At 43.3% G+C, this 106945-nt stretch carries 113 protein-coding genes, 3 tRNA genes and 1 pseudogene (1 of these 117 cut by a window edge); 40 read left to right on the top strand and 77 right to left on the bottom strand.

Annotated features, from left to right (window positions below; translation table 11 throughout):
• Nucleotides 1-3555 (bottom strand): InlB B-repeat-containing protein (locus tag C7391_RS03280; RefSeq protein ID WP_166627387.1); only part of this gene is annotated, 3555 nt, incomplete at its 3' end.
• Between the two features lie 971 nt (nucleotides 3556-4526).
• Between C7391_RS03280 and C7391_RS03275 the strand changes: the two genes are divergently transcribed.
• Together C7391_RS03275 and truA are read left to right on the top strand one after the other, a co-directional pair.
• Nucleotides 4527-5282: an ArsR/SmtB family transcription factor gene (locus tag C7391_RS03275; RefSeq protein WP_133517116.1), complete on the top strand. Its 756-nt coding sequence runs from the start codon at nucleotides 4527-4529 to the stop codon at nucleotides 5280-5282.
• Between the two features lie 55 nt (nucleotides 5283-5337).
• Nucleotides 5338-6174, top strand: a complete 837-nt coding sequence (gene truA / locus C7391_RS03270; protein ID WP_133517115.1) for a tRNA pseudouridine(38-40) synthase TruA — start codon at nucleotides 5338-5340, stop codon at nucleotides 6172-6174.
• A 5-nt stretch (nucleotides 6175-6179) separates the two neighbouring features.
• Here truA and C7391_RS03265 read toward each other — a convergent pair whose 3' ends face one another.
• From C7391_RS03265 to C7391_RS03250, 4 genes are all read right to left on the bottom strand, one after another.
• Entirely contained in the window at nucleotides 6180-7289 is a 1110-nt protein-coding gene (locus C7391_RS03265) for a TRM11 family SAM-dependent methyltransferase (protein ID WP_133517114.1), read from the bottom strand.
• A gap of 50 nt (nucleotides 7290-7339) precedes the next feature.
• Complete coding sequence (locus C7391_RS03260) at nucleotides 7340-8842, bottom strand: serine--tRNA ligase (RefSeq protein ID WP_133517113.1); 1503 nt, start codon at nucleotides 8840-8842, stop codon at nucleotides 7340-7342.
• 51 nt (nucleotides 8843-8893) lie between these two features.
• Nucleotides 8894-10558: a KEOPS complex subunit Pcc1 gene (locus C7391_RS03255; RefSeq protein ID WP_133517112.1), complete on the bottom strand. Its 1665-nt coding sequence runs from the start codon at nucleotides 10556-10558 to the stop codon at nucleotides 8894-8896.
• Nucleotides 10559-10622: 64 nt separating this feature from the next.
• Nucleotides 10623-11609, bottom strand: a complete 987-nt coding sequence (locus C7391_RS03250) for a calcium/sodium antiporter (RefSeq protein ID WP_133517111.1) — start codon at nucleotides 11607-11609, stop codon at nucleotides 10623-10625.
• Between the two features lie 253 nt (nucleotides 11610-11862).
• Between C7391_RS03250 and corA the strand changes: the two genes are divergently transcribed.
• Nucleotides 11863-13017, top strand: a complete 1155-nt coding sequence (gene corA, locus C7391_RS03245; protein ID WP_133517110.1) for a magnesium/cobalt transporter CorA — start codon at nucleotides 11863-11865, stop codon at nucleotides 13015-13017.
• Between the two features lie 552 nt (nucleotides 13018-13569).
• Here corA and C7391_RS03240 read toward each other — a convergent pair.
• On the bottom strand, nucleotides 13570-14700 hold the full coding sequence (locus tag C7391_RS03240) for a class I SAM-dependent methyltransferase (protein ID WP_133517109.1): 1131 nt from the start codon (nucleotides 14698-14700) through the stop codon (nucleotides 13570-13572).
• Nucleotides 14701-14703: 3 nt separating this feature from the next.
• Nucleotides 14704-15555 carry an EFR1 family ferrodoxin gene (locus C7391_RS03235; RefSeq protein WP_133517108.1) on the bottom strand — a complete coding sequence of 284 codons (852 nt, stop codon included), beginning with the start codon at nucleotides 15553-15555 and terminating at the stop codon, nucleotides 14704-14706.
• Between the two features lie 143 nt (nucleotides 15556-15698).
• Here C7391_RS03235 and purN point away from each other — a divergent pair, with 143 nt between their 5' ends.
• Together purN and C7391_RS03225 are read left to right on the top strand one after the other, a co-directional pair.
• Nucleotides 15699-16310, top strand: a complete 612-nt coding sequence (purN, locus tag C7391_RS03230) for a phosphoribosylglycinamide formyltransferase (RefSeq protein WP_133517107.1) — start codon at nucleotides 15699-15701, stop codon at nucleotides 16308-16310.
• 298 nt (nucleotides 16311-16608) lie between these two features.
• Nucleotides 16609-16935: a hypothetical protein gene (locus tag C7391_RS03225; RefSeq protein ID WP_133517106.1), complete on the top strand. Its 327-nt coding sequence runs from the start codon at nucleotides 16609-16611 to the stop codon at nucleotides 16933-16935.
• A 14-nt stretch (nucleotides 16936-16949) separates the two neighbouring features.
• Here C7391_RS03225 and C7391_RS03220 read toward each other — a convergent pair whose 3' ends face one another.
• From C7391_RS03220 to C7391_RS03130, 20 genes and pseudogenes are all read right to left on the bottom strand, one after another.
• Nucleotides 16950-18284: a tRNA (N(6)-L-threonylcarbamoyladenosine(37)-C(2))-methylthiotransferase gene (locus tag C7391_RS03220; protein WP_133517105.1), complete on the bottom strand. Its 1335-nt coding sequence runs from the start codon at nucleotides 18282-18284 to the stop codon at nucleotides 16950-16952.
• Between the two features lie 36 nt (nucleotides 18285-18320).
• On the bottom strand, nucleotides 18321-19403 hold the full coding sequence (gene glpX / locus C7391_RS03215; protein ID WP_133517104.1) for a class II fructose-bisphosphatase: 1083 nt from the start codon (nucleotides 19401-19403) through the stop codon (nucleotides 18321-18323).
• A 34-nt stretch (nucleotides 19404-19437) separates the two neighbouring features.
• Nucleotides 19438-19647 (bottom strand): hypothetical protein, encoded by a 210-nt coding sequence (locus C7391_RS03210; protein ID WP_133517103.1) that lies wholly within the window; start codon nucleotides 19645-19647, stop codon nucleotides 19438-19440.
• 51 nt (nucleotides 19648-19698) lie between these two features.
• Nucleotides 19699-20223 carry a KEOPS complex subunit Cgi121 gene (gene cgi121, locus C7391_RS03205; protein WP_133517102.1) on the bottom strand — a complete coding sequence of 175 codons (525 nt, stop codon included), beginning with the start codon at nucleotides 20221-20223 and terminating at the stop codon, nucleotides 19699-19701.
• Between the two features lie 57 nt (nucleotides 20224-20280).
• Nucleotides 20281-20367: transfer RNA gene (locus tag C7391_RS03200), tRNA-Leu, on the bottom strand.
• A gap of 127 nt (nucleotides 20368-20494) precedes the next feature.
• On the bottom strand, nucleotides 20495-21298 hold the full coding sequence (locus C7391_RS03195; RefSeq protein ID WP_263295333.1) for a DNA-directed RNA polymerase subunit D: 804 nt from the start codon (nucleotides 21296-21298) through the stop codon (nucleotides 20495-20497).
• An 89-nt stretch (nucleotides 21299-21387) separates the two neighbouring features.
• Nucleotides 21388-21771: a 30S ribosomal protein S11 gene (locus C7391_RS03190; protein ID WP_133517100.1), complete on the bottom strand. Its 384-nt coding sequence runs from the start codon at nucleotides 21769-21771 to the stop codon at nucleotides 21388-21390.
• A gap of 65 nt (nucleotides 21772-21836) precedes the next feature.
• A pseudogene (locus tag C7391_RS03185) lies at nucleotides 21837-22490 on the bottom strand (30S ribosomal protein S4); the annotation flags it as partial.
• A 12-nt stretch (nucleotides 22491-22502) separates the two neighbouring features.
• Nucleotides 22503-23009: a 30S ribosomal protein S13 gene (locus tag C7391_RS03180; RefSeq protein ID WP_133517098.1), complete on the bottom strand. Its 507-nt coding sequence runs from the start codon at nucleotides 23007-23009 to the stop codon at nucleotides 22503-22505.
• A 234-nt stretch (nucleotides 23010-23243) separates the two neighbouring features.
• Complete coding sequence (locus C7391_RS08260; protein WP_166627386.1) at nucleotides 23244-23384, bottom strand: hypothetical protein; 141 nt, start codon at nucleotides 23382-23384, stop codon at nucleotides 23244-23246.
• A 178-nt stretch (nucleotides 23385-23562) separates the two neighbouring features.
• Nucleotides 23563-23645, bottom strand: a tRNA-Ser gene (locus tag C7391_RS03175).
• Between the two features lie 41 nt (nucleotides 23646-23686).
• A complete protein-coding gene (locus C7391_RS03170) occupies nucleotides 23687-24760 on the bottom strand; it encodes an RNA-guided pseudouridylation complex pseudouridine synthase subunit Cbf5 (RefSeq protein ID WP_133517097.1) in 1074 nt (357 codons plus the stop codon).
• Nucleotides 24761-24817: 57 nt separating this feature from the next.
• The gene (gene cmk, locus C7391_RS03165; protein WP_133517096.1) at nucleotides 24818-25366 is read right to left on the bottom strand and encodes a (d)CMP kinase; all 549 of its coding nucleotides are present in this window, start codon (nucleotides 25364-25366) and stop codon (nucleotides 24818-24820) included.
• Nucleotides 25367-25412: 46 nt separating this feature from the next.
• On the bottom strand, nucleotides 25413-26027 hold the full coding sequence (locus C7391_RS03160; protein WP_133517095.1) for a DUF106 domain-containing protein: 615 nt from the start codon (nucleotides 26025-26027) through the stop codon (nucleotides 25413-25415).
• A gap of 52 nt (nucleotides 26028-26079) precedes the next feature.
• The gene (locus tag C7391_RS03155; protein ID WP_133517094.1) at nucleotides 26080-26727 is read right to left on the bottom strand and encodes an adenylate kinase; all 648 of its coding nucleotides are present in this window, start codon (nucleotides 26725-26727) and stop codon (nucleotides 26080-26082) included.
• 331 nt (nucleotides 26728-27058) lie between these two features.
• Complete coding sequence (gene secY / locus C7391_RS03150) at nucleotides 27059-28540, bottom strand: preprotein translocase subunit SecY (RefSeq protein WP_133517093.1); 1482 nt, start codon at nucleotides 28538-28540, stop codon at nucleotides 27059-27061.
• Between the two features lie 309 nt (nucleotides 28541-28849).
• The gene (locus tag C7391_RS03145) at nucleotides 28850-29329 is read right to left on the bottom strand and encodes an uL15m family ribosomal protein (protein WP_133517137.1); all 480 of its coding nucleotides are present in this window, start codon (nucleotides 29327-29329) and stop codon (nucleotides 28850-28852) included.
• A gap of 19 nt (nucleotides 29330-29348) precedes the next feature.
• Nucleotides 29349-29810 carry a 50S ribosomal protein L30 gene (locus C7391_RS03140; RefSeq protein ID WP_133517092.1) on the bottom strand — a complete coding sequence of 154 codons (462 nt, stop codon included), beginning with the start codon at nucleotides 29808-29810 and terminating at the stop codon, nucleotides 29349-29351.
• 2 nt (nucleotides 29811-29812) lie between these two features.
• The gene (locus C7391_RS03135) at nucleotides 29813-30442 is read right to left on the bottom strand and encodes a 30S ribosomal protein S5 (RefSeq protein ID WP_133517136.1); all 630 of its coding nucleotides are present in this window, start codon (nucleotides 30440-30442) and stop codon (nucleotides 29813-29815) included.
• A 5-nt stretch (nucleotides 30443-30447) separates the two neighbouring features.
• On the bottom strand, nucleotides 30448-30966 hold the full coding sequence (locus C7391_RS03130; RefSeq protein WP_133517091.1) for a 50S ribosomal protein L18: 519 nt from the start codon (nucleotides 30964-30966) through the stop codon (nucleotides 30448-30450).
• Between the two features lie 685 nt (nucleotides 30967-31651).
• Between C7391_RS03130 and C7391_RS08565 the strand changes: the two genes are divergently transcribed.
• Together C7391_RS08565 and C7391_RS03125 are read left to right on the top strand one after the other, a co-directional pair.
• A complete protein-coding gene (locus tag C7391_RS08565; protein WP_263295335.1) occupies nucleotides 31652-31780 on the top strand; it encodes a hypothetical protein in 129 nt (42 codons plus the stop codon).
• Between the two features lie 75 nt (nucleotides 31781-31855).
• The gene (locus C7391_RS03125; RefSeq protein ID WP_133517090.1) at nucleotides 31856-32851 is read left to right on the top strand and encodes a hypothetical protein; all 996 of its coding nucleotides are present in this window, start codon (nucleotides 31856-31858) and stop codon (nucleotides 32849-32851) included.
• A gap of 378 nt (nucleotides 32852-33229) precedes the next feature.
• On the opposite strand, the gene C7391_RS03120 is transcribed toward C7391_RS03125, so the two are convergent.
• Nucleotides 33230-34063, bottom strand: a complete 834-nt coding sequence (locus C7391_RS03120; RefSeq protein ID WP_133517089.1) for a hypothetical protein — start codon at nucleotides 34061-34063, stop codon at nucleotides 33230-33232.
• A 3-nt stretch (nucleotides 34064-34066) separates the two neighbouring features.
• Nucleotides 34067-35089 (bottom strand): GLUG motif-containing protein, encoded by a 1023-nt coding sequence (locus C7391_RS03115; RefSeq protein ID WP_133517088.1) that lies wholly within the window; start codon nucleotides 35087-35089, stop codon nucleotides 34067-34069.
• A gap of 332 nt (nucleotides 35090-35421) precedes the next feature.
• Here C7391_RS03115 and C7391_RS03110 point away from each other — a divergent pair, with 332 nt between their 5' ends.
• On the top strand, nucleotides 35422-36363 hold the full coding sequence (locus tag C7391_RS03110) for a PepSY domain-containing protein (RefSeq protein ID WP_133517087.1): 942 nt from the start codon (nucleotides 35422-35424) through the stop codon (nucleotides 36361-36363).
• 218 nt (nucleotides 36364-36581) lie between these two features.
• Here the strand turns inward: C7391_RS03110 and C7391_RS03105 are convergent, their stop codons facing one another.
• From C7391_RS03105 to C7391_RS03010, 20 genes are all read right to left on the bottom strand, one after another.
• Nucleotides 36582-37022, bottom strand: coding sequence for a 50S ribosomal protein L19e (locus tag C7391_RS03105; RefSeq protein ID WP_133517086.1), 441 nt, complete (start codon nucleotides 37020-37022; stop codon nucleotides 36582-36584).
• A 4-nt stretch (nucleotides 37023-37026) separates the two neighbouring features.
• On the bottom strand, nucleotides 37027-37494 hold the full coding sequence (locus tag C7391_RS03100) for a 50S ribosomal protein L32e (RefSeq protein WP_133517085.1): 468 nt from the start codon (nucleotides 37492-37494) through the stop codon (nucleotides 37027-37029).
• A gap of 11 nt (nucleotides 37495-37505) precedes the next feature.
• A complete protein-coding gene (locus C7391_RS03095; protein WP_133517084.1) occupies nucleotides 37506-38033 on the bottom strand; it encodes a 50S ribosomal protein L6 in 528 nt (175 codons plus the stop codon).
• A 15-nt stretch (nucleotides 38034-38048) separates the two neighbouring features.
• On the bottom strand, nucleotides 38049-38441 hold the full coding sequence (locus C7391_RS03090) for a 30S ribosomal protein S8 (protein ID WP_133517083.1): 393 nt from the start codon (nucleotides 38439-38441) through the stop codon (nucleotides 38049-38051).
• 11 nt (nucleotides 38442-38452) lie between these two features.
• Nucleotides 38453-38605 carry a 30S ribosomal protein S14 gene (locus tag C7391_RS03085; RefSeq protein WP_133517082.1) on the bottom strand — a complete coding sequence of 51 codons (153 nt, stop codon included), beginning with the start codon at nucleotides 38603-38605 and terminating at the stop codon, nucleotides 38453-38455.
• A gap of 1 nt (nucleotide 38606) precedes the next feature.
• Nucleotides 38607-39104, bottom strand: a complete 498-nt coding sequence (locus tag C7391_RS03080) for a 50S ribosomal protein L5 (protein WP_133517135.1) — start codon at nucleotides 39102-39104, stop codon at nucleotides 38607-38609.
• Nucleotides 39105-39118: 14 nt separating this feature from the next.
• Complete coding sequence (locus tag C7391_RS03075) at nucleotides 39119-39817, bottom strand: 30S ribosomal protein S4e (RefSeq protein WP_133517081.1); 699 nt, start codon at nucleotides 39815-39817, stop codon at nucleotides 39119-39121.
• Between the two features lie 5 nt (nucleotides 39818-39822).
• A complete protein-coding gene (gene rplX, locus C7391_RS03070) occupies nucleotides 39823-40185 on the bottom strand; it encodes a 50S ribosomal protein L24 (RefSeq protein ID WP_133517080.1) in 363 nt (120 codons plus the stop codon).
• Between the two features lie 11 nt (nucleotides 40186-40196).
• Nucleotides 40197-40595, bottom strand: a complete 399-nt coding sequence (gene rpl14p, locus C7391_RS03065) for a 50S ribosomal protein L14 (protein WP_133517079.1) — start codon at nucleotides 40593-40595, stop codon at nucleotides 40197-40199.
• Nucleotides 40592-40924 (bottom strand): 30S ribosomal protein S17, encoded by a 333-nt coding sequence (locus C7391_RS03060; RefSeq protein WP_133517078.1) that lies wholly within the window; start codon nucleotides 40922-40924, stop codon nucleotides 40592-40594. Before C7391_RS03060 ends, rpl14p begins: the two co-directional genes overlap by 4 nt.
• 9 nt (nucleotides 40925-40933) lie before the next feature.
• On the bottom strand, nucleotides 40934-41251 hold the full coding sequence (locus C7391_RS03055; RefSeq protein ID WP_133517077.1) for a ribonuclease P protein component 1: 318 nt from the start codon (nucleotides 41249-41251) through the stop codon (nucleotides 40934-40936).
• Between the two features lie 3 nt (nucleotides 41252-41254).
• Nucleotides 41255-41461: a 50S ribosomal protein L29 gene (gene rpmC, locus C7391_RS03050; protein WP_133517076.1), complete on the bottom strand. Its 207-nt coding sequence runs from the start codon at nucleotides 41459-41461 to the stop codon at nucleotides 41255-41257.
• Entirely contained in the window at nucleotides 41461-42435 is a 975-nt protein-coding gene (locus C7391_RS03045; RefSeq protein WP_133517075.1) for a 30S ribosomal protein S3, read from the bottom strand. Before C7391_RS03045 ends, rpmC begins: the two co-directional genes overlap by 1 nt.
• Nucleotides 42435-42890 (bottom strand): 50S ribosomal protein L22, encoded by a 456-nt coding sequence (locus C7391_RS03040; protein WP_133517074.1) that lies wholly within the window; start codon nucleotides 42888-42890, stop codon nucleotides 42435-42437. Before C7391_RS03040 ends, C7391_RS03045 begins: the two co-directional genes overlap by 1 nt.
• Before the next feature lie 9 nt (nucleotides 42891-42899).
• On the bottom strand, nucleotides 42900-43316 hold the full coding sequence (locus tag C7391_RS03035; protein ID WP_133517073.1) for a 30S ribosomal protein S19: 417 nt from the start codon (nucleotides 43314-43316) through the stop codon (nucleotides 42900-42902).
• A gap of 9 nt (nucleotides 43317-43325) precedes the next feature.
• Nucleotides 43326-44042, bottom strand: a complete 717-nt coding sequence (locus tag C7391_RS03030) for a 50S ribosomal protein L2 (RefSeq protein ID WP_133517072.1) — start codon at nucleotides 44040-44042, stop codon at nucleotides 43326-43328.
• A 10-nt stretch (nucleotides 44043-44052) separates the two neighbouring features.
• Nucleotides 44053-44301 (bottom strand): 50S ribosomal protein L23, encoded by a 249-nt coding sequence (locus C7391_RS03025; protein WP_133517071.1) that lies wholly within the window; start codon nucleotides 44299-44301, stop codon nucleotides 44053-44055.
• Nucleotides 44298-45071, bottom strand: a complete 774-nt coding sequence (rpl4p, locus tag C7391_RS03020) for a 50S ribosomal protein L4 (RefSeq protein ID WP_133517070.1) — start codon at nucleotides 45069-45071, stop codon at nucleotides 44298-44300. Before rpl4p ends, C7391_RS03025 begins: the two co-directional genes overlap by 4 nt.
• Nucleotides 45072-45076: 5 nt before the next feature.
• Nucleotides 45077-46090, bottom strand: coding sequence for a 50S ribosomal protein L3 (gene rpl3p, locus C7391_RS03015; protein WP_133517069.1), 1014 nt, complete (start codon nucleotides 46088-46090; stop codon nucleotides 45077-45079).
• Nucleotides 46091-46673: 583 nt separating this feature from the next.
• Nucleotides 46674-47354 (bottom strand): Pycsar system effector family protein, encoded by a 681-nt coding sequence (locus C7391_RS03010; protein WP_133517068.1) that lies wholly within the window; start codon nucleotides 47352-47354, stop codon nucleotides 46674-46676.
• A 663-nt stretch (nucleotides 47355-48017) separates the two neighbouring features.
• Here C7391_RS03010 and C7391_RS03005 point away from each other — a divergent pair.
• The 11 genes from C7391_RS03005 to mmp10 all read left to right on the top strand — a co-directional run bounded on the left by C7391_RS03005 (nucleotide 48018) and on the right by mmp10 (nucleotide 61576).
• On the top strand, nucleotides 48018-48722 hold the full coding sequence (locus C7391_RS03005) for a ribonuclease III family protein (RefSeq protein ID WP_166627385.1): 705 nt from the start codon (nucleotides 48018-48020) through the stop codon (nucleotides 48720-48722).
• A gap of 114 nt (nucleotides 48723-48836) precedes the next feature.
• Nucleotides 48837-49757 carry an SPL family radical SAM protein gene (locus tag C7391_RS03000; protein WP_208107050.1) on the top strand — a complete coding sequence of 307 codons (921 nt, stop codon included), beginning with the start codon at nucleotides 48837-48839 and terminating at the stop codon, nucleotides 49755-49757.
• 82 nt (nucleotides 49758-49839) lie between these two features.
• A complete protein-coding gene (cls, locus tag C7391_RS02995) occupies nucleotides 49840-51312 on the top strand; it encodes a cardiolipin synthase (protein WP_133517066.1) in 1473 nt (490 codons plus the stop codon).
• 38 nt (nucleotides 51313-51350) lie between these two features.
• Nucleotides 51351-52778, top strand: coding sequence for a hypothetical protein (locus tag C7391_RS02990; protein ID WP_133517065.1), 1428 nt, complete (start codon nucleotides 51351-51353; stop codon nucleotides 52776-52778).
• A 191-nt stretch (nucleotides 52779-52969) separates the two neighbouring features.
• Nucleotides 52970-54436 (top strand): InlB B-repeat-containing protein, encoded by a 1467-nt coding sequence (locus C7391_RS02985; RefSeq protein ID WP_133517064.1) that lies wholly within the window; start codon nucleotides 52970-52972, stop codon nucleotides 54434-54436.
• Nucleotides 54437-54660: 224 nt separating this feature from the next.
• Nucleotides 54661-55590 carry a hypothetical protein gene (locus C7391_RS02980; RefSeq protein ID WP_133517063.1) on the top strand — a complete coding sequence of 310 codons (930 nt, stop codon included), beginning with the start codon at nucleotides 54661-54663 and terminating at the stop codon, nucleotides 55588-55590.
• Between the two features lie 613 nt (nucleotides 55591-56203).
• Entirely contained in the window at nucleotides 56204-58333 is a 2130-nt protein-coding gene (locus tag C7391_RS02975; protein WP_223611044.1) for a fibronectin type III domain-containing protein, read from the top strand.
• A gap of 234 nt (nucleotides 58334-58567) precedes the next feature.
• Nucleotides 58568-59332 (top strand): Fic family protein, encoded by a 765-nt coding sequence (locus C7391_RS02970; RefSeq protein ID WP_133517061.1) that lies wholly within the window; start codon nucleotides 58568-58570, stop codon nucleotides 59330-59332.
• A 357-nt stretch (nucleotides 59333-59689) separates the two neighbouring features.
• Entirely contained in the window at nucleotides 59690-60124 is a 435-nt protein-coding gene (locus tag C7391_RS08255; protein ID WP_166627383.1) for an ADP-ribosyltransferase, read from the top strand.
• The gene (locus tag C7391_RS08250) at nucleotides 60102-60257 is read left to right on the top strand and encodes a hypothetical protein (RefSeq protein WP_166627382.1); all 156 of its coding nucleotides are present in this window, start codon (nucleotides 60102-60104) and stop codon (nucleotides 60255-60257) included. Before C7391_RS08255 ends, C7391_RS08250 begins: the two co-directional genes overlap by 23 nt.
• 74 nt (nucleotides 60258-60331) lie before the next feature.
• Nucleotides 60332-61576 (top strand): methyl coenzyme M reductase-arginine methyltransferase Mmp10, encoded by a 1245-nt coding sequence (mmp10, locus tag C7391_RS02960; protein ID WP_133517059.1) that lies wholly within the window; start codon nucleotides 60332-60334, stop codon nucleotides 61574-61576.
• A gap of 6 nt (nucleotides 61577-61582) precedes the next feature.
• Here the strand turns inward: mmp10 and C7391_RS02955 are convergent, their stop codons facing one another.
• The 7 genes from C7391_RS02955 to mcrB form a co-directional block, all read right to left on the bottom strand.
• Nucleotides 61583-62260, bottom strand: a complete 678-nt coding sequence (locus C7391_RS02955; RefSeq protein ID WP_133517058.1) for a hypothetical protein — start codon at nucleotides 62258-62260, stop codon at nucleotides 61583-61585.
• Nucleotides 62261-62289: 29 nt separating this feature from the next.
• Nucleotides 62290-62883 (bottom strand): hypothetical protein, encoded by a 594-nt coding sequence (locus C7391_RS02950; RefSeq protein ID WP_133517057.1) that lies wholly within the window; start codon nucleotides 62881-62883, stop codon nucleotides 62290-62292.
• A 228-nt stretch (nucleotides 62884-63111) separates the two neighbouring features.
• Nucleotides 63112-64830, bottom strand: a complete 1719-nt coding sequence (gene mcrA, locus C7391_RS02945) for a coenzyme-B sulfoethylthiotransferase subunit alpha (protein WP_133517056.1) — start codon at nucleotides 64828-64830, stop codon at nucleotides 63112-63114.
• 12 nt (nucleotides 64831-64842) lie between these two features.
• Entirely contained in the window at nucleotides 64843-65604 is a 762-nt protein-coding gene (gene mcrG / locus C7391_RS02940; protein ID WP_133517055.1) for a coenzyme-B sulfoethylthiotransferase subunit gamma, read from the bottom strand.
• 12 nt (nucleotides 65605-65616) lie between these two features.
• The gene (gene mcrC, locus C7391_RS02935; RefSeq protein WP_133517133.1) at nucleotides 65617-66216 is read right to left on the bottom strand and encodes a methyl-coenzyme M reductase I operon protein C; all 600 of its coding nucleotides are present in this window, start codon (nucleotides 66214-66216) and stop codon (nucleotides 65617-65619) included.
• 29 nt (nucleotides 66217-66245) lie between these two features.
• Nucleotides 66246-66764 (bottom strand): methyl-coenzyme M reductase operon protein D, encoded by a 519-nt coding sequence (mcrD, locus tag C7391_RS02930; protein ID WP_133517054.1) that lies wholly within the window; start codon nucleotides 66762-66764, stop codon nucleotides 66246-66248.
• A gap of 28 nt (nucleotides 66765-66792) precedes the next feature.
• Nucleotides 66793-68097, bottom strand: a complete 1305-nt coding sequence (gene mcrB, locus C7391_RS02925) for a coenzyme-B sulfoethylthiotransferase subunit beta (RefSeq protein WP_133517053.1) — start codon at nucleotides 68095-68097, stop codon at nucleotides 66793-66795.
• A 650-nt stretch (nucleotides 68098-68747) separates the two neighbouring features.
• Between mcrB and aroA the strand changes: the two genes are divergently transcribed.
• Nucleotides 68748-70100 (top strand): 3-phosphoshikimate 1-carboxyvinyltransferase, encoded by a 1353-nt coding sequence (gene aroA, locus C7391_RS02920; protein ID WP_133517052.1) that lies wholly within the window; start codon nucleotides 68748-68750, stop codon nucleotides 70098-70100.
• A gap of 24 nt (nucleotides 70101-70124) precedes the next feature.
• Here aroA and C7391_RS02915 read toward each other — a convergent pair whose 3' ends face one another.
• The 4 genes from C7391_RS02915 to gatC all read right to left on the bottom strand — a co-directional run bounded on the left by C7391_RS02915 (nucleotide 70125) and on the right by gatC (nucleotide 73802).
• Nucleotides 70125-70382: a hypothetical protein gene (locus C7391_RS02915; protein WP_133517051.1), complete on the bottom strand. Its 258-nt coding sequence runs from the start codon at nucleotides 70380-70382 to the stop codon at nucleotides 70125-70127.
• A 296-nt stretch (nucleotides 70383-70678) separates the two neighbouring features.
• Nucleotides 70679-72124 carry an Asp-tRNA(Asn)/Glu-tRNA(Gln) amidotransferase subunit GatB gene (gene gatB / locus C7391_RS02910; protein WP_133517050.1) on the bottom strand — a complete coding sequence of 482 codons (1446 nt, stop codon included), beginning with the start codon at nucleotides 72122-72124 and terminating at the stop codon, nucleotides 70679-70681.
• Nucleotides 72124-73479: an amidase family protein gene (locus C7391_RS02905; RefSeq protein WP_133517049.1), complete on the bottom strand. Its 1356-nt coding sequence runs from the start codon at nucleotides 73477-73479 to the stop codon at nucleotides 72124-72126. The genes gatB and C7391_RS02905 overlap by 1 nt, the downstream gene beginning before the upstream one ends.
• Nucleotides 73480-73520: 41 nt before the next feature.
• Nucleotides 73521-73802 (bottom strand): Asp-tRNA(Asn)/Glu-tRNA(Gln) amidotransferase subunit GatC, encoded by a 282-nt coding sequence (gatC, locus tag C7391_RS02900; protein ID WP_133517048.1) that lies wholly within the window; start codon nucleotides 73800-73802, stop codon nucleotides 73521-73523.
• Nucleotides 73803-74159: 357 nt separating this feature from the next.
• On the opposite strand from gatC, the gene C7391_RS02895 reads away from it, so the two are divergent.
• Nucleotides 74160-75584, top strand: a complete 1425-nt coding sequence (locus C7391_RS02895; RefSeq protein WP_133517047.1) for a methanogenesis marker 14 protein — start codon at nucleotides 74160-74162, stop codon at nucleotides 75582-75584.
• A 10-nt stretch (nucleotides 75585-75594) separates the two neighbouring features.
• On the opposite strand, the gene C7391_RS02890 is transcribed toward C7391_RS02895, so the two are convergent.
• The gene (locus C7391_RS02890; protein ID WP_133517046.1) at nucleotides 75595-75909 is read right to left on the bottom strand and encodes a DUF2098 domain-containing protein; all 315 of its coding nucleotides are present in this window, start codon (nucleotides 75907-75909) and stop codon (nucleotides 75595-75597) included.
• A 277-nt stretch (nucleotides 75910-76186) separates the two neighbouring features.
• Here C7391_RS02890 and C7391_RS02885 point away from each other — a divergent pair, with 277 nt between their 5' ends.
• Nucleotides 76187-76948, top strand: a complete 762-nt coding sequence (locus C7391_RS02885) for an SDR family NAD(P)-dependent oxidoreductase (protein ID WP_133517045.1) — start codon at nucleotides 76187-76189, stop codon at nucleotides 76946-76948.
• Between the two features lie 136 nt (nucleotides 76949-77084).
• On the opposite strand, the gene mptA is transcribed toward C7391_RS02885, so the two are convergent.
• The 4 genes from mptA to C7391_RS02865 form a co-directional block, all read right to left on the bottom strand.
• Nucleotides 77085-78038, bottom strand: a complete 954-nt coding sequence (gene mptA, locus C7391_RS02880; protein ID WP_133517044.1) for a GTP cyclohydrolase MptA — start codon at nucleotides 78036-78038, stop codon at nucleotides 77085-77087.
• Between the two features lie 104 nt (nucleotides 78039-78142).
• Nucleotides 78143-78925, bottom strand: a complete 783-nt coding sequence (gene proC, locus C7391_RS02875) for a pyrroline-5-carboxylate reductase (protein WP_133517043.1) — start codon at nucleotides 78923-78925, stop codon at nucleotides 78143-78145.
• 38 nt (nucleotides 78926-78963) lie between these two features.
• Nucleotides 78964-79239 (bottom strand): hypothetical protein, encoded by a 276-nt coding sequence (locus tag C7391_RS02870; RefSeq protein WP_133517042.1) that lies wholly within the window; start codon nucleotides 79237-79239, stop codon nucleotides 78964-78966.
• Between the two features lie 484 nt (nucleotides 79240-79723).
• Nucleotides 79724-80014 (bottom strand): non-histone chromosomal MC1 family protein, encoded by a 291-nt coding sequence (locus C7391_RS02865; protein ID WP_133517041.1) that lies wholly within the window; start codon nucleotides 80012-80014, stop codon nucleotides 79724-79726.
• Nucleotides 80015-80508: 494 nt separating this feature from the next.
• Between C7391_RS02865 and argB the strand changes: the two genes are divergently transcribed.
• A complete protein-coding gene (gene argB / locus C7391_RS02860; RefSeq protein ID WP_133517040.1) occupies nucleotides 80509-81411 on the top strand; it encodes an acetylglutamate kinase in 903 nt (300 codons plus the stop codon).
• 58 nt (nucleotides 81412-81469) lie between these two features.
• On the opposite strand, the gene C7391_RS02855 is transcribed toward argB, so the two are convergent.
• From C7391_RS02855 to C7391_RS02845, 3 genes are all read right to left on the bottom strand, one after another.
• Entirely contained in the window at nucleotides 81470-81733 is a 264-nt protein-coding gene (locus C7391_RS02855; RefSeq protein ID WP_229386282.1) for a CGGC domain-containing protein, read from the bottom strand.
• A 114-nt stretch (nucleotides 81734-81847) separates the two neighbouring features.
• Entirely contained in the window at nucleotides 81848-82984 is a 1137-nt protein-coding gene (locus C7391_RS02850; RefSeq protein WP_133517038.1) for an isocitrate/isopropylmalate dehydrogenase family protein, read from the bottom strand.
• A 120-nt stretch (nucleotides 82985-83104) separates the two neighbouring features.
• On the bottom strand, nucleotides 83105-83599 hold the full coding sequence (locus C7391_RS02845) for a 3-isopropylmalate dehydratase small subunit (protein ID WP_133517037.1): 495 nt from the start codon (nucleotides 83597-83599) through the stop codon (nucleotides 83105-83107).
• A 170-nt stretch (nucleotides 83600-83769) separates the two neighbouring features.
• Here C7391_RS02845 and larE point away from each other — a divergent pair, with 170 nt between their 5' ends.
• From larE to nudC, 4 genes are all read left to right on the top strand, one after another.
• A complete protein-coding gene (gene larE, locus C7391_RS02840; protein ID WP_133517036.1) occupies nucleotides 83770-84633 on the top strand; it encodes an ATP-dependent sacrificial sulfur transferase LarE in 864 nt (287 codons plus the stop codon).
• A gap of 21 nt (nucleotides 84634-84654) precedes the next feature.
• Entirely contained in the window at nucleotides 84655-85149 is a 495-nt protein-coding gene (locus tag C7391_RS02835; RefSeq protein WP_133517035.1) for a GNAT family N-acetyltransferase, read from the top strand.
• 102 nt (nucleotides 85150-85251) lie between these two features.
• Entirely contained in the window at nucleotides 85252-85812 is a 561-nt protein-coding gene (locus C7391_RS02830) for a DUF531 domain-containing protein (protein ID WP_133517034.1), read from the top strand.
• Nucleotides 85813-85833: 21 nt separating this feature from the next.
• On the top strand, nucleotides 85834-86724 hold the full coding sequence (gene nudC, locus C7391_RS02825; RefSeq protein ID WP_133517033.1) for an NAD(+) diphosphatase: 891 nt from the start codon (nucleotides 85834-85836) through the stop codon (nucleotides 86722-86724).
• Nucleotides 86725-86847: 123 nt separating this feature from the next.
• Here the strand turns inward: nudC and C7391_RS08245 are convergent, their stop codons facing one another.
• On the bottom strand, nucleotides 86848-87012 hold the full coding sequence (locus C7391_RS08245) for a hypothetical protein (RefSeq protein ID WP_166627381.1): 165 nt from the start codon (nucleotides 87010-87012) through the stop codon (nucleotides 86848-86850).
• A gap of 388 nt (nucleotides 87013-87400) precedes the next feature.
• Here C7391_RS08245 and C7391_RS02820 point away from each other — a divergent pair, with 388 nt between their 5' ends.
• The 3 genes from C7391_RS02820 to C7391_RS02810 all read left to right on the top strand — a co-directional run bounded on the left by C7391_RS02820 (nucleotide 87401) and on the right by C7391_RS02810 (nucleotide 89553).
• Nucleotides 87401-88156, top strand: a complete 756-nt coding sequence (locus C7391_RS02820) for a ribonuclease H-like domain-containing protein (RefSeq protein WP_133517032.1) — start codon at nucleotides 87401-87403, stop codon at nucleotides 88154-88156.
• Nucleotides 88157-88282: 126 nt separating this feature from the next.
• Nucleotides 88283-89203 (top strand): Abi family protein, encoded by a 921-nt coding sequence (locus C7391_RS02815; RefSeq protein WP_166627380.1) that lies wholly within the window; start codon nucleotides 88283-88285, stop codon nucleotides 89201-89203.
• A gap of 38 nt (nucleotides 89204-89241) precedes the next feature.
• Nucleotides 89242-89553, top strand: a complete 312-nt coding sequence (locus C7391_RS02810; RefSeq protein ID WP_133517030.1) for a YbjQ family protein — start codon at nucleotides 89242-89244, stop codon at nucleotides 89551-89553.
• Nucleotides 89554-89646: 93 nt separating this feature from the next.
• On the opposite strand, the gene C7391_RS02805 is transcribed toward C7391_RS02810, so the two are convergent.
• A tRNA-Thr gene (locus C7391_RS02805) sits at nucleotides 89647-89718 on the bottom strand.
• 136 nt (nucleotides 89719-89854) lie between these two features.
• Between C7391_RS02805 and C7391_RS02800 the strand changes: the two genes are divergently transcribed.
• The 7 genes from C7391_RS02800 (at nucleotide 89855) to C7391_RS02770 (ending at nucleotide 97392) form a co-directional block, all read left to right on the top strand.
• Complete coding sequence (locus C7391_RS02800) at nucleotides 89855-90466, top strand: aldolase (protein ID WP_133517029.1); 612 nt, start codon at nucleotides 89855-89857, stop codon at nucleotides 90464-90466.
• Nucleotides 90467-90540: 74 nt separating this feature from the next.
• The gene (locus C7391_RS02795) at nucleotides 90541-91239 is read left to right on the top strand and encodes a CDP-alcohol phosphatidyltransferase family protein (protein WP_133517028.1); all 699 of its coding nucleotides are present in this window, start codon (nucleotides 90541-90543) and stop codon (nucleotides 91237-91239) included.
• A gap of 21 nt (nucleotides 91240-91260) precedes the next feature.
• Entirely contained in the window at nucleotides 91261-91722 is a 462-nt protein-coding gene (locus C7391_RS02790) for an archease (protein ID WP_133517027.1), read from the top strand.
• 170 nt (nucleotides 91723-91892) lie between these two features.
• Nucleotides 91893-93371: an RtcB family protein gene (locus C7391_RS02785; RefSeq protein ID WP_133517026.1), complete on the top strand. Its 1479-nt coding sequence runs from the start codon at nucleotides 91893-91895 to the stop codon at nucleotides 93369-93371.
• 12 nt (nucleotides 93372-93383) lie between these two features.
• Nucleotides 93384-94037 carry an MBL fold metallo-hydrolase gene (locus tag C7391_RS02780; protein ID WP_133517025.1) on the top strand — a complete coding sequence of 218 codons (654 nt, stop codon included), beginning with the start codon at nucleotides 93384-93386 and terminating at the stop codon, nucleotides 94035-94037.
• 510 nt (nucleotides 94038-94547) lie between these two features.
• The gene (locus C7391_RS02775) at nucleotides 94548-96377 is read left to right on the top strand and encodes a YgiQ family radical SAM protein (RefSeq protein ID WP_223611046.1); all 1830 of its coding nucleotides are present in this window, start codon (nucleotides 94548-94550) and stop codon (nucleotides 96375-96377) included.
• A gap of 151 nt (nucleotides 96378-96528) precedes the next feature.
• Entirely contained in the window at nucleotides 96529-97392 is an 864-nt protein-coding gene (locus C7391_RS02770) for a PAS domain-containing protein (protein WP_133517024.1), read from the top strand.
• 226 nt (nucleotides 97393-97618) lie between these two features.
• On the opposite strand, the gene C7391_RS02765 is transcribed toward C7391_RS02770, so the two are convergent.
• The 3 genes from C7391_RS02765 to C7391_RS02755 form a co-directional block, all read right to left on the bottom strand.
• The gene (locus C7391_RS02765) at nucleotides 97619-98710 is read right to left on the bottom strand and encodes a (Fe-S)-binding protein (protein ID WP_133517131.1); all 1092 of its coding nucleotides are present in this window, start codon (nucleotides 98708-98710) and stop codon (nucleotides 97619-97621) included.
• Nucleotides 98711-98737: 27 nt separating this feature from the next.
• Complete coding sequence (locus C7391_RS02760; RefSeq protein WP_133517023.1) at nucleotides 98738-100114, bottom strand: FAD-binding oxidoreductase; 1377 nt, start codon at nucleotides 100112-100114, stop codon at nucleotides 98738-98740.
• 280 nt (nucleotides 100115-100394) lie between these two features.
• Complete coding sequence (locus tag C7391_RS02755) at nucleotides 100395-100880, bottom strand: ferritin family protein (protein WP_133517022.1); 486 nt, start codon at nucleotides 100878-100880, stop codon at nucleotides 100395-100397.
• Between the two features lie 98 nt (nucleotides 100881-100978).
• Between C7391_RS02755 and C7391_RS02750 the strand changes: the two genes are divergently transcribed.
• The 3 genes from C7391_RS02750 to arcS all read left to right on the top strand — a co-directional run bounded on the left by C7391_RS02750 (nucleotide 100979) and on the right by arcS (nucleotide 103897).
• The gene (locus tag C7391_RS02750; protein WP_133517021.1) at nucleotides 100979-101536 is read left to right on the top strand and encodes a DNA-3-methyladenine glycosylase I; all 558 of its coding nucleotides are present in this window, start codon (nucleotides 100979-100981) and stop codon (nucleotides 101534-101536) included.
• Between the two features lie 83 nt (nucleotides 101537-101619).
• Nucleotides 101620-101775 (top strand): hypothetical protein, encoded by a 156-nt coding sequence (locus tag C7391_RS08240; RefSeq protein WP_166627379.1) that lies wholly within the window; start codon nucleotides 101620-101622, stop codon nucleotides 101773-101775.
• A gap of 76 nt (nucleotides 101776-101851) precedes the next feature.
• Nucleotides 101852-103897 carry an archaeosine synthase subunit alpha gene (gene arcS / locus C7391_RS02745; protein WP_133517020.1) on the top strand — a complete coding sequence of 682 codons (2046 nt, stop codon included), beginning with the start codon at nucleotides 101852-101854 and terminating at the stop codon, nucleotides 103895-103897.
• A gap of 55 nt (nucleotides 103898-103952) precedes the next feature.
• Here the strand turns inward: arcS and C7391_RS02740 are convergent, their stop codons facing one another.
• From C7391_RS02740 to C7391_RS08670, 4 genes are all read right to left on the bottom strand, one after another.
• Nucleotides 103953-104390 (bottom strand): InlB B-repeat-containing protein, encoded by a 438-nt coding sequence (locus C7391_RS02740; RefSeq protein WP_133517019.1) that lies wholly within the window; start codon nucleotides 104388-104390, stop codon nucleotides 103953-103955.
• Nucleotides 104391-104403: 13 nt separating this feature from the next.
• On the bottom strand, nucleotides 104404-105066 hold the full coding sequence (locus C7391_RS02735) for an InlB B-repeat-containing protein (protein ID WP_166627378.1): 663 nt from the start codon (nucleotides 105064-105066) through the stop codon (nucleotides 104404-104406).
• A 70-nt stretch (nucleotides 105067-105136) separates the two neighbouring features.
• Complete coding sequence (locus tag C7391_RS08500; protein WP_279526725.1) at nucleotides 105137-105499, bottom strand: InlB B-repeat-containing protein; 363 nt, start codon at nucleotides 105497-105499, stop codon at nucleotides 105137-105139.
• A gap of 210 nt (nucleotides 105500-105709) precedes the next feature.
• Nucleotides 105710-106945, bottom strand: the end of a protein-coding gene (locus C7391_RS08670) for a Cna B-type domain-containing protein (RefSeq protein WP_449288500.1). Its footprint extends 1407 nt past the window's final position; the window shows 1236 of its 2643 coding nt (coding positions 1408-2643); its start codon lies off the right edge, out of view; it ends in the stop codon at nucleotides 105710-105712.

The following is a 106945-nucleotide window of genomic DNA, read 5'->3' as shown; positions in this document are numbered from 1 at the left end:
CTTGTCGGAGGAAGAAGTCCACTGAGCAGTCAAAACCATGTTTTCAGTGATGGTAAATGTAGAACCAACATCGTGAAGAACACCGTTTTGGTCTTCCCAGCCGTCGAATGCGAAACCGGGGTTAGACAAATCGCCCAAACCAAGAACGGTCACTTTAGAATTAATCGCATAGGGTGAATTTGCATCAACAGGAGCAGTTCCTTCAGCACCATTGCCGTCATAAGTGACAGTAAACTTGTCGGAGGAAGAAGTCCACTGAGCAGTCAAAACCATGTTTTCAGTGATGGTAAATGTAGAACCAACATCGTGAAGAACACCGTTTTGGTCTTTCCAGCCGTCGAATGCGAAACCGGGGTTAGACAAATCGCCCAAACCAAGAACGGTCACTTTAGAATTGATCGCATAGGGTGAATTTGCATCAACAGGAGCAGTTCCTTCAGCACCATTGCCGTCATAAGTAACCGAAACAGGAGAGGCTTTAATCCAACCTGCATACAAATCAATTGCAGATGCGCCTTCAACCTTCTTTGTAGCCAAATCCCACTTTTTAGAGGAATCCAAAGGACCGCCGAGAGTTTGCGATGTTGTGTACCAACCGTCGAAAGCATATCCGATCGGCAAATCATCAGTAAATTCAGGAACATCCTCAATTAATCCGCCAATCTGAGCTGTTGTTGAATATGTGCTGCTGGGAGGTGTTGTCTTGAAAGTTCCGGGTTCACCGTGGTATGTCACAGTAACTTCAACGACTTCTGCAAAGACTGCAGTATATGTTTCGTGTCCTGTGATCTTGTGGGTATTGCTGGTCGGGTCAACCACATCACCGTCTTTAAGCCAGTGTGAGAAATAGTGTGTTAAACTGTTGCTCGGTTTCGGTGTGGGTACTGTAATACCTGCATCTGCCCAGAGTGTGTTTGCCTGAATTCCGGAGAATGTGACTACTTTTTTATTATCATTCAAATAACCATTCTCGCCGGCATAGAAGCTCACGTTATAGCCGCTGCTCTTCCACACAGCATAAAGATCAAGTTTATTACCTGAACCGGAAACTGTATATGGTGAACCGCATTCGTACTTTTTGCCGTCTGCGTCCTTCCAATATTCAACATATTCCCCGTCTGCGGTAAATAAATCAGCTTGAGCAAGATTTATTTTTGCTCGTGCAACGTAGAATGAGACGTCCTCGATTGTACTCTTTTCGGAATGATAAGTTAATTTAACCAAGTCATTACGGTTGGCATATTGTGCGCCGGGTTCCATGTTGCCGGTAACCTTAAGTGAGTCGCCGGGGCGGTAAAGTGTATCATCATTTTTCACTTTCCAACCGGTGAACACCAGAACATCGCTCAGTCTCAAGCCGTTACCGGGTTTCAATGTAACAGGAACGCCTAAATCGTATTTGTTGTCGTCAGTCGGAACAGTTCCTGCGATGTGACTGTTACCATCGTAAATGACAGTAAATCCGCCTGTTTGCCACTGACCGTATAATTTTGTGTCACCCGTAATAACTGTATCAGGTGCGTACGGAACTAATTTGTTGGACACATACCAGTACCAGCCTTTGAAAACACCTCTGTCAGGATCAGAAACTCCGATCTGAGGAAGACCAGCAGCATTGAAATCAATCGTATCTCCCCTTGCACCGGTCTGAGTTGCAAGAACCTTATCAGAGCCTGTGTTTTCGTAGAATGTAATTGTAAATTCGCTTGAGCGCCACTGTGCATAAATCGGTAAAACTTCACCGGTTGCTTTTGTGGGTTGTGCGACAGAATCTGCTGCAAAGTTCACAGGAAGTAATCCGTCGGCATCATAAGTCCAGCCTTGGAACACATAATTAATGCCGTCGACTGTTTTAGTCGGGTCGGATGTCGGCTTGAAATAAGAAAGATGTTCGCCCCATTTCACAGCTTTGTACTCGGTTTCGGTCTTTGTGTAACCGGCCACGGAGGGCAAAGCGCCTGAACTGAAACTGCCGCCGTCCAAAACATAAACAATGTTACGTGTAAATCTGTCATAATAGAAGACTTTCGGATCTTCTTCTTGCTCATCAGGGTTTAAAGCAATCATACCGCTGATTTCTTTGGCTTGAAGGTTTGATGAACTGCTATAATATGTCTCAGAATATAACGGGCTTTGCACATATTTTTTTGAATCATATGTCACAGTCCCAGGTTCATGCAAAAGATCTTCAAAGTAATAATGCACCATATGTTCGGGTGCGGTTTGGGCCCAATTTGCCAGATATGTAACGTCCAGACTTCCCGCATTCACCATTTCAGGCGACAAGTAAGGCCTGTTAGAAACATAATTGGTTGAACTGTTTCGATTCCACGAAGCAAACTTTTGATAAACATTTCCATCACGACTGTATTCAGCGGATGAAGTGCTGGGCCATAACCCGTTAATTTCTTGCCCCATTTTTGCAGTGAATGAATATGGAGTACCATCAGACAATTCGCTTGTCGTATTATAAGTTTGAGAATAAGTTTTCCCCTTAATTTTCAATGTTGACGTAGTGACCTCGCCTGAATGATCAGTAAATTGATTAGGCCTCAAATCAAAAATGAGTGTGTACACATCTAAATCGTAGTACAAGTTAACAACAGTTCCGCCGCCACCCAATATAACAGGTGAACTGCTTTTATAAGATTTATATGTGGCATGATCCACAGAACCGCCGAGACTGTCAGGATTCAAATCAGAAACCGGCGTTCCGGCAGTTGCCTTTTGCGTTTCAATTTTCAACGGAATATATTTGTCGGGCGTATTAGGATCTTCGATCCAGTATAAGATAGTATAATCTACAGAATTGCCGGTCCATTTTGCCGTCAGCATAAGAGATTCTGTAACGGGTTTACTGAAATCGAACGTGGTTCCGTCCGGGTAAGTCCATTCCTTAAAGGTATAGCCTGTGCGTGTCGGACTTGTCGGTTTAACAGCATATCCGCCGTTAGTGACTGTTTGCGGGGCAACTTGTGTACCGTCGGAAATGAAAACCAAAGTACACTCGTTGCTGAAAGTCGGAAGGAAAGTAATTATTCCGTCTTCACCAGCATAACTGCTGCTGACTATTGTCGGGAAGATGAAAGCGGTACCGGAATCACTGCCCTTAAGATACCAGTGTTTAAAGCTGTATCCTTTATCGGAGATAGTCGGCTGCACACTTGATGCATGGAGTTGTTCGCCAGGAGCAAGTGAATAGCTGTCAATAACGACATTTTGGTTATCCATGAAGAGGACAATGTAGTTTTGACTGTATTTTGCTCTTAAGACAGATCCTGAGATGACAGTGTCTGTTTTAAAATCAAATGGAGTCGATGACCCCTCCTTAAACCAGCCCATGAAGGAACGATAGCCGTCAGGTATGGCAGGATTGAAAGATGGCTGGACACATGTGCCGTCATCGTTAATCTCGATATAGTAAAGAGATTCTATTCCGTTAGCCGGATCAAGAATCACGAAATCAGTGTCTGCCGCGGCAGCAACCCCACTGAATAGTAATAAAGCGATACAAACTGCAAACAATGCAGTCATAGAGTGATGTTTAAATCCCATAATAAACTCCCTAATGTTATTATGGCGACTGATGATGATTCCCCGTTATTTGACAGTTGATAAAAAACTGCCTGATTGAAAAAAATCAGTGCCGGTAAGGTCCCATACGCCTTAACCGTTTTTTGAAGGATACCTAAATAAAAATTTTTACTGTTTTTAAACATTTTGCAATTTGAACCGATAACGATTAAAAAATAGAGAGCCCAATAGACACTGTTTTAAAAAATATCGAATGAAAAATATACTATTATTAATAAAATAATAATTAGAAAGAAATGAAATTTATAAAGACATAAAACGCTAATGATAGAAGTTTCTAATTAGATTTACTAATTGTAATTAAACATTATAATTCATTACAATTCTAATTATTGAATGAATTAAATAAAATAAAAAATCGAAGAATATCCTGTTTTTTAAAAAAAAACAGTGACCAAAAATAAAAATTTACGACAAAAATATTAATGAAATCGAAATTTATGATTTGTTTTAAGAATGCCATGTAGCGAAACAGTAACTAAAAGATAATAAGAAAAAGAGAATAACAAAAGGATAAAAATAAGAATTCCCGGAATTGTTTTTAATTAGGAATTAATTTGAAAATTGTTTTTAAAAATATTTAATCTGATTTTCACCCATTTTATCGATATTTTATCGGACGTTTTACCTAATTTCTGTTTGTCATTTCTTACCTGATTTTATTTTGCCCAATTTTCGATTTTACCTAATTTTAGTTACCCACTATAGAAGTGCCGAAAAAGTATAACGGAGGACAGATGAAAAAATACGAAAGAGAAGTTCGAATGAAACCAGTGTCGGTAAAAGGGTATAAACCAAACTGAAGCTAACCAAATATTTAAAATGAGTTGAGAACTAAATGTGTCTTATTAAACGATGCAATAAAAGCACAATAGAAAAACATAAAGCAATAAACATAAAGAAACAATAAAACGAGATTCAGGATTGATATTATGAATACAGCCGGCACAACCTCCAAAGACACGCCCGACAAAATAATGGAAAAAAAACCCGACAGCGAATCGCTTCAAGAATTCGATGCGGATTCCGTTGTTGTCATTCCGGTCAATGAAGATTCTAAAAAAATCCGGCAGATTTTATCCAACGACACTTCAATGAAAATCATGGAGCTGTTGAAAAAAGAAAGCCTTTCGGCCAGTGAAGTTGCCGATAAGCTGGAAATCCCGCTGACGACGGTCAAATACAACATTGATCAGATGGTCGACCATGACTTGGTTCGTGTACAGCGTATCAAATACAGTGAGAAAGGACGCCAGGTAAAGATTTATGAAGCACCCGAAAAAGTGATTATTTTCGCGCCTGAAAAAATGAACCGCCTTTCATTGATTTCCATGATTCAGAAATATGCTTTCGCGTTTGTTGCGGCGGCATTCGGCGGATTTGGTTTGAATTATTTATACCGCAGACATTGGGATAATCAGACCGCAATGATGATGAAATCAGTCGCTTATGATGTTCCCCCCGAAGCGGGACCAATCCCGCCGGAAGTAATGGAAGAATCTATTGATGCGGGTGCAGGCGCATTGTCCGGCGGATTTATTCATGAAACGATTATGTCGTTTAATGACTGGTTCTTCAACATCATGAATTATCATTCATTTTGGTTCATTGCCGGCGCGCTTTTTGTCTGCGTTGCCGTTTGGACAATTGAATATATTACGGTTAAGAAAAGCATCAAATCGGAATGAATAAATAAATCATCGGGTTTATTATAAGAAATTATAAAAAATAACCACGATGATTATGAAAGTCGCATTAAAAATCGGATATGAAGGAACGCATTTTTCCGGATCCCAAATTCAGCCGGACCAACGAACCGTTGAGGGCGAACTCTTAAAAGTGTTACAGGAAACCGAGGTCATCACAGATATTGATGCCGCAAATCTTTCCTCATCCGGCCGAACAGATGCGGGCGTTCATTCAATCAGCCAAGTCGTTACTTTTTTTACAGATAATCCGAGAATGGCGATTCCGCGCATTTTGAATTCAAAACTGCCGCGTGACGTATGGGCTTGGGCGTATGCAGAAGTTCCCGACGATTTTGACCCGCGCCGCCATGCGATTCATCGAAAATACCGCTACATATTAAGCGCCGATGAATATGACATTTCAAAGATGAGAGACGCGGCGAAATTGTTTATCGGCGAACATAATTTCTCGAATTTTACAAAAAAGGATAAAAAGAATCCGCGATCAACCGTCAGACAGGTTGAGAAACTGGATATTCGAAGCCAGGGATCCGTTATTAAAATTGACATTGTTGCAAACGCTTACTTGTGGAACATGATTCGAAAAATCGTTTCCGCTTTAACGCTTGTCGGCAACGGCACAAGAGACATTGATTGGATTTCAAAAATGCTTGACCCCGAGAATTATGAAGAAGGAATTGAACCTGCACCGGCTTACGGCCTGATTTTTTTGGATGTTCAATACAATCCCGAGCCGGAATGGGTTGTTGACTGCTATGCTGTGAAACACACCAATGACTTTTTTACAAGAGAAGCCAACCGCTTCCGTATCATTTCAACCATTTTGGAACAATTCGTGATGCAACCTGAAAAAGAAATGGATTTAGATTAATTGCCTTAATTTTTATTCAAAACCGTAATCGTTCGCGTCAAACTTTTATGAACGCGCTGTTTATACACGTTTTTTATAACAAATCCTGCGTTTTCAGCAAAATTTTCAACTTCAATTTCGGAAACGACAACCGCTTTTTTCCCGGATTTTAAAACGCGGAACATTTCTTTAAAAGATTCATCATAAAGCTTTTCTAAGGATTCCGCTTTAATCGCAGCCGATCTTCCGTAAGGCGGATCGGTAATGATAACATCCGCCGTTTCATCGTCAAACGGCAATCCGCAAGCGTCGCCGACAAATAAATCATAATCAATTTGATCGACACCGTTTTCACGCTCTTCTTTTGAGAGCAATAAGCCTGTCGATTGCGCATAACCGCCCAAATTTGTTGCGGCTCCGATGATGATTTTTTCCTGCGCATCCACGCCGAGAACTTTTGCGCCGAGCAAACCTGCTTCAAGCAGAATGCCGGCCGTCCCGCAAAACGGATCGACGACAATCGAACCATCCTTGGCACCGGCGATGTTGGACAACGCTCTGGCCACACGCGGCATTAAAACGCCCGGGTAAAAAAATGGTTTCTTTTGCGGTGATCTGTGCTCGTATGCGCCGCGGTCAACGGCTGCCGCTAAAACGCCGAACACCGCTTTATCCGTGAGCGTTAACCGGAAAGTCACGTCAGCATTTTTAAGGGACGCACGAAATCCTTGACGATAGATTCGCCCGCCGATTTTGCCTTCCAAGTCAACGGATTTTAAAACGGAATTGTCGCCGAGACGCTTGGCGCGAACAACAAATGTTTCATTCTCGCCCAGGTAATCGGCCGCATTGAATCTTTCCGCTGCCGATAAAATCATTTCTTCATCAACATCAACGATTTCAATCACTTTAGAAATCGCATGCGTCATCGCTAAAACATCCGGCATAACATTGCACATCATTGAAAAAATATCATCATCCGTTACCGCCGGATCGTTTGAATAAACATCAACGACGATGCAGCTCAGATATTTTTCATGAACAGAATACTCTAAACCGCGGGGAGAAAGAACACTCAAAACTTCGGCGGCGGGAATTTCAGGATGCTCGCCGGACAGCTCAAACGCGTATAACATAATAATCAGAATAATCAAAAAAGAAAAGAAAATCCCGGGAGGATTTTCAATTACAAAAATTTAACCTGCTTCGGCATTTTGCCGAATCTTTTCTGCACTTCGGGCGGCCAGTTTTCGGGATCGAGACCGTGCTGTGCCAAGAAGACGGCAGTCCATCTTTCAAGGCCCACGCCGGAGCAGCCGCTCCAAAGCTTTTCACCGCTTTGGCTTTTCACGTTGAAGCCGTTAGGATACTTTTCGCCGTTGATGCTGACGTTTTGGAATTCCAGCCATTCGCCTTCCGAACCGCGGTACGGAAGCGGTGCTTCATAGTCGGTTGTTCCTGTCACTTCATCAGCCGCAACGCCTGCAATGCCTTCCTGTGCCATGAACCACGGCGTAACCCATGCCTTGCGCCACTTCAAGTCCAACAAATCATTGAAAATGTGCATGTAGCGTTCGTGAAGTTTTTGTGTGGTTTCGACGACCTGCTCTTTTGTGCCGAGCCAGACCAATTCAATTCTGTGGAATTCGTCAACGCGCTCAATGCCGTGAATGCCGCCGCTTTCGTAGCGGTGGGAGGTACCGGAGCGGTCAAAGATGAGAACCGGCAAGCTTTCTGTTGCGATTGTCTCGCCTTGGAAAAAGCCCCAGGACGGCGGACACTGAGCGTAACACATGCCGCCAATCGGGTCGCCGATTTTGTCTTTTAACATTTCAACAGGTACTTCATGCGTGACTTTGTAATAGTCCATCACGTCCTCCCAATATTCGGGATCGCGCGTCTTGGGCGGACAAACGTAATAAATTTCAGGATAAATGCCTTTGGCGTGACCGGAATGTTTCCAAACGTCCCACATCACCATTTTCGGAAAAATCATTTCATCATAGCCGAGCGGCACTAAAATTTCATCAAAGACAATCTGCTCAAACACACGGAAGAGACGGGTTGTAACGGGACCGTGAATCCACTGGCCGCGGGACGAACCTCTTTTCAGCCACCCTTCTTTGAGCATGTCTTCTGTCGGGTCATTGGTGTAAGGGAACGGTCTGTCTGCACTTTCCCAAAGCAGATTCCAGTGTTCAGCCTTCGCGCCGTAATCGCCCTGCTCCAATTTGTCTTCAATCAAAGTCAGAATACGATCCGGAACCTGATTGCGCATTTCCGCTTCGCCAACTTCCAACGCCAAAATGAGGTTTCCGTCTTTGAAATCAACGGATTTGACATACGGAATATTCTTGTTCTTCAAATCGCGGTCTGCCGGAACGGTAATTGTGAAAGTTTCAGATTCAACGCCGCGAATGCCGATTTTATGCGTTTTGCCCAAGGACTCGGCAAATGCTTTCTTCAAACGCATCGCAGCATCATGAACGCGAACATAGCGGCCGGAAGTCAATTCGACATCAATGCTCTTGTCGCCAAGCGTCCAGCTTTTGATTTTTGCGCCTTCGCCTTCCGGCGCGCCTTTTGCCAAAATTGTCTTTTCGGCTTCTGCCATAATTTTTTCAATATCTTCTTTTCCGACAGCAGGATCTGCGCTTGTTTTCAAAGAAGCTTTTAAATAAAATTCCATTTTGTCACCTGAATTAATGAGTAATGACTCAAAAAAGAGTTTATCAGTTTATTAATTTTCTGTTTCGTCAGCGTTTTTTTGAGACGCTTTTTTCACGCGAACCGCGCCGTCGGCATTCATCAATAAATCATCTGCCGTTGCCAAAAGAGAGCCGAGTTTTTCTGATTCCATCAAAACGTCGGCGTAGCCGTCACAAATTGTTGTTTTTGTCCCGTAAATATTGTCAGGCGCAAGGGACGTGACAAGTTTTTCAGAAACACGGTCCGCTTTTTCTTCATCCGTTTCATCAATAAAACGAATTGCTCCGGAAATATGAATCTCCGGACCGTTCTTTTTCGAATTGCCGGAAAGATGATTCGAATTGCCGGAAAGCTGATCGCCGACAATTTCATTTAGTTTTTTCATAAAACCGTCAACCGTTTCTTTTCCGGGCGGTAGAAGACCGCCGGATGCGATGTTGTGCCCGCCGCCGCTGCCGCCGACGCTTTCTGCGGCTGTTTTAATCGCGACAGACAAATCCAAGCCTTGTTTAATCAAACCGCGTGTTCCGCGCGCGGAAATTCGGATGACGCCGTCGTTTTCATTGAGACAAACAAACGGACGGCTCGGGTTAACGTAACGGATATAGGTGGTTGAAATGTTTCCCGCCGAATGCAAATCTTTGCCGTAAATGTAAGAAACGTTTGAAAAAGACTGAGCCGTCGGCAGAACTGCTGCCAGATTTTTGACCAGCGTTTCCTGAATCATCCGATAATTATCAAAACATTTGTTGATGACGGACTCATCCCCCAAACAAAGCGCGATTGCCGCTTCAAAATCATCATCTTTGCTGCAGCTGTCCAAAATGCCGGCCAAATCAAAAACATTCTCAACCAGTTGATTTTTAAGATAATAGATGTCACCGACAGCCGCTTCAACCGCATCGGGGCTGTCAAGCGGTGCCAGTTTCGCCAAAACAGCGTCACACAAACGATTCATTTCATCGTCATTCAAATCATGAATGTTTTTGTTTTCATCCAGGTTTAAACCGGATAAAAAGGAACGGATGTCATCGGGCTTTCCCGTGATGTCCAAATACGGCTCGGTGGTTCGCATGAAGATTTCAAACAAAGACCCGTCACCGACTTTTAATCCGCGGCGGCTGACGACAACGCCTGCCTCTTTGGCTTGCTCTAAAATGTCGGCGTTTGCGGCAACCATCAGTTGGCGGTCGCCGATGATACCGGCAACGGCAAGCGAAGAAAGATCCGCGTTTTCATCGCGCATGGCCCGGGCGGTCAAGTAAGAAACGCCGGCACCGGAAATCATGTAAGAGCCTTCCAGTCCGACCGTCATCGGATTGACAACGACTTTCGCAGGCGTTTTGCCGACAGGAACGTGGTGATCTAAAATCACCATCGGATTTGGAAGCGCGGACAAGAATTCAGCCTGGCCGCTGCCGATATCGCAAAAAATAATTAGAAAATCTTCGGGAAATGAAGACGCTAAAACAGAAACGAGTGATGCGTCCAATTTCGGAAAAATTTTGTGATAATAGGTAATATTTTCCCGTTTAAGCGCCTGAATCATAATCGCGGCACTTGTCAGTCCGTCTGAATCGTTATGCGTCACCAAACAAACATGTGAATATTGTTTGATTAAACGCGCTGCCGAATCAGCGTGCTTTTTGAGGTGGCGGATTTTTTCCGATTCGGGCATAGACTGATAATTTACCATAATGTCACACTGTTTTTTGATTTGTTTTAATGTTCATGTGTTCATGTCATTCAAATAGTTTTGTTTACGAGAGCGTCGGCACGTAAACAAACAAACCGACCAAATAAACAACATAAACCAATGCGATGACAATGCCTTGCAGACGTGTAATCTTTTTCCGATAGCCGAAAACCGCAACGAGAATGAAGAGCATCATCATGAAAATGTAATCATAGCGGAGAAGCTGGCTGTTAACGGTTAAATCGACAAACATGGATGAAACACCTAAAATCATCGTGATGTCCAAAATGTTGGAACCGACAATGTTACCGATGGAAAGATCTTGATATCCTTTTCTGAAAGAGGTGATTGCGGTAATAATTTCGGGAAGAGATGTGCCGATTGAAACGAGCGTCAAACCGATAATGAGTTCCGGAATGCCGAGCTGATGCGCAATTTCTGTGCCGTAAGTGACAACCAAGCGACTGCCGCCGACCACAAAAACAGCACCGACGAGGAACATCAAGATGTCCAAATAAGTGTCTTTGATTTTGATTTTTGCCCAGATGCCTTTGCGTTCAGTCGGTGTGTCATCTTCGGGTTTTTTGGGTTCTTTCTTTTGGTCCCAATAAGTGTAAAGGATGTAAGCGGCGAAAAGAACGAGCAGAATCAGACCGTCGACTTTTGTGATAACACCGTTCCAACTGAGGAAGAAGAGAACTGCGCCTGAGATTAACATCAAAATCGCTTTGATATTGAAACTTTTGTCATCAACCGCCACCGTTCGCATCGCAACGATAAAGCCGATTGCGATACCGACGTTACAAATCGTTGAGCCGACAGCGTTGCCGATTGATAAATCCGCCTGACCGTTTAAAGCGGCCATAAAACTGACCAAGAATTCAGGCGCGGTTGTCGCAAAACTGACAATTGTCGCACCGATAACGGCTTTGGGAATACCGTAACGTTTGGAGATATTCACCGCCGCGTCAACGAACCAGTCGGCGCCAAAAGCAATCAAGGCGAGCCCGACAATAAATAAAACATATACAAGAAGACCATCTATAGTCATTGATTAATCCACCATTATTACTATTACAACTATTATAATTACCAGTATAACTTGAATCGCCGGTGATTCCGGCGTCTGAATCTTCAAAGCACGAGAAGAAATCAAGCAAAACATTGCATATTAAAGAATTGGTAAAAAAGTAAATGACATTTATATATAAAAGAGTGTAATAAAAAATAAAAAAAGTGAAAATAAAAACCAATTGTAAAAAACCGATAAAAGGATTAAATAAGTTTGGGAGTGAGGGAAAATAATGTCTGAAGAACTGCCGAAAGAGACAAGCACCGCCCGAAACATTGAGATTTTTGAAATGACGCAAACCGAAAACCAAGAGATTCCGATTGCCAAAGAATCGGATAAAGTCGGACTGCCGCCTGGAACTTTAATTTATGTCGATGACGACGGAAAGGATGATGAAACCCTTCGGGAAAAAGGTATGGTTCGCGCCATTCAGTACAATGAATCCGGTTTTACCGAAATCAGAATCAAAAATATTGAAGAAATTCGTTCGCTTGATCAAACCGATAAAATGACATGGATTAATGTTTCCGGATTGTGGGATGTCAATGCCGTTCAAACAATCGGAGAGATATTTCAGCTCAATCCGCTTGTCCTGGAAGATATTCTGAACATGGAACAGCGTACCAAAACGGAAGATTATGAAACATATTTGCTGACGATTTTGAAGCAGATGTGGTTTGATTCAGAAGCGAAAGAGATCAAAGATAATCAAATCGGCATCATCACGTTTGAAAAAACCGTTTTGACATTTTGTGAGGAAGAAACGCCGCTTTTCGGAACGATTGTTGAGAGAATTAAAACGGGCGGAAGAATACGAAAATACGGCGCGGATTATTTGACATACGGCTTAATCGACATCATTGTTGACCATTATTTTTACATTAATGATGCTTTTGATGAGTGGCTGGACGATGCCGAAAAACGCATTATTAAGAAAACGGAAAAAGCCGACATTGAAGAAATCAATCAGATGCGCCACGAATTATCGGCATTTAAAAAAGAGGTTCGCCCGATTATAACAATTGCGGAGAAATTTGAAAAAAGCGATTCCAAATTGGTTCGAAAGCAAACCAGAATTCTTTTCCGCGACATATATGACCATGCCGTCAGGATCTCAGATTCCATTGAAACCGATCACGAAATTTTAACCGGAATTTATGATTTGTATACGACCGGCATTTCAAACCGCTTAAACGAAACAATGCGCGTTTTAACTTTAATTTCAACAATCTTCATCCCGCTGACGTTTATTGCCGGCGTTTACGGAATGAATTTCAGAAATATGCCGGAACTTTATTGGGAATACGGATATTTCGCATGCCTCGGATTAATGGTTATAATCGTCATTGCAATGGTTCTGTTTTTCAAAAATAAAAAATGGATTTAATGGAAATTGCAGCATGCGGCGACGCGCGTGAATGCTGCAACTTTTTTTAATATTTTTAAAAACGCAGGTCTTTTTTTCTAAAAAATTAAAAACGCAAATCTTTTTTCTAAAAAAATAAAAACCGAGATTCAGTTTTCAAATTTTTGTAATCGGCGCGAATCACGCAACGGCGCAGACCGTCACCGGACAGATGCAGACAGCATCGGCGAGGTAGCCATAGCCCGTTCGCGCAAGCGAACGGATGTGATAAAAAGAAGCAGATGCACACAACAACGCAAACCTGACCGGCAGCAGCTCGAAGCGGACCGCAGCAACGCAAACTTGACCAACAGCAACAAAATAAAATCAAAAATTCGTATTGTGTTTTTGCTGTACCGGTTGAGTACGAATCCGCAAATTTCCATTCCTCACTTCGCTTTGCCCAGTTCGGAATGAAGATTAGCGGATGGTTGTTTTGGGTTACAGCGAAGCTGATTAAAATCGCGTAAGCGATTTTCTGCAAACACCGCCCTACACTGCACTTTGAAAAATTGTGAGCGAAGCGAGCAATTTTTACAAAATCCTGACATCTAAACAAATATTGTATTGCCGCGGCGCGTAAGAACGAACGTTTCTCGTTTCTAAAACTTCGATTTCCCGTCCTTGTTTTTTTGCGGCTTCGCGGATGAGAGTGACGGAACCGTCAAACAAATCGTCTTCGGATGTCATGGCGTAATAGTGAATGATGCCGCCGGATTTGCAAAGGGTAACGGCTGTGTCCAAAAAATCATATGCGTTGTGCGGCAGATTCATAATGACATGATCGCCTGTGCTTGCGTATTTTTCGGCTAAAAATAAAGCATCTTCGTTGAGCGCGGTGATATTTTGGACTTTATTGAGCGCGATATTTTCATTCAGCAATTCAACCGCCGCATCGTTTTTATCATTGGCGATTACCTGCGCGGGTTTTGCAGATTTTGCAATTAGAATACTGTACGGACCGACACCGGCAAACATGTCAATGACGACGTCGCCTTCTTCAATCTGTGCCAAAATTCGGTGGCGTTCGGTGGAAAGTCGGGGCGTAAAATAAGCGCGTCCCAAATCAACTTTGTATTTGCAGCCGTATTCTTTGTGAACGGTTTCGGTTTTGTCGATGCCGGCAATGAACTCCAAATCGCGCGTTCGAAATTCGCCCGATATCGGACCTTTGGAAAGCAAAACCGTTTTAACGGCAGGATGCGCTGTGAGGATCGCGTCAGCAACTTTCGAAACATCAATTTCATCGCCGGATTCGTTTGCCGCGATTTTATCATCTAAAACGGCAATGTCGCCGATGATTTCATATGCGACGGAAAATCCCAAAAGATCAGAAACTGTCGGCGCTTTTTTATGAACCTGAAATGACAAGTCTTTGACATACCAACTGTGGTATTCCATTTTCTCTTTCGGATGCGGCAAGCTTAAAATGAGCGGCATTAAACAATCCCGAACCGCCAAACGCTCTTCTTTTTCCGGATAACGAAGAAGCGGCAAATATAAATAAACATCATCAGCAAACGGTTTACAGGAATAATCAACAATGTCAAACTCATCCAAAATGCGGCGAACAGGCTCACCGTCTTCTTTGTGAACGCGAAAAGCATACCGAACGGCAACATCAAAGCCGTCGGCTGAAATAGTATTTTGTGTTTTTTGTGTCATTTTTCAGTCATCGTCTTCAGTGATTTTATAATAGCGGTTAGAGACAATATCTTTTTTCGTGATTCCTTTGCAATGATATCTTTTTTTGTTTTTCGTCAGCGGCGTCCAATTAATCGCTTTTTGCGGGCACCAATTGATGCAGGAAAAACACATTTCACATTCGTGAAGGAAAACAGGTTTTGTCGCCGTCAGCTTAACGTTTCTGACCGGGCAGACATCACGGCAGGTGCCGCAATTATTGCATTTATCGTTGACAGAAAAACGCTTGTCCAGTACCGGAATTCTGCGATACATCGGATTGAAAAGAAGCCATGAAACAGGTTTGGCAATGATTCCGGGCATTTCTTTATCGAAATGAGGCGTATTCTTTTGAGCGTTTTGAGCAATGAGTTGTGCTTTTGCTTCCGCCTTTTTGAATGCTTTTTCAACGCCGGCATTTGTTTTTGTTTTCGGAAGAACGAGGAAATTTGAAACAAGCGGAACGACATAGCCTGCCGAGAGGAAATTTCCCGTTCGAAGCAAACTGTTTTTAACGGTTGTCAATGTTTTGCCGGGAGCGTTTCCGCAAGTGGCAACCGCATAGATATAATCAGATTTCGGCATTTTTTGAATGAACTCAAGAACAATACGCGGCGGTTTAAACATATAAACCGGGAAAACGAGACCGATGGTCTCAGGTTTTTGCGAATGACCGGAATTATCATTATCAGAATGATCAGATTCCTGCGCCGCGAGTTCTGCCGGCAGATCTTTTGTAATCGGAATCAGTTCCGTATCGGGCAATGATTCCTGAATTTTGCGGGCAACCCAAAGCGAATTGCCTGTTCCCGAAAAATAATAGATTCTGTGCGCCACCAAAAATCACTCCTTCGTTTTCGTTAAAAGTATGTAATAGATAAACGGATTATCCTGTAATTATTCTTTTTCTTTTGATGTTCGAACAGCGAATTTTTAATATAAGACACCTCTTTATGAACAGTTATTCAGGAACGATTAAAATGACAGTTAAAATTTCAGTTCTCGTGTCCGGCAGAGGAACAAATTTACAATCCGTGATTGATGCCATCGAAAGCGGAGAAATAAAGAATGCGGAAATCGCCTGTGTCATCAGCGACAAAGAAGAAGCATTCGCGCTCAAGCGCGCCGAAAAACACGGAATTGAAGGAATTTTTGTCAACCCCGCCGACTTTTCATCGCGCGCGGAATACGATGACAAGGTACTTGAAATATTAAAAAAGAAGGAAACTGACCTTGTTCTTTTGGCAGGATATTTAAGAATCATCAGCGATTCACTCATCAATGAATACAAAAACAGAATCATCAACATTCACCCGTCTCTTTTGCCGTCGTTTAAAGGATTGAACGCACAAAAACAAGCCATTGATTACGGCGTTAAATTTACCGGCTGCACGGTTCATTTCGTAGAACCCGACTTGGATGCCGGACCGATTATTTTACAAAAAATAATTCCGGTGTTAGAAAACGACACCGCTGAAACGTTGGCTGAGCGCCTTTTGGTTGAAGAAAATAAAGCGTATCGGGAAGTTGTCAAACTTTTCGTTGACGGAAAACTGGAAGTGAACGGGCGGAATGTGAAAATCAAGGAATAAATTCGTTTTTTGACCGTCGCCGCGCGCGATCGGGACGAGGTTTGATTAAATTTAAAACCCGAGAAAGATATTTTTGATTAAAAATTGAAAATATGAACATCGTTTTTAAAAAAATAATATACCCCGAACGCCCGCCATTCATTGAAAATCTTCGATTCGTTTTTTGGATTTGAATAGGCGTTCTTTTTTTCGTAAAGATTAAAAAAGAGGATGTTCAGTCCTTAATAAAAAAGAAATTTCAGATACGACCGCTAATTCCGAATTTCGGTCTGAGCAAAGCGAAGAGCGAAATCGGAATTTGCGGTTGCCCAACGAAGAAGATACAAACAGAAATGCTGTTGCTTGTTTTGTTTTCGTTGTTGCTACCGGATTGTTTTTTATGACGTCGCCTGTGTCTGCTTTGCTGCGTGCATCTGCTTTGCTGCGTGCATCTGCTTTGCTGCGTGCATCTGCTTTGCTGCGTGCATCTGCTTTGCTGCGTGCATCTGCTCCTTCTTATCACATCCGTTCGCTTCGCGAACGTGCCGCCGCTACCAGCCAACTCCGACCATTGCCGACAGCCGACCGCGCGCGAGCTGACTATCTTTTCGAAAAAACCAAATCCGACTCGCTTTTTAAAAAATAAATAAAAAAAGAAATTTACAAAATTTCAATCAATTTTCCGATAAAGTACCCGGGTGTTGCTTCAACGATTTGAATTTTGGCGTTCATGCCGGGTTTTAATCCTTTTTCATTGAGAACCACGGGTTTGTAATCTGCGGTTCGGGCTAAAACACCGCTTTCTTTGCCGTATTTTGAGATGAAGACATCTTCGATTTTTCCGATTCTTTGGTTTTTTGTCTCCAATTTCAGCCGGTCTGTCACTTCCGTTAAATCACGCGAGCGGGCGGTGAGAATTCTGGAATCGAGATTTCGAAGCGTAAATGCTTTCGTCCCGGGGCGCGGCGAATATTTGGAAATGTTGATTTTATCGGGTTTATATTTTTGAACCCACGCCGTCGTTTCTTCGAAATCCGAATCGGTTTCGCCGCAAAATCCGACGATAATGTCCGTAAAAAGCGTCAGGTCAGGAAAACGAGTCTTGAAAACGGCGATAATTTCATCAACGTCTTCCATCGAATAATGCCGATTCATGTTTTTTAAAACACCTTCTGATGCGGATTGAATCGGAATATGAAGAAACTTGTAGATTTTCGGATGATCAAAAGCATCAATTAATTCCGGAAGAATCGGCTTGATGGAAAACGGATTCATCATCCCGACACGAATTTTAAAATCGCCGGGAATGGCGGCAATCCGGCTCAGCAAATCCGGCAAACGCGTTCCCGAGTAAGGCGACCCATTTGAAAAATCCATGCCGTATTGACTGTCATCCTGCGATGTCAGCCAAATCTCGGAACAACCTTCGGCAACCGCGGCTTTGACATCTTCAACGATTTCTTCGGGCGGAAAAGATACCAAATCGCCGCGCGCAAGACGCACGATGCAATAAGAACAGCCGAAGCGGCAGCCGGTTGAAATCTGACAGATGTGAATGTTGTCATGATAGCGGATTTTAGGAAGATTCAGAAATCCTTCCGGCGTTTGAGAAGAAATTCGAACGGGAACGTAATCATGATTTTCTTCAAGCGGCGCGGATTTTTTGTCTTTGATTTTTTGAAGAAGATCTTTCAAGCCGTTGACAGACCGGACGCCGACAATATAACTTTCGGGATTGGCATTGAGAATCAAATCCAACTGAACTTCAGGCATGCAGCCGCAAACAATCACATCTTTGCCGCGCTCGCCGAAGGTTCTGATTTTGTGCAGAATTTTCTGCTCGGTCGTATACTTGACCGTACAGCTGTTGCAGATATACACGTCCGCTTCTTTTTCGGAAGTGAATTCAAAACCCATATCCCGGATGATTCCGCGCATCGTTTCTGCCGATGCTTGATTTGCGGAACAGCCGAATGTTTCAAAATAGATTTTCATATTCAAACGAAACAAAAAAATTAAAACTTAAAGTTTTTAGAAGGAGAAGGATTTGTTTTCCTTGTCCTTGATGTAAACGCTTTGCGTGATGCGAACGGCACCGGAGCTGCCGGTCAGAATGCTTGTCATGCACGCGTCACCGTCGCCGAGCAGTTTTGTGCCTTTCATGAACGGGCCGTCAGTGACAGCGGTTGCCGCAAAAATCACATCTTTTCCGGGAACCAAGTCATCGGTTTCGCGGATCATATCGATTTCGTTTTCGGCGATGCCCATTTTTTGAAGGCGGGGCAATTTTTCTGCGAATTCTTTTAAGATGTCGTCTTCGGATTTTTCGTTGGCAACGCTCGGCAAAACAAGACGCCCCGTGATTTTTCCGCCGAGACATTTGAGTGCGCTTGCGGTCAAAACAGCTTCACCTGAACCGCCCGCGCCCATGACCATGTCAACGCCTGACTCTTCAAAGCAGGTCATGACGCCCGGAAGCAAATCGCCATCGGGAATAAGGCGGACGCGTGCGCCGGCAGCGCGGATGTCTTTGATTTTTTGATTGTGTCTGTCGCGTTCCAAAACAACGACGGTTAAGTCTTCGATTTTTTTATCAAGCGCTTTTGAAACGATTTTTAAATTGTCGAGAACAGGAGCGTCTAAATTGATTTTTTCACCCGTTTTCTTTTCGTACAAAACGACTTTCGGGCCGACAACGATTTTATCGAAATAGATATCGGGGCCGTAAAAAATGCCGCCTTTTTCGGCCATGGACATCACGGCGATGGAGCCATTCACGTCATCGGCTGCCAGGTTTGTGCCTTCCAGCGGGTCGACTGCGATTTCAACTTCAGGACCGTTTCCGGTGCCGACGGCTTCGCCGATATAGAGCATCGGCGCCTCGTCTCTTTCGCCTTCGCCGATTTTAACCGTTCCTTTCATGTCGATATGATTGAGAACGCGGCGCATGGCTTCAACAGCGACATGGTCGGCATACTTGCGGTCGCCTTTTCCGACCTGATAAGCGGAAGCCACAGCGGCAGCTTCTGTAATTTGGAGTAAAGATAAAGATAAGTTTTTTTCAATTGGGCCTGCGGCGGCCATCATCTCTTCGGTTGTTTTCGGATGCGGCATGATAATCACTCATTTTGAAATTCTGAAATGATTTTTAAAAGGATTGTTCATAGTTAAAAGTTTTCAAGAATTCGAAAAAACGGAGGCGGATTTTCGAGTTTGATAAAAACGGCGGCATTCGCGCGCGGCGGCGGTAGCAGGCAGCGACAGCTGCAATGCGGCAACAGTACCGGCAAATGCAAACGGCAGGTAGATACGGCACGTTCGCGCAGCGAACGGATGTGATAAAAAATAGCAGATGCATGTAAGCAAACAGCCTGCAGCTACAGTTCGCAGCAAGCAGCAGCAAATGAGATCAGCGCGTCACATCGACAAGAGCAACGCGTTCCATGACCAAATCTTTGAGACGGGAGTCGCCCGCAACCGCCAATTCGGCATCGGCAATCTCGAATTGTTTCATTAAAAACGGCTTCTTGTCTTCAATCGTCAAATCGGCGCATTCTTTCAGCTCAAATTCCGTTTTAAACGCGTTTTCGGCATTTTCTAACAGTTCCATTGAATCACCGAAAAAAACGAAAATGGAGCGGTTTTCGCCCTGAATTAAGCCCATTGAAAATGACTTGTCAATCTTTCGCTGACCGGATGAAAAACGCAGAACTTCCAAGCCGATGTCTTTGGCTTCGTTAACATTGTTTTCAAAAGCGGAACGGGCGCGATGAATTGAAAAAAGCAAATGATTTATGTCAACAATTTTTCGGGCATCAAAGCCTTGAATTTTAATATTATGCTTCGCTGAAAAATCATTTAATGATTGTAAAAAAGCAGGCAGGTCGTCAATAAAAAAGCAACCCGGAACAATCCGTATTTCATCAGCGTTCATAATCAGAAATAGAGCGAATGGATTAAAAAGATTTTGAAATTGAAGAATGAGATGTTGTGGTGCGAGGGATGGGATTCGAACCCACGAACTCCTACGAGACTAGGCCCTCAACCTAGCGCCTTTGACCGGCTGGGCAACCCTCGCACAATGAAATATATTCGAAAACGAACAAAGCCAAAAATACGATTTATCGTATATAAAGGTGTTGTTACGGCGGTTTTCGGTTTTTGTTTTAGATATAAAAGAAAGAAAAAATAAGGTAAAACCTTATTTAGAGATCTTTTAAAATGTCGGAAAACTCTTGAGCGCGTCCTTTGATGACATCGGCGGCTTTTAAAATCAATTCGGAAGCGGAATAGGATCCGTCAGATTCCAAAGAGAAAACAAAAGTGTGCTGGTCATAAGTGACTTTAAGAGACGGGTCGGTCAAATCAAAAATGTGTCTGACGTTACCGCATTTAATGCACTTCAATTCGTCTTTTTCCGTTAAATTTTCAATACTGCGCGCCATGAAAACGGCGTGTTCGGGACATTCGACTAAAACATTGCCGCATTCGGGACACGGTTCGACTTCAACAGTCGGAAGGTGTTTGTAACCGCATGCAACGCCTGCCTGCCAGCGAACATGATCGCGACCGTAGCCGACATGAGCGATTGCTTCAAGCATCACACGCTGACCTTCTTTCAGTTCGACGATCGGGATTTTTTCATCCGCGGGGCGAACTTTCGGGTCGGCGGAAATGAAGTCGCCGGAGTAAACCATTTTCGGGCCTTCGACGTCCAAACGAAGAGAAACTTCGCAGTTGGGACAGCCGACACCGTCAACGGCACCGCAGTCACAATCGGATTGCGGAACATAGTCGCCGTCCGTTGTTAAAGGAACGAGCGCGAGACGGAGGCCGAGCTGCTCGTCATAGAGAACGGACGTGTTGTCATACAAATTGACGTATTCAATTGCAAGCGTCGGAACGTCCGCAATCATTGCGCGACGAATACCGTTTGCAAAAGCGGGGTTCGTTCCCGAGAGGACAAACTTCGCCGAGCCTTTAGACAACTCGATAATATCAATATCCATCTGAATTCACCTGAAGTTCCAAAAAATAGAAAGAAAATAATCGAACAGAAATCAATTCTGTCGATTATATTTAATATTTTGTTCAAACCTTAAACGCGGTGTTTGCCGCCTTTGGGTCTGGTACCGTCGTGGGGAATCGGAGTCACGTCTTCGATTCTGCCAATGCGGATACCTGCACGAGCAAAGGCACGGATGGTTGCCTGTGCACCGGGTCCGGGGTTTCTCTGTTTGTTGCCGCCGGGCGCTCTCACTTTAATGTGAATGCCGGTGATGCCTTTGTCTTTTAATTGTTCTGCAAGTTGGTTTGCCATCTGCATTGCCGTGTACGGTGAACTTTCATCGCGGGCCGCTTTAACAACCATACCGCCTGAAGATTTGGCGATGGTTTCGGCACCGGTTAAGTCTGTCACGGTGATGATGGTGTTGTTGAATGAAGATTTAATGTGAGCGACAGCCCATTTCATTTCAGACATAATTAGTTCCTCCCGGGAGCTGCTGCGGGTGCTGCGCCTGTACGCGGGGGACCGCGGGGTGCGCCTCTGCCGCCTCTACCGCCTCTGCCGCCTTTCTTGCCGGCATCATTCTGAGCGCGTGCCTTTTTGTTGTTTTCGGCAACTGCTCTGAGTGTTAAGCCGTCAGCGATTGCGGATGCGATCTGAATCGGTCTTTCGGGGTGTGATTCCGTGGTCAACGGAGATTCGCCATAATAACTGATGTTCATTTCATCTTCTTTTGAAATGAGCATGCTCGGAATGGTTGCTCTTCTGCCGTTGATTGCAATGTGACCGTGTGTAATAAACTGGCGGGACTGGCGGATTGTTCTTGCAAGACCGAGTCTTAAGACCTGTGTTTGGAGTCTGCGTTCAAGAATGTTTTCGGATTTTAAGCCCAAAATATCATCAACGCCGGAATCAGGTTTCAAGATACCGTAGCGGATTAATCTGCCGAGAATTTGGTCAGCTTCGACTTTGGCGTGTCCTTTCAATTCTCCGTCAGGAGAAGAAGCGACGATAGCCAAAAGACTCATTGCGTCAGATCTGTATTTACGGAGAATACTTTCCGCTTTCCAGACTTCTCTTTTGTTTCTGAGACCATAGGCCTTGACCAATTCAACTTCACCGGCCATTCTGGTGTCTTGCCAGGGGTGGTTCGGTGTTTCATAAGACTTGTGTTTCTTACCCGGATATACCATTTCAACTCACCATCACTTCTTCTTTCTGACACCGACGGTTGATCCGCGTCTGCCTGTGGATTTGGTTCTCTGTCCTCTGACTTTGAGTCCTCTTTCGTGTCTGAGACCTCTGTAAGCACGGACTTTCTTCAAGTTGTTGGTATCTTCTTTGAATGTTAATTCAATGTCAATGCCGAGCAAGTGCTTGTCCTCACCTGTCATCAAATCTTTCTGTCTGTTTAACATCCAGGTAGGTGTGGATTTTTCAATGTTCAAGATTGCAGCATCCAACTTTGCAACATCTTCATCGGGTAAGTAACCGATGATTGCTTTGGGGTCGACACCTGCATCTTTTGCGATAATTTTAGAAATACGGAGACCGATGCCGTCAATACCTGTTAAAGCGTATTGAACTTGGTTGGCACCTTTCAAGTCGGTATTCATAATACGAACAAGATGCTTTATTTCGTCTTCTTCCGGCACTTCTGCTGCGACCGGTTCAAGACCTTCTTCTAAATTTTCTTTTTGTTTCTTTGCCATAAGTTTTCCTCCTTAGGGGAAAAACGCATCATGTAGCCCGAACAGTATGAAAACAGCTACGAGCAGCCCGATAAAAGTAAACAGGCTTCAATCAAATGCTTGAAACCTAAAGGATTCATCTTATATAACCTTTTCAGGCAGAACTCTAAGAAACGTAAAAATAAGAAAAAAATGAAAAAACAAAACGTATGAGTTATCCACTCTGCAACCGAAACAACCCCTTTTACTGAAAAATTATGCTGCATAGCTGTGAGACATATCTTCGATAACGGAAATTGTCATTTCATCAGCATCGTGAATTTGATCCAACGTACCCATATTTACCAAGTAGTAAACCAACGAATTATGAAGACGTGAGAGGTCTATGTCATTCATAGTTTTAAAAACGCGTGTAAAGAATATATTTGTTTCTGAAAAAATGGTTTTTTTCGTGGTGCTGCAAAGGATTAAGATTCAAAATATTGTATAATAAAAAAAACAATAGAATAATCTCAATAATTAACATTTGTAAAACAAAATGAAATAAAAATATAATAAAAGATAGAAAGAAAAGCGCCGAGAGGGAGATTTGAACTCCCGAGGGGCTGCGCCCCACAAGCTTTCCAGGCTTGCGCCCTACCACTAGACTACCTCGGCATGAAGCAGGAATTATAAAACAGATTTCTGGTATATATTTCTTATTCTTCAACGGCAGAAAAAGCGCATTTTTCGCGTTCGTTTTTATTTTTCCAAACCGCCGGATAAATTCCTTTATCCATCAAAACCGCTTTCGGTTTTGCAACAAATCCGTGCTCGTTTTCAGAAATTTCCCCAGGCGACATTAAAGCAATGGAAAGAGAAATGATTTCCCCTTTTTGAGAGAAAACGGCAACCAAATCGCCTTTTTTGATGTTCGTGCTGTAGCCTGCCAATCCGGGACGCGCTAAAAACGCGCCTGAACAGAGCGCATCAACCGCTGTGTCGCGCGCAACAAGCCGCGGGAGCTGAGAGAAGGCAGATTCCATCGGCAAGATAAGATCACGAAGATAAGATTCATCGCCTGATTCTTTCCAAATCACGTAAGCGTCTTTGAGTTCCTGCAAAGAGACGGGACGCGCATCCGTAAACGGACCGGCTTTGGAGCGGACAAGTTCCTGCATTTGCGCGCCGACACCGAGCGCAAGTCCGATATCGTGACAGAGTTTGCGGATGTAAGTGCCTGCTTCACAGCCGACACGCATCAAAACATATGTGTCTTGAATTTCCAAAACATCAATATAATAGATTTTGCGCAATCGAAGCGCACGTTTGACCGCTGACCGAACCGGCGGCATTTGATAAACGCTGCCGACAAATTCCGAAACGGTTGAGCGGATCAGTTTTTCTGGAACCGAGCGCTGCATTTTCATCAAACAAATATATTCTTTGCCGGATAAACGAAGTGCTGCGACAGCGCGCGTTGCTTTGCCGATCATCACCGGCTGAACGCCTGTGACACCCGGATCCAAAGATCCCGAATGGCCGGCAACATTCACTTCTAAAATATCGCGAACAAAAGCCGCCACTTCATGGCTTGTCGGGCCGGCGGGTTTATTGAGAACAACGACGCCCTTATTGATGTATTCTTCAATCGGGCGTTCACTCGGGAAAGTACCAAATTCGCCGGCTGAAGAATCTGTCAAAGAGACAAAATCTCCGCTGTCGGCAAAAAACCAATCATTGCGGTAAAGTTCGGATTCCGGCTTTTTTTCCTTTCCCTTTTGTTTTTTCATTGAAAGGAAAACGGGGATTTGGATTAAAAAGATAGCGATGATTAAAAAAAGAGAAAATTATTTGTTGACAGAATCAACAGCTTGCAAAATCAAATCCGCAATCGTTTCCGGATCAAATTTCGAAGAGTCAATCACCAAATCATAAATTGACATATCCTCAATGTCAATGCCGTAATACATTTCATATCGAACCCTTTCGGATTCTTCTCTTGTTTTCGTTTGGTCCAATTCAAACTTAAAAGAGGAATTGGATTGTTCGCGATTCATAATTCTTCGAACGCGGGTTTCTAAAGGCGCTTTCAATAAAACGCGCAAAATTTTTTGACTCGGCGGAACTTCAAGAGACATGTGTCCCGCGAGACGGCCTTCTAAAATCAGATTGTCCTGTGTTTTTGAAATTTCTTTTTGGCGTTCATCAATTTGATGATCATATTTCGGGTCGGACTCGGCAAGCTTTCCGAATTCGGCAAGCGAGAGATTCATTTCTTTGGCAATGCCTCTGAAAATTTCGCCCGAAGAAATAAAGTCCAAGCCGGAACGCTCTTTCAAAAGCAAAGAAACGGTTGTCGTGCCGGTTCCCGGAAGTCCGCTGATTGTGATAATCATCTCATGCACCTTTGTTTGAATGAAATAAAAAGAAAAGGAAAGAACATTACATGCCGGCGGCACGAATGTTCAAGAATTTTCTGAGCACCTGGCTGAAAGCCAAGGAGGACAGGAAGTACCAGAAAAGCCAGTACGTGAACATATAGAAAACACGGTCACTCAGCAACTGTTCGCCCCAGAACGGGAAAAGCATAGACGCGTCGGGATGACCGCCGATGTAGTAATAAGCCCACATCAAAAACGGAATAGAAACCAAAACGATGTAAAGCATCGGCTTAAACTGGTCTTTCATCATTCCCATCTGCTCTTGCATAATCTCAGCCTGCTGTTCTTCCAAGCGTTTGAGCATGTAAGTGTTCTGCGATTCTTGAGCCTCTTTCATCTCTTTTTGGAAAATTTTCATTTTTTCCTGGAATTCAATCATTTTAGACTGATCCACCACATATTTCTGGATGAGAGAAGAATAAATAGCCGTAATAATCGCCATGGCCGATAAAATTAAAAAGAAATTCTGATCGCCCACAAGAGAAACAACCGGTGACATGAGAACATTCATGACTTCACCGATGATATTGCGGACACTCGGAATCATAATGCCGATAAAAAGAATTAAACCGGCACCTAATATGATTTTATTCGCCCATTCTCTGACTTTTTGCATATCCAAAATAATCCGACCTGTACTTTTAATTTAAATTTGAGAGACAGTCTTTTTATTTAAAAGATGCCACGATTTTGTCAATCTCGGCAAAAACGACATCAATATCTTTTGTGCCGTCAATGTCTTTGAGAAGACCTTTTTCATTATAATAATCAACCAAAGGCGCAGTTTGCTTTTGATAAACATCCAAGCGATTGGAAACAGCTTCGGAAGTGTCATCCGGTCTTTGGAACAATTTGTCGCCGCAAACATCGCAGACGCCTTCTGCTTTCGGCGGGTTGAAAACGGTGTGATAGCTGGCACCGCAACCGGACATCCATCTGCCGGAAAGGCGCTTCACCAAATCTTCGTTCGGAACGACAATATTGATGACAACGTCAATCGGTTTTTTAATTTCATCCAAAATTCCGGCCAATGCGTCGGCTTGCGGAATGGTTCTCGGATAGCCATCAAGCAAAAAGCCGTTTGCGCAATCGGGCTGAAGAAGTCTGTCTTTAATAATGCCGATTAAAACAGCATCAGGGACGAGTTCGCCTGCGTCCATGTATTTTTTTGCTTCTAAACCGAGTTCGGTTCCGTCTTTAACATTTGCGCGGAGAATGTCTCCTGTTGAAATTTGAGGAATACCGTATTTTTGAGAGAGCTTTTGTGCCTGAGTCCCTTTACCGGCGCCCGGAGGGCCGAATAAAATAATATCCATAAAATCACCTAAAATATAAAACTGAATTCAGAAATGGTTTAAAATCTGTTGTATCAGAAGTAAAAGAAATTAACATTTTTGTTATAAAAAGGATTCCATAACGAAAAATACAAAAAACGACAAACGAAAAAAGCAGAATTTGATGAAAAAATGAAAAGGAATCGCTTCTGCATTTTATATATTATTTTGAAAACGAATATCGGTTTTATTTTTTAGAAACCTGTGCCGTTCGCGCGCGGCGACCGTTTTGCGTCGGCAATACCGAACATTCATAAACCAAAAAAAAGACTTAAGCGAATTTCGCCTAAGTCTTTGAGTTGAACTTAAAACATTAATCTTCTTTTCCGAGGAACGACCGAAGCATCGGATGCATTTCCATCAGCTGCTCAGACGCGAGATCCTCGTACAAACGGTAGACAATACTGACCGTCAAAAGCAGACCTGTCCCGCCCGCGCTGCCGACCGTACCGAGCAAACTGGCGAACAAAGTCAAGAGACCGATGAACGCACCGCCGATAATGGTCACTTTCGGGATGTAACGCTGCATATACTTTTCAATGGATGCAATGTTGTTTCTGAAACCGGGAACCTGCATTCCGGAATTGTAAATCTTTTTGGCCGTTTGCTTAGCGCCCATTCCGGTTGTTTCAATCCAGAAGAGAGCAAAGATAATACCGCCGGCAACAAGCAGGAAAGCGTCGACACCGACGTGAAGACCGATCTGCCAAAGCGCGGGCGCGTCAAAGCCCATGGAAGCGTAATTGGACTGAACCAAAGACGGAATCCAATCCGACGGACTGTTGATTGCCGAGAGATAATACATAATGCCGTTAACAGGCGTTGAACCGGAATATTCGCCGAGGAATGTAATACCTCTGCCGGCGAGTAAAACACCGATTAACTGAATGTTTGCCTGAAGCGCGCGGACCAAAATCATCGGCAAAACGGAAGCGTAAATCAACTTCACAGGGAATTTACCGCGGGCACCGCGAACGGATGTGTGGGAAAGCGGAATTTCAATTCTGACACTCTCAACGTAAACGACAACAACGAAGATGATGACCGTTGAAATGAGTGACAAGATACCGGCATTCACCAAGAGGTAGAGTATACCGTCAAACGAAGAGAAGAGGGAACCGAGTTCGCCGCTGGAAATCAACTGGACCCATTTCGGAATGAGACCGATTGCAAATCCGTCAGTACCGGGGAGCCAGTTCACCAAACCGGTCACAATAGACTGTGAAACACCGGCAACGATGAACAAACTGATACCGGAGCCGATACCCCATTTGGAAACGACTTCGTCCATATACATAATCAAAACGCCGCCGATACAAATCTGGATGAACAAGAATAAAGTAATCACCCACGTATCGACACCGAGTGCCGCAGCCAATCCGGCGTCAGGTTGAATGTAACCGAAAAGCTGAGGAAGCGTCTCAAGAATAATCATAATGAAAACAAGGAACTTTTGAGCGCCTTGGAAGTAAGATTGGTCGCGCGGGTCGGACAAATCTAAGTGGATAATGTCACCGCCGACTAAAAGCTGCAGAATAATGGATGCCGTCACAATCGGACCAATACCGAGAACGATTAATGATCCGGTCGCACCGGCGAAGAACGCGCGATAATGCGCAAATAAGTCAATCGATTCGGCCGACATACCAAACAAGGGAATGTTCGATAAAATAAAGTAGAGCGCGAGAATCGCAAGCGTCCACATAATTTTATTTTTGAACAACACTTGTTTATCAGGTCTGGCGACAGCGGGTAACCTTGCAAAGATAGGCTCCATTACACTCCTGAAACTCATTGTTGACACCTGACTTTCACGAAAACACAAAAAGAAGCTTCAGCAACCCCTGCATTTTCGGAATACATTTGATAATTAAATTTGTAATTGTGAAATATTAGATAAATTTGAGCAAATCAACCGCAAACGGCGGGTGAAAAATTCATCCGTAAAACAGATGAAAGATGAAAATGATAGCGATTAATAGTATTAATATATTTTTGTATTGTTGAAATGCAAATATTCATATGACGACTCAAAACAGCAATCATATGAACGAAGCGAATGAATCAAACGAAATAAAAATAAAGAAAAAGAGAAGCAAAAAGCTTACTCTTCTGCTTCTTCTGAATCGTCTTCTTCGAATTCGTCGTCAAAACCGACTTCGATACATTCGCCGCCTGCTGCTTCAATCTTGGAGCGGGCAGATGCGGAGAACATTTCAGCCTTAACGATCATCGCTTTAGTCACACGGCCGCTGCCGAGAACTTTGTCGATTCCGATATCATAAAGGTCAACAACGAATTTGTCGCCGTCTTTTGTGATATAATCCGCTTCATTTTCGTGAAGGAAAGAAACGAGTTCATCCAATTCGCCGACATTGACGATGAAAACCGGAGTATCAACGATAGCCGGTCTGGTAAATCCTTTGTAGATGTAACCGGGTCTGTATCCTTCGCGCATGGCACGGATGAAGTGGTGAGCGTTACCGCCCGCATGTCCGCGACCACCGCGGTTACCGGCACCTCTTCTGTTCTTGTGGGTACCGCCGCCGCAGGTGCGTGATCCTCTGTATTTTTTAGTTCTGATGTGTCCCATGAAAACCACCTTATCTCATTTTGTGCAAAAGCACTGCAATGTCTTCGCCGTGGTTACCGAGAACGCCGCCCTGTTGAACGGTTCTCTTCAAACCTGCGTGTCCTTTTCTCGGCGGGTGAAGTCTGAAAACCGGCTTCATTGCGGGAACATCCTTAATTGCGATTTTTCCGTCAACGAATGCTTCTGCAAATTCTTTGATGGTTGCGTAAGGGGTTGTTTCCTTAATGTATGCGTCGGTTAAGCGTTCGCCGCCTTCGAGTCTGCCACGGGTTTCAAAGATTTCCGCAACAGTTTCCGCGTTGACTGTACCATATGCGATATAGTCTTTGGATTTCTGGATCATGCCTTTGTAAACATCGTTTTCCGGAAGAAAAACGCAGTGATTCACTTTGTGGAGACGGAGCATTTTAAGTGTGTCCGCAATTGATTCTCTGACTGCGACTGATCCTCTGACTCTGATAACTGCGTACATAATCAGACACCTCCGTTGCCCTTCTTAGGCATGCGCATTGTGTTGACGTTGTTTAACGCTTCAAAAGTTGCTTTGGCAAAGTTGAGCGTTGTACGGGTGGTTCCGGAAGTCTGGGTCCAGATGTCTTTGATACCTGCTTTCTCAAGCACTTTTCTGGCAGTGCTTCCGGCAGCGAGGCCGAGACCTCTGGGTGCGGGAACCAATGTCACAACGACACTGCCGATCTTGCCTGTGGCTTCAAAGGGAACAGTGTGTTCTTTTCCGCAGGCGCATTCCCAAGAACCGCAGCCGCGTTTGATGTGCGTGATGTTTAATTTTGCAGCGTCGATTGCCTTTTTGATGGCGTTTCCGACCTGAACATCTTTACCCTGACCGATACCGACATAACCGTCGCCGTTTCCGACGATAACGGTTGCTCTGAACTTAACACGTCTGCCGGAGTCAGTCATTCTCTGAACCATATTAATGTCAAGAACTTCGTCTTCAAGTCCCGGCAAGAGCGCGTCCACGATTTGGGGTTCTCTTAAAGGATAACGGGATTTGAGAGCGTCTTCCATTGTTGTAATTTGTCCTTCTGCGACAAGCTTTCCGAGTCTTGTCTTCGGGACCCATTCGTCTTCATTGTAAGCCATGTTTCTCACTTGAACTCCGCTTTGATTTTCTCGACTGCAGCGTCGAACTGTGCCGGCAAGTCAGAGCCGTTGTATTCTGCCGCGACTTCACCGCGAATGCGTTCATCGGACGGGAAAATGGATTCATCGTGGGGGATTTCAAAGCCGGCGTCAACGATGCCTTTTAAAGCTGCGTAAACGCGTGATCCGGAAGTGGATGCATGAAGTCCGATATCAAGAATGCCGTATTCATAACCGTTCTTAAGGGTTCTGAGTCCGAAAAGCAAACCGGTTAAGTATGCTGCGGTTGTGTTTCCTGTCGGTCCGCTGTAGCCGTATTTACCGAGTTCGGTTGAGATGGCAGAAGAATATGTGACATCGCCGATCGGTGTTGGGGCTATAAGCTGTATCTGTACATTGCGTGTGCTTTTGCGCACGACAACGCGGTCCTCTTTGGAGAGAAGGAGTGCGAGACGGGAGTGGTAGTTGGTACGACCCTCTCTTCTTCTTCTCATGGGAACCTTATATCTTGGTCCTGTTGCCATAACTAGCTCCTCAACTATTTTGTATTAATTTTAATAGAATCTAAATTAAAAATGAACTAAGAATCACAAGAAATGAAACATTAATTCGGCTGCTCATTAATCGCTTAATGAAACAGAAATTCACAGTGCATAAATGTTCAATAATAATTGAACCGCAAAAGATGTCCTGTGAAAGGATTTGGTAATACAGGTTTTGAGTATATAAGGTTTCTGGCAAAACCCGAAATGAACTGAAAGGCGGAAGAAGAAGACTAAAATGAACTGAAAAACTGAAGAAAACGGCTTAAATGAATTGAAAAACGAAAGACGACACCATAAATGAACTGAAAAACAGAAAAATACGGCTTCATTTTTGATTTTTTTAGATTTCCTGTGTTTTAAAACCTTTCTATTTTTATACCTTTTTCTACTTTTACACCTTTTTCTATTTTTCCATAATTAGTGGCATATTCCGCTAAAAAAATTATATAAAGGCGAACACGAATAGAAAATTGTTTGTTTTCGAAGAATAATCGAAAACACTTCCGAGTTGTTCATTCTCTAAAAAAATCAAAAACGTCGGAATGAATGAATCCGGAACATCAATTACAGATGAAATTTGATTCTAAAAAACGAAACAAACTGTAAAATTACGGCTCATTATGAGTGAATTGGCAGAACAATCATGGTATTGGTTCACCAATAAGTGTATTGGCTCACCGACTTGATGCGCCTCACACTTCACACCACGCAACTCAAACCGCACACCTCAAACCGCACGCTTTACATGACACCCCTTGTCCCGGACAAAGAAAAACAATGTGAATCGGTGTGATGAGGGCGGTCAGAGAGATTTGAGCACCGCATAACCGGTATTAAACCATCGTAAAAAACGGAAAGAGACAAAACGATGAAAATAAAAACGATTCAGATACTGTTTGCCGCAATTGCAATTTTATTGCTGACATCTGTTGCCTGCGCGGCTGAACATGTTATTGAAACAGAAGACGATTTGAAAAGAATCGGGACGGGAGAGTTCGGTTTGAATGATTCCTATACGCTTGCCGAAAATATTACGATTCGGGATGCGGTTTGGAATTCAATCGGATGCAACGATTATCCGTTTACAGGTACTTTTGACGGGAACAATAAATCCATTACATTTTGTAAAGACATCACACTCGTAAATGAAAATCGAAATGAAGAACAAAACGAAAAACAAAATGAAGAACAAAACGAAAAACAGAATGAAAAACAAAACGGAAACGAAAAACAAAACGGAAACGAAAAACAAAATAATTTTGCTTTTGACGGTTTCGGATTATTCGGCAATATTGAAAATGCAAACATCAAAAATATTTGCTTAATCATCTGCAACATGACAACAGAAAATCCGGGAGCGGAATCCGATTCGGAATTCAATGTTTTGCCGACAGGGCCTTTAGCCGGCTTTGTTTCCGGTGAAAAAACAGAAATTACAGACTGCCGCGTTTATAAAGCGATGCGCGGAACCGGAATGATTTATTCAAACACAGGAGCCGGCGGTTTGATCGGAATGGTTGATTCCGGAATGATTGATAACTGCACCTCTCAAGCGGATGTTTCGGCTTGTGCTGCTGCCGGCGGCCTGATCGGAATGACGAAGGAAGCGTTTGTATCAAACAGTTCGTGTGTCGGAAACGTGAATGCGGATGTCGCTGCCGGCGGTTTCGTCGGAACAGTTGCAGGCGCGTCTGTCATCACGAACAACAGCGCGGAAGGAAATGCAACGGCTGATGAACAAGCAGGAGCATTCGTCGGCGAGATTATCGCGCCGGGAAGCAGTTTTATTTACTGCAGATCAAGCAATTTGCAGGATATTATATTCGAACTGTTTAGACTTTTTGAAAACGAATCAAAAAATTAAGATGATATATCTGTTGCTTTTACAGGCAATATGATTACAAAAAAGGAACAAAAACGGAAGTCGCAAACCACCATACACCACAAAAACGAATAGGGTCACCACCCCTAAAATCCCAAAAACGAAACACACACCAAAAAACGAACCAAAAAACGAACCAAAATCGAATCAAAAACGAAAAATCAAAAACGCAAACAACCAAAAAACGAAACCAAAAACGATATCTGCGACAGATCGTTCCTTTTTTGATGGGAGTGTTTTGATTCCGAATATTTAATCCGGAACAAAACACTCTTTTACCCACACATTTCCCTTACATGTTTCACCCTTTTTGTATACAGTCAATCCGATTGGACAATCCGATCGGATTGTGTTGACACATTAACCCATTGTGTCATTATCGTCATCCTCTTCATCCCTTCTTCTCACAACAATGAAAGAAGAGATACTGAGGGCAAATAAACCGAGAACAGACCACGCCATAGATTTCTGTTCAGGACCGGCGGTGTAATAGCCGGCCGGAGACTCATTTGTTTTGACTTCTTCGACAGCACCTGATGTGTCGGAAACAGGAATATTGTCTCGGATGACGGCGTTGCCGAATCCTCCGCCATTATCACTCCTGCCGTTATCGACGATTTCGCCACCATCACCGTCACTACCATCGCCGTCATCACCATCGCCGTCACCACCATCGCCGTCACCACCATCACCACCATCACCGCCATCGCCGTCACCGCCATCGCCGTCACCATCGCCGTCACCGCCATCGCCGTCACCGCCATCGCCGTCACCACCGTCGCCGTCACCGCCATCGCCGTCACCGCCATCGCCGTCACCGCCATCGCCGTCACCACCATCGCCGTCACCGCCATCGCCGTCACCGCCGTCACCGCCATCGCCGTCATCTTTCGGTTTGCCCTCGCCGATGCCGAACAATTTCGGACAAATCTCATCGTCGATGATATACCATGTATAATCAGAATTCGGTGACTCGGAAATATCCCAGGATTCTGAAACGAAACTGCCTTCTCCTGTCACATAAGTTTCATAATCGTCCAATGTTTCGACATCCAAGCCGGTTCCGTAATGATCAAAATAATCGAGGCCGGTTCTTTTGTAATAGAAACTGTCTGTACTGATGACATTGCCTTCAAGATTGCCGACTAATCCCCCGCCGGTCAGTTCTTCATTAAGAACGTCGTACAGAGACAATCCCTATGCATAACTGTTTTTGATTGAAAGCGTCTGGTATTTCCCAACGAAACCGACAAGTCCGCCTGCGCTTGTGAGATCGGATTCGACATCGCCGGTTGCATAAACATCACGAATTTCAGTGTCTCCCGAAACATGACCGAGGAATCCGCCGGCGTTCATATTGGAACGGACAAAACCTGTCGCATAGCATTCGGAAAAAGTTCCGGATTCGGATTCACCAATCAAACCGCCGGCATTTCCATCATATATCCCCTCCCCCAGGACGGTGACATCGCCTGTTGCGTAACATTCAGAAACAGACCCGTCAAAAACATAGCCGACGAGACCGCCGACAGAATTCTTTTCAACGTTGACATGAATTTCCGAACCGCTTTTTTCAACACGGCCGGAATTAATGACACCGACCAAGCCACCGACTTTATATTTTCCGGAAACAGAAAAGGGAGTGACAGCCCTGGGTTCAGAGTCAGCGGGATCTTTCAAATAAACAAAACAGTTTTTGATAACCGCTGTTTCAACGGATTTGTCAGACCCCAAATAGCCGACCAAAACCCCTGTCGGGTTATCCGATCCGCCGCCTGACAAATGACTTTGAACGATGACGGTCAAATTTTCAATAATTCCTGAATTTTCCCCGTTGCTTTTGACATTGCCGAACAAACCTTGACCGTCGAATTCATCATTGTCCAACGCGACGCCGCTTTTTTGAACGGCGAATGTCACAACATCAGCATCAGAATCAAGCCCGTCGGCATGATTCAAAATTGTAATTGTTTTATTATTTCCGTCAAATTTTCCGGTAAAAGGTGTTTCATAATTACCGATTGATATCCATATTTTATCTTCTTCGTTTGAAAAATCAAGTGTCAGATTCTCTTCCAGAATAAAATCACCGGCGAGATTTCCGCGAATTAAATCCAAATCAGAAACGGATTCGATTTGAACCGGTTCTGCGGATGCGATGCCGACTAAAATAAAATAAAATACTGCAAATACCACCAAAACGATTTTTTTGTTTTTCATAATAACCCTGTCATATTTTCCATAAAATTCGAAATTCTTTGAATATACGAATTTAACAAGGCGATAATATCAGAGATTTAATATAAATTTAATCGACATATTATCTATATTTTAAAAAAGTATGTATAAATTATGTAAAATAAATAGGTTTAATAAAACTATACAAAGTCAGAAAAGAATAGATTTAAAAACGGTGGCAGAAGAAAGAACAATATAATGAAAGAAGTAATAAGCCACCCAAGAATGACATATAAAATTTAGGAAGCAGCAAATATATAAAAATAAAAGACATTAAATGTATGCCGATTAAGGTTTACCGGAGGGGTTTATAGATGAATAAAATATTAAAAATATTGACAATGGCCGCAATTTTCATGTTATTGTTGACACCTGCCGCCTGTTTAATAAGTACCGATGAAGCGGAACAAACCGCACTTAAATATAAAGAACAAAATGAAAGTAAAGATATCTACGGTCCGTATACATATCTGAACTCTCCCTATTATCTTGTGGATTACAAACCTGCCGATGATGCCAATTATACAAATGGTGTTATCATTATTGATGCGGAAACCGGAAAAGTAGTTAAAGATAAAGAAATTGTTGAAAAAATTGCTTTGACTCACTATATTTTTTTTGGCGGTTACTCCCAGGAATGGATTGAATCTTATGAAATGGACTCTACGTATTACAAGACCCGAGAAGGAATAATGAATGAGAACATCAAAACGATAAAAGAATCCATAAAAGTTATGAACAACACGACAAAAATGGATAATTATCTTACCATAACAGAAGTGATGAAAGAAACATACAGTGATTTAAGTGCCTGTCGAGATAAACAAGTGGATGTTGCCAAGAAAATTAACGCAGGCGAAACATCTTATGAAAATGCTGTTATTGTCGTTGCATTAAAAAAAGAGTTCATAACACTTACTGAAACTTTTTTGGAGAATATGAAAGAGTATCGGAAACAGGTTAATGTATATTATGACTTAGGCAACACGATGGGGTATAACTCAGACAGATATTCATGGGAAAATGGCAGAGAAAGAGAATTAGCCCATATTGACAACTTGGTCGAAGCCATGACAGAAGATTACGAATATGACAAGACATATGTCGAAACTTCCGTCGAATATGCAGATTACCTGGTCGCTGTTTATGACCAAAAGTTAAAGAAATACGGAGATCCTGAAACGCCCGGATTCGGAATATTCTTTGCCGTTGCCGCCGTTTTGGTCGGTTCTGTTTTGATAAAAAGAAAAGAATAACAGATGAATGAAATCGGCAATATCCGTTTCAGATATTGCCGAGCAAATCAATTTCAATATTATTTTTGACCCTTCTTCATTTATTCTTCATCATCATGCTTTCTTTTTATCACAACAATATTAACAAATAAGAGAACAAAGCAAAGCTACCGCTCATCTAAAAATCAAAATTTCAAAAAAAGAGAATGAAAAATGTGTCAAAAGACACATTTTCAGAATTATTCTTCAACTTTAAGGTGGGCTTCAAGGTGAGCGACGTTTCTGAATTCGCCGCCTTTTGCCTTTCTGTAGAATTTACAGTAGGTGGTTCTGTCGATGGATTCATCAGCACGCATCTCTTTAAGTCTTCTTCTGAGTGCGCGGATTTTCTTCATCCACAAGCCTTTGCTGTATGTTCTGGCGCCTTTCTTACCTTTTCTGGAACCGGGGCCTTTTCTGTGACCGTACTTGCGCTTTTCAGCGACAAGTCTTGCACGTCCGCGGCTGACACCTTTGACTTTCTTGGCTTTAATCGTGCCTTCTGCAATCAAACCGCGAATGTCTTCACGGGTGATGGCTTGAGCGATTTCGTCCATTTTAGCCGGGTCGAGCCAAACGCGGTCAAGACCGCAGTCAAGGACCTGGGAGGCCATTCTTCTCTGGTTTTTCAAATTTGCCATGATTTTACTCCTCCTTTCCCGGGTTCAAGACCTTGATATTGAATTCTTTGGCTTTGGCAACAATTGCCGCCTTTTTCTTGCCGCCGACAGTGCCGCCGATTCTGACAGCTTCGTATTCGGGGTCAACAAGAACAAGATCGTCCACGTTGTAAACCAAGATTTCATCGTAACCGGACGGGTGCAAGCCTTTGGTCAAGACCGGGCTGCCGTAACCGACAGTTGCGATAGCGCCTTTACCGAGGTAACCGCGGCGCTGTTTGCTCTGAAGACCGCGCGGGCGTCTCCATGCTTTTGTCAATCTCTTGAACTTGTGGTGGTTCTGTTTGTGGAAAGACGGTTTCTTGCCTTTCTGAACTTTTCTGACTTTGAACAAACGTCTGATTTCAGGATCCGCATCAAGCAAATTGGTTGAGACAGCGGGTGCGTCAGCATTGACGTTTTCAACAGTTTCTTGAATGTTTTCTTCTGTCATTTAAATCACCTTTATTTCTCCACCACATAAATTCCGTCCTGGAAAACACGCGGGTCAAATCTCTTGATTTTGGTTTTCTGTTCGATGTTTGCCGTTGTCTGGCCGACATCTTCCTTGCAGACACCGGAAACCACAACGCTGTTGCCGCTGATCTTGACGGTTGTGTTACCGACAATCTTTGCGACACGGGGTTTCTTTTCTCCAAGGAAATTGCTGATGACGAAGGTTTTGCCTTCGACTTTTGTCTGCATCGGGAAGTGTGAGTAAACGATGTTCATCTTGTACTCAAAGCCTTCCGTCACACCTTTAATCATGTTGCGGATGTGAGAAGCGTATGTACCGGCCATTGCCTTGTAGTTCTTGCGCATGATATCAGAGTCAACGACGACTTCGCCTTCGTTGAGTGTAATCACGATGCCGGGGTAATACAATTCCTTTGTATTCTCGCCTTTGGGGCCTTTCACGGTCACGATACGGTTGTCGTATGTGACAGTAACGCCTGCGGGAACTTCAACGGATCTGGAAATTTCTTTTGCCATTTTTCAGTTTCCCCCTTAATAGACATAGGCGAGCAGCTTTCCGCCGACATTTTGTTCACGTGCTTCGTGGTGTGACAAGACACCTTTGGACGTGGTCAATACAAGAACGCCGAAGTTCTTTGCGGGCAAGTATCTCTTTTCCCACTTTTCGAAGTCGTCAAGGGCCAAAGAGTAACGGGGCTTGATTGCACCGCAGTCGTTAATGGCACCGGCCAACTTAACTTCGAAAACACCGGCTTTACCGTCTTCGACAAATTCGAAAGACTCAAGGTAGCCGCCTTCTTTCATAACGTTCAAAACATTACCGATAACTTTGGAAGCGGGGCGAATGACACAGGATGTCTTGCCGACAGCTTCCGCGTTCTTAATCACAGATAATGCATCTGCCAAGGGATCAAATAATACCATATCTTGTCACCTCAGCTGTATTTGTTAAAGCCCATCTTCGGGGCAACTTCTCTGAAGCAGTGCCTGCATAAGTAAATGCCGTATTTGCGAACGAGTGATTGCTTGCGACCGCAGCGCTTGCACTCATTGGCACCTCTTCCGAAACTCTTTTTCGTTTGTACCATTTTAAACGACCTCCACACCGTAGTTTTCCGTCAAGAAAGCAATTGCGTCTTCCTTGTTCATTTTGTGTCCGGCAGGGACTTTTCTCTTTTCGATGCGTCTCTTACTGATTCTGTCACCGGGTCTTTTAAGGACGACGACGACGTCCATACCGAAAACGCCGATGTTAGGATCATATTTCATACCGGGGAAATCCGTGTGTTCTTCAATACCAAAGGAAACGTTTCCGTTGATATCGAACTGGGAGTTTCTGAGAGTTTTTTCGACAATGTCTAAAGAGGTTGTGAGGAAGTTTTCCGCGTTTTCGCCTCTTAAAGTCACTTTACAGCCGATCGGCTCTTTCTTTCTGATACCGAATGCAGGTGCAGTCATTTTAGCAAATGCGCGAACGACTGTCTGTCCGGTGATTTCCGCAAGTATGTTTTCTGCATCGACGAGGTGCTGACCGCTTTCGCCGACACCCATATGGACAACGACTTTTTCAATGACAGGAGTTCTCATAATATTTGTCATATTTATTCTCCTAACTTAATCACTGGTTTGTCTTCACCGATTACGAAAACATAGTTTTCGATGGTTTCAATTTCTGAATCTGTTCCGGAAATCGTCACCACGTTGTTCTTGGAACTTTTGATGATGTTGATTTCTTTGAGCGTTCCGACCATACCGCTGTGACGGCCGCCTGTGATCATGGCGAGGTTACCGACTTTGTATTCCAACTTCTGGAGAATTGCTTTGTCCGGAAGTGAAATTTTAATCGTGTCTTTGGTTTTGTAGTCTTCAGACGCGAGGATGTTGGTACCGTCATGAAGGTTGAGCTGTGTTTTGCCGCCCTTCACGGTGGTCTTGTTCAATATTTTGCAGACCTTAAATTTGGCGCGTTCTTCATCAATTGTGTTGAGATAGAGACGTCCTTTGGAGTCCTGCAACATACGATAATACTGATTGTTTGCCGGGATTGCGATAACATCGAAAAGACCGACAGGGAACTTCAAGCTCTTGCGGGCAATACCGTCGACGAGAACCTTCTTTTCCAAAAGGATCTGCTTTGCTTCTTTGGCATTGTCAACGATCTTAAGCATATCTCTTAAGATAACGACGAGCGGAAGGCTTGAATCTTTGTTGTGCGGACCGGGGCTTGTTGCCGTAATCCATTTGTTGGTCTTTTTCGGGACTCTCCAGCTGGTCGGCATTGACATTCTTTTTTGGTGCATTTAACTCACTCCTTTCCGCGAATGCGTGCTTCGCGCGTTTTGTCTTTCAGTTCGAGTTTTGTGATCATCACAACAGACGGGTAAATCGGTCTGGGGACTTCTTCGCCGTTCACTTTCGTGGAGACGACACCGGAGACGTGGATTGTACCTGTTTGGAGATCGACTTTCTCAACCTTTCCGGAAACACCTTTGTAGTCGCCGCGCATGACGGTAACAGTGTCACCGACAATAACGTGGGCAGAGCGGGTGTTGTATTTGACGGACAAGTCGCTGTTAAGGCGAGCGCCCATGAATTTTTGCCTCATGTGAAGCGGGGCGTTGTATCTTGCCTTTCTTTGTTTTCTGGGTTGTTTGGATGTTTTAAACATATTGATTCACCTCAGACAACAATAGAAGCGGTTGTACCGACTTTCGGGAAACGTTCTGCAACTTCTCTGGCAACCGGTCCTTTAATGTCAGTGCCTTTCGGAACACCTGAATCATCGACGAGAACCATTGCATTGTCTTCGAAGGTAATGCGGATGCCGTCAGGTCTTCTGATTTCCTTCTTTTGGCGGACGACGACAGCGAGGAAGATTTGCTTTCTCATCTCAGGCGTTCCTTTCTTAACGGAAACAACGCACAAGTCGCCGACACCGGCACACGGGTATCTGTTTTTGACACCACGGTATTTCTTAACGGAGATAATCTGAAGGACTTTTGCACCTGTGTTGTCAACGCAGTCAATGCGTGCGCCTGCGTTTAAGGCTCTCGGAATGTTTGAGCGAATGGCTTTCATTCTTTGACCTCCTCAACTTTGACAACGACAAATGATTTTGTCTTACTGATCGGGCGGCACTCTGCAATCGTCACAACATCGCCGAGTTTTGCGTTTAAGCAATGGGGGTTGTGTGCGTGCATGATTGTGCGGCGCTTTTCATATCTCTGGTACTTGGGTACCATTTTTTCATAACTTCTTTCAATAACGACGGATTTGTCCATTTTAATGCTGACGACGGTGCCGACGAGGATTTGTCCTCTGACGGGGAGCTTGCCGTGGAACGGGCAGTGGACGTCATCGCATTCCTTTGTGGGTTCCGGAACGTCTAATCCAATATCTCTTGCCATAAATTAGCCTCATTTTCTTGATTTCTTTAAGTTCTTAATCCGATTTTGGGGTTGTGAGAGCGTGATGTTTCCATCGATTTTTACGGATATGTTACGGCCTGTTTGAGAGATCCTTTCCGGAATCGTAAATACGAATACTGTTCCTGCCTTAGGAACAATCTTAATGAAGCCTTGAGAGGTTTCAATTTTAATCGTATTTCGAGTTTCGTCAATGACGCGGCCGGAAAGACCGTTTAATGTCGGGTCGCAAGAACTGTCCACCTTAACGAGAAGCCCAATCAATTCGTGATAGGGCAACTCTGCAGGTGTGATCTCAATTTGTGTCATTCGTTATGAATTATCTTTCATCTCAACTTGAATCGTCTTGATGCGTGCAATCGTTCTCTTAATTTCACCGATACGTCCCGGGTTTTCGGGAGCGCCGCCGGCGGAAGTCAAAGCACGTTCGCGGATCAATTCGTCGTTCAACTTTTTGATTTCGTCAATTCTTTCGTCTGCTGACATCTTGCGGATGTCGCTGGTTCTTAAGATTGCCATTATTTCTTAGCCTCCTTGTGAACGCGGGCCATCGGGTGCCAGTAGTCGTATTCATTGTGTTTGTGCTGCCAAACGCCGTCAACCAATCTTCTGATTTCGTTGATGTCGGAATCTTCAACAACGATTTCATCGTCGTTTCCGGCGTCGCCTTCAGCGCAAACTTCAACTTCAGTCACTGTTTCGACAACTTCGACGGCTTCAACTGTGCCTTCTTCGTTGACGACTTCTGTGACAGTCACTTCTTCAACCACAATTGTTTCAGGTTCGCATGCTGCGCCTTCTGTTGCGGTCTCGGTTGCTGCTGCTTCAGATGCTGCAGCGGGTGCGGCAACGGTTTCAGCGGCGGCAACAGTATCGTCAGCTTCGGGTGCTGCGACAACGCCTTCTTTCATTTTGAAAGCGTCAGGCAAAACTGCACCGGGCTGGACGATCTTAACACGGCAGCCGAGCGTACCGAGTTTCTTGACGGCAACGGCGTAGCCGGTGTCAACGATCTGCTCTGCCGGGTGACCGGAGTGCTTCACGTATCCGTCAATGAATTTTTCGGTTCTGGCACGGGCACCTGTCAATTTACCGGAAATGATAACTTCACAGCCGAGTGCACCTGCTGCCATAACGGCGCGGATGGTGTTGGTACCGGCTTTTCTGAAGTACCATCCTCTTTCAATTGAGGAAGCCAAGCGGTTGGCCATAATCTGTGCATTGAGCTCGGATTTTTTAACTTCCTGAGCGTCAATTTGGGGGTTGTCAACACCATAAATGTCAACAACGTCCTGTGTGAGCTTACGAATCACTTTACCGGCTTTTCCGATAACCATACCGGGTTTTTCGGAATAGATCGTAATCTGTGTGCCGAGCGGTGTTCTGCTCATGTTCATTCCGCCGTAGCCGGATCTACCGAGCTGCTTTGCGAAATGTTCATCCAAAGAAGCTTTGGTATAACCGTCTTTCACGAATTTTTTCTCAACTGCCATTAGAGCACCTCGCTCAAAATGATTTCAATGTTCACCGTAGTGGTGTTCTTCGGGGAGGCGCGTCCGCGAGCTCTGGGGAAATATCCGCGAATAACTCTTCCTCTGTTGGCACGAATGCTTTTGACAAACATGCGGGAGGGTTCGAGTCCTTTGTATTCGGCGTTGCTTTCCGCGTTTCTCAAGACTTTCAAGACTTCAACGGAGGCGTTAACGGGGTATTTACCGTTTGCCATCGGTCCTTTCTTGTGACCGGAGCCGTCTGTGTGTCTCTTGAACGGAACTGCCTTTTTCATGACCACGACATCGTTCAGGTATGCTTGTGCCTGGGGCAATCTCATTCCCTGAATGAAGTGGCAGATTTCTCTTGTTTTCTTAAAAGAGATGTGGAGTTCTGATGCCGTTGCTCTGGAGGTTGTCTCCGGATCGGCTTTCACTGAATAGTTAAGTCTTCCCATTTTCACACCTCACTTCAACGGAACGAATTTACTGGAACGCGTTGCACCAACACCGGCGCTGCCGTGGGACACTCTGTGTCTTGTCGGAGCGAATTCGCCGAAGCGATGTGCGACCATTTCCGGCTGGATTTCAATGTCGACGAACTTTTTGCCGTCATAGACAGAGACAACTTTGCCAACCATTTCCGGTAAGATAATCATACCACGGGTGTGGGTTCTGACTGTCTTTCCTTCACGCATGTCCGCAAGGGCTTTCTTTTGGACTTCCGTGAAACCTCTTTTAATTGTTCTTCTCTCGCGTGAAGGGAGAAGTTCTGCGAATTCCTCAATGCTTAAAGCCTGAAGCTCAGCAATGGTTTTTCCGCGGTAAGTAAACTCACCCTTACGCTTCGGTAATCTTGATGATCCTGATTTTTTTGCTGCCATAATATCACCTTAACGTTTCTTTCCGGTTCTGCGTGCGGCGATGTGACCGACTTTGGCTCCCGGGGGTGCGTTTCTGCTGACTGTTGTAGAGCGAGTGGGGTGCTGTCTGTTACCGCCACCGAACGGGTGGTCTCTCGGGTTCATAGCGACACCTCTGACACGCGGGAATCTTGTTGCGCGAACTTTCATTTTGTGGAATTTTTTACCGGCTTTAAGGAACGGTTTTTCAACACGTCCGCCGCCTGCAACCACACCGATCAATGCACGGCATTCGGGGTTGAACCATTTCAACACACCGGAAGGCATCTGAACGGATGTTCTGTTTTCTTCGTGAGCGACAACGGTTGCATAAGTTCCGGAGGATCTTGTGAATTTGCCGCCGTCGTGGGGCTTTCCTTCGATGTTGCAGACCAAAACACCCTCGGGGATCTTTCCGAGCGGGAGGATGTTACCGGCCTTAACTTCAGCTTCGGGGCCGCAGGCAACTGCCTGACCGACAGACATGCCTTCGCAGGCAATGAGAAGCTGAGATTCACCGTTATCAAAGAAGACTTTGACAATGGGTGCGGCTCTTGCGGGGTCGTGTTCAACATCAATGACAGTACCGTTTAAAGTAACGCCGGCAGCTGTCACGGGGTGCATTAATTCTGCTTTAAATTTATGAGAAGGTGCGCGGAAAGTCGGGCTTCCTTTACCTCTTCTCTGTGCGATAATTCGTTTACCCATTTATACCACCTTATGCCAATCCGAGCCTGGTCGCAATTTCGTGTGCTGCATCCGGCTTTTCGAACGTGATGATTGCTTTTTTCTGTCCTTTCATGGTGGTCATGGTTCTGACGCTTGTGACCTTAAAACCGTAAAGCTCTTCCATGTCGGCTTTGATTTGGTGCTTGTTGGCACGGAAGTCGACGATGACCTGAAGTTTACTGTCTTCCATGTGGAGCATGGCCTTTTCTGTAATGAACGGATATTTAACGGACATCATTCCAAAACACCTTCCTTTTCTGAAAGTTGGTCAATTGCTGCTTTGGTCCAGACGGTTAAACGGCCTGCGTGTGTACCGGGGGCGAGAAGCTCTGCATTGAGTTCCGCAACGGTTGCAATGTCAACGCCGGACAGGTTTCTGGCGGCTTTAGAGACAGCTGCGTTGGGGCCGGTGACGACCAAAAGGCTTTTTCTGTTCTTGTATTTTCTTCCTCTCATCTTACCGCGGCCGGCACGGATTGTACGGCCTTCTTTTGCGCGGATAACGTCGTCGTAGACGCCGATGGCTTCAAAGAAAGAAACGACATCTTTTGTTTTGGAAAGTGCTTCAAAAGCGTTGTCGGCAACAATCGGGAGTTCTTCAGCCATGAAGATGTGACCGCGTGTGACGACAAGATCTTCATTGCAGGTTGCTGCGATTGCGGATCTGACGGCCATGCGTTTTTCCTTTTTGTTGACTTTTTCGGAGTAATCCGTTTCGGGTTTTGGCGGGTGGGCACGGCGACCTCCCTTTGCGTGGGGGATACGTGCTGCACGGGAGCCGTTGACAATTCTCGGGACGTGAGAAGCGCCGCGACCGGAACCCCAGCCTGTTGCAGAGGTCTGCATACCGGCGTAAAGTGTGGGACCGTACGGGTGTCTTCTGTTTGCCTGAGCGGCCAAAACGGCTTTCTTGATAAGGTCCGGGCGGAAATCTTCGGAGAAGACTGTCGGAAGTTCAACTTCGCCGACCGGCTTGCCTGATAAATCTAAAATTTTTGCTGTTGCCATTTATTTCACCCCTGCTGAGACTGCACACTGATGTGAACGATTTGCGGTTCGCCGGGCTGTGCTTTCTTGTATCTGATCGGGTCTCTGATGCGAATCAATCTTCTGGCAGGTCCGGGAACGCTTCCTTTGATAAGGATGTATTCGCCGCTGACAAGACCGTAATTGATAATGCCGCCTGCGGGTGTAATTTCTGCACCGTCTTCGCCGACCTTCAAAATGCGTTTGTTGTATTCGGTTCTCTGGTGGTAGCCGGTCTGACCCATTGCGGGAACTTGCCACTGCACGTGTGCGGGGCGGAACGGACCGAGTGTACCGATCTGTCTCAAACTGCCCTGTCTGGAGTGTTTTCCTTTCATGAGGGAAATACCCCATCTTTTGACGGGACCCTGAGTTCCTTTACCGGTTGTGATGGCTGCCGTGTCGACAATTGCGCCGTTCTTAAAGACATCGGTGAATTTGATTTCCGTGCCGAGAATGGATTTGGCGTATTCGAACTTAGCGCTCATGTCAGTACCGCTGATGCCTGTTTCCATGACATCGGGAACCTTTTTGGGGAGACTTGCGATTGCTTTGGGCTGTGTGTATGTGATGACACGGATGTCAGTCACTTCGCCGCTTGCAATGAGTTCTTCGATCTTTGCGAATGCGTCACTGCTCTTGTCGGTCTTGGGGACACGTAATCTGCGTGCCAATTCCGGCTCAAGAGTAGTTGTCCAGGCTTCTGCTGCTGCGACTTCGCCGTATGTGTTTTTCACGTACGCGCGGATAGCGGCAACATGGATTGCGGGGGTTTCGATAATTGTTACCGGAACCGAGATTTCTGCGCCGTTGGTAAGACTGTTCTTGATGTCATCGATCATAATGACATGAGTCATACCTGCTTTGTATCCTGCAAATGCCTGTAATTTGGGCTCACCAGAGGCCTCCGGCCAGGATCTGAATCTGGGGATGTGGCTCTTTGCTCTCTTGCGAGGGCTGTAAGCGCGTGAACCTCTGTCAGGTCTGTGTATGCTTGACATTTATTTGACTCCTAATGGTTTGTACTGTCGAATTGTACCGGGAGCAAAAACAACAGGTCAGAGGCTATGGAAAAGATTTAGAATCGAATAAGCATCGCTGATTAAAGTAACAGAGAATAGTAAAGAGCGCTCGGGCGGCAACATCTTAGGCCCCCGGTCTGACGCTTCAGTCCGACTATTATATTACACTTATGAATCAGATGCATAAATGAGCGCTGCATCGGCAGCTCACATCGATTATCATCTAATTTAATCCATCCACAACATCGACAACGAAAAATATTAATGATAACATTTCCGTGTTTTCGCTTTCAGAAGAAAGCAAATCGGGCATTCAGAGAATTGGCCCTGACACTTATGTTGTTCCTACGAGTTCTCACCGGATTAATATTAGACAAGCGGAAAAATCCGACTTGTTAATAAGTAAGACGAACCGAAAATAGAATAAGTTGTATTTAAAGATGTTCCCCGGAAAAGAGGGAAAATGAAAGCAAAATCAAAAAATAAATCAACAAATCAAAAAAAAGAAACAAAATAAAAAAATGAATTTTTATTAATTTTTTTGTTTTCTTTTTCATCCGTTTTATTCTTTATTTTTCTTTTGACCTTCAGGCTGAATTTTACGAACCCCTTTCTTGGGCAAATGCGGGAGGAAATATTTGCTGAAATCGTGGAACGGGCTGTTCCGGATTTCTTTAATTTCTTCCTTGACAACTTTACGTCTTCCGAATTTAATTTTTGCTCTGCCGTCTTTGTCGCTCCAGTAGAAATACCGGGAGAAAAGCAGATAAAGACCACCGATTACCGGCGTCAATATCGCACAGACCGTAAAAACAATCGCGTAATAGGAAAGAACGGATTTTCGATAAACGGATCGCGAGTTAAGAATGATTTGAGCCGCCAAATCATAATCTAAATTTCCGGGAACAGCTTCACTATTATAATAGACATTGTTGATGGCTGCAACATATTGTTTGGCTTCATCAAATTTAGCGACGTGTTCATAATAAATCAGACTGTCTGACGGAAGCGGATCTTTTGTTTTGTAAAGGTACTGAAGCTTGATATTCGGCATAAAAGACGTCAAAGCCGTCACAATCGCCAACACAGAAAAGAACAAAAAGCACCAAAAATAAATTGTTGCAATCAGCGGGCGGGCCGGCGTTTCATCATAAATACGGAAAGCGCCGATAATCAAAACGCCGAGAAGCGTTAAAATAATCGTGTTCTTGGCTTCAGCATACCTGAGCCTTTCAAGAATCATATTATAAGTCTGATAGAGAAAATCACGCACAATAATTCCTTCCGAAAATGAATACCGAAACGAGAGATATAATAGAATAGTGGGGGGAAGAATATATAATTTGTCTGATATTAAAAATTATAATTGCCTGATATTAAAAATCGAAAACAAGCAGTTAAAATTAACACAGGCGAATTTGAATCATGTTCAACGGTTATAAAAAGACGAACAGCGGGCTGAAATATTTTAATATTTTTGAAACCATAAAAAGGTATAAAAAGGATTAAAAACTAAATGAATAATATAAGGATATTGTTGACGACTAAAATATATCATCAAGCATAATGAGGTAACAGAGTTTAAAACTAAAATGAGTGAGATATATAAACAGCCGAATCCTTATTGTAAAAAACCTTTTAAAAAGACAACTTAAAGTGAAATCAACAAAAACAAAACAATATAATACTGATGAGGTAAAAGGCAAAACAAATTTGAGAAACGATCCAAATTTGAGAAACAAAACAAATTTGAAAGCAATCCGAATTTGAAAACCGGCCTGACTTTGAAAACAACTTCATCCATTAAAACGATAAAAAACGAAAAGGAGTTGACCATTTGATTATGGAAAAAAACGAAAAAAAACTGACTCGATTGAATTCTCAATTAATAAGGGAAGATGAGGAAATGAAAAGACGTGACTCTTTTGAAGCGCTGAAAGAATTTGAAGCGGAAATTGGCTACTCTTTCGACAACTTATCATTGTTGCAAGAGGCGCGGATTCAGGCGTCAAATAAAAGAACCGCTTTCTTTGGAGATGCGGTCTTAGATTTCATTGTCTCAGAATTTCTGTTCAAAAATTTTGCTGAACTGGAACAGGGGCAGCTGACAAATTTAAAATCTCATCTTGTCTGCGATGAAAAACTTGAAAAGATTGTCAAGAAAAACGAATGGGACGAATATTTAATTGTTGAAAAAGGCATTTCCGGAAAATCTAAAAAGATGAACTCGACCTTTTTGGAAGCCGTTGTCGGCGCAGTCTATTTGGACGGCGGTCTTCAATCAACAGAGGATTTTGTCTGCCGATTTATCGTCAACAGAAGAGAAGCTGAAAAGTCGATGAAATCATTGATTTCCCCGAAAGTGAAATTATATGAATTCTGCCAGCAGCACTATACCGGGTTCCGTCCCGAATCATTCTTGGTGTCTGAAGAAGGTCCCCCCCACGACAAAACATTCGTGATGGGCTACATTCTTCCAAAAGCCATTACCGGGCTGAAAACAGACATTACCGGCGAAGGCACCGGCAAAACAAAGTCTGACGCCGAAACTCAGGCCGCGGACAAAATCAATCGCCGTTTGATACGAATCGGCATCATGGAAAGAGAATAAAATTGAACAAATAAATTTTAACAAACAACGCCGATTTTTCATTTGAAGATGAAAATGACGCGCTTTTTTTGATTTGCGCAAGAAATTAAATAAATGCGCTGCTTATGAATTTTTGTGCAATACATCTCTGCCAAAAAAATGATTCTGCCTGTCAAATATGAAATAGATCTCTTCGGCAGCACACATATGATGAACATTTACCGCGGCTGTGACCACGGCTGTATTTATTGTGATTCGAGAAGCGAATGCTACCAAGGCGGCCGCCCGGAAGGAGATTTCGGAGTCGTTCACGCCAAAGAAAACGCGCTTTTTTTGATTGAACAGGAACTTCAAGCGCGCCGAAAAGCCAATGCGCCTGAAATGGTCATCGGAACGGGGTCGATGAGCGACCCGTACAACAGTTTTGAAAAAGAGTTGGAATTGACACGAAACGCACTGCGCCTTTTTGATAAATACAGATGCGGCGTCGGCGTAATCACAAAATCAGCACTTGTTGCCAGAGATGCCGATCTTTTTTCCGCAATTTCAAAACATTCTCCCGTCAATGTCGGAATCACAATTACAACACCGGACGAAGAACTTTGCAGGAAAATCGAGCCGAATGTTTCAACGCCGGCCAAACGTTTCGATGCGATTAAAAAATTATCTGATGCGGAAGTCTTCTGCGGCGTTCATATGAACCCGATTCTTCCGAATATTACGGATTCTGAGGAAAATGTTCGCCGGATTGTTGAAAAATCCGCAGAAAACGGTGCCGAATATGTCCTGTGTTACGGTTTCGGGATGACGCTTCGAAAAGGAAATCGGGAGTATTATTATGAAAATTTGGATAAAGAGTGGCCGGGTTTGAAAGAAAAATACATGAAAACGTATGGCAGCAAATATGTTTGTGATTGTGAAAATGCCAAAGAGCTGGCGGCCGTATTTGCCGAAGAATGTGAAAAATACAGTCTTTTGTACAAAATAAAAGATATCAATCGTGTCTGGAAAAAACAGAAACCGATGCAAAAACATTTGTTTGATTTTGAAAAATGAAATGATTATATCCGATTGAACACATATAAAAATCAGATAAAATCAAAATATTTGTAAAAATGTTTGCGGCTTTGGTGAAATCATGGACTGGACTTTTCTGCAAGAATTATATGTCATTTTTTTAATCGCTGTCGTTATTGTGAACACCTTAGCAATGCTGACAATCGTTTTTTATGAAAGACGCAGCCCGCAGGTTGCTGCTGCTTGGATTCTTTTATTGGTATTTGTTCCGGTTCTCGGCTTTTTCGTCTATATTTTCTTCGGCCGCCATTTGTACGGGAAATACAAATACGGTAAAAAGACAGTTGCCGATCACAAATTTGAGAAATATTCGAATACTCAAATCGAAAGTATTCAAACAAAAGAAATGGTACTTTCAAACGCCGGCAAAAATTTTGAATCGACGGTGAACTTGCTTTTAAAACAAGATCATGCGACGTATTTTGACAACAATGATGTTGATGTATACATCAGCGGCGCGGAAAAATTCGCCGCGATTAAAGAAGCCATATGGAGTGCGAACGAAAGCATCCATATGGAATATTATATCATAAGAGACGATCCGCTCGGCCGCGAAATCATGGACTTGCTGGCTCAAAAAGCAGCTCAAGGCGTTGAAGTTCGCGTTCTTTTCGATGCGGTCGGCGTTCACAAAGTGCGCCCGTCCTTTTACAAAAAATTGAAACAAGCCGGCGGCGACGTGAGAATATTATTCCCGCTGACGATCCCGTTTTTAAACACACGTATCAATTACAGAAACCATCGGAAAATTTTGGTTGTCGACGGACGGGTCGGTTTTATCGGCGGATTCAATATCGGTGTCGAACATTTAGGTGAGGGTCCGCTCGGCTACTGGCGCGACACGCATTTGCGAATTAAAGGCGGTTCGGTCAGCAGTCTTCAGCGCCGCTTCATTATGGACTGGAATTATGCCGCCAAAGAAAAAGGCATCACCAACGAAACAATTTATTACCCGATGGAAATTTATGATAACAGAATCGGTGACGTTGCCGTTCAAATCGCATCTTCCGGCCCGGATACAGACGGAACGGCCATCTACAGCGGTTTTTTGAGCCTTGTCGGTCACGCGAAAAAATCCATTTACATTCAAACGCCTTATTTTATTCCGGATCAAAGTGTTTTTGAAGCACTTCGCGTTGCTTGTTTGTCGGGAATCGATGTTCGGATTGAAATTCCGTGCAAACCGGATCACCCGTTTGTTTATTGGGCTTCATATTCGTACCTCGGCGACCTGATTCGTCTCGGCGCGAAAGGATACACTTATGACCGCGGTTTTATTCACAGCAAAACCGCTGTTTTTGACGGCGAAGTCGCAACCATCGGAACGGCGAACTGGGACATTCGCAGCTTTAAACTGAATTTTGAAACCAACGCGTTCATTTACGACACGGACTTCGGAGAAAAAATGAATCAAATCATTTTGGATGAATTGGAAACGGATTGTAAACAAATTACGGTTGAAGATTACAATAACCGCCCGTTCTCAACGCGCGTAAAAGAAGGATTTTCCCGATTGATTTCACCGCTCCTCTAAAGATAAATATAAACAAGCCGTTTCAAAAGAATATGTCAATGCATGAAATAGAGGATTTTGCCGAGCAGATGGTACATCTTGTCAATGAAAGCAACATCGGAAACGACGAAAAAATTGATTTGATTTACAACATTTACGAATTTCATGATTCATGGGATACGGGCTTTACAAAACTCCGCGTTTATCATATTTTGGTTGAAACCGGATATTTTCACCTTTTTGACCCGCAGAAGCATCCGGATTATGAAAAGTACAAAGACTTTTTTGACAAACTTCCGGAATCGAATGAAATGTACATTTACGAGGATCCGATTGCCGGCTACAGTGAGGATGCCAAACTGACAAGTTATTGGTTTGATAATGCTTACGATTCAGAAACGGATAAAGAATTCCCGCTCAAAAAGATGTGCTGTGAAGCAGGTTCCCCGGTTTGGGCGCATTTTGTCGGCGAAGAGAAGATGCCGAAAAAGATGACGTTGATTCGCCTTTTTGACCGGCTGACGGAGCTGGCGGTTGACAAAAATGATATTTATTCACTGGGCGAGCTGTTTTACTTTACGTCTTACACGTTTATGGAACCGGAAACGTTTGATGAAGAAAATATCAAATGCCTTGAAAAGATGAAAACGGTTCTTTTAAAAGATGACGTAATGGCAACGCTGAGCGAACTTTATTTGGATTACAGAATCGGTTCCCGCGAAGATTTTGAAGATGACTGTTTTGAGGACGGCGAGAACGGGCAGATGCTGAAAGAGTGGTTCGGCTACTATTTCGATTGGAGAGACAAACAGCCGCAAACAAAAAACAGCACATTTAATGCAAGTTCCAATGAAGACGTTTTGAAAGCGGCGGCTGATTTCAGAAAAATGCTTGCTGACGGCGAGATTGACGCGTTTTTCGGACTGTTTGCCACGTTCAATATGGAATTCAGTGCTTTGAAAGGCATGTTTTTGTTCAGCGACTTATATTCCTCCGTCACGCCCGAAGGTCATGAAAAGATTATGGCGTATGACATTTCTCAAACCGAAAACGAAGATATCAAGGGATTTGTCGCCGATTATAAGGAATGGTCGGAAAATAAAGAAGACGTCAGCTATTACGCAAAAAAAGCGCATGACAGCATTAATGTTGAACAAAATTTGCTGGCGGCTCAATATTACATTCAAAAAGGGCTTTCGATTGACCCGAATAATTCGGTTTTGAAACTCTATGAAATTTACATTTTCATGAACTACGCCGACGACGAAGACGGCAATCCCTCAATCAAAGCGTATTTGGACATTTTAGATGAGATTTTGAAAAACGGTCTTGAAAAGCCGGAACTGACCGGATTTGCTCATTATTTGAAAGCCTGCGGTTTTTATCGCATCGAAGAAAAAGAAAACTCGAAAACGGAAATGAAAAAAGCGATAGAAATTTTACCGGAATATCAGGCGGTTTATGAGGATTTCTTCGAGAAAGAATAACAGGACATTGAAAATAATAATCCAACAATAAATGTTCGGAAATCAAAAAAAGTAAGTTCCGAAAAATTATATAAATGATATCTTCATTGTGGTGTAAAATATTTTATATAGTCTATATATGACAAAGAAGACAGATAAAAAGGAAAAATTCCGAAAATTTATCTTGTCTTTCCACAAAGGAGAGTTATTTAATGGATTTTTGGAAAAAAGGATTTAAAAAATTTGCTTGTTTTGGAATTGTTTTGCTGATTCTTTGTATGCTGTCGGGAACGGCAGCAGCACTTGATGCGCCATATGTATCAGATCCTGAAATAGAGGTGCTTCAAGAAAAAGCAACTCATAGTACAATTTATTTGGAATGGAATAGCGTTATTGATGCAACCGAATACCGTATTTACAGAAGCAGTACAATACAAGGATCTTATATCCAGATAGGGACAGTATCCTCAAATGAGTATGTAAATACTGGTCTACTCCCAGACACATATTATTATTATATGATTGGGGCAAGTGATGGTTCACAAAATGAGTTTTCGAATACGATTGGGATTAAAACGAAAGCGTTGACGGCTTCGCCAACAAATATCAAAGCTAAAGCTTTGATTACAAATGAGAATATATTGATCACTTGGGATTCGGTAAATCAAGCAACCAGCTATAGAATATATAGAGCAGACCAAGAATCTGGAATATATACAGAGATAGGGACTTCTTCAAGTAACTCTTATACAGATAATAACTATACTTTCGGTTTTTCTGATGACACCAGTTATTGGTATAAAGTCAGTGCATTTACCGGCAGTTGGGGACTCGACGGCGGACCGGATGAAGCAATTACATATAAACGTCCGGAATTGACTGCAATAGAAGACGGTCCCGGCAAAATAAAATTGAGCTGGGCAAAAATTGAGAGTTACGACAAGCCGGATGCAAAAGATGCTGAAGGATATTACATCTACCGTAAAACGTCATCCACCCCTTATGAAAAAATTGGGACCGTTAATAGTGGCGACACAATCGAATATTTAGATACAGGCCTCCCTGATGGCACATACACATACAAAATTACTGCATATATTCAACCTGATAAAGGTAAAGAATCAAATGAGGAAACAGTGACCTTATCAGGCGGTGCTCAAACTTATACTGTCACATATAATGCAAACGACGGCGTTTTCGATTCCGCTGTGGATGTCGGCTCAACTCATACAGGTATGTTGACCGGCAGCAACATTTTAGAAGTCACCGGAATTAATTCGGGAGATAAATTAACGAAGCCGACTCCGCCACCAACCAAAAACGGCTATACCTTTCAATATTGGTATGACAGCAGCGATGTTGAATGGGATTTTAATGACGGAATCATCAATGACATGACTTTGTATGCCAAATGGCAGAAAAACGGTGGAAGCAACGGCGGAAAAGACCCGGAGCCGCCGACGCCGACAGAGCCGTCAAAACCTGGACAAGGACACAGCTCGGAATCAATGCAAGGACCCAAACCTGAACCCTTGAAGGAACCCGAGCTTGAGCCGATTACCCAAGGATTAGCAGCATGGGCGTTCCCGCTCTTTTTATTGATTTTGATAATCATCATTGCTTATCTGTACATACGTCATAAAAGAAGGCAAAGAATGATGAAAAACGGTGAACTTTAATCAGCATTTAAAATATTATTACACGGCAGGAAAAGAAAGAATCCTGCCTTCCTTTTTTTGTTTTTTTGAATGAAGAGTTTCTTCTTTGAATGATAAAATATTCGGCAAACATTTTCAAAAGAAATTGTCGAGGAAATAATAATTTGTGAAAACGTTAATATTAGAAAAAGGAATAATTATTTAGAAAGTAATAAAATATTATCAGAATAAAAAAGGTAATTTAAATGAATTTAAAAATATTGCTGCACATAGGAATTATTTCAATCCTGTTATTTGCATCAATAGGAAATGCAGCGGGATCAAACCCGACATATGTTCACGTTTTACACAATTACGATGGTACAGTAATTGGAACAACAGAAAATCCGATATGTGATGAAAACGACAAATATGAATATAATGTTGATCCGAACCTCAAAGGAAAAATCCAAACAAAATACAATAATAAGGATTATGAAGTTGAAAAAATAGAGATTCAATATGAGGTTGCAAATCTGAAAGTAGATATAGTCAATAAAATTAATGCTATGGAGGAGACGAAAACCCATACAGAAACTGTCAAAATGAATTCAACGACTTTTTCCTTCTATGAGTATCCAAAGATAACAAAATATGATAAAATTACAACCCTTTACGAACATTATATAAGCTTGGATACTTCAAATGCAAAACAAGACTATGAACCGGCAGTGGGTTATGTCCCGATGACAAGAGAAATGTCTGTGAAATTCATTTATACAACCGTCACATATCCCTTAGTCGGTGAGATTACATATACAGCAGGAAAGGGACCTGACCCTAACACTCCAATAAAATTAAGCAATGAAGACCCTAAATACCTTTACGGAACAGAAACACCATATCCATTAGAGGAAGGATCCCATTACGTAATGACAATAACTTATAAAGAAAAAACAAGCACACCTCCCGGTGAAAACCCGAAGCCCGTAAAACCGGAACCCGCGCCGGAGCCAAAGACGGAACCAAAACCGCCGACGACCCCGCAACCTGAACCGGAACTCGATGTCGAACCGTTCACTGAACCGATAGCAGAAAAACACGCGAATTGGATTTTCCCCATTTCAATCTTGTTTTTGGTTGTAATCGGTGCTCTTCTTTATGTCAGAGCCAGAAGAAGAATGAAAGAAGTTTAACATCAAAATAAACAAAAGCTGAATTAATCCTCAGCTTTTTCCATTTTCTTTATTATTTTTCATTTTTATTTTTCATTTTTCATTTCAGGCTATTATTTCGATTTCTTATTTTTTTTGTATTATAACGAATCGAAAACAAAATACAACCATTGCGAATGAATTGAAACCGCTGCCTTACCGATTCCGTTTGCCACATGTACCGAATAGATTCCGTTTGAACAGCTGCCACCGCGCGCAAATAGTATCGTTTTTTGAGAATTATGAAAAAACGAGGATTGTTTTTTATAAAAAATCGAAAAAGATAAACCTGCTTTTGTCAATGCCCTTGCGATTCAAATAATCTGTTTTACGCTTTTATTTAATCAGTTATTCACCCCGGCAGATTTATTTTCAGCATCAAAGAGTTTGCATTCACATTTGAATATATCGATGATATAATAGAATAATCTTATCATATTTTATAGAAATGTATATATACATAATTGCATAAGATACGTTATTAGAAAATTTTATTATTAAATGATTTTAGAGGGTTAAAATGATAAAAAACAAGACTTTACAAAAACCAATAAGAAGAAAGTTATTCTCAATATTCATGATTTTAATATTGGCAATGACCGTCCTCCCGATTGCGTCTGCTGAGACTCCGGGAACACCCACAGACATAACTGCGATTGCATTAGGTACAGAGGAAATTCTAGTTGAATGGTCAGAAGTAACCTCTGCCGAAATGTATTATGTTTATCGTGGATATAGCCCCGACCCAGATTCCCTTCAATTGCTCGGGATTACGATGGATATCTATTTTCATGATAGTAGTTTGAATCCGGATACCACTTATTATTATGTAGTTGTCGCATATGCCGATGAACAAGCAGGAGAACCGAGTGAATATGTTTGGGCAACTACCTCATTTACTGTAAATAATGTGGAAGCTCATGCAATAAGTGCATCTGAAATTTTTGTTTGGTGGGATGCGGTCCCAAATGCACAATCTTATAGAATATACCGGTCATTCGTCGCGGATGAGACTTATACCCTTGTTGCTACAAGATCTACACCAACATTTTACGATCGAGGATTGGTATCGGATACATTCTATTATTATAAAGTGCAAGTTGGTGATGAGTACACTTCCCATGGACTATTATCAGACTATGCATCGGCAAAAACAGAGCCTATCTCTCTACCGCCCAAACCGATGAATGTTGATGCGGAAACATTAAGTTCAACACGAATTCATGTTGCTTGGGATGCTGTTATTGATGCAGACAGATATAATCTTTACAGATCATTAACAGAAAACGGACCTTATAGTTTGGTTAATTCTAACATTGGAAATACGGAATATACGGATGAGGGATTAACGCCCAATACGGAATATTACTACAGAGTTGCAGGAGTTAACAATTCCGGAGAAGGATCTTGGTCAGACTTTGCCCGTGCCAAAACATACGTGAAACCCGTTGCAAACGCAGAAGCAACCAGTGTAAGCAGTATTCAAGTGAGTTGGTACGAAATTCCGGATGCCACAAGATACCAAATATACCGCTCAGACACAGCATACGGAACATACACCTCTGTTGGAGAAGTAGAGAGGGGAATGACACCACTCTATTTGGATACAGGTTTGTCCCCGGATACGACATATTATTACAAAGTTGTAGCCAAATACTATTCAAAAACCGGCGAATATTCAGACCCGGTCAGCGCAACAACATGGACACCACCGAGATTAGACCTTAATGCGGATGCATTGAGCCCATCTGAAATCCGTCTGACGTGGAATGCTGTTTCGGGAGCAGACGATTATGCTGTTTACCGATCAACATACAATGGCGGATATACATATATCGCCCAAGTGGTTACGACTGAACTCATAGACACAGGCCTGACGCCGTCCACGGTGTATTGGTATAGAGTCGTGGCATCCAATGACGCAGAAGATACCGCTTGTGCAAAAACACAGGATGACGTGCCGTATTTAACGGCAACTGAAATTGATACGCAATCCATTCAATTGGACTGGACAAGCGTTACGAATGCAGATCAGTACAAAGTTTACAGATCTCTCTCCAGAAACGGCCCCTATACCGAAATCAAAACAGTCGAATATGCGACAACATTTACCGATATGAGTTTGGATCACACAACAACGTATTATTATTATGTTGCGGCTTGGGACGGTTACGTTGAGGGTAATCCCTCAAACATTGCATTTGCAACAACCAAAACACCGGTCATCGGAGTTCCGGATGTTGAAGCGGAAGCACTGAACACGAGCAGCATCAAAGTGACTTGGAATGAAATCACCGGTGCTTTTGACTACAACATTTACCGCTCATTGACAGAAGACGGCACTTATGAAAAAATCGGCGATACCGAAGATTTGGAGTTCGTTGACAAAGACCTTGACCACACAACGACTTATTACTACAAAGTCGCCGTGTATACCGGACAAGACATGGGCGAAAAATCCGCCCCCGCAAGCGCAACAACCAAAACGCCTGAAAAGCCGACAAACCCCGGGAACGGCGGCAGCGGTGAAGTAAAAGTCACCGGCAAATCAACAAAAACAATTGCGCCCGGATTCGAAACACCTGTTGAAAATGAAGTCGTTCAAGTGGACGAAGTTCAAGCAGGTGCCGCCGGATTCGTGTTCCCGTTCTTTTTGATTTTGGCGGTTTTGACAACAGGCGTTCTGTATGTCAGAGCGAAAAAAAGACAAAATAAAATTGAGTGATTAATTCACTCGATTTTTTTATTTTAATTTTTTTAACGTAATTTTCCGACCTTTTTATTTTTAAATTTCAAATTTTTTATCTTTAAATTTTATATTTTTTTATTTTTTTCCTATTTATTTTAATTTCTTTACAATTTCTATTTTTAATTTTAGTTTAATTTTAGTTTAATTTTAGTTTAATTTTAGTATCAATTTTAAATAAAATGAATCTCTGCTTTTCATCAGAGGGAAAGCATGGAAATTACCGACAAATCTTTTTTCATGAAATATAACGACGCCATCGGGCGAAAATTAAGGCCGATGACCGCAGGTTTTGAAGAAAAATTTGGGAATTTGTCGGATGATGAAAATGAAGATGTTTTTCGTCAGTTGGCTTGGTGGCTTTGGGAAATGGAAAAGAAAACGGCTTCCAAAGATGTCGGCGAGGATGAAATCGTTCGCGGAATTTTGGCTTATCAAACCGCTTTTCAAAAAGAATTGACGGAATTGAATTTCCATGAAGCCGTTTATTATTTGTCGGAAATTCTGAAAGGGCCGAATAAGAAAACGCTTACTGTCGCTTACAGGCGTGTTCCTGTCGCGATTTTCAACGAGCGCGGAAGACGAATTTACAAACCGCCCGAACCTGAATATGTTGAAGCGCTGATGACGGCTTTGTTTCAGCAAATCCGCCGCTTGATTCGGGAAGAAATGTCACTTTCCGAAATCTTTTATCACGCGTCACTCATCCATCTGAAAATGTATTTAATTCACCCGTTTGTGAAAAATAATATAAAAGCCGCCATTTTGCTTGAAAAATGGTTTTTAGCTGAAAAACTCGGGAAAGTTTACATCAAACTGCCGTCCGAGAAATATTATGCTCAAAACAAGGGTTTGTACAACACCAACACACTCATCGGAACGATGTACAATAACGTCGATGACAAACGAATTTCGCCGTTCTTGCTGATGCTTCCTGATTCTTTGAAAATTAATGACATCAGCATTGAAAGCGAATGAGTTAAGATTTCGACATATAACCCTTTCTTTTTTGAAAAAAACAATGAGCACAAATAGCCTTGATTCTGATGCAAAAGAATGGCGAAAGTAACCGAACCTGTCGAAAAAATAACAGATCAAGATCATTTTCCGAATTTTGTCGCCGAAGAGTCGGAACAATATCATGTTTTAATCCCGTACACCAATCGTTCGGATTTAACATCCGCGGAGAAAACAGCAATCGGCAATTATCAAGATCTTCATCCATGGAATACTCAAAAAGGTGATTGGAGTTTTGAAATTCCGGAGAATTGGAGAGAAAAGGCTTGTTGTTATGTCATAAATTCTTGCTGTCGATTTCCGGAATTTTATGACTCAATGTCAGAAGATGAAAAAAGATGGAACGATGAACATTTCGGTTTTCTTGACAGCGCGATTGAAAAAAGCCGATTGCCCGGAAAAAGAACGGCTTATCGGTGTGTAAAAAATGCAGACTGGCTCCCGGAAAATCATGAGATTGGAACGGAATATGTGGATCCGGCTTACGGTAGTTTTAGTTTAAGCTTAGAAAATGCACTTAGGTATTCGAATGAGAATAATATAATTATTTTTCAGCTGCCGATAACAGAAGAAATGAAAGCCTTATATATTGATGAAGAAGAATATGAAACATTAAGACCTAGAAATTGTCAATATCGAATTCGAAATATTTACAAAATAAAAATTATGATATCCGGCAAATTAAAAATTGCAACTATATACAGAATTGAAGAAATGGAGGGGAAAATAGATGCGAGAAGAAACGATGAGTGAAATACTTGTACCAACCGGAAGAATTGTAAAAGTAACACCGGAAGAATGGAAAAGAATCAAAGAGAATGATGCATTTGCCGAACAAGATTTAAAAGAAAAACTTGAACGGGCAGCAAAAGGGTTGCCTTACTGATTTAATTCCATTTATTTTTTAGAAACAGACTTCATTTCAACAATTTATTAATACAAAACCCCCTTTTTTCAATCATGGAAATCTTGGTTGATGTCGGCGGAAATCCCGGAACGGACTGCCGTGGATTCTGCAAATATTGTTATTTTAAAAAAGTCGGCACAACAGAGCCGCTCGGCTGCAAATATTGCCCGCCTTTTATGAAAGGGTGTGATTATTGTACCCGAAGCGTTCGCGAATCCCATCATGGATTTAAGCCGATGAAACAGGTTTTGGATGAAACCGCTTCCAAGATTTACGGCTCAAAGGAGTCTGACATTACAGGATTCGTCATTACGGGCGGCGGGGATGTCAGCTGCTATCCTGAATTTTTACCGCTTCTGTCTTTTCTTTCCGACTTCGGGCTTCCCGTAAAAATCGGATATACCAGCGGCAAAGGGTTTGACGGATCGGAAGCCGCCTTTTTAAAAGATGCCGGCATTAAGGAAGTCAACTTTACGCTTTTTGCGTCTGATCCGGCGCTTCGAAAAGAATACATGCATGATCCGACACCCGAAATGTCGCTTAAAGTGTTTGAAGAGCTTTGCGGGTTTTGCGATGTTTACGCGGCAATCGTTCTCGTCCCCGGCGCAAACGACGGTGTTGTTTTGGATGAAACGCTTTTCTGGCTTGAAAAAGTCGGCGCGAGAGGAGCACTCCTTATGCGTTTTGCCAACAAAACGGAAAACGGCTTGATTCTCGGAAATGAGCCCGTGATTCCGGGCGTCGTTTCGCATACGATTGAAGAATTCGCAGAAATTGTCAGGACCGCTGCGAAAAATCACCCGAATTTGAGAATTTCGGGAACGCCGCTTGAAGATCCACTATTGGATTCCCCGTTTGCGATAAGAAATGTTCCCGAGGCTTTGGCAAAATTGCCGAAGATCAATATGGAAGCAACGATTATCACAAGCAAAGCTGCCGCCCCGCGCCTTACAGAAATTTTTGAAAAACTCGGCGGAACGGTCAATATTGTTGCTGCCGAAAAAGATATCGGATGTTTAATCACCGCCGACGATCTTCGAAAATTAGATCAAAGCGACTTGAAAGAAACGATTTTTATCCCGGGGCGATGCTTCGTTCATGAAAGAGACATCAAAGAAATTTTAATTCCCGAGAAATCGAAGCGGATTGTTCGCCGCGGCCCCGATACGCTTTCCGTTGACGGGGAGATGTCGGCAAGCATGACAAAAGAAGAATTATTGGATTTTGAAATTGCGGCGTTTACCGAATTGATTGAACTGATTAACGCGCTCGGATTGCCGCCTGAAAAAAAGGAATGAGAGGGATTAATCAATATACAACCCGGTCCATTCACCCTCTGCAAGACGGTTGTTAAACAAAATATTCTCTTTTTCCACATCATCCGGAACATTACTTAAATGAAGGACATTTGTTTCGGAATCAATCGTTACTTCGCCGTAATAATCGTTTACAAAAACGCCGTCTTCGGTTTCGATAAATACCGTCGGCGGAGCAATGTGATTCCAATGGAAAGTCGTTCCGTTCATATCAACATTTTCTGTTAAAAACATCAAAACCGAATCACCGATTTCAAACTCAGGAACCGTTGAAACATGATAGGTATAACCGTCAACAGTGCCGCCCGGCGTTCGAACGCAAAGCGTCTCAGCACTCCCTTTTAAGATTTCAAACTCATTGAAAGAATAATAAGTGTAAATTCCGGCATCACAGAGCGCATATCTCGGCGGTTTTTGACCGTCTTCCGTTCCCCAAAGAGCATATTTATCGGAAACGGTCCCGACGACAATCAAATCAGAACCGGAAACAAGTTCGTCGTAATCAGGATAATACCAACTGATTGCAACCCAACCGACACTCCCGTTGACCGGAAAATGCGTTTTTTGCTGCTCCATGCTGGTGCCGACAGCGGCAATTGCAACGAGAATCAGCGCCGCCGAAAAGAGAAGCACTGCAATCTTCATTCCTTTTGAATCTTCGATCATGATTATCCCAAAGAGAACATGTTATTTGATTATGCCGTTTCCGAATCGGCGATATCTTGCTTCAACTGTTCAATTGAAATTTCGCCGTAACACGGATTTGTGAATTTCCCGTCTGTTGTTTCAGTAAATGCGCCCGGCCAGTTGATGTGATACCACAAAATGCGGTTACCGTCAGCATCTTTATTATTCGTCACGAACAGAAGCACTTTGTCACCGACTTCAAATGAAGAAGTCTGCGTCGCTTTTTGCGTGTAACCGTCAACAGTTCCTCCGCGAACGCGTCCGATGATTGTTGTCGTGTTGCCTTTCAAAATTTCGTCGGGCTTGAAAGTGTATTCGGTATAAATGCTGCTGTAAATTGTCACAGGCGATGGCTTTTCACCGTCGTCTGTTCCCCAGATTCCGGTTTTATTCGTCACGGTCGCAACGACAATCAAATCGGAATCGGAAACAAGAGCATTATAATCGGGAATATACCAATTGATCATCATCTCGCCTAAATCTTTACCTTCAGGCAAACGGTTTTGGCTTTGAGAATAAGCATAGCCGACAACCGAAGCGATCAAAAGAAGAGAGATTGCGAGTAAAACGAAGCCGAGTTTTTTGGATGATTTCATTGCCATAATTATCTATTGTTACATGAACGCGTCTTTATAAATGATTTACTTTGACTGCAAATGAAGCAAGAGTTATGAAATCAGAACCGGCAAAAATAAAAACAAAAACCAAAAATTAAATTTTTCAAATAATCGAAAAATCATTTTAAAAAAAGAAAAGATTTGCCGGACAAAAGTCCGACAAAAAGATGTCAGGCAGAAGCCTGACAAATATTAATTTTTACTGTTTCAGAATTATTTGGCCGGAATGACCAATGTTCTTTCACCGGCAGGCTCGAATTCTCTGAGTGCGCCGCGACCGAATTCGTATCTCGGTCTGGTGAAGTCGAACGGAAGGAGGTCGTCTGCGAAACAGACTTTGACCAACGGGTTGACGGTGTAGGCATCGCCTCTTGTGGAGTGTGCTGCCATTGTGATACCGGCATAGCCGCCCTGGTGACCGACGTTCATAGCGTAGTTGGGGTAGTTGGGACCGCGGAGTTCTGCGGGGGCACCTTCGTCGCCCTGGTATGAACAAACATTAGAGGCACCGCACTGGTCCTGCAAGTCGTAGCCGTAGAAGCCGAGACGGCCCCATGCTTCCTTGTGGAGGTACATGGAGAGGTACCAGCCGGAGAGACCTGCGTTACCGTTTCCTGTTGCGATAGAAACACCACAGCCGGCTGCGGCTGCGAGTGATGTTGCTCTCTGGGAACCGCCGAAGTGGTCTTCAAGGGCAGACGGGTATCTCTCGTATTCTTCGATACCGAAGAGTGTGGATTCGGTTGCGATGTCTTTGATGATATCGTTTGTTGCTTTGACTTTGTTGTTGGTTCCGGTCTTGGCAGCGTTGTTGTACTTCTTGTTGATGTAGTCAATGTTGTAGTACAAGTTGTTGTCCAAGATATCGTCGGTGTAACCTGCGGTTGCGTACTGTGTGAAACCGACACCACCGGACATGTAGGAACCGAGCCAGATCTGGTCGTACATGACACAGCCTGCGCCGACAACTTCGAGTGCGACCTTTGCGGGGTCGTCGACGTTGACACGGCTGGACTGGACAATGTCACAAAGGTGACCGAAGGAAACGCCTCCGGGTTCGTTGGGTGCTCTGACACGTCTTGCGGGGAGCATTTCACCCATGTTGATGGAACCTGCGTGCTTTGCAGCGTAGGACAAGTCAGCGACAGCTGCTTCACCGGCGCACATGTTGTATGCGGAGATGAAGGACATACCGATCTGCATTGCAGACCATCTGCTGGTCTGACCGCCGTCAGTAGATCTGATGACGATTGTCGGGATGTGGAGAGCCTGCCAGGATGTGTTTCCGATGGCTGCTTTTAACTGTTCTGCCTGTTCTGCGGGGAACATCTTGTTGATGTCGATTAAGAACTGCTTGTCGATTTCGTCAGCGAGGTCATCGTTACCGGTGAACATCTTGACGTAACAGTCGTCAACCAAGCCGGGGTGACATTCGACCATCATTTCCTGAACGACAGCACCGCCCGGAAGGGAGTGGTTGAGGTTTTCAAGGTAGTTGTTGATGGTTTCGGGTGTCACTTCTTTACCCAATCTCTTCTCAAGTGTGTCGTGAGCCATGTCGAGACCGACGATGTTGGTTCTCTTAATGTCGTCAACCATCTGCTGCATAGCGGCGTTGTTGACATAGTGTAAGTCATCCGGGTCACAAACGAGGTCTGTGCCTGAAATTCTGTACGGTGTGATGGCTCTCTGACCGAGAGGGGCACCGGTGTGCATCATGGGGTTGTAGCCTGCAAGTCCTCTTTTCTTTGCGATTTCCTTACCGGCTTTAATCATTTCTCTCTTTCTGGGGCTCTGTTCCGGACCAAGTCTGTAGAATTTTTCAGTCTTGGATGTAATGTCGGTACCGCCCTGTCTGTTGTCACCATAGTCCTCAGCGAATTTGATTTCCATGGATCTCTTAAATCTTGCAAAAATATCTTCTTGTGCCATTTTTGTCACTCCTTACTGTGCTTTCTCCACACCGGGTCTGAAGCCGTACTGAGTTCTCTGGAGGTAAACTCTCTGGACCCATTCAACTGCTTCTGCATCGGATCTGAATGAAACGTTGTCCACACGGTAGATGGTGGTTCTCTTGGCTAATTCGTCTTCGGACATGGGTTTGCCGAGGTTGACTTTTCTGTCGAGCGGAATTGCGACCTGGTCTTTGTCCATGATGATGACATCGCCTTCGAGTCTTGCTCTGTCAAGCATGTCGAACATCACGCCGTCTTCCTGGAGACGGACAGAGTGACCGTGAACAGTTGCGCCGCGGAGGCTTGAGCGTGCCGGGCAGGTCATTTCGGTTTCGATCTGATCTTTTGCGACAACTTCCATGTCTCTCTCACGGGCTTCGACGATCTGGCGACCGGAAAGTGTACCGGGGTCGACACCTCTGAAGTTGATGGCTGCGTAGTAGGATCTGACGTACGGAACGGACGGTGCGTTGTACATAGAGTCAACGAACTGAACGTATCTGACACGGTCGCCTGCTTTTGCGCCGGGTGTGGGTTCGACCAATTCTCTGATCGGGCACGGCGGTTCTTCCATTTCCGCTAACGGCGGGTGGGTGCTGGGGTAGTCCTGACCGGGGGCGCGGTGGCCGAGGATTGCGGTCAAGTCTTCGTCGGAAATTTCTCTCAATTTTTCCAAGTCGTGACCCATGTGTTTTCTTCTGTTGGCTGCAACAGAGGTTGTACCGGGATAATATTGTGCTTTGTATGCCATATTCTTAACTCCTTATTGGATTTGGCCTAATGTTTCCTTTACTTTAACGATAATCTCACTGAGCTTTTCACGTGATGCTGCGTCACCGCGGGTAACGCCGTTCACGATATTCATGATAACGCCGTCAGAAAGCTGATCTTTCTCTTTGGGTTTGACGTAACGTGTTTTAATGCCTACTTTTGCAAAATCTTCAAAATCGACAAGCGCTTGTGTAATAATAACTGCAGGAATACGTACGCCGCTGAAAATGTCTCTGGCTTTTCTCACAAAGTGGTTTCTCACATTACCGAAGTGAATGATTGCCATTTTGTGCATGTTGATTTGGTCAATTTCTTTCGGGTCAATGCCGAAAGAGCCCATTGTTCCCGACTCGGGGTAGCCGGTTCCGGCGTAAAGAACCAAAACGCCTGTTTGAATATTTTCTCTGCGAATTGCGTATGTAATTTCACAAATCGGTTTTGTCACGTGTCTTCTGCCCGAACCCATCGCAACGACAACCACGTCAAGCTTTCCGGCTTGAGAAAGCGTACCGGCTCTTGCGAGACTTCCGCCTTTTCCGTGGCTGATGCCGAGGCGGCAGTCAACGACTTGGGTGTTTCGGTCAAAATTCATCATGAGGATTACCTTTTTGATTTACAGTTTTATTCAGCGTCTTTTTCTTCTTTTTCAATGAAGACAATTTGATCGAGTTTTCCTTTCGGATCGGTCATGCCGAGCAGTCTTTCATCGGGTTCGGGACCCATTTTAGCGTAGTCAACGACGGTTGAATATTTCTTGAAAAAGACACCTTTGTAGAATTCAAAGGGGAAACTGAAAGTTTCATCGCAGATTTTCTTAATTTCATCAGCCGTGCGGTCACTGTCAACTTCAATCAGAAGACGGCTTAAGGTGACACGCATATTGACTTGCTGACCTTCCACTTCGATTGATTTCTTAAGCGGATGATCGACTTTCTCGCCGGTTCCCGGACCGTAGCCGACTTTGTCGGGCAGGCGGGATCCTTGGACCATAACTCTGATAATGCCGTCGCAATCGTAGATTCTTCCGAGAAGAATTTCCGATGTATCAGGACTTAAGATTCTTTGCGGAACAATTTCAATTTGAACTGTTTCGCTTGCTGCAGGTTCACAGTTACATCCTGATTCAGTGGGACATGTCATAGTTTCATCAGACCTTCATCTTTGGTATTTAGAGGGCTCCTGCAACGGCTTTAATCGGTTCTCTGAACTCGTCCATTGTACCGAACACATCACCGATCAATTGGGATGTAGATTCGATTGTGAACATCTGAGTTCCTGCGTCAAGACTGCATGCTGCTGCGACACAGGGGATTGCAAATCCTCTGGAGTGTCTTGTAACAACGTGGTTACCGTTGAAGATACCCGGTCCGCCGCCACCATAGATTGAGTGACTGAAGAAGGAGAAACCAACGGATGCGCCCTGGAGCTTACCGTAGTCACAGCCCGGAAGGCCTGTTTCTTTTTCGAGGATGTCGTTGAAGTAGAGCATTGTTGCTGCGACGTCCTGTGCTGCGCGTGATGCACCGCAGTTGACCATTGAAGCTGCAAGTGTACCTGCTGCTGCATATGCGTTCCACATTGCGACATCGTCTGCTTTGTAGAACTTGTAGCCGGATGCGCCTGTTTTGTCAACGTGGATGACCTTGTTTTCGATAGCTCTGTCGACCATGGATTCGATAACAGTTCCGACAGTTCCGTCTTTACCGTTTTCTTTGACCATGTCATAGACCATGTTGTTTGCGTTTAAGCCCTGGTATGCAAGGCCGAGGAGCTGGTGTCTTTCGAAGTCACCGATTGCGCCGCCCATTTCAAAGATACCGGATTGTTCATAGATTGAAGACAAAGCGGCTGCGTTCATGGCATTTCTTCTGGTAATGGCTGCAACGTGGTTGGATGTGATGTTTCTGAGTGAATAGCCGAGACCCTCATTGTTTTGGGGGATGTCGAGAATTCCTTTGATCGGGCTGCCGGCCATACCGACTGTGACCGGGTAGCTGCCCCAGCAGGCTGCTTTAACGATCATGGAGTCGTACATGTCGGTGTTGTAGGCATCAAGAATTGCTTGTGTCACGGCTGCTGCACTGACTGTCATAGAGGCAGTGGATTCGGCACCGGAATACAATCTTGAAGTCGGGATCTGAATCAAAACTTGTTTACCGCCGGCCAAGGGCTTAACGACAGTGTCGTCGCCTTCATCGACTTGAACCAATTTTTGGATTGCGTCGACGAGCGCGCCTGAGTTTTCAACCAAGTTGTACTCAAGTTTGCGGCCGAGAATTTGCTTTGCGGCGCCGCCCATCTTACCGGTTGAGAGTGATTTCTCGATACCGGCGAGGTTAACGGCAACTGAACGTTTGGTGTCCATGATAATTTTCTGGATCGCCTTGTTTTTGACCGGAGCAAGGTCTCTGATGTTGACGTTGCTCTCTAAGAGTTGTCCTCTATCGCTGTAGATATCTACTGTGTCAGACACGGATATATCCTCCTTATTATTTAAAACGAAATTGGGCATGATAAAAAGTACGAACCGATGTGAGCGTGTCCGGTAAAATAGATCTATTACGGATTACTCAATTTATCATTCCAATCAACTATCAAATTCGTAAATTTCGTACTTAAAGGTTTTGAGCTTGCAAAATACAACGGGTTTACAATAAAATACACCGGAATAAGTTAATGATTAATTTTTAGCAATTGTTGTGATTTTGAAACGAAATCGTGTTATTCTATCCAGTTTTGAAAAAAATATAAAAAAATGCCCTCAAAAGGAAAATGACAAATAAAAATTATATCAAAAGGTTTTTAATGAATGTTCATGTATCTACGACTAATACATAAATCTCTTTTAATATATTTAAAAACGCAAATAATTTTGACTTTTATCGTTTTTCAAAATCCCTAATATCCTGATTAATCATGGCAGTTGACTCCGAGAGATGAAAAAGAAGAGGAGTTATGATTTTGAATTGTATTATTTTTGAATTGTATCATTTTTGAATTGTATTATTTTTGAATTTGTATCATTTTTGGATTCAGATTATTAATACTAAGTAAATGCTAAGTAAATACTAAGAGATTGATTGAAACGAATCCTTATTAATTAATAAAAAGATATGACGAGTCATGATTGTTTCCGTCAAAAAATCAACGCCGAAAGGAACAATACCGGCACCGGCCTCAAAAAGCTACACGCATCGCGCTGTTTTTATTGCTTCATTGGGGAAAAAGGAAGTCGAGCTTTCTCATCCGCTGCTTTCGGCGGATACAAAATCAACAATGGAAGCGTGCCGACTGTTCGGCGCAAATGTTGAAGAGAGAACGGATTCAACAAATGAAACTAAAATAATAATCAGAGGCTTTGACGGAAAGCCGAAAACGCCTGAAAAGCCGATTGATGTCGGCAATTCGGGAACAACTTTGCGTTTGATGACGGCGCTTGCAGGCGTTGCCGACGGCTCTGTGACGCTGACAGGCGATGAATCAATTCAAAAAAGACCGAATACGCCGCTTTTAAAAACATTGAACGAAATGGGCGCAGAGGCTTATTCTGAAAATAACAACGATTGTGCGCCGTTGATTGTTAGAGGAAAAATCAAACAGGGCAATTTTTCAATTGACGGCGGCATGAGTTCACAATTTATTTCTGCGCTTCTCTTATCCTGCCCGCTTTTAGGAGGCGATTCTATCATTTCAATTGACGGCGATTTGAAATCAAAACCGTATGTTGACATTACACTCGAAGTCGCCGAAAAGGCCGGCATTGAAATTAAAGAACATTTTAAATGGAAAATGACTGAAAAAGACGGCACAAAATCAGAAGTGCTTGTATATTCCATTCCCGGAAAACAAACATACGACCTCGGCAACTACATAATTCCGGGCGACTTCTCATCGGCGTCTTATTTATTAACAGCCGGCGCACTCATTCCCGGAGCGGAAGTCGAAATGTCGGGACTCTTCCCGTCAGCGCAGGGCGACAGCGCAATTGTTGAAATATTGGAAAAAGCCGGCGCCGATATTTCATGGGATAAAGAAAACGGAATAATCCGCGTGTCAAACAAAAACAGCAAAAGATTGAAAGGAATTGTTTGGGATGCCGGAGAAACGCCGGATTTGGTCCCGACACTTTCTGTTCTCGGCGCGTTCTCAGACGGCGAAACAAGAATTACAAATGCCGAACATGTTCGTTTTAAAGAAACCGACCGCCTGAAAGCGATGGCAACAGAACTGACAAAACTCGGCGCAGTGATTGAAGAAACTGCCGACGGTTTGATTATTTCGGGCGAAAAGAGCAAAAACGAAATGAAAGGAACGGCCGTTCACGGTTGGAATGACCATCGAATTGTGATGTCCTTATTTATTGCCGGAATGATGATCGGTGACGTGACGATTGACACCGCCGAATCCGTTAAAATTTCATATCCCGACTTTTTTGAAGAAATGAAAAAAATCGGCGCGATTTTTGAAAAATGTTGAAAAAAGAAACTGAAAATGAATAAATCAGTGTTTCTTGACTAAGAAATCATCGTCTCTGTTGTAATCATGCCAGATGTAATAAACGTAAACAGCGACAGCGATCAAGAAAATCAATAAAATCCAATACATTTGAGGATGGGAATCAGCAAAATCTGAAATATCGTCAGCAAAAGAAGATAAAATCGAAGAGTCAGAATCATCTTCAGCGCCGAGAGCTGTTCCGCTCAAAGCGATAAAAGAAAGATAAATCATTGAGATTAAAAAAATGTTTTTTAGATTCATAGGATTCAAAACGAAATTTGCTGTGAACAGTATTAAACTTTACTGACAAAATAAATTACAAAGATAATGTAATAGTGAATGAAAATATCGAAATGAATGAAAAAGATTGAAAAACGAATGAAAAGGGAATGGAAACTTGAAGAATTAATAAAAAAGAATAGAACCAATTGAAAAATGAAGAATAACTGAAAAAAAGGGAATGATTGAAAAAAAGAATGAAAAAAGAAAGAATAAAAAGAAATCGGATAAATCCGACTTCAATTTACATTTTTTAAAATTTGTATATTTTTAAAGTTTTACATTTTTTCAAGTTCTTTGAGAACCATTTCACGGGCCAATCTTGCGTCAGCTTTTCCTTTGGCTTTCTGCATGACTTTTCCGACGATAAAGTTCAGCGCTTTTTCAGTTCCGGCTTTGTAGTCGGCAACCGCGTCAGGGCTTTCGGCAATCGCTTCTTTGGCGGCTGTCGCAATGAAATCATCGGCAACCATTGCCAATCCTTTTGCTTTCACAATGTCGGCCGGTTTGCCGCCGTCATCCAAAAGTGTACGAATCACAGTGACACCGCTTTCTTCACTGATTTCTTTCTTTGTTACCATTTCAATAACAGTCACAATATCGTCGCCCTTGATTGCCGTAATCGGTAAATCACGGTAGTTGAGTTCACCCTTAACAACATCGGCAACCCAAGAAGCCGCCGATTTCTGGTCAACCTTAGCGGCAACACTTTCAAAAAGATCTGCGAAAGCGCGCTCGGTCACCAAACTCTTGGCGTGAGCATCGGAAATGCCGTATTGAGAAACAAAACGTTCGCGTTTGGCATCGGGTAATTCCGGCATCTGAGCGCGAATGCCTTCAACACGGTCACCGACAATCATCGGCACCAAATCAAAGTCAGGGAAATAGCGGTAATCATCAGCCGTTTCTTTCACACGAAGACTGATGGTGACGTTTCTGTCTTCATCATAGTGACGTGTTTCCTGAACCAACTGCTTGTTTTTACGAAGATAGTCCTTCTGACGCATGATTTCATAATTGATGGCTTTCTCAACGGCTTTGTGAGAAGAAATATTTTTCACTTCAACACGTGTTCCTTCGATGCGTTTGCCGTTGAAAACGTTGACTGAAATGTTGGCGTCAGCCTTCATTGCGCCCTCGCGGGTGCCGTCAAAGACATCCAAATATTCCAAAATACTTCTGAGTTTATCCAAGAACCGGCGGGCTTCTTTCGCGGATCTCATATCCGGCGCCGTCACAATTTCAACAAGCGGCATACCGGACCTGTTAAAGTCAATGATACTGCCGGTTGATTTCTCAATCGTTCCAAAGTGTGCCATTTTACCGGGGTCATCTTCCATGTGCGCGCGCGTGATACGGACTTTTAATTCGCCGTCTTCACCTTCAATCACGACAGACCCGTTTTTGACAATCGGCCGGTCAAACTGAGTCACTTGATACCCGTTTCCGAGATCAGGATAGAAATAACTCTTCATGAAAAAGTCGGTTTCGTTTTCAATTTCGGCATTGAGCGCCAAACCGATTCGAATGGCGTAATCAACGGATTTTTCGTTGAGAACAGGCGTTGTTCCGGGAAGCGCCAAACAGCCCGCGCAAAGGCAAGTGTTGGCTTCACTGTCCGTGTAATCGGATGTGCAGCTGCAGAACATTTTGGTGTTCGCCTTGTTGAGCTGAACGTGAACTTCAAGACCAATCATCACGCCGTCAGGGTTTTCGTAAACCATTATTTCGCCTCCGGAGATTTAACATCCGCTGCCTTTTCAAACGCCTCAGCCGCTGCAATCACATCTGCGTCTTTTAAGTAGCCGCCGATAATCTGAAGCCCGGCCGGCAGTTTGCCGACAAAGCCGCAGGGAACAGTCGCTGCCGGAAGACCGGCTAAGTCAACGCCTGCAATCGCTGTCGAGTAGGAACTGAATTCCTGATCGCACCCGGCACCGCACGCGCCGCCGAGTTCGGGCGCAACATCTTTTGCGGTCGGGGAAATCAAAAGATCGTATTCTTTGAAAACGGATTCGAATTCCTCGATGATGAGCGTTCGGGTTTGCATGGATTTCATATAATAATCATTGTATTGCCCGGCCATTAAAAGGTGAATGCCGAGCATGATTCTGCGCTCAACGACAGGGCCGAAAAGCGCTCTTGTTTTGGCAATCATTTCGTGCCAGTTGTCAGCTTCCGCGCGCGGACCGAATCGGGTACCGTCGTACTTGGCAAGCATCGCGGAACTCTCGCCCGCTGCAATAATATCGTGAACAGGCTGCATATATTTTGCCGTATTCATGGAAAACTTTTTGCAGGTTGCGCCGAGTTTTTCAAAAGTTGCAACCGCTTCGTCAAATGTTTTCATGACATCGGCGCTGACGCCTTCTAAAAATTCCTCGGGAATTCCGATTTTGCATCCGGAAAGCGGTTTGCCGCCGGAATAAACCATTTTATCGGGCAAAGAAGTTGTGTCGCGGTTATCGTTTCCGGAAAGAACATCCATGACAGTAACGACATCAGAAACGGTTGTCGCGGTCACGCCGATTTGGTCAAGCGATCCCGTGTAATAGATGAGACCGAATCTGGAAACTGCGCCGTAACTGGGCTTAAACGCCGCCGTTCCGCAAAAAGAAGCAGAAACGCGGAGAAGACCGCCGACATCGGAGCAGACCGCTGCCGGAACAATGCCTGCCGCAACTGCTGCCGCGGATCCGCTCGGACCGCCTTTTCGCGTGTTGTCAAGCGGATTTTTGACGGGACCTTTGGTGCTTACCGCGCCGAGGATTCCGAATTCAACCATATTGGTTTTGCCGACAATAACGGCGCCGGCATTTGTTAAATCGTCAACGGCTTTCCCGGAAAACGGCGGAACGTATCCTTTTAAGATTTTTGAACCGCATGTTGTTTCAACATCTTTTGTTGAAATGTTGTCTGAAACGGCGATCGGAATGCCGGAAAGCGGACCTGAGCCGGCTGCTTTAGCATCGCCGCAAGCGGCAATAAAAATGCCTGAATCATCTTTTTTAATTTTTTCAAGGCTTTCGGCCACAGCTTTGTCGCCGGCTGCCTTAAATGATGCAATATCTTTTGTCATATTTTCCCTCAATAATGAATTTATAGTTCACAGCCGATGCATTACAAGATTTTGGGAATCTTGAAGGATGTTTCATAGACGTCCGGCGCATTTTTGAGAGCGTCTTCAACTTTCATGGAGGGAACCACGACATCTTTACGAAGAACCGTATTCAAGCGGGACGGGTTGACGGTCTTTTTGACGCCGTCAGTCGGTGCGTCCGCAATCACGGTGTAATAATCTAATTTTTGATTGATTTTGTCTTGGAATTCGGGAATGTCTTTGTCTTCGACAGCAATTCGAGCGACCCAAGCAAGTTCTTTCGTTTCATCTTTTTGAATCATTCATAGACCCCACATGCGATTTTTAAAGGTTCACACGGGTTGATAACGTGTTTTTTACGATATTTAAATTTGTATCAGTTATTGAATAAAAGATTATCTACATGCATAAATTTTTGTCACGATTATTAATAAAACAAATAAGCCGGAAACGGGCGAAAATTTTACAAATTTTGTTCGGAAACGATGATTTGTAATTAATTAACATGCATATTATAATTTGCAGTTATTTTTCGATTTATTTAATTTGTCTGATTTATTCAAAATGGCAATTTAATTTTTGATTCATTTTGTATTCAAACAGAATATATTATAAGGCATAAAGATTTTTTCTGACACAAAGTAAAAAATAAGATATTTATGTCCGTTGACCATGAATTTGCAGGCAGCCGTTTTTTAGGCAAAAACTTCAACTTGAACAAGCTGAAGATTACCGATTCTTCGTTTGTAGTTGCGTCTGTCGAAGCCGGAAATACAACAACAAAATGCATTTTAACGGCAACGGATTTAACAACCGGAAAAACGGATATTATCGGGAAATGTGTTCGTTTGACGCGCGACATTCAAAAACCCGCTGACCGTTCAGAAGTTTTCGGAAAAACCGTCAGCGGAACAGAACTGACAAAAGAAACATTGTCGGAATTGGTTCGCGACACGATTCACCAAGCTCTTTTTGAAAAGAATTTAACGCCGGATGACATTCATTTTGTTGTCCGCTCAACCGGCGTGACCGCCGAAACAGGCGAACAGTTGGAAATGATTATTCTCGCGCTGGCCGAAGGATGCCTTCTTGCCGGTTTTTCCCCGCGGAAAATGACAGGATATTTGAGTCTTGAAAATATGCCTGACAAATTAAAACCTTATTCATATCTTGATCGCGTTTATTTTGACGGCGCCGTTGCCGGCGTTCGCCCGCCCGCAGGATTCGGTGAAGGTATCGTTTCAAACGAAATGGAAGGAGAACTTGCACTGGCCGGACTCAAAGAAGCCGGAAAACACACCGGCGCAGACCTCAGAAATCCGTGTGTCGCGATTGACATGGGAACAACGCTCTCGGGCAGAATTGCTGATGGCAGCAGCCCGTACGCAAAAACAATCGCTAATTTTTGCGGCTATGCCGGCGCGGTCGCCGATGCGTTTCTTCAAAACATCGCGCCTGAAAAAAGCGCGTATGAATGGATTCAATCGGAAAATGCGGCGGGACCGCCGGAAAACACGTTTTCGGTTGTGGAAAAAGCCGCTGCTGAAAGCATGAAATATATTCATGTGATAAAAATTCCCGAAACTCGAAAACAGTTCGGCCCATTCACTGTTAACGTCGCCGCCTCAAAAAATGCAGGTACTCTTCTTTTCGGCTGCGATGTCGGGGAAAACGGATCAGATTTAAAGAAATTGGCTGAAATCGGGGAAAATGTTTACAAAACCACAGGAACGGAAGCCGTTTCTGCTTTAATTGATGACGTTATGTCTGAAATAACGGTTCAGCTGATTGATTGCATTCGAAAGGAAGGGCTTTTGACAGATGAAACTTTAATCGGAATCACCGGCCGTGCCGGCATAACGGGATTGAAAAAAGAAAAAATAATTCAGAAACTGAAATCAAGAGGAATTCTTGAAAATCCCGATAAGAAATTAATTTTTGCCGAAGACGGACTTGCGCGCGGCGCGGCGGTTATGGCGCGCTGTATGAATTCATTGGGATGTCCGAACAATCCGATCGGCGGGCGACGCGGCGGAAAATGCATTATGCAGGAACGTCGTGAGCTTCAAAATATGCGCCGCTGAAATGAAAAAATTAACCTGCGCCGCCAGGAGCGTCACGGCTTTCAACGTTTTGAAGAGATTCAATGGCTTCTTCGCGAATGCGGATTTTCTCTTCAATGTCGGCTTCCAAATCTTTGCGTTTGGCTTCTGTTTTAACGACTTCGTCGGTGAATTCTAAAAGTTCGATTTTGTAATAAAGCTCGGTGGAATCTAAGAAAGCCCAAATGCCTTCGTCATCTTCCATGATTTCGGTAATCTCACCGATGGTTCCCGTATTAATGTATTTGACATAATCGCCGACTTTCATTTCGCGGCCGCGAATGTCAAAAACTTTGAGCTCTGCCATGTTTTATTGGAATGTGCCCAAGGATTAAAAAGATTCTGTCAAAATAAAAGATTTAAAAAATAAAAATATCAAAATCGGAACCTTAATGAGCACCGCGTATAAAAACAGAATGAGCCGCCTTCGAGATAAATTTAAAATGTGCAGCACTTTTTTGATAATAGGATACTTTGCTTCGTTTCCGGTCCGGTCAAAATAAAAAATGAATATGCGTTCCTGAGACGAGAAAAGTGGAGATCCGCACAAATCTATGTTTCTGAGTACGTTTAGGAGGAAAAGAATGAGAAAATTGGAAGGAAAAGTTGCGATTATTACCGGCGGCGGGAAAGGAATCGGTTATGGGTTGGCAACCGCTTTTGCGCGGGAAGGAGCAAATCTTGTTTTGACAGGCCGCCAGGAATCAGCACTGATTGAAGCAAAAGAAAAACTGGAAAAGGAATTCGGAGTTGCCGTACTTCCGGTACAGGCAGACGGCGAAAAAGAAGAAGATGTGAAAAATGTTATTCAAAAGACAGCTGAAAAATTCGGAAGAATTGACACTTTGATTAATAATGCCCAAGCTTCAAAATCGGGATTGACCCTTATTGAACATACAAAAGAAGATTTTGATTTAGCCATTTATTCGGGCCTTTATGCTGCTTTTTATTATATGAGAGAGTGCTACCCGTATTTGAAAGAAACAAAAGGATCGGTGATTAATTTTGCCACCGGCGCTGGGTTGTTTGGAAAACCCGGGCAATCTTCATATGCGGCGGCAAAAGAAGGGATTCGAGGCCTTTCCAGAGTTGCGGCAACGGAATGGGGTCCGGATAACATTCGCGTAAATGTTGTCTGCCCGCTTGCTATGACACCGGGACTTGAGAAATGGAAATCCGAATATCCGGAATTATTTGAAAAAACAATTCAAGGCATTCCGCTCGGAAGATTCGCGGAACCGGCAACAGACATCGGCCCTGTTTGTGTATTTTTAGCGTCTGATGATGCGCATTATTTAACAGGGGAAACAATTACATTGCAAGGCGGAAGCGGACTTCGCCCGTAATAGCAGAGAAGAATTTTAAAGAAAAATTTGAAAAAATTAAATAAAGATTTTAAAAAACGTACGGCCTCCTTCAATTGTTAAAAGAAGGAGGCTTTTAAAAAACAAATACGAATGCGTCGGAAATATTGGAAATATTTCAGCCGTTTTGAATTTCCGAGCGGATGTCACCGATTCTGGCAACGCGTTCGGCAAAAGCATTGTGTTTGTGAATGCTTTCTTCATTGATTTGCTTGATTGTGATAATCGCATCATCGGGAAGCTGCGGGAATGTGTCGACGACTTTTTTGGCCATCGTTCGGACACAGTCTTCAACGAATTTCGGATTTTTATGTGCTTGCTCGACAACCATTTTTTCATCGGCGCGTTTGAGAACTTCATAAACGTTGGAGCTCATGGACGCTTCAATGATTTCAATGATGTTTTCGAGGCGAACGCCGGTCGTATCCAATGTTTGGATGGAAATGATGCCGCGGCCGCGCTGATTGTGGCTTGCCATCGGAATCGCGTCAAAGAATTGGGCGATTTTATCATCTGCCATGCCGAGTTCTTTGAGTTTGTTTTCGGCTTCTTCCTGCATCATGGATTGCGCGCAGGGGCATGCCGTCATTCCCATGACTTCGGCGCCGATGAGTTTTTTGATTTGAACAGCACTTGTGCCTTCGGTTCTTTCGGCAACGGCATCGGCGAAAATATCGACGAACTGTTGACAGTCAACGCCTGTTGCCGGAGATTTGCGGCGGATCATGTATTCGCTTTTCATGCGAACTTCTGCGCGGGATGCGTATTCATGACGCCCGATGAGATTTTCGGCGATGTCGCCGCACAAATTTTCAATTTCGTAAACGGGTGATAGGGAAATGTTGGTTAAAACTTCTTCAATCGCTTCAAAATTTCGGGAAAGGTTGGCACCTTTTCTGTCAGACGGAAGGTCGACAAAAATATCAAAAGACGACATTAAAATAATCGGTCTTTTGTTTTCCCTTTTGATTTCAATCAGTTTTTTGACATCGGTCACACCGACGCGTGTCAGATTAATCGGAACGCTCGGGCGATTGGCCTGGACATCCGGAAGAATCGGGCATTGTGTCATTTTTGAATTACCTCATAATGTTTTTTGAATAATAATATCGCTAACAAATCCTTGTTGATATAAAAATGATATGTCCGTGTTGAGTCTGTGTTGATAATTGAAGATTATTTCTTCACGGACGCGTCAAGCGCGCGGATAATTGCGGCGCGGAATCCGTCATTTTCAAGCGAGACAACGCCTTGAATTGTCAGACCGCCCGGTGAACAGACAGCATCTTTCATTTCGCCGGGATGCTGACCGGTTTCAAGCTGTGTCTTTCCGGTGCCGATAAGCACTTGACTGGCCAGCTTGTAAGCGGCATCTCGCGGCAGACCGTGTTTAACGCCGCCGTCTGCAATTGCTTCAATGACTATGCCGAGAAACGCGGGCGTACAGGCGCTGACCGTTCCACCGATGCTCATCAGATTGCCAGGCAGAACTTGAACGAGACCGATGGTCGAAAATAACTTTTCAACCGTTTCAAATTCATCTGCCGTTAAAGAATGTTTTTGCTCAAAAAGAGAAATCCCTTCGCCGATCTGAACCGGCGTGCTCGGCATGATAAAAAGATGACGTGTGCTTGCGTCAAGAAGGGAGTCGTATTTGTCATAATCCCAGCCGGCAGCAACCGATAACAACACTTTGTTTTTGAGCAATTCCTTAACAGGCGTAATGACTTCTTCAATTTGATCCGGTTTAACGGCAATGAGAATGATATCGGAATCCTGAATCATTTTATCAAGAACAGCGTAAGAAATAATTCCGGTTTCGCCGGCAAACTCTTTTAATTTTTCCTGTGACGGCGCATAAGCGAGAATATTTTCGGGAGGAACGGCATCTTTTAAAATAAAACCCCTGACAATGGCTTTTGCCATATTTCCCATCCCGATGAATCCGATTTTTGTCATATTTTAACCTTCTATATTCTATTCATTTCTATAATGAGTCAATAAAACACGATACAAATGAATGCTGCGCTGAATCGAATAAAGTTTTTGGAGAATTTACAAATATAAAATACCGGATCTCGGACTTGATATTTTTTGAAAACGGCGGGGTTCGCGCAGGCGGCGGCGCGGGCGACTGTGAAAAGAGAGCAGCGCAGACGAGCGACAATAACGGAGAGCTTGAACAACAAAGCGGAGAGCTTGAACGGCAGGTACTCATGCCCCGTTCGCGCAAGCGAACGGATGTGATAAGAAAGAGCAGATGCACGCAGCAAAGAAGATGTCGACGGATAAATTTGATTTGAAAAACGGTTTTTTGATTTTGCTGTATCGGCTGGGTACGAATCCGCAAATTTCCGACTCCTCGCTTCGTTTTACTCAGCTCGGAATCGAAAATTAGCGGGTGGTTGTTTGGTGTTTGAATCTGTTATTTCAAACCATACATCCGTTTTCATAATTTAAAAAAAACGAACGCCGAAATAAACCTATAATAAAATCACCTTTTGATTTTTGGGTTTTATCGGGCGTTCGGGTTTATTGAATTTGAAGAAAAAGCGATGTATCGATTAAATCCGGAAAAATTCAGAAATCGGAATAAATCAAAGAAAAATATCAAAGAAAATTAAAGAATAAAATAAAGAATAAAATTAAAAATTAAATAAAATTTAAAGGAAGTGTGAAAAGAGAAAAAAGATTAACGTGAGGCGTTAAAAAACTTACGACAAAGCAGAAACTGCTTTGCCGTTAGATAAAAATAACTTAGATTTCGTCAATCTTTTCGATCTTGACTTTCTCAACAAAGGGTTTGTTGATTTTCGGGGGCATCCATGCCGGTCTGTTCTTGGGCGCGTCAACGATTTCTTTCCATGCTTTGAAGACGTGGACTTTCTTGGTTCCTCTTTCTCTGAGCATGATTGTTTCGGGCTTTTTCTTTGTGCCTGCACCGCGGTTTGCGACCTTCAAGGCTGCCTGTCTGGGCTGTTTGCCGGTAAAGACACCGGATTCGTTACCATTTTTGTCTCTTAAAACAAAGTTTCTTGTTTCTGCCATCTTAATCACCTTTGCAATACTATACGATATTGCTAAGAACCAATTAGAGAAGCTCATATAAATACTTTATTGAAAAATTGATTCTATGTATACTGTTTTGACGAAAATTTTTCAAGCATTTCGAAGCCAAGATAATTTTATACATAAGTACCGAATAATTTTGAAATTTTCGATTTAAGCGAGTTCTTCCGACATTGTTTTTCGAAAAACAGAAAGGCTGAGAGTAGATATTGATTTCGTAATCTAGCAAAGTAAAGCAAAAAAAAAGTTTTGAAAAACGCATAGCACAGAAGCAGCACTGAAAAGAACGACCTTAAAAGAGCCACTTCGTGAATTGTCGATAATTTTGAGCATAAATTTCAGGAAGAACAAAATGTTTAAAATGTCAAATACATTAGGCTCATTAAACAATAATTATGAATTGACAATAAATTCACAGTTTTTTAAAGAATATATGAAAAACTCAAAAATAAAAAAATCGGCAGGAAGCAAATATGACACTTAAATTGGAAGATGTTTTGATTGAATCATTGCCCTACATCCGCGATTTTTCAGGATCGACAATGGTGATTAAAGTCGGCGGCAACGCGATGCTGAATCCTGAAAAAGACACAGCCGTCATGGAAAAAATCATCCAAGATATTGTTTTGCTTCATTATGTCGGCATTAACCCGATTATCATTCACGGCGGCGGTCCCGAAATCAATGAGAAAATGGAAAAGATGGGCAAGCAGCCGAAATTTATAGGCGGTCTACGTGTCACCGATGACGATACGCTTGAAATCGCGATGATGGTTTTGGTCGGAAATATTAACACAAAAATGGTTTCACTGATCAATAAACACGGCGCCAAAGGCGTCGGTATCAATGGCGTGGATTCAAATTTAATTGTCGCCGCCAAAAAGAAAAATCAAAAAATCATCATCGACGGCAACGAAGAAGACGTGGATATCGGCTGGGTCGGCGAAACCGAAATCATCAATCCGGGGCTTCTTCGAATCATGATTGAAAACAATTACATCCCGGTCATTTCCCCGATTGCGATTGATAAAAAAGGCCAGATGCTTAACATTAACGCCGACACCGTTGCAGGTGACATCGCCGCGGCCATGGGCGCGAAAAAACTCATTATGATGACCGACATTTCCGGCGTCCTCCGTGACGTGAAAGACAAAGAAAGTCGGATTTCAAAAATCAAACTTTCCGAAATTGACGGACTCATAGAAGAGGAAATCATTTCAGGTGGCATGATCCCGAAAATCAAAGGTGCCGAAGTCGCCGTCAAAAGCGGCGTTGAAAGCGTCCATATCATCAACGGCAGCACACCGCATTCGCTTTTGCTTGAGCTTTTCACAGATACCGGCATCGGCACAATGATTTATGATGAAGAAGAATGAAGTTCTTCTTCTGCATTAATTTTTTAATTTTTAAAAAATGAACTGGTTTTAATCTTTTTTAATGCGTATATTCAAGGATTCGAATATTATCGCCGACGACTGTTTGAACCGCATTCTGCATTTTTTTTGCGAACGGACATGGGAAACCGATAGGAGTCCCTTTAGAAATACACGAAGCGAAAGCAATTGTATCCGCGCCGCGCCGAACCATTTCCTGAGCTCGGAACACAGCTTTTTTACCGGGACACCCGCCGCATGAATTCACGCCGACAATTTCAATTTCTTCTTCGATGCCTTCAAAAGCACCCCTTTTCTCGCGCATAAATTTAAAATCGGTCGTTGCCGGACATGTATCTTCTGTTTGTTGACATCGGATTTAATCCTACTTTCATTTGTTACACCTCAAAAAATAAAAGAAAAAATAAAAAGTAAAAACTCAGTTTTTGCCGAGTTCTTTCACCAATCTCGCAACTTCTGTTCCGACTTCAGAACACTTGGCACTGCCGCCCATGTCAACGGTGTTGACTTTCTTGTCAAGAATCGTCTTTTCAATTGCTTTGACGATTGTGTCGGCGGCTTCTTTTTCACCGAGCGTTTCAATCAAAAGCGCGCCGGCCCAGATGGTTGCGAGCGGATTCGCGCGGTCCATGCCTTTGTATTTTGGGGCGGAGCCGTGAATCGGTTCAAACATGCTTGTTCCTTTCGGATTGATGTTGCCGCCGGGCGCGAGGCCGAGGCCGCCCTGAATCATCGCGCCGAGATCGGTAATAATATCGCCGAACATATTGGGTGTCACGACGACGTCAAAGAATTCAGGGTTTTTAACAAACCACATGGTAACGGCGTCAACATAATTGAAATCGGTTTGAACCGTCGGATATCCTTTGCCGACTTCTTCAAAAGTTTCGCGCCAAAAGCCGTAAATGTCGGACAAAACGTTTGCCTTGTCAACGGAAGACAAATGGTTGTTGCGTTTGGCGGCCAAATCGTAAGAATATTCCATCACGCGCTTGGTGCCTTCTTTTGAAATCATGCCGATTTGGTAAGCGATTTCTTCGCTGTCGGTTTCAATGTCCAAATTGAATTTCGCGCTGTAAAGATCTCTCTCAACTTCAAGAAGATCCTGTTTTTTTCCTTTTGATGCGCGGCCGCCGATGCCGATGTAAAAGTCTTCCGTGTTCTCGCGAACGACAACGAAATCAATGTCTTTGGCGGTTTTGTCTTTGAGCGGTGTTTCAACGCCGTCCAAAAGCTTAATCGGGCGGAGATTGATGTATTCGTCAAACGCGAAACGAAGTTTCAAAAGAATTCCTTTTTCCAGAATTCCCGGTGTCAATCTCGGGTCGCCGAGCGCGCCGAGGTAGATGGCTTTGTAGCCGGAAAGCTCTTTGATTGTTTCATCGGAAACCAATTCGCCGGTTTCCAAATAGTGGTCGGCGCCGTGCGGGAAATCAATCCAGTCGACATCAAAGCCGAACACTTCTCCGGCTGCGTCAAGCACTTTTTGTCCTTCCCTGATGATTTCAGGCCCGATTCCGTCACCGCCGATTGTCGGCACTTTATATTGAGTCATTTTTGATGCTCCTGAGTTTTATTTTAAATTTTTTTAAAGAATAATCAATAAAAATGAAAAGAATAAAGAAATTTGAAATGGAATTCAAATGAATTCCGAAATCCGAAACGCTCACGCAAATTACAGATTCTTTTGCGTGTGCTTAATTAACCCGCCGTCGTCTACAATCTGTAATAAAAAGTCGGGGAACGGCACGGTTTTGTATTCTTCGTTTTTGGTAATATTTTTGACAATTCCTGCGCCGAGGTCGACTTCTAAAATGTCGCCGTCGCTAATACGGTCCGTTTCCGCGCACTCAACGAGCGGTAAACCGACATTAATGGAATTGCGGTAAAAAATGCGTGCGAATGATTTCGCAATGACACAACTGACTTGTGAGCCGATGAGGGCGAGCGGTGCGTGTTCGCGTGAGGAACCGCATCCGAAATTGCTGCCGCCGACGACGATGTCGCCCGGCTGAACCTGCTTCACAAAGTCAGGGCGAACGCCGCAGAATGTGTACTGCGACAATTCCTCCGGTGTGTTAAAAATTAGGTAAGTGCCCGGAATAACGGCATCGGTGTCAACGTCGTCACCGAATTTGAAGGCCTTTCCCTTATAAGTTTTATTTTCCATGGTAATCACTTTGGTGAATTCCTTTATAAATAGCATTGATTGGAAAAACCAGAATGTTTATTAACTTTCCGCCGAACGCGCCGAATAATGAAAATAAAAATCAATAAATATAATTGAATGTCATGCATACCATTAAAAAATAAAACGGAATTATCAGACCAGGGAATAAAATGACAAAAACCGGCAAAAATGAAGCTCTTTCTGCTTATTTTGAGAATCAGAAAAGCGTCTTAATCGCCTTCTCGGGTGGCGTGGACAGTGCGCTTCTCGCTTCGTTTGCCGCTGCTGCCGGCATCAATGCGCTTGCCGTCACCGTGAAAACAGAACTCGTATCGGATCGGGAAATCCAAAACGCGCTCGAAACGGCAAATGAAATCGGGATTCTGCATATTTTCATTGAAAAGAAAATGTTGGAAATTCCGGAAATCAAAAACAATCAAAAAGACCGCTGTTACGCTTGTAAAAAAGAAATGTTTGAAACGCTTTTGAAATACGCCGAAGACAACGGATTTGAAACCGTCATTGAAGGAACGAATTATTCCGATAAGCTGATGAACGATTCCAATGAAATTCCGCGCCCCGGATATTCGGCACTTTTGGAATTAAAAGAAAAACGGGGCGCAAAATTGCCGAAAATAGAAACCCCGCTTGCCGATTTAAAAATAACGAAAGAGGAAATCAGAGAAATAGCGCGGCGCAAAAATCTCGCTGTCGCCGACAAGCCTTCAATGTCCTGCCTTGCGACACGTTTTTCATATGATTTCCCGTTGACTTCTGAAATTTTGAAAACAATCGACGCCGCCGAAAAAATGATTGAAAATCTCGGCGCGCGTCAAATTCGAATCCGCTGCCATACGGATGACACCGGTCGAAATATCGCGCGCGTTGAAGTCGGGAAAGGAGAAGGGAGGATTTTCTTCGATGAAAAAAATCAAAAGGGAATTGAAGAATTCATTCTGTTTTTGAAACAAAACGGTTTTTCTTACATGACGATCGACTTGGAAGGATTCAGAAGCGGCAGCATGGATATTTAAAGAGAATGGTGAGACGGAAAAATGACGGAAACGGAAAATAAAAAAGATGTCATCATACGCCCCGCCGAAAAAAAAGATGAAATGGCGATTGAAATCATTTTATCCACTTATTTTTTAGACCGCGATGACATTCCGCATAATGATTTTTATGTTGCCGAAACAAACGGAAAAATAATCGGTTGCGCCGTTTTTGAAAAATTAAAATCAATCAAAACAGGCATTTCTTTTTATGAAATTCACACCATCGCAGTGATGCCTTCCTTTAAAGGAAAAGGATACGGGAAACTTCTTTTAAATCGGCTGATTGAAGAAATTGAAAAAGACAGAGCCGCATCGCCGGAAATGACTTCGGACACGATTTACACGCGCACAACCGCGCCTCATTTTTTTGAACACCTCGGTTTTGAAAAGCAGGCCGAATGTGTAAAAAAAGAATTGTGGGAGGAATGTATCTCTTGTGAGAGCCATGACAACTGCAATCAAACGGTTTTAGCAAAACGGCTTGAATCGAAATGAAAATTAAATCCGGCGTTCGATCAAAAAGTATGGTCAAAAAGTATAAACGAAAAGCCGTTTTCTGAACAATAAAACCAATAAAACAACTTAAGAGGGAAAATTATGCTGACAATGGGTATCGTCAATATGTATGACAAAATTAAAATCGTGGACGCGCATTACAGGGCAATTGCCCGCGCCGCGCCGATTTGTTACGCTTACGGTTTTTCTCTCGCACTTTTTGATTTTCCGTTTAAAATGGACAAAGACGAACTCGTTGAATTCGTAATGGATAAAACCACAATCGGTGAATCCGGCAAATATTTGGATTTGCTCAATAAAGAACATCATTTGTTTGTATCAGACCTCCCGCCGAAAGGGTTTCCCGCGCATTTCGGATCCGTTGTCACAACCACATCTAAACCGTATCCTCAAAAAGTGCTGACGCCGCTTGATGTCGCCGCCGGAAATATGCGCAAAAAATCGTATATGTTTTTGGTCGGCCTCGGCCGCAAAGGTTTGCCGAAAGACCTTTTCGAACGCGCGGAATATCATTTGGACATTACAACCAAAGGTATTTCTTTGGAAACATGCACGGCAATCGGTGCGATTCCGACACAGATTAACGCACTGACTTTCGCGCTTGAGCAGAGACAGAAAAACGCGGGAAATGAAAAATACTAAAAACTGAAAGCCGGCGAAAACATGCTTCAAGACATCGAACCGAATCAATTCCGAAATGAATTTGAAAACAAAGAGCCGAAGGATTTCGATTTTGTTTTGATTTTCAAAGAGGATCTGGTTTTGTTGAAAAATGATGAAACGGCTCTTGAGATTCCTCGGTTTGATGATTTTGAAGAGAAAGTAAAAATTCAAAAAAATGCGGTTTATCTTTTTTCAATCAACAATGAATCTTATTTTTTAGCGGCGCCCAGTGTCGGGAAAGATTTGGAAAGCGGCGAACGTTTTGAATATAAAAAAATGCGGGGCGTTTTAACCGATGCCGCGAAAACTCAGGCATTTGCATGCGCGACCGCGTTTCATTTATCGAAATGGTATTCAACGCGTCAATTTTGCGGACGCTGCGGTGAGAAAACAACGCATAAAAATGACGAGCGCGCCGTTATTTGCCCGAATTGCCATCTGACGGAATATCCGAAAATTTCGCCCGTTGTCATTGTCGGCATTAAAAACGGCGAAGACCTTTTGATGACAAAATACACAACGGCGGCTTCTGAATACAGAAATTACGCGCTTGTCGCGGGCTTTGTTGAAATCGGCGAAACTTTGGAAAACGCGGTTCGCCGGGAAGTTTTAGAAGAAGTCGGCGTTCATGTGAAAAATATTACATATTACAAAAGCCAGCCGTGGGGACTTTCTGAATCTTTGCTGGCGGGATTTTTCGCGGATTTAGACGGCGACAGCACTCTTCGCTTGGATGATAAAGAATTGTCAGAGGCTGTTTGGGTTCCCAGAACAGAGATTCCCGAAGTTGATTCATTAATGAGTTTAACGGGAAATATGATTGAAGCGTTCAGAAGCGGAAAATATCAGATGAACAATAGAACAATAAAAAACAAATCGGCGAATAAATGAGATGAACAGATGAAATGAACAAAAAGCATTTCTGCTGCCGTTGAAATATGTTTGAAAAGTAGTTTTAAAGAAAAACAATTGAAACCCTTTAAGGTTTCATTGTTTTAAATTCACAGAAGCGCGTCAAAGCGCTGTAACAAGCCACGCCAGCCCGAATATCGAGGCAAGCATGAATAATCTTGTGAGTGTGAGTTTTGTTTGACTGGTGATTCCTGCACCGAAAGGCGCGTTTTCCGTTGTATTTTTATTTACAGTTTTTTTTGTACTGATGTTCTGCATTGTCTGCATACTCTCATATCCTTTTGAGATAAAGTCTCATATTCTTTTGAGATTTTCATCACTGATTTAGAGATAATACAATAAATTTCATTGATTTATTGCAATTCTTAATCGGTTTTGAATCTATATATAGTTTGCTTCATGCCTTTTTTGAGGAAAAAGGCAAGCTGTTGACATTCCTACAAAGCTCGTTTTTTCGAAAAATCCGGCAGTGTCGGAACGAAAATAAAGTGCATGCGGCTGAAAGGAACGCAAGCGGCTCAAACGAAATGATGCGCCTGTGTTCGCTTTCAAGAGAGATTTGGATGATTTAAGAGATGTTTCAAATATTTTCGATTCTCAACCTTTATCGGATTCGTCAAAAACTTTAAAGAACTGAATCTCTATTGATTCAAATATGCTTAGAAACTCTTATCTCCACATGACCGGCATCGGAAAAGGTGCGGAGAAAAACATTTGGGATTTCGGAATCAATTCATGGGATGAAGCTATTGAACAACTTGACAGCCTTCCGGTTTCCCAAACCAAAAAGAAAGCGATTTCCGTCGGCGTTGACGAATCGGAATCGCATTTGAAAGAAAAAGACCATTGTTATTTCGCGCAAAGCCTGCCTTCGGCCGAGCATTGGCGTGCTTATTCTGAATTTTCAAAAGATGTCGCTTTCGTTGATATTGAAACAACGGGTCTTGCGCCCGGTCAGGATACGATTACGGTTGTCGGAATTTACAACCGAGAAAAAGCCAGAACATACGTTCAAGGCATTGATTTGGATGAAATTGTTGACGAGTTTTCAAAATACAAAATGCTCATCACGTTTAACGGCGCCCGCTTCGATCTGCCGTTTATCAAACGCGAATTTCCGGAAATTAATTTTGATCAGCTTCATATTGATTTAATGTATCCGCTCAAACGCATCGGCTACTGCGGCGGTCTCAAAAAGATTGAACGCGAAATGGGAATCGTTCGTGGCGACAATATTAAAGAGGTTGACGGATGGGAAGCGGTTCGCTTGTGGCACCGCTACAAACGCGGTGATGAGGCGGCACTGGACACACTTCTCGAATACAACCGCGAAGATATTGTCAATCTGGAAACAATCATTGAAAAAGTGTATTGTGATTTGATTCAGAATTGTAAATGTAAAAAAAAATAAGAAAACATATATATGTTGAAGTTCAACATTAGATTAACAGTACCTGCCGGGCCTCTCAGCGATGCACACTCGGCGGGTCATCCACATTTTAATTTTTGATCAAGAATGCAATATGCGAAACCGCCTTTGTCTGTCCGTGATCAAATTTCTTTGTTAAAAACAAGAGGTTTGATTATTACTGATGAAGAGGTTGCAGAACACTTTTTTTATAATAACAATTACTATAGGTTTCGTGGATATACATATCCATTTCAAAATAACACAGACCCATCACAGCTTTTCATCGGTTCAGTAAATTTTGAAACGGTTTTAGATTTGTATAATTTTGACAGTGAATTTCGATCTTTAATATTATACACGATTGAAAAGATAGAGATCGGACTGCGCACCCAGATAATTTACAGATATGCTGTCGGACATAAAAACAGCCATTGGCATTTCGACCCGATTCATTTTACAGATAAAACAAAACATAGTGCGGCAATTTTAAAACTTTGTTCAGATTCAAAAAACAGTAATGAAGAATTCATAAAACATTATTATAAAACATATACAAATCCGACTGAGCCGCCTTGCTGGTCAAGCTTAGAAACAGTCACTTTCGGATATTTATCGAATTTATTTTCAAATCTGAATTCAAAAGATCCCTGTAAAAAAGAAATTGTAACTTATTTCGGCCTTCCTTCAGCTCATATTTTAGAAAATTGGATGCACTGTTTGAACAATATTCGAAATATATGTGCTCACCATAGCCGATTATGGAACAGAACGATTGCGCCCAGAATCATAATGCCACAAAATACACATTATTTATTTGTCAAGAATAAAAAGGTATACACAAACAAAATTTATGCCGTCCTTTGTTGTATACAATATATGTTAAACATAATAGATTCAAAAAATGATTTTAAAATTCAATTAATAAAATTGCTTAAAAAATACCCGAATTTAAAATTGAAAGCAATGGGATTTCCTGAGAATTGGGAAGAAGAAGAATTCTGGAAAATAACATTATCGGAAGCAATTCATTTCAGTAAATCAAAATAATAATAATCAAGATAAGAAAAACAACAAAAGGTGAAAAAATGATTATCGTCAACACAGAATACATCAACGGAAAAGAACTTGAAACACTCGGTCTTGTCAAAGGAACAACAATCCAAGCCAAAAATATCGGCCGCGACATCACTCAGGGTCTCAGGAACATTGTCGGCGGCGAGCTTAAAGCGTACACCGATTTAATGAACCAGTCCCGCGAAACAGCAACGCAAAGAATGATTGAAGACGCGGAGAAATTGGGCGCGGATGCAATTGTGAATGTCCGGTTCTCAACTTCTTCGATTATGCAAGGTGCTTCTGAAGTTTTGGTTTACGGGACGGCTGTGAAGTTTAAGTGATAAAAAATTGAAACTTTCAGTTAATTCAGTTAATTTTTGAAAAAAACGATTTTTGAATGTTCAGAATTTGCGTGATCTGAACATTCTTTTTTAAGCCCCGTGCGTGATTTGAACACGCGACCTGCTGATTACAAGTCAGCCGCTATACCCCTAAGCCAACGAGGCGCTTTGAAGTATCCCTTACATACAATTCATAATTAATAAATTTTATGGGGGAAAATCAAAATGATGCTTTTTTAAAGGATGAAAATCAATCCGATTACAAATTAATAAAATCATAAAAACAAGTTATCGGATAATTATGTGGCAGAAAATATCGGCGACCGGCAAAAAGGTTGTTCAATCGGGTTTGGTGGAAGCGAATTTCGGAAATATCAGCGTTCGCTCCGCCTCGGGCAATTCTTTCATTATTACAAAAACAGGGGCGGCGTTGGATGAAATCGGTGTGAACAGTGTCATTGAAGTGCCGATTTATAACGGTGAAGAAGATACGCTGACGGAAGCAGGCGTTTTAGCGGCAATTGAAAAGGCGGCGTCTTCAGAAACCCCCGTTCACCGCAGAATATATTCGGAAACGAAAGCAAAAGTCATTCTTCATGCACATTGCCCGTATTCCGTCGTGATGTCAATTTTGGAACACGAAGCCGGAAATGAAACAATTGTGCCGATTGACAGCGAAGGAAAATTGTTTTTAAAAGAAATCCCGATTATCGAAGGCGGCATCGGAAGCGATGAGTTGGCGAAAAATGCGGCGGCGGCTTTCAAGGACGGGAAAACAAAAAGCGTTGTTGTTCTCGGCCACGGGACAATTGCAATTGGAGAAACGCTTGAAGAAGCGTATAACATAACGGCGCAATTAGAACACGCCGCCAAAATCAAATATATGTACGCGACTGCCAAAAACTTGTTTTAAGCGGAATTGTTATTTATTTATAGGGTATAGAAAGTAGTTATACAACAAAAAGGTAAAAAAAGGAAATATAATCAATGGCAGCCAATTCGCTCAGACCGTACGTTGCAGAAACGATCGTGGATCCGATTGCAAAAATATTCATTAAAATCGGCATCTCACCCAACACACTTTCAATTATATCATTTATATTTTCAATACTTGCCGGCATCTTTTACTATTTTGCAGGCAATGATTATTTCGGCCTCTCGGCACCTTATTATTTTCTTTTGGTTGCGGCCATCTGCGTTCTCATCAATTCGGGACTTGACGCTCTTGACGGTGCCGTTGCGCGTCTCCGCGGTATTGCCGGCAAAAAAGGCGACTTTTTAGACCATGTCATTGACCGCTACGCCGATGTTTTTATCATTTCCGGAATTGTTTTCGGCGGATTTTGCCCGTGGTGGATCGGATTCATCGCGCTTGCAGGCATTTTGCTGACAAGCTATCTCGGAACACAGGCGCAGGCAATGGATATCGGCAGATATTACGGCGGCATCATGGGACGCGCCGACCGCCTGATTATCATATTGGCAGCCTCGTTCTTGGATTTCGGCTACATCGCGTTTTACGAAACTTCTGCCCTTTATTGGGGATTTTCATTCCTCGGCTGGGCCATGATTATTATTGCCGTCGGGTCGCACATTACCGCATTCCAAAGAATTTACCACATTTGGAAAGCACTGGACAGAGAAGACAAAGCAAAAGCGTCTGAAAAATCAGAAGCGGAAGCTTAAACAAAATTTTTTTGAAAAACAATGACGCAAAAAACCGATTTCATTTATTTGGACCATGTCGCCGACACAAAATTTATCGCATACGGTGACACGATTGAAAAGGTTTTTGAAAACGCAGCCTTAGCGACACTTTCCGTGATTGCGGATATTTCAACAATTCATCCAAAAACGGCATTTGAAATCGATTTAGAAACCACAGGAACCGCCGGCAAAGAAAATTTAATGGTCGATTTCCTGTCAGAACTTTTGTATTTATTTGACGCTGAAGAAACGGTTCTCGGCGCTGTTTACGTCAAAGAAGCCGGCGTAAAAAAAGATGATGACGGCAACGATGTTTGGTTTATAAACGCCGTCGTATCCGGCGAACCGATTGATTCCGCCAAACAAAATTTTAAAACGGAAGTCAAAGCGATAACGTACAGCGGCATCCGCGTTGAAGAAACACCGACCGGCTTTGAAGCGGAAGTCGTTTTGGATTTGTAAACGAATGACACTTTTTTGCGGCACATTTTGTTTATTAAACGGTTTCTCGTTTTTCAATATTTAAAAAACAGGAGCGGGTCGCGCACGGCGGCGGTCTGTCTGATTAAGGAACAGTTTAAATCACAGAAATGAATCACTGTTATTAAATCATATCATTTTAAGGGAAAATTATGTCAAATCAGAATAAAGAAAAAAACGAATCGGACGTCACGGAGGAATTAACCCGCGTCAACGATAACATTTGGGACATCCCAACATCGCACGCTTACGGGATGAATGTTCCCGGCAGACTTTTTCTGTCAGAAAAATTAATGGGAACGATTGACAAAGAAACCGTTAATCAGGTTGCAAATGTCGCCATGCTACCCGGCATTTTAGATTATTCCATGGCCATGCCCGACGTTCACCTCGGTTACGGTTTTACAATCGGCGGCGTTGCGGCTTTCGATGAAGAAGAAGGTGTCATCAGCCCCGGCGGCGTCGGTTTTGATATTAATTGCGGTGTCCGCCTCATGAAAACAAATCTTTTAAAAGAAGACGCGACGCCTCATATGAAAATATTGACGGAAAATTTGTTTAAGAAAATTCCCTCAGGCGTCGGTTCAAAAGGAGAATTCAAAGTCACCGACACCGAATTAACGGAAGCGTTTTTACACGGCTCACAGTGGGCCGTTGAAGCCGGATACGGAATTGAAAGTGATACCAAAAACTGCGAATCCTACGGTTTCATGGAAGGCGGAAATCCGGACACCGTCGGAACAAAAGCCCGCAAAAGAGGACGCCCGCAATTCGGGACACTTGGCAGCGGCAACCATTTTTTAGAAATACAATATGTTGATAAAATTTATGATCCCGTTGCCGCCGCTGCTTACGGCTTGGAAGAAGGGCAAGTCACCGTAATGATTCACTGCGGCTCCCGCGGCGCCGGTCATCAAATTTGTACAGACCATCTGCAAACATTGAACCAGGCGGTTAAAAAATACAAAATCAATGTTCCCGATATGCAGCTCGCCTGCGCGCCCGCAAAATCCAAAGAGGCGCAGGATTATTTTGACGCCATGAAATGCGGCGCGAATTATGCTTGGGCAAACCGCCAAATCATTATGCACTGGACACGCGAAGTCTTTGAACAATTTTACGGCAAAGACACCGACGCGCTCGGCATGGAACTGCTTTACGATGTCGCGCACAACGTCGCGAAATACGAAACACACGAAGTGGACGGCAAAAAACAGGATGTTTACGTTCACCGGAAAGGCGCAACACGCGCATTCCCTGCCGGTCACCCCGAAGTGCCGCAGCAATACAGAGATGTCGGCCAGCCGGTTTTAATTCCGGGAAGCATGGGAACGCCCTCATTCGTTTTGAAAGGCGGACCCAATTCCATGTCGCTCTCATTCGGCAGCGCTTGTCATGGTGCCGGCCGTTTGATGGGACGCGGCAAAGCCAAAGGCAGCATGAACGGGGAAGCAATCCAAGAAGAACTGGCACGCCAAGGCATCACGGTGAGAGCGGAAAAAGCGTCAGTGATTGCCGAAGAAGCGCCGAGCGTTTACAAAAACAGCGACGATGTCGTTGATGTCGTAGACAGTCTCGGAATTGCTCAAAAAGTCGCCCGCTTGATTCCGATCGGCGTTATTAAAGGATGAGGGAGGAAGAAAATGCGCGTTGAAGAAATCGTTCCTCAATATTACGATTCTAATATTTATGTCATCAATCAAAAAATCGTGATTGACACCGGAATGACCACCGATTATGTTTTGCATCATATGGAACAAATCATGCCGATTGAAAATATTGAATTAATTATTTTAACGCACGCGCATTACGATCACAGCGGCTGCGCCGGCGAACTTTTGAAAAGAAGCGGCGCGAAATTGGCAATTCATGAAGCTGATGCGCCGTTTTTGAATGACGATTATTTATCAAGCGCATTGAATTTCGGAAGTAAAATCGCCTGCCCGCCGGCAGATATATTGTACCGGGGCGGCGAAAAAATCCCGATCGGGTTCAATGAAAACGGCGAAGAAGAATATTTGGAAGTTATTCACACACCGGGACATACCGTCGGCTGTATCTGCCTTTATGAGAAAAATTCAAAAACGCTTTTTTCAGGCGACACGGTTTTTTCAGACGGCGGCATCGGGCGGTCGGATTTTAAAATTTCCGCGCCGGAAAAGATGACGAGCTCCATCAGTAAATTAAGAGAATTAGATATTGAAAACTTATGTCCGGGACACGGTCACACAACACTCGGAAACGCGAACCGATCAATTGAATTATCAGAAATGATGTCATCAAGGATGAATCCTTAAAAGAGAGACGGGAAAATGTCAGAATTAAATAAAGAAACGGGGAAAAAACCGGCGCGAAAAACCGGAACTTTGGGAACGGTCAGCAAAGTGGAAGTCGGAAAAGCCGACAACCGCAGAACAATCATGGGTCTTGAAAAAGAAGCCGGAAAGTTAGGCGCGGACAAATCAAAGATTGTGATTCCAAAAGATGAAAAGAAAGGCAAAGCGCAATCCGGAAAAGACACTTCAAAAAAGCCTGCAATCGGCCAATTGGGTGTCAAACGGGAAGGTGCAAAAATTCCCGAACCGGGTCGTTTCGAATGGAAATCAGACACACGATCAAAGCGTTCCGATGACGATTATAAATCAAATGCCGGAAGAAATGAAAGATCCGGCGGCAGAAGAGACAGAAACGACCGCAACGAGTCAAAAAAAAACGAAGTTGACGGGAGAAAAACCGAAAAAAAAGTAAACCATTTTTTTGAGAAACGCCGGCAAGAAGCCTTGAAAAAAGCCGGCGACTTTTTACCGATGAGCCTTGAAGAGGCACGTCAAAAAGGCTGGGATGAGCTGGATATTATTTTAATCACGGGAGACGCTTATGTCGACCATTCCGGATTCGGAACCGCAATTATCGGCCGTGTCTTAGAACACGACGGTTTCCGCGTCGGCGTCATTGCGCAACCGGATTGGACAAGCAAAGACGCTTTTGAAATTCTCGGAAAACCGCGCCTCTTTTTCTCTGTCAGCGCGGGCAATGCCGATTCTCTTGTCAATAATTATACACCGCTTTTGTACAAGCGCGAAAGCGATATGTATTCCCCCGGCGGAGAGCCCGGCCTGCGTCCGGATCGCGCCGTCATCGCTTATGCGAACCGTCTCCGCCAAGCGTATCCGGATGTTCCGATTATTGCGGGCGGCATTGAAGCATCGCTTCGCCGCTTTGCGGAATTCGATTATTTATCCAATGATGTGCGTCAATCCGTTTTGGCCGACGCGCCGATTGATATGATTATTTACGGCATGGGCGAGCTTCAGGCAAAAGAAATCGCCGCCCGACTGAATGCCGGCGAAAAAATAGCCGACATTCGAAATATTCCGGGAACCGTTTGGAAAATGCCGGTTCGAGAATGGAAAAATATCCGCGACGGACATGACTCCGAATATTCCGGGTCGCTTGAAGCGGGATCATTTATTGAATTACCCGATTTTAAAGAAGTTTCTGAAAATAAAGAGCAATATGCCCGCGCTTTTAAAATTATTTATGAAAACCAGAACCCTGTTTCCGGCAAAAAACTTGTTCAGCCACATCCCAAAACCGTGATTATTCAAAATCCGCCGATGCGCGAACTGACGGAAAAGGAAATGGACGACGTGTATGAACTGCCGTATCTTCGCTTGGAACATCCCTCTTACACAGAAGGGGTTCCCGGTTTAGACGTTGTCAAGAATTCAATTACAAGTCATCGCGGCTGTTTCGGCGGCTGTTCGTTCTGCGCCATCACGCAGCATCAGGGACGCGCCATCAGCAACCGAAGCGAAGAGTCGATCATACGCGAGGCCGAGCAGATCGCGACCGCGCCTGATTTTAACGGCATCATCAGCGGAATCGGCGGACCGAGCGCCAACATGTACGGCATGACTTGTCCGACATGGGAGAAAAAGGGCGCTTGCACACACAAAAATTGTCTTGTTCCGACCGTTTGCCCGTCGCTGAATTCAAGCCATGAACGGCTTTTGAAACTTTTAGAAACGCTTCGGAATATGCCGAATGTCAGAAAAGTGCTGACCGGATACGGTGTTCGTTTTGATTTGGCACTTCAGGATGACGGATACTTGGAAACACTTTGCCAATACCATGTCGGCGGTCAGCTGAAAGTAGCACCCGAACATTTCTGCGACAATGTGACAGCGGTGATGAGAAAACCGAATCGGGAAGCATTTGAAAAATTTGAAAAGAAATTCAAAGACATCAACAGAGAACTCGATTTGAAACAGTTTTTAGTCACATTCCAAATTTCAGGCCACCCCGGATGTACCATGGAAAACGCAGTGGAGATGGCGGAATACATTCGCGACAACAACCGCTACACCGAACAAGTACAGGATTTTACGCCAACACCGATGACGATTTCAACGTGCATGTTCCACACCGGACTGAATCCGTTTACGATGGAAAAAATTTATGTTCCGGTCACGCGAACGGAAAAGAAAATGCAGCGCGTTTTGCTTCAATTCAGAAATCCGGATAATCGGGAAATGGTTGAACAGGCGTTGGAAGCTGCCGGGCGCGAAGATTTAATCGGCAGCGGACCGGAATGTTTGATTCCGAGAAACCGGGCAAATTCATATAGATACTGAAATTGAAATACAATACTGAAATACCGATACTGAAAATAATAAAAGAGATTTTATTGAGATCTGCTATTGAGATTTACTATTAACAACGTGAAATATTAAATAGAGTTAAATACATTTAAACTTCAAATATTTTCAAAAACGGGGTTTAGAAATGAAATTGGAAATGAAATTAGAATACAAAGTAATCATTTTATCGGTTCTTGTCGGTCTCTTGTTTATTTTTGCAGAGTTACTGTCAAGATATTTTACCGCCGGTCCGGATACGGGCAGTGTCGGTGAATCCGTGAAATTTTTGTTTGAACCGATGACAACTGACGAAGGATTGTTCTTCAATTTGGTCATTTTACTTCTCTGTTTTGTGTTCGGTGTCTTGCTGGCCCGTTTAATCAATCAGGTTTTAAAAGCAAAAGGCGTTGCCAAACAAACCGATATTGAGAAAAATATGATTTTGGACTTCGTTCCGGAAATCGTTATTTACATGACTGCTGAGTATAAAATCAAATGGGCAAGCCGTTCCCTTTACACTGAAACCGGATTGTCTGAATCCGAACTTGTCGGAAAATCCATCACGGATTTGGGAACAAAATTATTCCCGAGCGAACCCGCTCTTGAACTGTTTGCCGAATTCCTTGAAAGGAAAGAAATCGCTTCTGAGATCAAAAGTTTGAAAAATAAATATTGGCAGATTATTTCAAATACCGCCAGAGATGAAGACGGCGAAGTATCCGGTTACGTTTTATTGGCAATTGATATTACCGAAACAAAGCGCGACGAAGAAATGAAACGTGTTTCATATGAGCGTTTGGAAGCAAACATTGAACAGTTTGCAACCGTCATTGACAACATCCGCAATCCGCTCTCAAGCGTTTTCCTGCTGGCCGAAACATCATACGATCACATGGCCGCAGAAAAAATCATCGAGCAGTGCAATGAAATTGAAGAAGTCATTGCCAAACTGGATGAAGGCTGGGCAAACTCAGAAGAAATCCGCAATTTCTTAAAAAAGCATCTTTAAATTAGAAGAAGCAAAATAAAAATTAAAAAAACAGATTTAAAAACAATAATATCGTCGACCGCTACATTTGAGCGCGTCGGCTTCTTTTTTAATTTTTAAGTTGAAATATAGAATACGTTTTTCAATAAAGAATATGGTTACGTTTTTTAATTTAAATTTTAATTTAAAATATCAACGTTTACCATTCACTTTTTTCCATTAATTGTTACCATTAATTTTTTTGTCATTAATTTTTTGCCATTTTGATTAATTCAATTAAATCAATGACGGGAATGTCACCGCCGGCATCTCTTAAATTGCGCAGGCAAAGCGGACAGGTTGTAACGATATAATCAACGCCTTTGGGAACGTCTTCTAATCTTCTTTTGGCCATTGCCAAAGACAAATCGTTGTAACCGGACCGGACACCGCCGCCACCGCCGCAGCACCTGGATTTTTCGCGAATTGTTGCCATTTCAATCAAATTGTCTTTGCCGACAATTTCATGAATCAAAGCGCGGGGCTCATCAAAAATATTATTGTGGCGACCGGAGTGGCAAGGATCGTGATATGTAATTTTCAAATCCAGTTTGCCAAGACCCGATTTTTTCAAATCGTCCAAATGGGAAACCAAATATTCGGAAACGGTGACAACATTGACACCGTCTAAATCATAATTGTTTTTCAGCGTGTTGTAACAGCCGGCACAGCCTGCGATGATTGTATCCGCGCCGCTCATTTTGATTTGATCAATATTATGCTTCATCAATGCGTCGGCTTCGTTGACAAAACCGAGACGCAGAAGCGGCGAAGCGCAGCATTTTTCATCATTTAAAAGACCGACACCCATTGAATTGAGAATTCTGTAAGTATTAACGGCGGTTTCCGGATAGCGATAAGTATCCAAACAGCCGACAAAATAAACCGCCTTCGGATTTTCAGGAAGAACAAGACCTGTTCCTTCAAGCCAGCCGAGACGGGAACCGGCATCGCCGAGCGTGTTGGAATATTGCGTCACAGTGTCGCGGATTTTCATCTGCGTCGGCGTCATTTTTCCGCCGGCGACAAGTCCGCAGCGCGCGCCTTCAACCAAATCGGGCGGGTGAACGCCTGCGGGACAGGTGACTGCGCAGTAGCCGCATGTCGTACAGGTGTTAATGCTGTCAAAAACAGAAGCGTCATCCAGTTTTCCTTCACAGACATCACGGATAATTAAAATCCGGCCGCGCGTGTTTTTGGATTCGCGGCCTGTTTGTTCAAATGCCGGACAAACTGAACGGCAGTTGCCGCAGCTGACACAGCGATATAAATCTCTTTGATCCACCTTATTGAAAGACATAATTGCCAATTCCTCTGAATTCCGTTTTTATGAAAGCCCTAATTTCCCGGGATTGAGAATTCCGTTCGGATCAAGGGTTTTCTTGATTGCTTTCATCACTCCGAATGCCGAGCCGCATTGTTTTTCCATATACATGCCGCGCGCAGCACCGATACCGTGCTCGGAACTGATTGTTCCGCCAAGCTCAATCGCTGCCAAATGCAATCTGTCAGCAGCAATATCCAGCTTTTTCCATTCGTCTTTGTCCAAGACATCAATAAACAAGCCGACATGAACAGTTCCGTCACCGACATGTCCGTAAATCATCGGCGTAATGCCGATTTCATTGGTAATTTCATAAACTTTCGCAATCATTTGCGGTAATTTCTGAATCGGAACGCCCAAATCTTCGCCGACGTAAATGCGTGTTTTAGTCGGATCAAGCTTTGAAACGGCAGCGCCGAGCAGCCGTCTGGCATCCCAAATTTCTTTCATTTTGACCGGATCGTCCGTAATCAAAATGCTGCTTGAAATTTCTTCACAGGCACTTGCAAGCAATTCCGCCGACTCGTCGACTGCGTTTTTGCTGCTGCCGTCCACTTCAAACAAAACAACGTCGCCGTCGCGCGGAAAAATAACATCGGGATCTAATTTCGTTAAAATTGAAACGGATGTTTTGTCCAAGATTTCACAAGCGGACGGGACAACGCCTGCCGCAAAAACGCGTGAGACGGATAAACCGGCGTTTTCGGGAGACGGGAAAGAAATCATGATTAATTTTCTGAATTTCGGAAGCGGTGAAATCTTCAAAACGGCTTTCGTGATGACGCCGAGCGTTCCTTCCGAACCGACATAAAGCCGGGATAAATCGTAACCGATGGATGATTTTAAGCAATTGGTTCCGGTATGAATGACGGTGCCGTCAGCGAGAACAACTTCCAAATCCAAAACGTAATTTTTGGTTGTTCCGTATTTGACGCAGCGCATACCGCTCGCGTTGCTTGAAATTTGGCCGCCGATGGTGCAGGTCGCAGCGCTTCCGGGATCGGGCGGGAAAAAGAAACCGTACGGTTTGAGCGTTTCGTTGAGTTTGTCGGCAACGAGCCCGGGCTCTACCGTTACTTGAATGTCATTGATATCAATGCTCAAAATTTGATTCATTTGTGACATGTCTAAAAGAATGCCGCCTCTGACCGGAACGGCGCCGCCGGCAAGTCCGGTTCCCGCGCCGCGTGTCGTGACGGGAATTAAATGTTTGTTTGCGTAAGCTAAAACTTGAGACACTTCGTCAGTCGTTTTGGGAAAAACGACATAATCCGGCTTTCCTTTGATTTGAGAGCCGTCGGCTGCATAACAGCACAGCTCGGCAGGCGCAGCCGTTATTCGGCCTTCACAAATGTTTTTGAGTTCTTCGTAATGATCCATAAATATTGACCGTTATAAGCAAATAGTGAATAAAAAACGCATGCGAAATGCAATTTGTTCCGATGCATTTTCATGTTGATTCCTTATATATATGTTATTATGAAACGTTTTTTAGAATAAGAATCAAATGTAAAGAAAAGAACACTCGACTATGATTTAAAGCTTTTTAATTTATGATTATTTATCATAAAATGTTTCATCAAACAGAATGAAACAAAACGCATCCGCTGTTGAAAATAAAAAAGATAAAAAGGAATCATTTGAAAAGAAAATGATTCAATTATTTTCTTGCCGTCTTTGTCGGCGGTCTTGCTGCTGTTTTGACAGGTGCTTTAGCGGGTGCTTTTGCCGGTGCTTTTGCAGGTGCTTTGGCTGCGGGTTTCGCAGCAGTTTTGACTGTCGTTTTGGCTGTTACTTTAGCCGCCGGTTTTGCTGCCGGTTTTGCTGCAGGCTTTGCAGCGGGCTTTTTCATCTTCGCGATTTCTTCTTCAACTTCTTCTTCGCCTTCTTTGTAGAATTTCAATTCATCGGGCTGAAGTTCGCGAAGCAGGCGGAGGAATTCTCCGGCGTGAACTTTTTCTTCATTGGCAATGTCAATCAACACTTCTTTTGCAAGTTTGTTGTCGGTTGATTCTGCAAGCTGTTCATAAAGCTGAATCGCTTCATATTCGGCGGAAACCATGAAACGGATGGCTCGGACGAGTTCTTCATGCGTCAGCTTACGGCCGTTTTTCAGGCCGGCAAAGGGATTACCAAATTCAGGCATATTTATAAAATTGCATTAATAGTATAAATATTTTATATTTGAAGAACTAAATAAATTTCTGTATCCCGAAACGTAAAATGCGCGAGAAATGTGATAAAATGTCGGAAAAAAGAAGATGCGAATGGGCCAAAACCCCGCTTGATTGTGAATATCATGACAAAGAATGGGGAAAACCGCTTCATGATGAAAGAAGATTGTTTGAGATGCTGATGCTGGAAGGGCAGCAAGCCGGTTTGAGCTGGTCAACAATTTTGAAGAAACGGGAAGCGATGCGAAAAGCGTATGATAATTTCGATCCGGAAATCATGAAAAATTATGATGATAAAAAAATGGCAGAGCTCCTTGAAAATGAAGGAATTATCCGCAACCGCCTGAAAGTCAAAGCTGCCGTCACCAATTCAAACGCTTATTTTAAACTTAAAGAAGAACACGGATCGCTTGACAACTTTTTATGGCGTTATGTCAATGGCAAACCGATTCAAAATCATCCGAAAACAATAGCGGATATTCCTGTTTCAACCGAATTGTCTGCCCAAATCAGCAAAGATTTGAAAAAGATCGGCTTTACGTTTGTCGGCTCAACGATTATTTACGCTTACATGCAAGCCATCGGCATGGTGAATGATCATTTGGAAAGCTGTGAATTTCGTGATTGAGAAACGAGATAGTTTTTAAATTTAAATTTCTGAACCCAACCCAACAGGTCATTTCCAATTTATTTTGTTGGGCGTGCCTGCTTTTGCTGCGTTTATCTGCTCTTTTTTATGACAGCCGTTCGCTTGCGCGAACGGAGCACAGCTACCTTCAGGTTTGTGTTGCTGCAACTACCTGCCGTTTGCATTGCTGCTGTCACCCGCCGCCACCCGCCACCGCGCGCGAACTGTACCGTTTTTGAGTAAAAAGAAAAAAGGAACCTCGGATTTTTATGGCGAATGAGAGTTTTTTTATTCAATGACGGGATTTAAAAGTCCATGACGAAATTCTTTGAAATCGATGATCGGGACGGACCGGCCCGCATCGGAAAACTTTACATTTCAAATCAACCCGCTGAGAAGCCGGCGGCCTCTTTTATTCAAACGCCTTATTTGATCAATTCATCAAAACTTGCCGCGGGAGAGCTTCCGATAAAAAATCTCGGCACACTTTGGCAAACCGGACAGGATGAAGAAGAATATTTCGCGGCGGTTGCTAATGAAATTTCAAAAACCACTGAGTCAAAACTTTTGATTTTGCCGAGGAATCAATATACGTTAACGTATCCCGAAGCGGATCATGAAAAAAGAGAACGGAAAGTTTATGAAAAAACCGGCGGCATGGAAATTTTCGGCAAACGCCCGACCGCCGCCGTGATTCGCCCGATCAAATATTCAAAAGTGATCGAAGCGGACGATTGTATTTGCGGCGACGACTGCAACAGAGCGGAAACAGTTGAAAAAGAAACGTTTGCGGTTGAGAAAACGAGTGCCGATGTTTATATGATGGAAAGCGCCGGCTCTTTTGATGATGATTCAATCGGATTTTTTGACGCTTTCGTGAACATTAAAGAAAGACTGCCGGCGGATGCCACGCTTTGGCTTCCGAATCTCGCGACACCCGAAAACGCAGCCATGCTGATTTATTTGGGCGCCGACATTTTAGACACGACCCGCGCCGAAGTTGCCGGATTTTCAAACAAATATATGACAAACGCCGGCACTTTTTTCCTGGAAGATATGACGGAATTGCCGTGCCGATGCCGCGCATGCGCCGGAAAAACGGCAAAGGATTTACGAGAAATGCCGGCGGCTGAACGATACGCGCTTTTATCGGAACACAATGTCAACGCGCTTGATTCTGAAATGGCGTTGGTTCGTGAAAAAATCAGACGCGGCGTGATTCGCGAATATGTTGAAGGGCAATGCCGCGTACGCACCTGGCTGACCGGACTTCTGCGCCTGTTTGACAGAAGCCCGCTTGCGGAAATAACGGCACCGACATTCCGCAGAGAAACGCTTTACGCAACGACATCCGAATCACAGAACCGCGCCGAAATCCAACGCTTTGCAAAACGGATTATGGAAAATTATGAAGCACCGAGAAAAGAAATTTTGGTTATTTTCCCGTGTTCATCTAAAAAACCGTATTCGATTTCCGCATCCCACCAAAGATTTATTCAATCCATCGAACGCAACCGAAAATATGTCAACGAATTGATTATCACGTCGCCGATGGGCATTATTCCGCGCGAGCTGGAACTGACTTATCCGGCCGCCCACTATGACACAACCGTGACCGGGCATTGGGACTTAGAAGAACGCGCTTGGGTCGGCGGTTTGCTTGAAGAATATTTGGTCAAAAACAAAGATCTTTACAAACACATTGTCGCGCACGTCGAGGGCCCGTATCGCGAGATTTGTGAATCGGTTTCCGCCAAGCTCGGAATTTCAATGATTTATACGGTTGAAAGAAGCCCGACATCTCAAATCAGTTTGAAAAATTTGAGAACAGCCGTTGACCAAATTATTGAAGACGCAACGCCTGAAAAAGAATCCGAAACGCACAAACCGCGCCCCGCTCTTTTAAAGAGAGGCGGAACGGAAGAGAAAATGGATCAAGCCAAAGCGATTGCGAGATATCAGCTTGGTCCGCTTGCCGACGCTTTGTTTACGGAAGAAACGACAATCAAAGGAAACTTCCCGAAATTCATGCTTTTAGACGGCAGAACCCAGTTGGCGGTTTTGGTGCCGCAATTCGGACAGTTGGCATTTTCAATTGAAGCCGCTGAAAAATTGATTAAATCTGAAAATTATGACGGGCAATATACAGTAACGATTGATAACTTCCTTCCCAAAGGATCGCTGCTTGCGCCCGGAATTGTTGAAGCGGATCCGGCCATTCGAACCGGTGATGATGTCATTATTCTCGGCGAAAATGTCATCGGAGTCGGCAAAGCAAAAATGTCGGGCGTTGAAATGAATACGTCAACAAAAGGTGTCGCGGTTTTGCCGAGACATACAAAATACATAAAGGATATTTAATTTTAAAAAACAAAAAAGAGAATAAAGCGGCTTTAACCGTTTTATTCATTTAATTTTAATACTTCTTTCTTCTGCCGAAAATAAAAACCGCGCCGAGAACGGCAGCAATTCCGAATGCTGCGCCGAATCCGGGAATTTTAAAGGACGGGGGATTATCGGCACCGAGATAGACTTTGTCGTCGTATGATACCGGAATCCATTTTGCGTAAAGTGTTGTTTTGGAAGGAATTCGCGTATCGAAATCGAATTTTTCAGTGCACTCTGAATCTGTGTACCACCCGCCGAACGAGTATCCGTCTTTAACAGGCGGTTCCGGCTCGGAAACACGCGCATATCTGGCAACTGGTTTGTTCAAGTAAACCGTATCTTCATCGGACATGAAAATGACAAGGAAATTGTCAGCGGCAACCGCCACTCCCGTGAAAGTCAGCGTCATTAATAAAGCAATGCTGAGCGCTGAAAGTGTTCTGATTTTTGTTTGTTTTGTAACCATAATCAATACCTTGTTAATTTTTGAGAAGCAGGAAATAGGCAACAATAGCCGCCCCGATTCCGGCGATGATTAAAAATGCGAACGTCTGCGGAGACGGCAGCGAAGCAATCGGATCGGTAACATCAGGCCTGCCGCTTGCCGGAGTCTTGGAAATTGTCTCAGCCGGAATCGGCAAAACCGCATTTGACCCGGATCCTGATGAAGTCGAAGATGAATTATTCGCCGATCCGGACTTTGTTTCGGTTGTGTTTGTCTTCGTTGTATTTGTTCCGGTCGTATTTACACCTGTTGTATTTGCAACAATTATGTTCGCCGCGGTGCTTGTACTTGGCTTCGGAGTTGATTTCAAAGAAGCCCAGGCGACCGCTTCTGTTGAATTGTCAGGAATCCATTTTGCGTACAAATAAAACGGTTCATTCACCGGTTGATTGAAATCGTACGGCTGCTTGTAAGCGCGGTCGAGATACCAGCCGCCGAAAACATATCCGTCTTTGATCGGCGTTTCAATTTCGGACATGACCGTAAATCTCGGAACGGATTTTTTGTAATAATTTTCTTCATCAAACATAAATACGACAACATAATTGCGCGGTGCGGCTGCTGCCGGTCCGACAAGTGCGAAAAGAATCAGCAAAAGGATCAGAATTGCTGAAATTTGTTTGAAAGTTTGATGCATAATTTTAACCATTTCTTTGTAAAAAATAACGTGTTTGGAATATAAAAATATATCAATTTACATTTATTATTTATTTAGACCTGCCCCTTTTAGAGAAGAAATAAGAGGCACCGAAACAAACAACCAATGCGGCCGCCAATATAACGGCAAGCGCGTTTGAAGAAATCGGGCTTGTATATCCGGAGGGGGAATTTTCTTCTGCCACGAAATTTTCGGGAGATAATTCTTCGATTTCATTTTCAGGAATCCATTTTGGGAAGAGATAAAATCCCTCAGTGACGGGTTGGCTGAAATCATACGGTTCTGTACAAGCGGGGTCAAGGTACCAGCCGCCGAAAATATATCCTTCTTTTTCAGGAGCTTCAATTTCTGACATCACTGTAAATCGCGGAACGGATTTTTTGTAATAGTGATCTTCATCATATTCGAAAATGACAATAAAATTGCGCGGTAAAGCAGCCGCTGTTCCGACGAGCGAAAACAGAATTAAAACAATAATAAAAATGCTTAAAATTTGTTTGAATTTTTTATAAAAAATAATTTCATCCCCGATGTTTGATTAAAATAAAAACGTGAGGCTCAAAAATATAAAAAATGAGCTGTTTTTCAACAACTCATTGGTTAATTATAGATTCGACTGACTTCATTTCTTGAGTCTCAGTCTGCGGTTGTTCCATCTGACAATGACAATGCCTGCCAAAATCACCATAATGGCAATGAAAATCGGAGCCGCAATTGCTGATTTTTGTTCTTGCATCTCAGGACCGGTCTCAAATCCTTCTGTGGCATTTCCTGTGGAAGAGCCCGGATGTGAGGGATTCGGTCCGGGGCCCGGTCCTGGCGGGTTGGATCCGGGAGTGTACTTGTTTGTAATGGTTATCGTGTTTGTCGGAATGTCTTTAACATTGCTTGTTTGCGTGTAGTTGCTCGGGACAACTTCGATGACCGTATAATTGATTTCGGCACCGTTATCGTATTTGTAGAGATCAGTTCCGGACCAAGTGTGTGTCCACGTCGGGTCTGTCGAGCCGCCGGTCAATTGTTCTGTTTTAACAACGGTGTTGCCGTTCATCAGCTTTACAGTAATCGAAGCGGGTCTTTTGTTGTTTTTGTTGTTGTTGTCGTCCCAGACCTTAACGAGTCCTATTGTTGTCGTTTCGGGTGTGTAAGTGTTTGTGAATGTGTAAGTAACCAATCCTGTCGACTGGATCATTGAAGGTGACCCGGTTGTATAATCCGCCGGACAAATTTCCTGAACATCATAATCGTATTCATAACCATTCACCTCATTGGGCAAGTTTTGCCATGTATACGTCCAAAGATTAGTTTCATTCAAGTAAATATCAGCAACAACTGCATTAGAATTATTGACATCAATTACCTGAACTGTCAAGTTTTCAGGACGTTTGCCGTCTCTGTTGTTATCATCATCCCACACTTTAGTTACTGTAATGTTAGTGGTTGGAATATTAAGGGTATTCAGACAGTTTGTGATTGTAAAATTATTTCCGGCAGATGTTATCACAGAAGTGTAGTCTACCGGCACATCAGATTCAGTCACATTGTAAATGATTACTGTACCATCGTCATGTTTCACCGGCATATCCGGCCAACTGCCGTTCCATTGATTTGTGTCATCTAATTGGGTTTTAGAACTGCCAACCGGAATACCATCGGCTGTTAAAGTGACGTTGATGCTTGTCGGTCGGGTAGTTCCTGCATTATTATTATCGTTCCAAATTTTGGTGACATTTATTGTTATTTTTTCGGGGGCGTCAGCGGTCCAAACGGCGTATAAATCGTCATTGCCGGAAGGCATGGTGTAACTGCTGATCACAGAACCGGTCGGAGTTTCAGACCAGCCGACGAAATGTTTGTC

It is taken from the genome of Methanimicrococcus blatticola (assembly GCF_004363215.1).
GTDB classification, from domain to species: Archaea; Halobacteriota; Methanosarcinia; order Methanosarcinales; family Methanosarcinaceae; genus Methanimicrococcus; species Methanimicrococcus blatticola.
This window is presented reverse-complemented; position numbering and strand designations above follow the sequence as displayed.

Coding starts and splice junctions, on each gene's coding strand:
- C7391_RS02750 (WP_133517021.1), top strand. CDS start 100,979: ATGTCGGAAAAAAGAAGATGCGAATGGGCCAAAACCCCGCTTGATTGT.
- C7391_RS02970 (WP_133517061.1), top strand. CDS start 58,568: ATGGAAATTACCGACAAATCTTTTTTCATGAAATATAACGACGCCATC.
- C7391_RS03115 (WP_133517088.1), bottom strand. CDS start 35,089: ATGAAAAACAAAAAAATCGTTTTGGTGGTATTTGCAGTATTTTATTTT.
- mcrA (WP_133517056.1), bottom strand. CDS start 64,830: ATGGCACAAGAAGATATTTTTGCAAGATTTAAGAGATCCATGGAAATC.
- gatC (WP_133517048.1), bottom strand. CDS start 73,802: ATGATTCAAAAAGATGAAACGAAAGAACTTGCTTGGGTCGCTCGAATT.
- C7391_RS03180 (WP_133517098.1), bottom strand. CDS start 23,009: ATGGCAAAGAAACAAAAAGAAAATTTAGAAGAAGGTCTTGAACCGGTC.
- C7391_RS02865 (WP_133517041.1), bottom strand. CDS start 80,014: ATGGCAGAAACAAGAAACTTTGTTTTAAGAGACAAAAATGGTAACGAA.
- C7391_RS02850 (WP_133517038.1), bottom strand. CDS start 82,984: ATGACTCAATATAAAGTGCCGACAATCGGCGGTGACGGAATCGGGCCT.
- C7391_RS02885 (WP_133517045.1), top strand. CDS start 76,187: ATGAGAAAATTGGAAGGAAAAGTTGCGATTATTACCGGCGGCGGGAAA.
- C7391_RS02985 (WP_133517064.1), top strand. CDS start 52,970: ATGGATTTTTGGAAAAAAGGATTTAAAAAATTTGCTTGTTTTGGAATT.
- C7391_RS03075 (WP_133517081.1), bottom strand. CDS start 39,817: ATGCACCAAAAAAGAATGTCAATGCCGACCAGCTGGAGAGTCCCGAAA.
- rpl4p (WP_133517070.1), bottom strand. CDS start 45,071: ATGGCAACAGCAAAAATTTTAGATTTATCAGGCAAGCCGGTCGGCGAA.
- C7391_RS03260 (WP_133517113.1), bottom strand. CDS start 8,842: ATGGAATTTTATTTAAAAGCTTCTTTGAAAACAAGCGCAGATCCTGCT.
- C7391_RS03030 (WP_133517072.1), bottom strand. CDS start 44,042: ATGGGTAAACGAATTATCGCACAGAGAAGAGGTAAAGGAAGCCCGACT.
- C7391_RS02785 (WP_133517026.1), top strand. CDS start 91,893: ATGTCAAATCAGAATAAAGAAAAAAACGAATCGGACGTCACGGAGGAA.
- mcrD (WP_133517054.1), bottom strand. CDS start 66,764: ATGACATGTCCCACTGAATCAGGATGTAACTGTGAACCTGCAGCAAGC.
- C7391_RS02740 (WP_133517019.1), bottom strand. CDS start 104,390: ATGGTTACAAAACAAACAAAAATCAGAACACTTTCAGCGCTCAGCATT.
- C7391_RS03040 (WP_133517074.1), bottom strand. CDS start 42,890: ATGGGAAGACTTAACTATTCAGTGAAAGCCGATCCGGAGACAACCTCC.
- C7391_RS03265 (WP_133517114.1), bottom strand. CDS start 7,289: ATGTTATACGCGTTTGAGCTGTCCGGCGAGCATCCTGAAATTCCCGCC.
- C7391_RS03085 (WP_133517082.1), bottom strand. CDS start 38,605: ATGGTACAAACGAAAAAGAGTTTCGGAAGAGGTGCCAATGAGTGCAAG.
- C7391_RS03105 (WP_133517086.1), bottom strand. CDS start 37,022: ATGGCAAATTTGAAAAACCAGAGAAGAATGGCCTCCCAGGTCCTTGAC.
- rpl14p (WP_133517079.1), bottom strand. CDS start 40,595: ATGAAAGCCATTCGCTCAAACATTCCGAGAGCCTTAAACGCAGGCGCA.
- C7391_RS02950 (WP_133517057.1), bottom strand. CDS start 62,883: ATGGCAATGAAATCATCCAAAAAACTCGGCTTCGTTTTACTCGCAATC.
- C7391_RS02915 (WP_133517051.1), bottom strand. CDS start 70,382: ATGAATCTAAAAAACATTTTTTTAATCTCAATGATTTATCTTTCTTTT.
- argB (WP_133517040.1), top strand. CDS start 80,509: ATGACACTTAAATTGGAAGATGTTTTGATTGAATCATTGCCCTACATC.
- mcrC (WP_133517133.1), bottom strand. CDS start 66,216: ATGAATTTTGACCGAAACACCCAAGTCGTTGACTGCCGCCTCGGCATC.
- C7391_RS03110 (WP_133517087.1), top strand. CDS start 35,422: ATGAATAAAATATTAAAAATATTGACAATGGCCGCAATTTTCATGTTA.
- rplX (WP_133517080.1), bottom strand. CDS start 40,185: ATGTTTAAAACATCCAAACAACCCAGAAAACAAAGAAAGGCAAGATAC.
- C7391_RS03125 (WP_133517090.1), top strand. CDS start 31,856: ATGAAAATAAAAACGATTCAGATACTGTTTGCCGCAATTGCAATTTTA.
- mptA (WP_133517044.1), bottom strand. CDS start 78,038: ATGACACAATGCCCGATTCTTCCGGATGTCCAGGCCAATCGCCCGAGC.
- C7391_RS03195 (WP_263295333.1), bottom strand. CDS start 21,298: ATGGATATTGATATTATCGAGTTGTCTAAAGGCTCGGCGAAGTTTGTC.
- C7391_RS02820 (WP_133517032.1), top strand. CDS start 87,401: ATGCTTAGAAACTCTTATCTCCACATGACCGGCATCGGAAAAGGTGCG.
- C7391_RS03045 (WP_133517075.1), bottom strand. CDS start 42,435: ATGGCAGTTGAGAAAAAATTCGTGAAAGACGGTTATACCAAAGCTTCT.
- C7391_RS03080 (WP_133517135.1), bottom strand. CDS start 39,104: ATGAGAACTCCTGTCATTGAAAAAGTCGTTGTCCATATGGGTGTCGGC.
- C7391_RS03190 (WP_133517100.1), bottom strand. CDS start 21,771: ATGTCTGAAATGAAATGGGCTGTCGCTCACATTAAATCTTCATTCAAC.
- C7391_RS03035 (WP_133517073.1), bottom strand. CDS start 43,316: ATGGCAGCAAAAAAATCAGGATCATCAAGATTACCGAAGCGTAAGGGT.
- C7391_RS02830 (WP_133517034.1), top strand. CDS start 85,252: ATGCTGACAATGGGTATCGTCAATATGTATGACAAAATTAAAATCGTG.
- truA (WP_133517115.1), top strand. CDS start 5,338: ATGAAAGTCGCATTAAAAATCGGATATGAAGGAACGCATTTTTCCGGA.
- proC (WP_133517043.1), bottom strand. CDS start 78,925: ATGACAAAAATCGGATTCATCGGGATGGGAAATATGGCAAAAGCCATT.
- mcrG (WP_133517055.1), bottom strand. CDS start 65,604: ATGGCATACAAAGCACAATATTATCCCGGTACAACCTCTGTTGCAGCC.
- C7391_RS02810 (WP_133517030.1), top strand. CDS start 89,242: ATGATTATCGTCAACACAGAATACATCAACGGAAAAGAACTTGAAACA.
- C7391_RS03255 (WP_133517112.1), bottom strand. CDS start 10,558: ATGGTAAATTATCAGTCTATGCCCGAATCGGAAAAAATCCGCCACCTC.
- C7391_RS08260 (WP_166627386.1), bottom strand. CDS start 23,384: ATGAATGACATAGACCTCTCACGTCTTCATAATTCGTTGGTTTACTAC.
- C7391_RS02905 (WP_133517049.1), bottom strand. CDS start 73,479: ATGACAAAAGATATTGCATCATTTAAGGCAGCCGGCGACAAAGCTGTG.
- C7391_RS02895 (WP_133517047.1), top strand. CDS start 74,160: ATGTCCGTTGACCATGAATTTGCAGGCAGCCGTTTTTTAGGCAAAAAC.
- mmp10 (WP_133517059.1), top strand. CDS start 60,332: ATGGAAATCTTGGTTGATGTCGGCGGAAATCCCGGAACGGACTGCCGT.
- cmk (WP_133517096.1), bottom strand. CDS start 25,366: ATGATTATCACAATCAGCGGACTTCCGGGAACCGGCACGACAACCGTT.
- C7391_RS03170 (WP_133517097.1), bottom strand. CDS start 24,760: ATGAAAAAACAAAAGGGAAAGGAAAAAAAGCCGGAATCCGAACTTTAC.
- C7391_RS03010 (WP_133517068.1), bottom strand. CDS start 47,354: ATGATTCTTGAAAGGCTCAGGTATGCTGAAGCCAAGAACACGATTATT.
- C7391_RS02775 (WP_223611046.1), top strand. CDS start 94,548: ATGAGCCTTGAAGAGGCACGTCAAAAAGGCTGGGATGAGCTGGATATT.
- C7391_RS03025 (WP_133517071.1), bottom strand. CDS start 44,301: ATGATGTCCGTTAAATATCCGTTCATTACAGAAAAGGCCATGCTCCAC.
- secY (WP_133517093.1), bottom strand. CDS start 28,540: ATGAGTTTCAGGAGTGTAATGGAGCCTATCTTTGCAAGGTTACCCGCT.
- C7391_RS03220 (WP_133517105.1), bottom strand. CDS start 18,284: ATGAAAATCTATTTTGAAACATTCGGCTGTTCCGCAAATCAAGCATCG.
- C7391_RS03095 (WP_133517084.1), bottom strand. CDS start 38,033: ATGGCAAAAGAAATTTCCAGATCCGTTGAAGTTCCCGCAGGCGTTACT.
- C7391_RS03250 (WP_133517111.1), bottom strand. CDS start 11,609: ATGACTATAGATGGTCTTCTTGTATATGTTTTATTTATTGTCGGGCTC.
- C7391_RS08245 (WP_166627381.1), bottom strand. CDS start 87,012: ATGCAGACAATGCAGAACATCAGTACAAAAAAAACTGTAAATAAAAAT.
- C7391_RS03160 (WP_133517095.1), bottom strand. CDS start 26,027: ATGCAAAAAGTCAGAGAATGGGCGAATAAAATCATATTAGGTGCCGGT.
- gatB (WP_133517050.1), bottom strand. CDS start 72,124: ATGGTTTACGAAAACCCTGACGGCGTGATGATTGGTCTTGAAGTTCAC.
- C7391_RS02845 (WP_133517037.1), bottom strand. CDS start 83,599: ATGGAAAATAAAACTTATAAGGGAAAGGCCTTCAAATTCGGTGACGAC.
- C7391_RS03005 (WP_166627385.1), top strand. CDS start 48,018: ATGAAAAGACGTGACTCTTTTGAAGCGCTGAAAGAATTTGAAGCGGAA.
- rpl3p (WP_133517069.1), bottom strand. CDS start 46,090: ATGTCAAGCATACACAGACCTGACAGAGGTTCACGCGCTTACAGCCCT.
- C7391_RS02770 (WP_133517024.1), top strand. CDS start 96,529: ATGAAATTGGAAATGAAATTAGAATACAAAGTAATCATTTTATCGGTT.
- C7391_RS02800 (WP_133517029.1), top strand. CDS start 89,855: ATGTGGCAGAAAATATCGGCGACCGGCAAAAAGGTTGTTCAATCGGGT.
- C7391_RS03100 (WP_133517085.1), bottom strand. CDS start 37,494: ATGACAGAAGAAAACATTCAAGAAACTGTTGAAAACGTCAATGCTGAC.
- C7391_RS03240 (WP_133517109.1), bottom strand. CDS start 14,700: ATGACACAAAAAACACAAAATACTATTTCAGCCGACGGCTTTGATGTT.
- C7391_RS02855 (WP_229386282.1), bottom strand. CDS start 81,733: ATGCGCGAGAAAAGGGGTGCTTTTGAAGGCATCGAAGAAGAAATTGAA.
- C7391_RS02990 (WP_133517065.1), top strand. CDS start 51,351: ATGCATGAAATAGAGGATTTTGCCGAGCAGATGGTACATCTTGTCAAT.
- rpmC (WP_133517076.1), bottom strand. CDS start 41,461: ATGGCAATCTTAAGAACCAGCGACATCCGCAAGATGTCAGCAGACGAA.
- C7391_RS03155 (WP_133517094.1), bottom strand. CDS start 26,727: ATGGATATTATTTTATTCGGCCCTCCGGGCGCCGGTAAAGGGACTCAG.
- C7391_RS02835 (WP_133517035.1), top strand. CDS start 84,655: ATGACGGAAACGGAAAATAAAAAAGATGTCATCATACGCCCCGCCGAA.
- corA (WP_133517110.1), top strand. CDS start 11,863: ATGTCTGAAGAACTGCCGAAAGAGACAAGCACCGCCCGAAACATTGAG.
- C7391_RS02790 (WP_133517027.1), top strand. CDS start 91,261: ATGACGCAAAAAACCGATTTCATTTATTTGGACCATGTCGCCGACACA.
- cgi121 (WP_133517102.1), bottom strand. CDS start 20,223: ATGAACGCTGATGAAATACGGATTGTTCCGGGTTGCTTTTTTATTGAC.
- C7391_RS02980 (WP_133517063.1), top strand. CDS start 54,661: ATGAATTTAAAAATATTGCTGCACATAGGAATTATTTCAATCCTGTTA.
- arcS (WP_133517020.1), top strand. CDS start 101,852: ATGACGAAATTCTTTGAAATCGATGATCGGGACGGACCGGCCCGCATC.
- C7391_RS03130 (WP_133517091.1), bottom strand. CDS start 30,966: ATGGCAACAGGACCAAGATATAAGGTTCCCATGAGAAGAAGAAGAGAG.
- C7391_RS03275 (WP_133517116.1), top strand. CDS start 4,527: ATGAATACAGCCGGCACAACCTCCAAAGACACGCCCGACAAAATAATG.
- C7391_RS02955 (WP_133517058.1), bottom strand. CDS start 62,260: ATGATCGAAGATTCAAAAGGAATGAAGATTGCAGTGCTTCTCTTTTCG.
- larE (WP_133517036.1), top strand. CDS start 83,770: ATGACAAAAACCGGCAAAAATGAAGCTCTTTCTGCTTATTTTGAGAAT.
- cls (WP_133517066.1), top strand. CDS start 49,840: ATGGACTGGACTTTTCTGCAAGAATTATATGTCATTTTTTTAATCGCT.
- C7391_RS02765 (WP_133517131.1), bottom strand. CDS start 98,710: ATGTCTTTCAATAAGGTGGATCAAAGAGATTTATATCGCTGTGTCAGC.
- C7391_RS03055 (WP_133517077.1), bottom strand. CDS start 41,251: ATGACACAAATTGAGATCACACCTGCAGAGTTGCCCTATCACGAATTG.
- C7391_RS02760 (WP_133517023.1), bottom strand. CDS start 100,114: ATGGATCATTACGAAGAACTCAAAAACATTTGTGAAGGCCGAATAACG.
- C7391_RS08250 (WP_166627382.1), top strand. CDS start 60,102: ATGCGAGAAGAAACGATGAGTGAAATACTTGTACCAACCGGAAGAATT.
- C7391_RS02975 (WP_223611044.1), top strand. CDS start 56,204: ATGACCGTCCTCCCGATTGCGTCTGCTGAGACTCCGGGAACACCCACA.
- C7391_RS02755 (WP_133517022.1), bottom strand. CDS start 100,880: ATGCCTGAATTTGGTAATCCCTTTGCCGGCCTGAAAAACGGCCGTAAG.
- C7391_RS03135 (WP_133517136.1), bottom strand. CDS start 30,442: ATGGCTTACAATGAAGACGAATGGGTCCCGAAGACAAGACTCGGAAAG.
- purN (WP_133517107.1), top strand. CDS start 15,699: ATGACAGTTAAAATTTCAGTTCTCGTGTCCGGCAGAGGAACAAATTTA.
- C7391_RS03090 (WP_133517083.1), bottom strand. CDS start 38,441: ATGGTATTATTTGATCCCTTGGCAGATGCATTATCTGTGATTAAGAAC.
- C7391_RS02735 (WP_166627378.1), bottom strand. CDS start 105,066: ATGCATCAAACTTTCAAACAAATTTCAGCAATTCTGATCCTTTTGCTG.
- C7391_RS02795 (WP_133517028.1), top strand. CDS start 90,541: ATGGCAGCCAATTCGCTCAGACCGTACGTTGCAGAAACGATCGTGGAT.
- C7391_RS02890 (WP_133517046.1), bottom strand. CDS start 75,909: ATGGCAGAGCTCAAAGTTTTTGACATTCGCGGCCGCGAAATGAAAGTC.
- C7391_RS03060 (WP_133517078.1), bottom strand. CDS start 40,924: ATGGCAAGAGATATTGGATTAGACGTTCCGGAACCCACAAAGGAATGC.
- C7391_RS02780 (WP_133517025.1), top strand. CDS start 93,384: ATGCGCGTTGAAGAAATCGTTCCTCAATATTACGATTCTAATATTTAT.
- nudC (WP_133517033.1), top strand. CDS start 85,834: ATGCTTCAAGACATCGAACCGAATCAATTCCGAAATGAATTTGAAAAC.
- C7391_RS03210 (WP_133517103.1), bottom strand. CDS start 19,647: ATGCATCTGCTATTTTTTATCACATCCGTTCGCTGCGCGAACGTGCCG.
- C7391_RS03140 (WP_133517092.1), bottom strand. CDS start 29,810: ATGTACGCAGTTATCAGAGTCAGAGGATCAGTCGCAGTCAGAGAATCA.
- C7391_RS08255 (WP_166627383.1), top strand. CDS start 59,690: ATGTCAGAAGATGAAAAAAGATGGAACGATGAACATTTCGGTTTTCTT.
- glpX (WP_133517104.1), bottom strand. CDS start 19,403: ATGCCGCATCCGAAAACAACCGAAGAGATGATGGCCGCCGCAGGCCCA.
- aroA (WP_133517052.1), top strand. CDS start 68,748: ATGATTGTTTCCGTCAAAAAATCAACGCCGAAAGGAACAATACCGGCA.